At 63.2% G+C, this 115,343-nt stretch carries 100 protein-coding genes, 4 tRNA genes and 1 pseudogene (2 of these 105 running past the window's edge); 46 read left to right on the top strand and 59 right to left on the bottom strand.

Features of this window, described 5'->3' with window-relative positions; genetic code table 11:
- Positions 1-298, bottom strand: partial view of a monofunctional biosynthetic peptidoglycan transglycosylase gene (gene mtgA / locus YP76_RS07920; RefSeq protein ID WP_046763035.1) — the 5' portion only. Its footprint begins 395 nt before the window's first position; 298 of the gene's 693 nt are visible here — the first part of the coding sequence; it begins with the start codon at positions 296-298; its stop codon lies off the left edge, out of view.
- A 156-nt stretch (positions 299-454) separates the two neighbouring features.
- Positions 455-1,216, bottom strand: a complete 762-nt coding sequence (locus YP76_RS07915; RefSeq protein WP_046763288.1) for a competence/damage-inducible protein A — start codon at positions 1,214-1,216, stop codon at positions 455-457.
- 76 nt (positions 1,217-1,292) lie between these two features.
- On the opposite strand from YP76_RS07915, the gene map reads away from it, so the two are divergent.
- The 5 genes from map (at position 1,293) to YP76_RS07890 (ending at position 6,487) form a co-directional block, all read left to right on the top strand.
- Positions 1,293-2,123, top strand: coding sequence for a type I methionyl aminopeptidase (map, locus tag YP76_RS07910; protein WP_046763034.1), 831 nt, complete (start codon positions 1,293-1,295; stop codon positions 2,121-2,123).
- A gap of 241 nt (positions 2,124-2,364) precedes the next feature.
- Entirely contained in the window at positions 2,365-2,703 is a 339-nt protein-coding gene (locus tag YP76_RS07905) for a P-II family nitrogen regulator (protein ID WP_007685085.1), read from the top strand.
- A gap of 130 nt (positions 2,704-2,833) precedes the next feature.
- Positions 2,834-4,246 (top strand): type I glutamate--ammonia ligase, encoded by a 1,413-nt coding sequence (gene glnA / locus YP76_RS07900; RefSeq protein WP_046763033.1) that lies wholly within the window; start codon positions 2,834-2,836, stop codon positions 4,244-4,246.
- 146 nt (positions 4,247-4,392) lie between these two features.
- Positions 4,393-5,370: an acyltransferase family protein gene (locus YP76_RS07895; RefSeq protein ID WP_046763032.1), complete on the top strand. Its 978-nt coding sequence runs from the start codon at positions 4,393-4,395 to the stop codon at positions 5,368-5,370.
- 67 nt (positions 5,371-5,437) lie between these two features.
- Complete coding sequence (locus YP76_RS07890; protein WP_046763287.1) at positions 5,438-6,487, top strand: NAD(P)H-dependent flavin oxidoreductase; 1,050 nt, start codon at positions 5,438-5,440, stop codon at positions 6,485-6,487.
- 5 nt (positions 6,488-6,492) lie between these two features.
- Here the strand turns inward: YP76_RS07890 and YP76_RS07885 are convergent, their stop codons facing one another.
- Together YP76_RS07885 and YP76_RS07880 are read right to left on the bottom strand one after the other, a co-directional pair.
- Positions 6,493-7,146 (bottom strand): histidine phosphotransferase family protein, encoded by a 654-nt coding sequence (locus YP76_RS07885; RefSeq protein WP_046763031.1) that lies wholly within the window; start codon positions 7,144-7,146, stop codon positions 6,493-6,495.
- Positions 7,147-7,242: 96 nt separating this feature from the next.
- On the bottom strand, positions 7,243-7,641 hold the full coding sequence (locus YP76_RS07880; RefSeq protein WP_046763030.1) for a Mov34/MPN/PAD-1 family protein: 399 nt from the start codon (positions 7,639-7,641) through the stop codon (positions 7,243-7,245).
- A 17-nt stretch (positions 7,642-7,658) separates the two neighbouring features.
- On the opposite strand from YP76_RS07880, the gene YP76_RS07875 reads away from it, so the two are divergent.
- From YP76_RS07875 to YP76_RS07855, 5 genes are all read left to right on the top strand, one after another.
- On the top strand, positions 7,659-8,609 hold the full coding sequence (locus YP76_RS07875; RefSeq protein WP_046763029.1) for an RluA family pseudouridine synthase: 951 nt from the start codon (positions 7,659-7,661) through the stop codon (positions 8,607-8,609).
- 75 nt (positions 8,610-8,684) lie between these two features.
- Positions 8,685-9,599: an RNA polymerase sigma factor RpoH gene (gene rpoH, locus YP76_RS07870; protein ID WP_046763028.1), complete on the top strand. Its 915-nt coding sequence runs from the start codon at positions 8,685-8,687 to the stop codon at positions 9,597-9,599.
- 265 nt (positions 9,600-9,864) lie between these two features.
- The gene (locus YP76_RS07865; RefSeq protein WP_046763286.1) at positions 9,865-10,239 is read left to right on the top strand and encodes a c-type cytochrome; all 375 of its coding nucleotides are present in this window, start codon (positions 9,865-9,867) and stop codon (positions 10,237-10,239) included.
- 141 nt (positions 10,240-10,380) lie between these two features.
- Entirely contained in the window at positions 10,381-11,628 is a 1,248-nt protein-coding gene (locus YP76_RS07860) for a CaiB/BaiF CoA transferase family protein (RefSeq protein WP_046763027.1), read from the top strand.
- A 337-nt stretch (positions 11,629-11,965) separates the two neighbouring features.
- Positions 11,966-13,309, top strand: coding sequence for a UDP-glucose dehydrogenase family protein (locus YP76_RS07855; protein ID WP_046763026.1), 1,344 nt, complete (start codon positions 11,966-11,968; stop codon positions 13,307-13,309).
- Positions 13,310-13,498: 189 nt separating this feature from the next.
- On the opposite strand, the gene YP76_RS28610 is transcribed toward YP76_RS07855, so the two are convergent.
- Positions 13,499-13,852, bottom strand: coding sequence for a hypothetical protein (locus tag YP76_RS28610; RefSeq protein WP_157801161.1), 354 nt, complete (start codon positions 13,850-13,852; stop codon positions 13,499-13,501).
- On the opposite strand from YP76_RS28610, the gene YP76_RS07845 reads away from it, so the two are divergent.
- Positions 13,851-14,939 (top strand): glycoside hydrolase family 16 protein, encoded by a 1,089-nt coding sequence (locus YP76_RS07845; RefSeq protein WP_232307484.1) that lies wholly within the window; start codon positions 13,851-13,853, stop codon positions 14,937-14,939. The two genes, YP76_RS28610 and YP76_RS07845, sit on opposite strands and share 2 nt — an antisense overlap.
- Here YP76_RS07845 and YP76_RS07840 read toward each other — a convergent pair.
- From YP76_RS07840 to YP76_RS07760, 17 genes are all read right to left on the bottom strand, one after another.
- Positions 14,924-15,859, bottom strand: a complete 936-nt coding sequence (locus YP76_RS07840) for a glycosyltransferase family 2 protein (RefSeq protein WP_046763285.1) — start codon at positions 15,857-15,859, stop codon at positions 14,924-14,926. The genes YP76_RS07845 and YP76_RS07840 overlap by 16 nt on opposite strands.
- Complete coding sequence (locus YP76_RS07835; RefSeq protein ID WP_046763023.1) at positions 15,859-16,944, bottom strand: acyltransferase family protein; 1,086 nt, start codon at positions 16,942-16,944, stop codon at positions 15,859-15,861. Before YP76_RS07835 ends, YP76_RS07840 begins: the two co-directional genes overlap by 1 nt.
- On the bottom strand, positions 16,941-18,086 hold the full coding sequence (locus YP76_RS07830; protein WP_046763022.1) for an endo-1,4-beta-xylanase: 1,146 nt from the start codon (positions 18,084-18,086) through the stop codon (positions 16,941-16,943). The genes YP76_RS07835 and YP76_RS07830 overlap by 4 nt, the downstream gene beginning before the upstream one ends.
- The gene (locus YP76_RS07825; RefSeq protein ID WP_046763021.1) at positions 18,083-19,051 is read right to left on the bottom strand and encodes a glycosyltransferase family 2 protein; all 969 of its coding nucleotides are present in this window, start codon (positions 19,049-19,051) and stop codon (positions 18,083-18,085) included. Before YP76_RS07825 ends, YP76_RS07830 begins: the two co-directional genes overlap by 4 nt.
- Positions 19,051-20,010, bottom strand: coding sequence for a glycosyltransferase family 2 protein (locus YP76_RS07820; RefSeq protein WP_046763020.1), 960 nt, complete (start codon positions 20,008-20,010; stop codon positions 19,051-19,053). Before YP76_RS07820 ends, YP76_RS07825 begins: the two co-directional genes overlap by 1 nt.
- Positions 20,007-20,936: a glycosyltransferase family 2 protein gene (locus YP76_RS07815; RefSeq protein ID WP_046763019.1), complete on the bottom strand. Its 930-nt coding sequence runs from the start codon at positions 20,934-20,936 to the stop codon at positions 20,007-20,009. The genes YP76_RS07820 and YP76_RS07815 overlap by 4 nt, the downstream gene beginning before the upstream one ends.
- A complete protein-coding gene (locus tag YP76_RS07810; protein ID WP_046763018.1) occupies positions 20,929-22,302 on the bottom strand; it encodes an O-antigen ligase family protein in 1,374 nt (457 codons plus the stop codon). The genes YP76_RS07815 and YP76_RS07810 overlap by 8 nt, the downstream gene beginning before the upstream one ends.
- Before the next feature lie 2 nt (positions 22,303-22,304).
- Positions 22,305-23,597, bottom strand: coding sequence for a polysaccharide biosynthesis protein (locus YP76_RS07805; RefSeq protein ID WP_046763017.1), 1,293 nt, complete (start codon positions 23,595-23,597; stop codon positions 22,305-22,307).
- Complete coding sequence (locus tag YP76_RS07800) at positions 23,590-24,402, bottom strand: WecB/TagA/CpsF family glycosyltransferase (protein ID WP_046763016.1); 813 nt, start codon at positions 24,400-24,402, stop codon at positions 23,590-23,592. The genes YP76_RS07805 and YP76_RS07800 overlap by 8 nt, the downstream gene beginning before the upstream one ends.
- A complete protein-coding gene (locus tag YP76_RS07795; RefSeq protein ID WP_046763015.1) occupies positions 24,399-25,316 on the bottom strand; it encodes a P-loop NTPase family protein in 918 nt (305 codons plus the stop codon). Before YP76_RS07795 ends, YP76_RS07800 begins: the two co-directional genes overlap by 4 nt.
- Positions 25,313-26,671: a GNVR domain-containing protein gene (locus YP76_RS07790; protein WP_046763014.1), complete on the bottom strand. Its 1,359-nt coding sequence runs from the start codon at positions 26,669-26,671 to the stop codon at positions 25,313-25,315. The genes YP76_RS07795 and YP76_RS07790 overlap by 4 nt, the downstream gene beginning before the upstream one ends.
- The gene (locus YP76_RS07785; protein ID WP_046763013.1) at positions 26,668-28,083 is read right to left on the bottom strand and encodes an ATP-binding protein; all 1,416 of its coding nucleotides are present in this window, start codon (positions 28,081-28,083) and stop codon (positions 26,668-26,670) included. Before YP76_RS07785 ends, YP76_RS07790 begins: the two co-directional genes overlap by 4 nt.
- Entirely contained in the window at positions 28,080-28,901 is an 822-nt protein-coding gene (locus YP76_RS07780) for a polysaccharide biosynthesis/export family protein (RefSeq protein WP_046763284.1), read from the bottom strand. Before YP76_RS07780 ends, YP76_RS07785 begins: the two co-directional genes overlap by 4 nt.
- A 28-nt stretch (positions 28,902-28,929) precedes the next feature.
- On the bottom strand, positions 28,930-30,105 hold the full coding sequence (locus YP76_RS07775) for a hypothetical protein (RefSeq protein WP_046763012.1): 1,176 nt from the start codon (positions 30,103-30,105) through the stop codon (positions 28,930-28,932).
- A 299-nt stretch (positions 30,106-30,404) separates the two neighbouring features.
- On the bottom strand, positions 30,405-30,605 hold the full coding sequence (locus YP76_RS07770; protein ID WP_046763011.1) for a hypothetical protein: 201 nt from the start codon (positions 30,603-30,605) through the stop codon (positions 30,405-30,407).
- Between the two features lie 247 nt (positions 30,606-30,852).
- Positions 30,853-32,244 (bottom strand): sugar transferase, encoded by a 1,392-nt coding sequence (locus YP76_RS28605; RefSeq protein WP_046763010.1) that lies wholly within the window; start codon positions 32,242-32,244, stop codon positions 30,853-30,855.
- Positions 32,245-32,526: 282 nt separating this feature from the next.
- Positions 32,527-32,754 (bottom strand): hypothetical protein, encoded by a 228-nt coding sequence (locus tag YP76_RS07760; protein ID WP_046763283.1) that lies wholly within the window; start codon positions 32,752-32,754, stop codon positions 32,527-32,529.
- Between the two features lie 162 nt (positions 32,755-32,916).
- Between YP76_RS07760 and YP76_RS07755 the strand changes: the two genes are divergently transcribed.
- Positions 32,917-33,387 carry an Lrp/AsnC family transcriptional regulator gene (locus tag YP76_RS07755; RefSeq protein WP_046763009.1) on the top strand — a complete coding sequence of 157 codons (471 nt, stop codon included), beginning with the start codon at positions 32,917-32,919 and terminating at the stop codon, positions 33,385-33,387.
- A 70-nt stretch (positions 33,388-33,457) separates the two neighbouring features.
- Here the strand turns inward: YP76_RS07755 and YP76_RS07750 are convergent.
- From YP76_RS07750 to YP76_RS07720, 7 genes are all read right to left on the bottom strand, one after another.
- Positions 33,458-33,530: transfer RNA gene (locus YP76_RS07750), tRNA-Lys, on the bottom strand.
- 39 nt (positions 33,531-33,569) lie between these two features.
- Positions 33,570-33,645: transfer RNA gene (locus tag YP76_RS07745), tRNA-Lys, on the bottom strand.
- 125 nt (positions 33,646-33,770) lie between these two features.
- Positions 33,771-34,883, bottom strand: coding sequence for a rod shape-determining protein RodA (rodA, locus tag YP76_RS07740; protein ID WP_046763008.1), 1,113 nt, complete (start codon positions 34,881-34,883; stop codon positions 33,771-33,773).
- Positions 34,880-36,961 (bottom strand): penicillin-binding protein 2, encoded by a 2,082-nt coding sequence (gene mrdA / locus YP76_RS07735; protein WP_046763007.1) that lies wholly within the window; start codon positions 36,959-36,961, stop codon positions 34,880-34,882. The genes rodA and mrdA overlap by 4 nt, the downstream gene beginning before the upstream one ends.
- Positions 36,958-37,485, bottom strand: coding sequence for a rod shape-determining protein MreD (gene mreD / locus YP76_RS07730; RefSeq protein ID WP_046763006.1), 528 nt, complete (start codon positions 37,483-37,485; stop codon positions 36,958-36,960). Before mreD ends, mrdA begins: the two co-directional genes overlap by 4 nt.
- Complete coding sequence (gene mreC, locus YP76_RS07725) at positions 37,482-38,402, bottom strand: rod shape-determining protein MreC (RefSeq protein WP_046763005.1); 921 nt, start codon at positions 38,400-38,402, stop codon at positions 37,482-37,484. The genes mreD and mreC overlap by 4 nt, the downstream gene beginning before the upstream one ends.
- 12 nt (positions 38,403-38,414) lie before the next feature.
- Complete coding sequence (locus YP76_RS07720) at positions 38,415-39,461, bottom strand: rod shape-determining protein (protein ID WP_007685698.1); 1,047 nt, start codon at positions 39,459-39,461, stop codon at positions 38,415-38,417.
- A gap of 161 nt (positions 39,462-39,622) precedes the next feature.
- Between YP76_RS07720 and mutL the strand changes: the two genes are divergently transcribed.
- Positions 39,623-41,407: a DNA mismatch repair endonuclease MutL gene (gene mutL / locus YP76_RS07715; RefSeq protein ID WP_046763004.1), complete on the top strand. Its 1,785-nt coding sequence runs from the start codon at positions 39,623-39,625 to the stop codon at positions 41,405-41,407.
- A 14-nt stretch (positions 41,408-41,421) separates the two neighbouring features.
- Complete coding sequence (locus YP76_RS07710) at positions 41,422-41,946, top strand: hypothetical protein (RefSeq protein WP_084733071.1); 525 nt, start codon at positions 41,422-41,424, stop codon at positions 41,944-41,946.
- Between the two features lies 1 nt (position 41,947).
- Here YP76_RS07710 and YP76_RS07705 read toward each other — a convergent pair whose 3' ends face one another.
- The 10 genes from YP76_RS07705 to YP76_RS07660 form a co-directional block, all read right to left on the bottom strand.
- The gene (locus tag YP76_RS07705; RefSeq protein WP_046763002.1) at positions 41,948-42,412 is read right to left on the bottom strand and encodes a MaoC family dehydratase; all 465 of its coding nucleotides are present in this window, start codon (positions 42,410-42,412) and stop codon (positions 41,948-41,950) included.
- A 73-nt stretch (positions 42,413-42,485) separates the two neighbouring features.
- Positions 42,486-43,766, bottom strand: coding sequence for an alkaline phosphatase family protein (locus tag YP76_RS07700; RefSeq protein ID WP_046763001.1), 1,281 nt, complete (start codon positions 43,764-43,766; stop codon positions 42,486-42,488).
- Positions 43,767-43,831: 65 nt separating this feature from the next.
- Complete coding sequence (locus YP76_RS07695; protein ID WP_046763282.1) at positions 43,832-44,356, bottom strand: DNA-deoxyinosine glycosylase; 525 nt, start codon at positions 44,354-44,356, stop codon at positions 43,832-43,834.
- Positions 44,357-44,362: 6 nt separating this feature from the next.
- Positions 44,363-45,463, bottom strand: a complete 1,101-nt coding sequence (gene ychF / locus YP76_RS07690; RefSeq protein WP_046763000.1) for a redox-regulated ATPase YchF — start codon at positions 45,461-45,463, stop codon at positions 44,363-44,365.
- An 83-nt stretch (positions 45,464-45,546) separates the two neighbouring features.
- Positions 45,547-46,236, bottom strand: a complete 690-nt coding sequence (locus YP76_RS07685; protein WP_046762999.1) for a DUF2490 domain-containing protein — start codon at positions 46,234-46,236, stop codon at positions 45,547-45,549.
- An 83-nt stretch (positions 46,237-46,319) separates the two neighbouring features.
- On the bottom strand, positions 46,320-47,948 hold the full coding sequence (locus tag YP76_RS07680; RefSeq protein WP_046762998.1) for an alpha-D-glucose phosphate-specific phosphoglucomutase: 1,629 nt from the start codon (positions 47,946-47,948) through the stop codon (positions 46,320-46,322).
- A 210-nt stretch (positions 47,949-48,158) separates the two neighbouring features.
- Positions 48,159-48,728, bottom strand: coding sequence for an aminoacyl-tRNA hydrolase (gene pth, locus YP76_RS07675; RefSeq protein WP_046762997.1), 570 nt, complete (start codon positions 48,726-48,728; stop codon positions 48,159-48,161).
- An 85-nt stretch (positions 48,729-48,813) separates the two neighbouring features.
- On the bottom strand, positions 48,814-49,428 hold the full coding sequence (locus YP76_RS07670) for a 50S ribosomal protein L25/general stress protein Ctc (RefSeq protein ID WP_046762996.1): 615 nt from the start codon (positions 49,426-49,428) through the stop codon (positions 48,814-48,816).
- Positions 49,429-49,538: 110 nt separating this feature from the next.
- A complete protein-coding gene (locus tag YP76_RS07665) occupies positions 49,539-50,417 on the bottom strand; it encodes a TraB/GumN family protein (RefSeq protein ID WP_052757366.1) in 879 nt (292 codons plus the stop codon).
- Positions 50,418-50,511: 94 nt separating this feature from the next.
- A complete protein-coding gene (locus tag YP76_RS07660) occupies positions 50,512-51,426 on the bottom strand; it encodes a TraB/GumN family protein (RefSeq protein WP_046762995.1) in 915 nt (304 codons plus the stop codon).
- A gap of 177 nt (positions 51,427-51,603) precedes the next feature.
- Between YP76_RS07660 and YP76_RS07655 the strand changes: the two genes are divergently transcribed.
- From YP76_RS07655 to ppdK, 3 genes are all read left to right on the top strand, one after another.
- Entirely contained in the window at positions 51,604-52,476 is an 873-nt protein-coding gene (locus tag YP76_RS07655; protein WP_046763280.1) for a glycine--tRNA ligase subunit alpha, read from the top strand.
- Positions 52,476-54,614: a glycine--tRNA ligase subunit beta gene (gene glyS / locus YP76_RS07650; protein WP_046762994.1), complete on the top strand. Its 2,139-nt coding sequence runs from the start codon at positions 52,476-52,478 to the stop codon at positions 54,612-54,614. Before YP76_RS07655 ends, glyS begins: the two co-directional genes overlap by 1 nt.
- A 144-nt stretch (positions 54,615-54,758) precedes the next feature.
- Complete coding sequence (ppdK, locus tag YP76_RS07645; RefSeq protein WP_046762993.1) at positions 54,759-57,473, top strand: pyruvate, phosphate dikinase; 2,715 nt, start codon at positions 54,759-54,761, stop codon at positions 57,471-57,473.
- 39 nt (positions 57,474-57,512) lie between these two features.
- On the opposite strand, the gene YP76_RS07640 is transcribed toward ppdK, so the two are convergent.
- Entirely contained in the window at positions 57,513-58,019 is a 507-nt protein-coding gene (locus YP76_RS07640) for a hypothetical protein (RefSeq protein WP_084733069.1), read from the bottom strand.
- A gap of 137 nt (positions 58,020-58,156) precedes the next feature.
- Here YP76_RS07640 and YP76_RS07635 point away from each other — a divergent pair.
- The 4 genes from YP76_RS07635 (at position 58,157) to YP76_RS07620 (ending at position 59,456) form a co-directional block, all read left to right on the top strand.
- A tRNA-Arg gene (locus YP76_RS07635) sits at positions 58,157-58,233 on the top strand.
- Positions 58,234-58,383: 150 nt separating this feature from the next.
- Positions 58,384-58,460 (top strand) — tRNA-Arg (locus tag YP76_RS07630).
- Positions 58,461-58,498: 38 nt separating this feature from the next.
- Positions 58,499-58,888, top strand: a complete 390-nt coding sequence (locus tag YP76_RS07625) for an ester cyclase (protein ID WP_046762992.1) — start codon at positions 58,499-58,501, stop codon at positions 58,886-58,888.
- Complete coding sequence (locus YP76_RS07620; RefSeq protein ID WP_232307480.1) at positions 58,866-59,456, top strand: epoxide hydrolase family protein; 591 nt, start codon at positions 58,866-58,868, stop codon at positions 59,454-59,456. Before YP76_RS07625 ends, YP76_RS07620 begins: the two co-directional genes overlap by 23 nt.
- A gap of 136 nt (positions 59,457-59,592) precedes the next feature.
- On the opposite strand, the gene YP76_RS07615 is transcribed toward YP76_RS07620, so the two are convergent.
- A complete protein-coding gene (locus tag YP76_RS07615) occupies positions 59,593-60,444 on the bottom strand; it encodes an endo alpha-1,4 polygalactosaminidase (protein WP_269748634.1) in 852 nt (283 codons plus the stop codon).
- Positions 60,445-61,071: 627 nt separating this feature from the next.
- Between YP76_RS07615 and YP76_RS07610 the strand changes: the two genes are divergently transcribed.
- Positions 61,072-65,334 carry a cadherin domain-containing protein gene (locus YP76_RS07610; protein ID WP_046762990.1) on the top strand — a complete coding sequence of 1,421 codons (4,263 nt, stop codon included), beginning with the start codon at positions 61,072-61,074 and terminating at the stop codon, positions 65,332-65,334.
- Positions 65,335-65,459: 125 nt separating this feature from the next.
- Here YP76_RS07610 and YP76_RS07605 read toward each other — a convergent pair whose 3' ends face one another.
- Positions 65,460-66,683 carry an IS256-like element ISSpwi2 family transposase gene (locus tag YP76_RS07605; RefSeq protein WP_014082638.1) on the bottom strand — a complete coding sequence of 408 codons (1,224 nt, stop codon included), beginning with the start codon at positions 66,681-66,683 and terminating at the stop codon, positions 65,460-65,462.
- Positions 66,684-66,727: 44 nt separating this feature from the next.
- Here YP76_RS07605 and pelG point away from each other — a divergent pair, with 44 nt between their 5' ends.
- The 7 genes from pelG to pelF are packed head-to-tail and all read left to right on the top strand — an operon-like array spanning position 66,728 to position 75,520.
- Positions 66,728-68,089: an exopolysaccharide Pel transporter PelG gene (gene pelG / locus YP76_RS07600; protein WP_046762989.1), complete on the top strand. Its 1,362-nt coding sequence runs from the start codon at positions 66,728-66,730 to the stop codon at positions 68,087-68,089.
- Positions 68,086-68,949, top strand: coding sequence for an endo alpha-1,4 polygalactosaminidase (locus tag YP76_RS07595; RefSeq protein ID WP_046762988.1), 864 nt, complete (start codon positions 68,086-68,088; stop codon positions 68,947-68,949). The genes pelG and YP76_RS07595 overlap by 4 nt, the downstream gene beginning before the upstream one ends.
- Positions 68,946-70,700, top strand: a complete 1,755-nt coding sequence (locus tag YP76_RS07590) for a tetratricopeptide repeat protein (protein ID WP_232307478.1) — start codon at positions 68,946-68,948, stop codon at positions 70,698-70,700. Before YP76_RS07595 ends, YP76_RS07590 begins: the two co-directional genes overlap by 4 nt.
- Positions 70,697-72,223 (top strand): hypothetical protein, encoded by a 1,527-nt coding sequence (locus tag YP76_RS07585; RefSeq protein WP_046762986.1) that lies wholly within the window; start codon positions 70,697-70,699, stop codon positions 72,221-72,223. Before YP76_RS07590 ends, YP76_RS07585 begins: the two co-directional genes overlap by 4 nt.
- A complete protein-coding gene (locus YP76_RS07580) occupies positions 72,223-73,164 on the top strand; it encodes a hypothetical protein (RefSeq protein ID WP_046762985.1) in 942 nt (313 codons plus the stop codon). The genes YP76_RS07585 and YP76_RS07580 overlap by 1 nt, the downstream gene beginning before the upstream one ends.
- A complete protein-coding gene (locus YP76_RS07575; RefSeq protein WP_046762984.1) occupies positions 73,161-74,030 on the top strand; it encodes a hypothetical protein in 870 nt (289 codons plus the stop codon). Before YP76_RS07580 ends, YP76_RS07575 begins: the two co-directional genes overlap by 4 nt.
- Positions 74,030-75,520: a GT4 family glycosyltransferase PelF gene (pelF, locus tag YP76_RS07570; protein WP_232307477.1), complete on the top strand. Its 1,491-nt coding sequence runs from the start codon at positions 74,030-74,032 to the stop codon at positions 75,518-75,520. Before YP76_RS07575 ends, pelF begins: the two co-directional genes overlap by 1 nt.
- Here pelF and YP76_RS07565 read toward each other — a convergent pair whose 3' ends face one another.
- The 9 genes from YP76_RS07565 to YP76_RS07525 all read right to left on the bottom strand — a co-directional run bounded on the left by YP76_RS07565 (position 75,521) and on the right by YP76_RS07525 (position 85,630).
- Positions 75,521-76,903: an HlyD family type I secretion periplasmic adaptor subunit gene (locus YP76_RS07565; protein ID WP_046762982.1), complete on the bottom strand. Its 1,383-nt coding sequence runs from the start codon at positions 76,901-76,903 to the stop codon at positions 75,521-75,523.
- Positions 76,904-76,908: 5 nt separating this feature from the next.
- Positions 76,909-78,621, bottom strand: coding sequence for a type I secretion system permease/ATPase (locus YP76_RS07560; protein ID WP_046763277.1), 1,713 nt, complete (start codon positions 78,619-78,621; stop codon positions 76,909-76,911).
- 169 nt (positions 78,622-78,790) lie between these two features.
- The gene (locus YP76_RS07555; RefSeq protein ID WP_046762981.1) at positions 78,791-80,242 is read right to left on the bottom strand and encodes a cobyric acid synthase; all 1,452 of its coding nucleotides are present in this window, start codon (positions 80,240-80,242) and stop codon (positions 78,791-78,793) included.
- Between the two features lie 153 nt (positions 80,243-80,395).
- Positions 80,396-80,617, bottom strand: coding sequence for a hypothetical protein (locus YP76_RS07550; protein WP_046762980.1), 222 nt, complete (start codon positions 80,615-80,617; stop codon positions 80,396-80,398).
- A gap of 30 nt (positions 80,618-80,647) precedes the next feature.
- Positions 80,648-81,907 (bottom strand): N-succinylarginine dihydrolase, encoded by a 1,260-nt coding sequence (locus YP76_RS07545; RefSeq protein WP_046762979.1) that lies wholly within the window; start codon positions 81,905-81,907, stop codon positions 80,648-80,650.
- The gene (locus tag YP76_RS07540) at positions 81,904-82,923 is read right to left on the bottom strand and encodes an arginine N-succinyltransferase (RefSeq protein WP_046762978.1); all 1,020 of its coding nucleotides are present in this window, start codon (positions 82,921-82,923) and stop codon (positions 81,904-81,906) included. Before YP76_RS07540 ends, YP76_RS07545 begins: the two co-directional genes overlap by 4 nt.
- A 13-nt stretch (positions 82,924-82,936) precedes the next feature.
- Positions 82,937-84,112 carry a hydrolase gene (locus tag YP76_RS07535; protein ID WP_408640428.1) on the bottom strand — a complete coding sequence of 392 codons (1,176 nt, stop codon included), beginning with the start codon at positions 84,110-84,112 and terminating at the stop codon, positions 82,937-82,939.
- Between the two features lie 89 nt (positions 84,113-84,201).
- Positions 84,202-85,101, bottom strand: a complete 900-nt coding sequence (locus YP76_RS07530; protein ID WP_046762976.1) for a DUF481 domain-containing protein — start codon at positions 85,099-85,101, stop codon at positions 84,202-84,204.
- 43 nt (positions 85,102-85,144) lie between these two features.
- Complete coding sequence (locus YP76_RS07525) at positions 85,145-85,630, bottom strand: RNA pyrophosphohydrolase (protein WP_046763276.1); 486 nt, start codon at positions 85,628-85,630, stop codon at positions 85,145-85,147.
- Positions 85,631-85,818: 188 nt separating this feature from the next.
- On the opposite strand from YP76_RS07525, the gene YP76_RS07520 reads away from it, so the two are divergent.
- Both YP76_RS07520 and YP76_RS07515 read left to right on the top strand, forming a co-directional pair.
- Entirely contained in the window at positions 85,819-87,195 is a 1,377-nt protein-coding gene (locus YP76_RS07520; RefSeq protein WP_046762975.1) for a cryptochrome/photolyase family protein, read from the top strand.
- A gap of 35 nt (positions 87,196-87,230) precedes the next feature.
- Positions 87,231-88,492, top strand: a pseudogene (locus tag YP76_RS07515) (class I SAM-dependent methyltransferase).
- Here the strand turns inward: YP76_RS07515 and YP76_RS07510 are convergent.
- Positions 88,489-89,196, bottom strand: a complete 708-nt coding sequence (locus YP76_RS07510; protein WP_046762974.1) for an SDR family NAD(P)-dependent oxidoreductase — start codon at positions 89,194-89,196, stop codon at positions 88,489-88,491. The pseudogene YP76_RS07515 and the gene YP76_RS07510 sit on opposite strands and share 4 nt — an antisense overlap.
- A gap of 85 nt (positions 89,197-89,281) precedes the next feature.
- Positions 89,282-90,742 (bottom strand): amidophosphoribosyltransferase, encoded by a 1,461-nt coding sequence (gene purF, locus YP76_RS07505; RefSeq protein ID WP_046762973.1) that lies wholly within the window; start codon positions 90,740-90,742, stop codon positions 89,282-89,284.
- A gap of 202 nt (positions 90,743-90,944) precedes the next feature.
- Between purF and ccmC the strand changes: the two genes are divergently transcribed.
- The 8 genes from ccmC to YP76_RS07470 all read left to right on the top strand — a co-directional run bounded on the left by ccmC (position 90,945) and on the right by YP76_RS07470 (position 97,844).
- On the top strand, positions 90,945-91,667 hold the full coding sequence (gene ccmC, locus YP76_RS07500) for a heme ABC transporter permease CcmC (RefSeq protein WP_046762972.1): 723 nt from the start codon (positions 90,945-90,947) through the stop codon (positions 91,665-91,667).
- 18 nt (positions 91,668-91,685) lie between these two features.
- Complete coding sequence (locus tag YP76_RS29045) at positions 91,686-91,817, top strand: hypothetical protein (RefSeq protein ID WP_269748625.1); 132 nt, start codon at positions 91,686-91,688, stop codon at positions 91,815-91,817.
- Complete coding sequence (gene ccmE, locus YP76_RS07495; protein WP_046762971.1) at positions 91,814-92,260, top strand: cytochrome c maturation protein CcmE; 447 nt, start codon at positions 91,814-91,816, stop codon at positions 92,258-92,260. The genes YP76_RS29045 and ccmE overlap by 4 nt, the downstream gene beginning before the upstream one ends.
- A gap of 16 nt (positions 92,261-92,276) precedes the next feature.
- Positions 92,277-94,217, top strand: a complete 1,941-nt coding sequence (locus tag YP76_RS07490; RefSeq protein ID WP_046762970.1) for a heme lyase CcmF/NrfE family subunit — start codon at positions 92,277-92,279, stop codon at positions 94,215-94,217.
- A complete protein-coding gene (locus tag YP76_RS07485) occupies positions 94,214-94,741 on the top strand; it encodes a DsbE family thiol:disulfide interchange protein (protein ID WP_197707427.1) in 528 nt (175 codons plus the stop codon). The genes YP76_RS07490 and YP76_RS07485 overlap by 4 nt, the downstream gene beginning before the upstream one ends.
- Positions 94,738-95,145, top strand: a complete 408-nt coding sequence (locus YP76_RS07480) for a cytochrome c-type biogenesis protein (protein WP_046762968.1) — start codon at positions 94,738-94,740, stop codon at positions 95,143-95,145. The genes YP76_RS07485 and YP76_RS07480 overlap by 4 nt, the downstream gene beginning before the upstream one ends.
- Positions 95,142-95,777 carry a tetratricopeptide repeat protein gene (locus YP76_RS07475; protein ID WP_046762967.1) on the top strand — a complete coding sequence of 212 codons (636 nt, stop codon included), beginning with the start codon at positions 95,142-95,144 and terminating at the stop codon, positions 95,775-95,777. Before YP76_RS07480 ends, YP76_RS07475 begins: the two co-directional genes overlap by 4 nt.
- A gap of 141 nt (positions 95,778-95,918) precedes the next feature.
- Positions 95,919-97,844 carry a potassium transporter Kup gene (locus YP76_RS07470; protein WP_046762966.1) on the top strand — a complete coding sequence of 642 codons (1,926 nt, stop codon included), beginning with the start codon at positions 95,919-95,921 and terminating at the stop codon, positions 97,842-97,844.
- A gap of 60 nt (positions 97,845-97,904) precedes the next feature.
- On the opposite strand, the gene YP76_RS07465 is transcribed toward YP76_RS07470, so the two are convergent.
- Positions 97,905-98,372, bottom strand: coding sequence for an Hsp20 family protein (locus YP76_RS07465; RefSeq protein WP_046762965.1), 468 nt, complete (start codon positions 98,370-98,372; stop codon positions 97,905-97,907).
- 557 nt (positions 98,373-98,929) lie between these two features.
- Here YP76_RS07465 and YP76_RS07460 point away from each other — a divergent pair.
- Together YP76_RS07460 and YP76_RS07455 are read left to right on the top strand one after the other, a co-directional pair.
- Positions 98,930-100,180, top strand: coding sequence for a lipoprotein-releasing ABC transporter permease subunit (locus YP76_RS07460; RefSeq protein WP_046762964.1), 1,251 nt, complete (start codon positions 98,930-98,932; stop codon positions 100,178-100,180).
- Positions 100,173-100,862 carry an ABC transporter ATP-binding protein gene (locus YP76_RS07455; RefSeq protein WP_046762963.1) on the top strand — a complete coding sequence of 230 codons (690 nt, stop codon included), beginning with the start codon at positions 100,173-100,175 and terminating at the stop codon, positions 100,860-100,862. Before YP76_RS07460 ends, YP76_RS07455 begins: the two co-directional genes overlap by 8 nt.
- Here YP76_RS07455 and YP76_RS07450 read toward each other — a convergent pair.
- A complete protein-coding gene (locus YP76_RS07450; RefSeq protein ID WP_046762962.1) occupies positions 100,848-102,659 on the bottom strand; it encodes a diguanylate cyclase in 1,812 nt (603 codons plus the stop codon). The genes YP76_RS07455 and YP76_RS07450 overlap by 15 nt on opposite strands.
- A gap of 146 nt (positions 102,660-102,805) precedes the next feature.
- On the opposite strand from YP76_RS07450, the gene dnaE reads away from it, so the two are divergent.
- On the top strand, positions 102,806-106,339 hold the full coding sequence (gene dnaE / locus YP76_RS07445) for a DNA polymerase III subunit alpha (RefSeq protein WP_046762961.1): 3,534 nt from the start codon (positions 102,806-102,808) through the stop codon (positions 106,337-106,339).
- A 98-nt stretch (positions 106,340-106,437) separates the two neighbouring features.
- Here the strand turns inward: dnaE and YP76_RS07440 are convergent, their stop codons facing one another.
- Entirely contained in the window at positions 106,438-107,505 is a 1,068-nt protein-coding gene (locus tag YP76_RS07440) for a PA0069 family radical SAM protein (protein WP_046763275.1), read from the bottom strand.
- An 81-nt stretch (positions 107,506-107,586) separates the two neighbouring features.
- Between YP76_RS07440 and YP76_RS07435 the strand changes: the two genes are divergently transcribed.
- Positions 107,587-108,096 carry a YbjN domain-containing protein gene (locus YP76_RS07435; RefSeq protein ID WP_046762960.1) on the top strand — a complete coding sequence of 170 codons (510 nt, stop codon included), beginning with the start codon at positions 107,587-107,589 and terminating at the stop codon, positions 108,094-108,096.
- 3 nt (positions 108,097-108,099) lie between these two features.
- Here the strand turns inward: YP76_RS07435 and moaB are convergent, their stop codons facing one another.
- The 3 genes from moaB to YP76_RS07420 are packed head-to-tail and all read right to left on the bottom strand — an operon-like array spanning position 108,100 to position 111,106.
- Complete coding sequence (moaB, locus tag YP76_RS07430; protein WP_046762959.1) at positions 108,100-108,627, bottom strand: molybdenum cofactor biosynthesis protein B; 528 nt, start codon at positions 108,625-108,627, stop codon at positions 108,100-108,102.
- Positions 108,627-110,417 carry a lytic transglycosylase domain-containing protein gene (locus YP76_RS07425; protein WP_046762958.1) on the bottom strand — a complete coding sequence of 597 codons (1,791 nt, stop codon included), beginning with the start codon at positions 110,415-110,417 and terminating at the stop codon, positions 108,627-108,629. Before YP76_RS07425 ends, moaB begins: the two co-directional genes overlap by 1 nt.
- Positions 110,414-111,106, bottom strand: coding sequence for a uracil-DNA glycosylase family protein (locus YP76_RS07420; protein ID WP_232307476.1), 693 nt, complete (start codon positions 111,104-111,106; stop codon positions 110,414-110,416). The genes YP76_RS07425 and YP76_RS07420 overlap by 4 nt, the downstream gene beginning before the upstream one ends.
- 151 nt (positions 111,107-111,257) lie before the next feature.
- Here YP76_RS07420 and YP76_RS07415 point away from each other — a divergent pair, with 151 nt between their 5' ends.
- The 3 genes in view from YP76_RS07415 to YP76_RS07405 are tightly spaced (at most 31 nt apart) and all read left to right on the top strand, a layout consistent with a single transcriptional unit that may run on beyond the window.
- Positions 111,258-112,910 carry an electron transfer flavoprotein-ubiquinone oxidoreductase gene (locus YP76_RS07415; RefSeq protein WP_046762956.1) on the top strand — a complete coding sequence of 551 codons (1,653 nt, stop codon included), beginning with the start codon at positions 111,258-111,260 and terminating at the stop codon, positions 112,908-112,910.
- A gap of 31 nt (positions 112,911-112,941) precedes the next feature.
- The gene (locus YP76_RS07410; RefSeq protein WP_046763274.1) at positions 112,942-114,564 is read left to right on the top strand and encodes a tetratricopeptide repeat protein; all 1,623 of its coding nucleotides are present in this window, start codon (positions 112,942-112,944) and stop codon (positions 114,562-114,564) included.
- Positions 114,551-115,343 carry the 5' portion of a 4-(cytidine 5'-diphospho)-2-C-methyl-D-erythritol kinase gene (locus YP76_RS07405; RefSeq protein WP_046762955.1) on the top strand. 89 nt of this gene lie beyond the right edge of the window, so only the first 793 of its 882 coding nucleotides appear in the window; it begins with the start codon at positions 114,551-114,553; the stop codon falls past the right edge of the window. The genes YP76_RS07410 and YP76_RS07405 overlap by 14 nt, the downstream gene beginning before the upstream one ends.

Here is a 115,343-nt window from a genome sequence, read left to right as displayed (position 1 = left end):
CGCTCGCATTGTGGCGCATCGCCTGGGCGATGGCGACGGCGTCGAAGCCGTGATGGCTGCAAAAGCGGCTGTCCTCCGCCGCTATGGCTGCGCGGGCCATGTCCGGATCCAGTTCGTCCAGGCTCGTCCAGTCCTTGGTGATGCCATGGGGATCGAAGAGCATCGTCCATGTCACCGGCGGGGGCACGAAACGGTAGATCACGACCATCAGCAGCGAAAGGGCGATGAATCCGCCGAGGATCTTGAGGGGAATGCTGACCCAACGGGAGCGGCGGCGAGCGGAGGTCTTTGCGAGCATTGCGTCGTGGTAACGCGATCTCCACCGGGTTCAAGATGTGGCGGCGGGTGTGATGGATTTTGGATATTTTCCAGCATTGCCGTCCTCGACGCCCCGGATCAAGTGCGAGGCGACGGTAAGGCTGGCATCAGCCTCCCACCCAATATCGACGTGTAATCAGATGCCGCCCGGCACGGCCGGCCAGCCGCCCCGTTCCAGCGCGGCGCTGAGGTCCGCGGTGCAGCGGTCCAGGGCGGCCGCATCGGTCGATCGGATCACGAAATTGGCGCCGGTCCGGCCTTCGCGGAAGAAGGGATAGCTGCCGATCTGGCAACCTTCATGCGCATGCTCGGTCGTGCCGAGCAGGTCCGCGATCTCGCTTTCCGCGACCCAGCAGCCGATGGTGGCCGACAGCACCGGCAGGCCGCCTTCCAGCTTGCCGGTCAGGCTGTCCAGCATCCCGGCCGTGATATGCGGCACGCCCGCCATGATGTAGATATTGCCATGGCGGATGCCCGGCGCGCCCGACATGCGGTTTTCGATCAGGCTTGCCCCCGCCGGCACCCGCGCCATGCGCAGCCGGGCCTCGGTCAGCCCGCCGCGCGTTTCATAATAGCCCGACAGCATCGTGCGGGCGCCCTCATGGATTTCCACCCCTACGCCCAGTGCGCGGGCGATCGCGTCCACGGTGATGTCGTCATGGGTCGGGCCAATGCCGCCGGTCGTGAACAGATAGTCGTTGCGTGCCCGCAGCGTGTTCACCGCCTCGACGATCGCGTCGCTGTCGTCGGCCACGACGCGCACTTCATTGAGGCGAATACCCTGGACGTTGAGCCAGGTCGCTATCTGGGAAACATTCTTGTCCTGCGTACGGCCCGAGAGAATCTCATCGCCGATGACGACCAGCGCTGCGGTCCAGATGCGGTTGGTATCGGCCATGAGGCTGGCCATAGCCTGTGCCGCGTGCCCTGCCTAGCCCCTCGCATTATGTCGCATCCTTGCCTATAATCGGTGCATGACCGATTATATGACGATGACGGCGGACGCGCCGATTTCCCGCTCGACCGCGATCAAGCTCTATGACGCGGCCGGTTTCGAAGGCATGCGCAAGGCCGGGCGGCTGGCGGCGGAAATACTGGACGCGCTGGTCCCGCATGTCGTGCCGGGCGTTACCACCGGCGAGCTGGACGACATCGTGCGCCGCATGACCCTGGACGGCGGTGGCGTGCCCGCGACCTTGGGCTATCGTGGCTATACCCATAGCTGCTGCATTTCGCTCAACAACGTCATCTGTCACGGCATTCCGGGCGATTATCGGCTGAAGGACGGCGATATATTGAATATCGACGTGACGCCGCTGGTCGACGGCTGGCATGGCGACACCAGCCGCATGTATATTTGCGGCGAAACCTCCATCAAGGCGCGGCGGCTGGTCGAGGTGACCTATGAATGCCTGATGCTGGGTATAGAGCAGGCGAGACCCGGCAATCATCTGGGCGACATCGGCCATGCCATCCAGCGTCATGCCGAAAAGCATCGCTATGGCGTGGTCCGCGATTTTTGCGGTCATGGCCTGGGGCGGGTGTTCCACGACAGCCCGGAGGTGGTCCATGTCGGCCGTCCGGGCACGGGCCCGGAACTCAAGCCGGGCATGTTCTTCACCATCGAGCCGATGATCAACATCGGCAAGCCTGGCGTGAAGATGATGGAGGACGGCTGGACCGCGGTGACTCGCGACCGCACGCTGTCGGCCCAGTTCGAGCATAGCATCGGCATCACTGAGACAGGCTGCGAAATCTTCACCAGGAGCCCGGCCGGACTCGACGCGCCTCCCTATAAGCTCTGATCATTGCAAGGCTGCCTAAAAAATGGGCAGAATGTCATGAAATTGCCCGGAATCCGGGCAATATGGACAAAAGTTGTTGCATCGCGGAAAGCAGATTCCAGCGATTCGCTATTTGGCATGGTAATTGATTGGGATGAGAGGCGGTGCTTGCCTTTGGGGGGCATGATGATCGTCTCGAAAAGGAACGAAGGGCGGGATCGTATCCGCCACTCAGCGCGCGATTGATTTGGGATACCTGAAGATGAAAAAGATCGAAGCGATCATCAAACCGTTCAAGCTCGACGAAGTGAAGGAAGCGCTTCATGAAGTCGGTGTGTCGGGCATCACCGTCACCGAGGCGAAGGGCTTTGGCCGCCAGAAGGGCCATACGGAGCTTTATCGGGGTGCGGAATATGTGGTCGACTTCCTGCCCAAGGTGAAGCTGGAAGTCGTGGTCGACGATTCGCTCGCCGAACGGGTGGTGGAGGCGATCTCCGCCGCCGCGCAGACCGGCCGCATCGGCGACGGCAAGATCTTCATTTCCAATATCGAGGGCGCGGTGCGCATCCGTACCGGCGAGCGCGACAGCGACGCCATCTGATTTTCCACCAGAGTCTCGCGAGCTTGCAGGGGGCTGGCGGAGGTCTGGTGGGCGTTAACGAAACACCCCCTCCGGGGGAGCATCAACCTACCCCTTCGGGGGGGTATTTTTGAAAGAAGGGCAAGTTCACATGGCCAACACGCCTAAAGACATCCTGAAGATGATCGAAGAAAAGGAGATCGAATGGGTCGATGTCCGTTTCACCGATCCCAAGGGCAAGTGGCAGCACCTGACCATGGTGTCTTCGGTGCTGGGCGAGGATGAACTGACCCAGGGCCTGATGTTCGACGGTTCGTCGATCGAAGGCTGGAAGGCGATCAACGAATCGGACATGATCCTGAAGCCCGATCTGGACGCCGTCTATGTCGATCCGTTCAGCGCCACGCCGATGCTGATCATCTTCTGCGACATCGTCGAGCCCGACACCGGCGAACTCTACGCCCGCGACCCGCGCTCCTGCGCGAAGCGCGCCGAGGCGTTCGTCAAGTCGGCCGGTTTCGGTGACACCATCTATGTCGGCCCGGAAGCCGAATTCTTCATGTTCGACGACGTGCGCTTCGAGAATGACTATTCGCAGAGCTACTTCAAGATCGACGACATCGAACTGCCGACCAACACCGGCAAGGAATATGAAGGCGGCAACCTGGGCCACCGTCCGCGCGCCAAGGGCGGTTATTTCCCCGTCGCGCCGGTCGATCCCTGCACCGACATCCGCGCCGAAATGGTTTCGACCATGCTCGAAATGGGCCTGCCCTGCGACAAGCACCACCATGAAGTGGCCGCTGCCCAGCACGAACTCGGCCTGACCTTCGGCACGCTGGTCCAGACCGCCGACCGCATGCAGATCTACAAGTATGTCGTGCAGATGGTCGCCCAGGCCTATGGCAAGACCGCGACCTTCATGCCGAAGCCGATCGCGCAGGACAACGGTTCGGGTATGCACACCCACATGTCGATCTGGGAAAATGGCAAGCCGCTGTTCGCTGGCGAAGGCTATGCCGGTCTGTCGGAAACCTGCCTCTACTTCATCGGCGGCGTCATCAAGCATGCCAAGGCCCTGAACGCCTTCACCAACCCGACCACCAACAGCTACAAGCGTCTGGTGCCGGGCTTCGAAGCCCCGGTTCTGCTGGCCTATTCGGCTCGCAACCGTTCGGCCTCCTGCCGTATTCCTTACGGCGCCGGTGCCAAGGCGAAGCGCGTCGAGTTCCGCTTCCCCGACGCGATGGCCAACCCCTATCTGTGCTACGCCGCGCTGCTGATGGCCGGCCTCGACGGCATCGAGAACAAGATCCATCCGGGCGCCGCGATGGACAAGAATCTCTATGACCTGCCGCCGGAAGAGCTGAGCCAGGTGCCGACCGTTTGCGGTTCGCTGCGTGAAGCGCTGAACAGCCTGGAAGCCGACTATGAGTTCCTGCTGAAGGGCGACGTGTTCACCAAGGACCAGATCGATGCCTATATCGAATTGAAGTGGCCCGAAGTGTACCGCTGGGAAATGGCTCCCTCGCCGGTTGAATTCGACATGTACTACAGCGCCTGATTTTTCGGGATTGTTGCAAGAAAAAGGGCTCGGTCACGAAAGTGGCCGGGCCTTTTTCTTTATCTGTCGATCGCGGTGGGCGAGGGGAATTGTCTATTGATACAGTAATTTACCGGCAATTTACCGATGGATGCGATGAGGCCCTCATGCCGCATGGTTCCCGCCGCATCCGTTCCGTCCACTATCTGCGTGCGATCGCGGCGCTGATGGTGGTTATCTATCACGCCTTCTCCTACCATCTGATGGCGGTGGACCACCCTGCGGTGGCCAATTGGTTGAAGCAAGGCGTAGGCCTGTTCTTCGGGATTTCAGGCTATGTGATGGTGGTGTCCACATCGCCGTTGCCACCCAGCCCGGCACATTTCCTCTGGCGGCGGGTCGAAAGGATCGGACCGCTCTACTGGACCGCGACCCTCTGCGTCGCCATCGGTGCGGGTGAAGGAAATGGCTGGAAGCTATTCTCCTCCCTGCTCTTCCTGCCATCCATGGGCGTGGCGGGTGGGCCCGTCCTGCCAGTCGGCTGGACGCTCAATTTCGAGATGGCTTTCTATATCCTGTTCGCGATCTTCCTGCCTCTGCCCCGGCGGATCGCCGTTCCGCTTCTGGCGTCGATTCTCATCCTGGCGTCTTGTAGCGGTTTTCTCCTCCATCCTCCGGCCCTGCTTGCTTATTATGGCCAGCCGCTTCTGCTCGACTTCGTCGCCGGCATGGTGATCGCCCATTTTCATGTTCGGCTTCCTGGATGGCTGTTGCCGCTGGGCTTCCTCCTTCTTGGGGTGCTGCCGTTGTTGACGGACATGCGGCCCCTGACCGTCACCCTGCCGGTGGCCGTGATTCTGGCCTCCGCCCGATCACTCGACGGCAGGTTGAAGGACTGGTTCCTTCCAACTTTGCTTGGGGAAGCCTCCTACGCCATCTACCTGTCCCATCTGTTCGTCATACTTCCCGTGCTGGCTGTTATGGGACAGCATCATCCGATCGGCTTCGTCGTCGCGATTCTGGGTTCGGTCCTTGCGGGCATTGCCGTGCACCGATTTGTCGAAATCCCTCTGCGGGACATTGCGGCGAGACTGGCCTGGCGGAAAATCAGCCTGGGAGGCCAGCCGGGCGAGCAGGCGGCGTGAGAGTGGGGGGCAAAGCGGTTGATGGTCATGGTTGCATGGCAGATCGCCTATGCTCAAAAATCGGCCCATGTCACTGATCGAGTCGCTGGGCTTGGCCCATCCCATCATTCAGGCGCCGATGGCGGGCGTTTCCACGCCGGACATGGCGGCGGCGGTTTCCAATGCCGGAGCGCTTGGCTCGATCGCGGTGGGCGCGACCGATGCGGAGGGCGCGCGCGCGATGATCGAAGCGGTGCAGGCGCGGACCAACCGGCCGTTCAACGTCAATCTCTTCACCCATGATCCGGCACAGCGTGACGCCCACCGGGAGCGGGCCTGGCTGGAGGCGCTGACGCCGCTCTTCCACCGCTATGATGCCGATCCGCCTGCACGTTTGCGTGAAATCTACCGTAGCTTCGTTGAGGACGACGCAATGCTGGCGGTGCTGGTCGATCGGGCGCCCGCGGTCGTCAGTTTCCATTTCGGCCTGCCCGATGGCGGGCGGATCGCTGCGCTGAAGCAAGCGGGATGCCTGCTGATTGCCACGGCGACCTGCCTGGATGAAGCCTGCCAGGCGCGGGAAGCCGGGATCGATGCCGTCGTCGCGCAGGGCGATGAAGCAGGCGGTCATCGCGGGATTTTCGATCCTGACGGGCCTGATGAGCGACTGGATTGTCTCGCCCTGACGCGGCTCCTGGTGGCGCAGGCCGGGCTTCCGGTCATCGCCGCGGGCGGGATCATGGATGGGGCAGGGGTACGTGCAGCGCTGGATGCGGGCGCTGTGGCGGCGCAGTTGGGCACGGCCTTCATCGCCTGCCCCGAAAGCAGCGCAGATACGGCCTATCGAGCCGCTCTTGCCGGTCCGGCGGCGCATCATACGGTGATGACCCGCGCCATATCAGGGCGTCCGGCGCGCTGCCTGGCCAATCATTTTACCCGATGGGGCGAGGATTGTGGGCTGGAGGCGCCCGCTTATCCCGTCGCCTATGATGCCGGCAAGGCGCTCAACGCCGCGGCGAAGGCTCAAGGCGAAGGCGGCTTCGGTGCGCAATGGGCGGGGCGGGGCGCGCCGCTGGCACGGGCAATGCCCGTGGCTGATCTGGTCGCTGCGCTTGCCGCCGAACTGGCAGCGCCCTGAAGGGGCTATTGGGCGTCTGGAATGGATGCGCCAAATAGCAGCATCGGTTCGCCCGCGGGCGACAGGGCGATTTCGCCGCCGGTGCTGGTGACGAGCGTGCGCACCATCCAGGCCGCGGAGGTCCGCGAGGCGAGTCCTTCGGGCGGCAGCGTTCCGGCCAGCGCGGCCCGCAGATCGGGGTCGAGCACCAGTTTCGGGCCCTCCGCACGCACCACGATTTCGGTGACGCCCGGCCGCCGTTCGGCGCCGATGTCGAGTTGTCCGCCCCGCACCAGCGCGTCGCCCGCGATCAGTGCAAGATTGAGAAGCACCTTCACCGGCAGCTTGTCGAGCATGTCCTCCTCGATCATCCAGCCGACCTTCACCCGGCCGGATGCGGCGAACATACCCTCGATCGCGACACGCGCTTCATGGGTGGGCACCGTATCACCGAAACCGCCCGCCGATCCGAAGGCCAGGCGGAAGAATTTGAGCTTGTTGGCCGAGGTCTTGGCACTGTCCGCCAGCAGGTCCAGGCAGCGCTGCCGCATTTCCGGGTCGGTTTCGTCCGCCATCAGCTCAAGCCCGTTGTTGAGCGCGCCCACGGGGCTCAGCAGATCATGGCACAGCCGCGAACAGAGCAGGCTGGCAAATTCAATGCTGTCGGTCGGATTGGTCATGAAGTCTCGCTGCCGCCGGAAGGAAAATCAGGAAGGGAATGAAAGGCTAATGCGCTGCCCCGCCGCATGATGCAAGCCCGGCCTGCCGCCTTTCCTTCACATGATATCGAGCAAAGCCTCAACAAATCGTGCATTTTCATCCGTCCCCGTCGCAACCCAGAGCCGCGCCGAACCGCCCCCGACGATCAGCCACAGGCTTCCGTCCGGCGCCGCGCTGGCTGCGTCGGTGGAGGATGGGACTGGAACCCCGCTGGGGTGGGAATGATAATGGCCGGCGATCCGTGGTCCGCCTGAACGCTGGGCCTTGTGCGCGGCGATCAGGGAGGCCGGGTCGAGTTCGAAATGCCGTGCCGGGTCGGCCGCGACATTGGCGGCAGGACGGATCGCCCGAATATGCTCGACCTCGCCCAGGAGCAGGCCGCAGACCTCAAGCGGCGTTGCTGCCGCTTCGGACATGATTTGTTCCAAAATGCCTCTTGCAATCCTGACCCTCATTCCTACATCCCTATCCAATGAATTCGGGGGTTTCCATCATTGAAGCGACGATAAGCGAGGCGCAGGACGGCATGCGGCTCGACAAGGCGCTCGCGGAGCTGGTGCCCGACCTGTCGCGCGAACGGCTGAAGGCGCTGATCGTCGAGGGGCAGGTGCAAACCGCCGGCCGTGCACCCAATCCGTCGATGAAGGTGCTGGTGGGGCAATCCTTCGCCATCACCTTGCCGCCGCCGGTCGAGGCGGAGGCAATCGCGCAGGACATTCCGCTCGCCATCGTACATGAGGACGCCGACCTGATCGTCGTCGACAAGCCGGCGGGGCTGGTGGTCCATCCGGCGGCGGGCAATCTCGACGGCACGCTTGTCAATGCGCTGCTCCATCATTGCCAGGGGCGATTATCCGGCATCGGCGGCGTGGCGCGTCCCGGCATCGTTCATCGCATCGACAAGGATACTTCCGGCCTGTTGGTCGTTGCCAAGTCGGACCGTGCCCATGAAGGGTTGGCGAAGCAATTCAAGGATCATAGCATCGACCGGCTCTATGCCGCGATCGTCTATGGCGTGCCCGCGCCGGGCGCGGGCACGGTGGATAGCTGGATCGGCCGGTCCGACGCCGATCGAAAGAAAATGGCGGTTCATCGGGAAGGGCGTGGCAAGCATGCCGTGACCCATTACCGGACGGAGCAGAAGCTGCGCGGTGCGGCTTTGGTCGAATGCAGGCTGGAAACCGGGCGTACCCATCAGGTGCGGGTGCACATGGCCCATCTGGGTCACCCCTTGATCGGCGATCCGGTTTACAGTAGAGAGAGAAAAGGTTTCAAATCGATACTGGAAACGCTGGGTTTCAAAAGGCAGGCATTGCACGCGAAACGGCTGGGGTTCATACATCCGGTAACGGGTGAGGCGCTCAGCTTCGACAGCCAACTGCCTGCGGATATGCAGGAACTGTTAAGCGAGCTTCACGTATAGGTTTGGATAAGTTTGCGACGGCGCTTCGAACGCCTCTTCTGGGTTCCGCCGCGCATGAAAGGGAAAGGTGACGACATGGCCGGAAAGACCAATGTCCCCGCGGTTCCTGCGCTGGGCGGTGAAGCCAGCCTCAACCGCTATCTGTCGGAAATCCGCAAATTTCCGATTCTGACGCCCGAGCAGGAATATATGCTCGCGAAGCGCTATGCCGAGCATGCGGACTCCGAAGCCGCGGCCCAGCTCGTGACGTCGCATCTGCGCCTGGTGGCGAAGATCGCCATGGGCTATCGCGGCTATGGCCTGCCGGTCAGCGAGCTGATCAGCGAAGGCAATATCGGCCTGATGCAGGGCGTGAAGAAGTTCGAGCCTGATCGTGGCTTCCGCCTGGCGACCTACGCCATGTGGTGGATTCGCGCCTCGATCCAGGAATTCATCCTGCGGTCCTGGTCCCTCGTGAAGATGGGCACCACCGCCGCGCAGAAGAAGCTGTTCTTCAACCTGCGCCGGATGAAGAACAATATCGAAGCGTTCGAGGATGGCGACCTGCATCCCGACGACGTCAAGAAGATCGCGACCGATCTGGGCGTCACGGAGGAGGATGTCATCTCCATGAACCGCCGCATGGCGATGGGCGGCGACACGTCGCTCAATGTGCCGATGCGCGAGGATGGCGAAGGCCAGTGGCAGGATTGGCTGGCGGACACCGATCCGTTGCAGGACGAACGCGTCGCCGACCGTCAGGAGAGCGAACTGCGCCACGACATGCTGGTCGAGGCGATGGACGACCTCAACGATCGCGAGAAGCATATTCTTGCCGAGCGGCGGTTGGCGGAAGAGCCCAAGACGCTGGAGGAACTCTCTCAGGTCTATGGCGTGTCGCGGGAACGCGTCCGCCAGATCGAGGTGCGCGCCTTTGAAAAGCTGCAAAAGGCGATGATGCGGATTGCCGGCGACAAGCTGGGCAAGGTGGCGCGGCTGGCGACCATCTGAGCGGGGCCAGCGAGAAGGAATGAAAGCCCCGGAGCGATCCGGGGCTTTTTCTTGGGAGCTGTGGCGTCATGGTTCGGGGGGGCGGAAGCGAGGTGGCGGTTGTCCCGCCCGGTTCCGTTCGGGTGACAGAGTGGTTCCTCCATCCCCGTTCCTTCGTTCGCAAATCCGAGACTGCTTCAATCGGCGTTCAGACTCAGGCCATTATCGGTATATTTGCGCGCACGGACATGGAATCCGATGAGCGAAGAAGGAAAGAGGGTTGCTGATGATTTCGAAACTCGTTGCGCTTGCCACCGCCATGCTGATTGCGAGCCCCGCACTTGCGCAGACGGGCGACGCTGCCAAGGGGAAGACGGTCTTCGCCCGCTGCATGGCCTGCCATTCCGTCGATCGCGGCGTGAACCGTCTTGGTCCTTCGCTTGCCGGGATAATGGGCCGCACGTCGGGCACGGTCCCGGGTTTCGCTTATTCGCCCGCGATGAAGAACGCCAAGATCCGCTGGGATGCCAAGTCGCTCGATGTTTTTCTGACCAAACCCGCAGCGAAGGTGCCTGGCAGCAAGATGATCTTCGCGGGCCTGCCCAATCCCGCCGATCGCGCCAACCTGATCGCCTATCTCGCCAGCTCATCCGGCAAATGATCTGAAAACTATCCTATGGTGCGAAATAATTGTGCTGACCATCCTGCCTCGCTAACCTGCCGAAGCAACCGGCGCAGGAGGGGTGCGGGGACAGGAGCGGATGCGATTTTACCATGACATGATGATGGCAGGAGCGCGGCCATGAACGGCCGGGCTCTTGAAGGGGTCAAGGTGCTGGATCTTTCACGGGTCCTCGCCGGTCCCTGGTCGACGCAGATATTGGCCGATTTCGGCGCCGACGTGATCAAGATCGAGTTGCCGGGTCGCGGCGATGACACCCGTGCCTGGGGACCGCCCTATCTGACCGGCGCCGATGGCCAGCCGGAAATCGGCACCAGCGCTTATTATCTTTCGTGCAACCGCAACAAGCGCTCCGCTGCGATCGACCTGGCGACGCCACAGGGCGCGGAGCTGATCCGCAGGCTGGCTGCGGAAGCCGACATCCTGGTCGAGAATTTCAAGGTCGGCGGCCTCAGGAAATATGGCCTCGATTATGAGAGCCTTTGCGAGATCAATCCGCGCCTCGTCTATTGCTCGATCACGGGTTTCGGCCAGAACGGACCCTATGCCGACCGTGGTGGCTATGATTTCGTGGCCCAGGGCATGGGCGGATTCATGAGCATCACCGGCGAGGAGGATGGCGGTCCGCTGCGCGCGGGCGTCGCCATGGCGGACCTGGCGACCGGCATGTACGCGACCGTTTCCATCATGGTGGCGTTCCGCCACGCCGAACGAACCGGCGAAGGGCAGCGGATCGATGTCTCACTGCTCGATACGCAGATCGCGATGCTCGCCAATCAAGGCGCGAATTTCCTTGTCGGCGGCGTGGTGCCGGGCCGGCTGGGCAATCGTCATCCGACCATCGTGCCCTACAAGACCTTCGAGGTTGCAGACGGCGTGATGATCATCGCCATCGGCAATGACCGGCAGTTCCGGGCCTTTTGCGAGGAGATGGGGCATGCCGAACTCGGCGGCGATCCGCGTTTCGCCACCAGTGCCCAGCGGCTCATCAACCGCGATGCGATCGAGGCCGAGGTGCAGGAGATCGTCCGTCCCTTCGATCGTGACGAACTGATGGCGCGCTTGGTGGCGAGGGGCGTGCCTGCCGGACCGGTGAACACGATCAAGGATGTGTTCGAGGACCCCTTCGTCGAAGCGCGGCAGACCGTCCATCGCTTCCGTCGCGAAGAGGACGGCGTTGAAATCCCGACCGTCGCCTATCCGGCCAAGCTTTCTGTAACGCCCGCCGATTATCGATATTGCCCGCCGCGCGTGGGTGAGCATAGCCGGGAAATATTGGGCCAGTGGCTGGGCCTCGACGATGCCGCGCTCGATGCCCTGGCCAGCGAAGGCGCGATTGCCCAGCGTCCGGCCGATGGGAAGAAATGACGGCGATAGCGGCGGTTTCGAATTTCGAACGATCGCGCGCGAGGGGTGGGAGCGTCGGCGTTTCCGCCTTTTTTCCATGGGCTAAACGCCTGATCCACGTCCATATGTGTCCGTAGAGCGGCGGGCTGTGTTGCATCCATGCTGCGCAGCGCGGTATGCTGCGCTGCGTCAATCGCCGGCTGGTTCCGGCCAATTGGGCATCGGGCTCGGTCGGCTGGCGCCCAACCCATGATGAGGGATGAGGGTCCGTGCATCCGGTTTTTCCGGAACGGATTTGTGCGTCCTGACATGATCGGTTGGCCATCGGTCGAAAGCCGTTTGAAGAAGGAGAATAGTGATGCGGATCGTTATGACCGGCTCGGGCTATGTCGGCCTGGTTTCCGGCGCGTGTCTCGCGGATTTCGGCCACGATGTCATCTGCGTGGACAAGGACGCGCGCAAGATCGAGCTGTTGCAGGGTGGCGGCGTGCCGATCTACGAGCCTGGCCTTGCCGACCTCATCGCGCGCAACGTGAAGGCTGGGCGCCTGACTTTCACCACCGATCTTGCCGGATCGGTTAGCCAGGCCGATGTGGTGTTCATCGCCGTCGGCACGCCCGCCCGGCGTGGGGATGGTCATGCCGATCTCAGCTATGTCTATGCCGCCGCGCAGGAGATCGCGGCCAATCTGAACGGGTTCACCGTCATCGTCACCAAGTCCACCGTCCCGGTCGGCACTGGTGACGAGGTCGACCGCATCATCCGGGAGGCCAATCCCGATGCGCAGTTCGCCGTTGCCTCCAACCCGGAATTCCTGCGCGAAGGAGCGGCGATCCAGGATTTCAAACGGCCCGACCGCATCGTCGTCGGCATGGAGGATGAACGCGCCCGCCCGGTGATGGAGGAGGTCTATCGACCGCTCTACCTCAACCAGGCGCCGATCCAGTTCACTGGCCGCCGGACCAGCGAACTGATCAAATATGCCGCCAACGCCTTCCTCGCGATGAAGATCACCTTTATCAACGAGATGGCCGATCTGTGTGAAAATGTCGGGGCCGACGTCCAGCAGGTGGCGCGCGGGATTGGCCTGGATAACCGGATCGGTTCGAAATTCCTTCACGCCGGGCCGGGCTATGGCGGGTCCTGCTTCCCCAAGGATACGCTGGCGCTGGTCAAGACGGCGGAGGATGCGGGTGCGCCGATACGCCTCATCGAAACCACGGTGGCCATCAACGAGAGCCGCAAGCGGGCCATGGCGCGCAAGGTGGTGGCCGTGTGCAACGGATCGGTACGTGGCAAGACGATCGCGGTCCTCGGCCTGACCTTCAAACCCAATACCGACGATATGCGCGATGCGCCGTCGCTTTCCATCATCCAGGCCTTGCAGGATGGCGGCGCGCAGGTACGCGCCTATGATCCGGAGGGCATGGATGCCGCCCGCGCGATGGTGTCGAACGTGGAGTTTTGCCACAATCCCTACAGCGCCGCGGAAGGGGCGGAGGCGGTGGTCATCGTCACTGAATGGGATGCGCTGCGTGCGCTCGACCTGCCGCGTCTCAAGGGCATCATGAACGGAGTCGGGCTGGTCGACCTGCGCAACATCTACCGGCCGGAAGTCGCGGAGGCGGCGGGATTCACCTATGTCAGCGTTGGCCGTGGCACCACGCCCGAGTTCGAGGAGCTGGTCCAGGCGGCTGAATAAGCCGCAACCGCTTGCCCATCCCGTCTTGGGGATGGGCAAGCGGGCCACTACTCTTCAAATCTATTTTGGTTCCCATCGTAGCGATTTTGAAACGATGGCGGATTTCAAACATCGTTTCGCTTGGGCAAACAACAGTTCATCGCAAATTCCAAAAGAACACGACGAGTCGATATTGACCGGAAGTTTTTGTTAACCTTCATAGGAGACCCTACAGGGGTTAACTTCGGGGGTCGCAAACATGCCTGTCAAAATGACTGGCTCCATCTTTGGAGCCGGAATGTCCGTTCTTTGCATTTTCGCAGCGGGTGCCGCTACGATCATGACCAATGGGTCGACATCGAATACGACGTCGACAACAACGACGACTTTGCTGTCGTCCACCACCATTGCTCCGACGTCCTCAACAACGTCGAGCGTGAATGGTTCCTCAACGACGAACAGCGTGTCGGATTTTTCCACTTTCGACTTCGCCAATGGAACGAGATTGCCGGAAAAGGCGACGCTTTCGCTCGGCAACGCCAGTTTCCAGCCGGGCAGCAACATGGCCTATGTACCGGTGACACTGGATCGGCCGACGCCCAACACGGTGATCGCGCGGATTACGACGGTCAACGGATCGGGCACCTATCGCGCCATTTCCGGCTATAATTACCAGACCGTCGACACGGTGGTGATCTTCCGTCCCGGCGATCCGCTGATCCAGACCGTAGCGGTGCCGATCATCGCCGCCACCGAAGGCCAGCAGTTCCAGCTCAAGCTGCGTGAAGCGCCCTGGGGCGGGCTTCAGGGCCAGGCGACGGCGACGATCACCGCCTCCAGCACGGCACTGGCCACGGCCCAGGCGACCGGCACCTTCCGCGAACCGCGTACATTCGCGCCGACCGGCACGCTACAGTTCGAACTCGCGAAGGATACGCATAAGCGTTCGCCGGATGGCGGATGGGACCGCTGGGCCACGTCACTGTCCCACGGACGTACCCAGATCGCAAATGGGGAAACCGGATTATATCTCGACTCCTCGGTCTTTCCTGGCGTCGAGGGGCCGGTCTATTGGGGTACGAGCGGGCTGGTGCTGCATACGCAGAAGCTGAAGACCCCGATCAATTATGACGGCCAGACCTGGTATTACGGTTCATCGGTACTGGACGGCCGCAATTTCCTGGCTTCGCAGATCGGTTATGGCCAATATGAATGGGAAGCCAGGATGCCCAACCGGCGCGGGTCATGGCCCGCCTTCTGGCTGATCTCGACCAGTGGCTGGCCGCCGGAAATCGATATCTATGAGGGTTTCGGCTATCAGAGCTATTGGGATTTCGACCGGCATATCGCGCACACCATCCATGTGGGCGCGAACGGCACCCGCTATGATGCGCGCGGCGTCACGATCCAGTCGCAACAGGCCTATGGTCTCACGGGATACAGCCAGGGGTTCCACCGCTTCGCCGTGGATATCCAGCGGGATTACATCACCTGGTTCGTCGATGGTGTGGAGACCTATCAGTCGGTGAACCCCTTCCAGGGTCATCGCTGGTATCCGATCATGGATGTCGCGGTGAAGACGAATGGCGCCTATGACGATGGCTCGGGTGACATGATCATCAAGAGCTTCCGCATCTACAGCGCGCCATAATGGCCCACCACCGCATCGCTGCGGACGCCGCCCGAGAGGGCGTAGAGGCGTCCCCAGCTCTTGATCCACTGCCCGGCAATGTCGACCCGACGTGCGCCGGGCAGCAGCATGGCGGCGAGGCCGACCGTGCGCAGCGCCAATATGGCAAGCGATCGGGCGAGCAACTTCATCGTTCCGATCCGGCCGGGCAGGGACTTTTGCCGGGCCATGGTTTCGGTGCAGCCGATCCGCCACATACGGCGCAACACCCATGACAGGCGCGCCCGTTCCGCCGGCACCCATTCGCTGACCCGCGCGTCGGGGGACCAGCCGAAGCGGGCGCCGGCATCGCGCAGGCGCGCCAGGAAATCGAGATCCTCGCCGCCGCTGCGGTTGAACCGGGGATCGAAAAAGGGCGCGTCGATCATCGCGAAGGTCCGGCGGCTGACCAGCAGGTTGTTGCTGGCCCACAGCATCGGCGCGGCGCCCCATGGCCGCTCTTCCGGACAGAAGACCAGGGTTTCCCTCGCCCAGCGCGGCGGATCGCCGACGAAACAGCTATCGACCGGTCCGGCGACCACATCTGCGCCGACCTGCGCCTGACAGATCAGCAGCGCGTCCAGCCAGCCCGGTTGCGGCCATTCGTCATCGTCGATCATGGCGACGAAGCGCATGGCGGGATCGCAGAGTGCCGTTTCGGCAATGGCATTGCGCACGGCGCACAGGCCGGGCTGCCCGACCGTCAGCAGCGTCAGCGGCAGGGCGTAGCCCTCCGCCTGCAACCGCCGCGTTACCGCGGCGCCCTCCTGCCGCTCCGGATCATTGTCCGCGACCAGCACCATCACATCATGGCGGCCCGCCACGCCCGGCAATGTCTGCAACAGATGCGCGAGCCGGTCGGGTCGCCGGAATGTGGGGATGGCGATCCAGATGGCGGGCATCAGACGGTCGCCTCCCGCGCGGGCTTGCGCGACCGGCCGCCGCGCTGGAGCCATTTGATGAGCCGATGCCCGCGCACCTCGATCAGCGCATAGCTGGCCCAGCAGAGCAGCCATGTCGAGACCAGCATCCCCACCACGAAAAGCCCGTCGATGCTCGTCATGCCATGTTTGTGGGCCACGCCCATCGCCCGCGCCGCGACGTCACGAACCAGCGGATGCCAAAGATAGATGGAATAGCTGATGAGGCCGAGGTGGAAGCTGATGGGATTGGCCATCACTGCCCGCGCCGCCGCGCCGTTATAATAGCAGCTCAGCACCAGCAGCGGCATCAGGCAGACGACCAGCACATCGGCCTTTCCGGGCAGCAGCAGCGCCAAAGCCATCAGGCCGCAGACGATGGCAAAACCGCCTGTCCGGTCCACCAGCCGCTTGCACCAGGGCCTTTCCGCGCAGCGATAGGTGAGGACGCCCAGCGAAAAGCCCGCAAGGCAGCGCAGCAGGGTCAGCACCGTATCGCTGTCATTGACGTCCAGCGGTCCGCTGGCCCCAAGACCCGATGAGGCGACCAGCGCCAATATCCCGATGTAGAGCAGGCCCTGCGCCCAGGCCCATCGCGAAAAGGCGAAGATCGCGATCAGCGGATAGAGGAGATAGGCGGCGACCTCCGTGCTGACCGACCAGCTATTGCCGGCGATCGGTTCGGTGCCCCAGCCCCAGCTTTGTATCATCAAGATGTTGGTCGCCACATTGGGCAGGTCGAGTGCGATTGCCTGATTGCCCGAGACGTTGAGGATGATCCTGGCCATGAACACCAACGTCACGATCAGGTGCAGCGGCCACACCCGCGCCATGCGGTTGACGAGGAAATCGACATAGCTCGACCGCCCCAGATGGTTCACCACCCGGTCGTGATAGCCGAACGAAATGACGAAGCCGCTCAGGATGAAGAACAGGTCGACCGCCAGATAGGCTCGCGAGAAGAGAGGCAGGCGGAAGGCCTCGAACGTCGGATTATGCGGGATATGGTACAGCAGCACCGATACCGCCGCCACGCCGCGCAGGCCGGTGAGCGAGGAAATTCTCATGCGCCTGTTCTCCTGGAGGCTGTCCTGCCGATCGGCGGCGCCGCGTCGAAGGCGGAGGCGATGGCATCCCAGAGCGGCTTGCGGCGCATCTGCCCGTCGAGCGGCAGGACGCGGGAAAGCTGGCCGTCGGACCATTTATAGTCGGGATAGTTGGACAGCCAGCTATAGCGGTCGGACAGGCCCCAGCAGAGGACCGAGCGCATCGCCGGATTGTCCAGCGCCACGTCCAGAAAGGCCTTGGCCACCGAGGCGATCTCACCGTCGCGCTTGTCGGGATTGGGTGGGCCGCCCTTGTCGGCCACGTCGAATTCCGTCACCGACAGGGCCAGGCCATATCCGCTCAGCTGTTCCAGGAAACGCGCGAAGACCGCCTGATCGAAGCCCTCCTTATAGGGCTTCAAATGTCCCTGTATGCCGACCGCATCGACCGGCACATTGCGTGCCATCAGCCGGTCGAGCAGTTTCAGCATCGCGGTGCGACGACGCTCGCAGCGGGGGGAATCATGTTCGAGGCCGAAGTCGGTCAGAAACCGCATGGGCCGGGGATCGACTTCGCGCGCGCGGTGGAAGGCGATGTCGATATAATCCTCCCCCAGCGCGTCCAGCCACATGCTTTTCGCGCGCATGCCGTCGGCGCGGCCGTCATTGGGTTCGATCGCTTCGTTGACCACGTCCCATTCGCCGATCTTGCCGGCATAGCGGGGCATGGCGATGTCGATATAGCTGGTCATCAGCTTTTCGCGGCCGGTGAGATCTGCCTGCTTCAGCGCCGGTTCCAGCCAGTCCGGCTGGGCCGCGTACCAGACCAGCGCATGGCCGCGCGCCTTCATCCCATGGTCCTGGGCGAAGGCGATGATCTGGTCGGCGCCGCTGAAATCATATTTGCCGGGCCTGGGTTCGGTGGTGCCGCGCTTCAGTTCATATTCCTGCACCACCATGTCGCATTCACGCGCGACGGCGGCGGTGAAATCGGGGTCTTCGCGCAACTGGCGGGATTTGATCGCCGCGCCGAAATAGCGGCCCGACCGTCGTGCATGGGCGGCGAGACCTTCGGACGAGATGCTTGCCTCCGCCCGGCTGGAGGGCACCGGCGAGCAGGCACCGAGCGCCAGCGCGCCGGCCAGAAATTCACGCCGTTTCATAGCCTTTGTCCTTTGCCCGCAATCATGTGCGACAGGTCGATCAGCCGGTCCGACATGCGCCGGTAGACGGGGTCGGGCATGACGATCTGCAACAATACTGTCGCCGCCATACGCGGACCGAAGGCGCCCCGGCAGACCGCTTCGAGATAATAGCGCATCGCCTGCCGCCTGCTGGTCGGCCAGATGCTCTTCGCCGCGTGCCAGCCCATATAGGCGGAAAAGGCGCGGGCGGAGATATGGGGCTTCAAATCGCGAAGCCAGCCAAGGCTGCCGACGCTGCCGCGCACCTGCGACAGACGGTCCTCGGCATGGCGGTCGGCCCAGATGGTGCCGGGCCGCTCCGTCATCAGGAAGCGGGCACCGGCCAGCGCCAGGCGCATCGCGAAATCGGTGTCGTCGCCGAATTTCACATCCTCGCGATAGCGCACCCGCTTCGCCAGCGCCCGGCCGAGCGCCATGCTGCTGGTCTGGATGAAACCCCGGTCGCACATCAGATAGCGGTCCATGGTTTCACCGCTGGCGATGGCGCGAGGGGGCTTCAGGAAATTGCGCCCTTCGCCGCGGTCGGCCAGCACCTGACCATAGGCGACGATCTCTTCGCTTTTCTGCACCAGCGGCAGCAGGTCGGCCAGATGATGCGGCAGGAAGCGGTCATCGCAGTCGAGGAAGGCAATATAACGTCCTCGCGCATGGTCGATGCCCTTGTTCCGGGCCGCCGCCGCGCCGCGATTTTCCTGCACGATGACCTTGAGGCGCGGGTCGTTGATTGCGCCCAGCGCGACCTCCGTCCCATCGGTCGACCCGTCCACCACCACGATCACCTCGATGATCGCGATGGTCTGTTCGAGCGCGGAGACGACGGCGGCGACGACCGCGTCGCGCCGCTGATAGGTGGGAATCACGACGGAAAAGAGCGGCGTGGCGGCGACCGCCTTGAGGCTGGACGGAGGTTGCCATGCGGTCATCACGAACTGGCTCCGCTCGTGAGGGTTCCTGCCTTGCCGAACCGCAGCACGAACCCGTTGACCAGCGAACGGTAGAGCGGCTTTGGCAGATAGGAACGCAGCACCTGCCGGGCGATCACGCGGGGGGGGACTCCTCCCGCGACCATGCCGACGGCGAGGTCCTTGATCGCGACGACGGGTTTGATCGGCGCCATATGATAGGCGAGCACGGTCGCCCGATAGCCGCGCCGCGCCCGGTTGGTGAGCATATGGCCGCAACGGTCGAGCCAGTCGAGTGAGGTTTCATATCCCTTCACATAGGAAGTCCGGCCCGCCTCGGTCGCGTCGAGCCAGACGGTCAGCGGCTGGTCGATCATCCGGAACCGCGCGCCCGCGCCCTGAAGCCGGACGCAGAAGTCGAGATCCTGGCCCTTTTTGAGCGCCGGGTCGAACAACACCTCCTGCGCCATGGCGGTGGGCACGACCATGGTGCTGGTCTGCATGAACTGGTTGGCGCAGAACAGATATTCGCCCACATCCTCGTCCTCGCGGATGCCGCGATCGGGCCTGATCCAGTAGCGGTCGACGCCCCGGTCGACCTTCATGCGGGAATAGAGCACCGCCCTGCCATCGTCCCCGGCCAGCGCCTGTGCCATGATGGAAAGCTTGCCCGGCAGGAACAGGTCGTCGGAATCGAGAAAGGCGATATAGCGCCCGTCGGCCGCCCTGATACCGGCATTGCGTGCTGCGCCGCCGCCCGCATTGTCCTGCCGGATATAGCGGACGCGCGGGTCGCCGATGGCGTCGATCACCGGCTGCGGATTGTCGCGCGATCCGTCGTCGATCACGACGATCTCGAAATCCTGCCAGTCCTGCGCCAGCACGGATCGGATCGTGTCACCGACGATCTCCGCCCGGTTGTAGAGGGGGATGACGACGGAGAAGAAGGGTTGTGCGCCGTTCGGGGCTGCATTGCTCATGCGCCATGCACCTTTCGATATTCTTCATAGTGAAATCCGGCGAGGCCCGCGATCTTGCCTGCCGCGCGATAGAGCTTGCCGAGGCGCTCGACCCGCTTGCCCTTGTCGAACGTTGTGACGGCGCCCAGCGAGCCGATGAGGAATCCCGCGACGATGCGCGGCGCTTCGCCCAGCAATGCGCGCACGCGCCCCTTGTGGAAACGCTCCACCATCATGTCGGTCATGCCTACGCGATAGCCGCGCATCAGCAGCCATTTGGCGGTGACGCGGCTGGCCGGGATGAGTTCGGTGACGACCGCCTCCTCCGACCAGGCGAAGCGGAAGCCCTTGCGCTGCATGCGGGTGAAGAGTTGCTTGTCGGACCCGCCGGTCAGCGCCATGCGTTCGTCGAACGGACGATCCCCCATGGCGCGCAGCGCCGCCGCCGCCATCAGCACATTGGCGGTGCTGTCGACCAGCGCGACCGGGCCGGATCGCCCGCGCTGTTTGGGGGCGAGGAGGGGATGGCGAGCCGCCCAGGACGCGATGGCACTGTCCATCTCGCGCAGCACGGCGCCGCCGACGACATCGGCATCCCAGCGCGCCGCCGTTTCCGCCATGGCATCGATCCAGCCGGGGGAGGCGGCCTCGTCGTCGTCCAGCATGGCGACATGGGTCACACCGGGCCGCGCCATGGCCGCCGCCACCAAAGCATTGCGCACCAGCGGAATGCCGCGCTCCGCCACCAGCAGCGCCTCGATCGGCCAGCGATAGCCCTGCGACGCCATCTGCTCGACGACGGCCATGCCCTCCTGCCGGGCGGCGTCATTGTCGGCGACCAGCACTTCCAGATCGTGCTGCGTTTGCTGCGCGGCAAGGGACTCCAAGGTCCGCCGCAATCCCTGAGGCCGGTTGCACGTGGCGATGCAGACGATGATCCTAGCCATTCACGGTCTCCGCCTGATGAGGGATGTGCCGCCGCGACCATGTCGGGCGCGGCCTGGCCTTGAAACTGGCGTGCGCGGTCGCGATCGCCGCGAGGAAGATCACCCAGACCTGGCGATCCTTGTCGAAGAAACTGGTTTCCAGCAGATTTTGATACATGACGAAGACCCAGATCGCGAAGGCCGGGACCATCAGCGCCTGATTCTCCCTGGTGGATCCGGTCAGGAACCAATAAGCGGGCAAGGCCAGGAAGCTGACCAGCAACATGGCCAGGCCCAACGGCCCGGTCGTCACCCAGATTTCCAGATAACCGTCATGCGAATGGGCAGTCAGCATCTGGAACTGCTGGTTCAGATAATCATAGGCCGGACTGTTGGCGCCGACCTGCCAGAAGCCGCCGAACCCCGCGCCCAGATAGGGATGGTCCGCCAGATAATCCAGCGGCACCCGCCAGATCGACACCCGCCCGGTGAAGGCAGTGGGATCGGCGAACAACCGCTCGATGGTCGGCTGATAGGCGATATAGAGACCCAGGAACCCGACCATGCCGAAGCCCAGCATCAACAGCAGGATCGCCCGTTTCTGCGTATTGTCGCTCAGCGCGCGATAGATGTTGCTGATCGCCAGCATGCCGACGCAAAGGGCCAGCGATGTCTTGCTCTTGGTCCCGATCACGAACACGAAGGCCATGACCGCGAAGAGGGCATAATACCATTTGCGCTTGTCGATCCAGCTATTGCCGCAGACGATGAAGCAAAGCGCCATGACGGCGCCCGCGATATTCTTGTGGAAAAAGAAACCGCGCCACGCGCCGATCAACGCCTTGTCGCTTTCGGTCGCCGGGTGGACCGCCGCCGGTATCAGGGGCAGCGATGCCCAACAGATGATCAGGGACACGATCAACGCCGCGCGCAGGGCGTTGAACAGCCGTTCCGGTCCGATCAGCGAAAGGGCGCAGAAGGTGATGTAGATCACGATCAACTGCTGCATCGCCCGCTTGAAGGAAATGAACGGCGCGACGCCCCATGTGCAGGTGATGAAGAACCACACCAGCATGATCGCCAACGGCCAGAAGGTGAACCGGTATTTCAGCGGCTGCTTGCGCATTATCTGCACCGCCGTCAGCAGCAGGGCGAAGCCGATGAACAGGGCTTGTTTGAACAGGTCCGAGCCGTCATTGGCTTCGGCCATCGCCACTAGTTCTTCCTGCGTACGGGACGCGAAAGGCTGTTGCCCGATGAAGACCATCATCAGGAAGACGAAGTAGAAGACCTGCGCCACCCAGACGAGCGTCGAGCTACCGCTGTCGGCCCGGGTCGCGGGGGCGGCGGGGGCGGCAAAACCGCTGCGATGCCAGCTTGTCGCCATGGTCAGGCGGTTTCCTGCTGGTCACGCCGCCATCGGCGGTCGAGCTGCCAGATGCCGAGCATCATGACGAGCTGCGACAGCACGACGCCGCCGATGGAAAAGACAGGCGCGGTGCCCCACACCAGCAGTGTGACGGCGATCAGACCGACGACGCAACTGCGCATGCTCTGCGCGGCGAGGGGACGGAAAGCGCGCCGGGCCTGGGTCATGACGCTCATCGGCGTCTGAACGCACTGGACGAGCGAGAGCAGGGCGCAAAGGCCGACCGCGATCATCACCAATCGATGGTCGAGCGTGGGCTTCAGAATGAGGCCGGGGAAGAAATATAGCGCAATCGCCGCCACCAGGCAGGTCGCGAGCCACAGCATGACCAGCGCCGCCATGAAAACCCGCTCCGACTTGATCGCCGCGCCATGATCGCCACGCGCGACGGCGCGGGTCATGCGGGGACGCTCCAACTGGGTGAGGGCGGTGATGCAAACATTGACCGGGCGGAAGAACAGCATCCCCACCGCGACCGGTGCGAAGGCCGTGGGTCCGGCCAGCAGCGTCACGATATAGCTGTGCGAGTTGGAGGTGGCTTCGGTCGACAGCACACCGACCAGCGTCCAGGCCGATTGTTCCTTCCACACCGGCCGATAGGCGCCGAGCGCGCGGCCAGGCGCCATGGCGAAATGCCGCCGCAGATAGGCAGTGCCGAAGGGCAGCAGTCCCATCAGGCTCGCCGCCACCAGCATTCCGCCGATGACGGGCATATCCGCGCCCGTCCGCAACGCGATCAGCAGCCCGGCAAGGATCGTCCCGGCATAGGCCATGTCCGACCGGGCGGCCCGCGCCGGGGCGTGATGGGCATAGGCATTGGACCGCCCGAACCAGCGGATCAGCGACAGCGTCCCTGCCATGCCGAACAGCAAAGCCGCCATGGGCGAAGCCGTGGCCCAGGCGATGGCGGCGCAGATCATCCCCTGGCTGGCCGCCAGCATCAGGTTGACGGGGAAGAAGAAGTCGAAATTCTTCCCTTCCGCCTCTTCGCCCTGGTTCACGGCGATGGTGTAGGGCGTCGACACCAGCGCATTGGACAGGCTGTAGCCGAACTGGATGATCACCAGCAGGAAGGCCAGCGTACCGATGGCCGCCGTTCCCAGATGGTGGATCGAGAAAAGCTGGACCAGCAGGTGGCTGACCGAGACGACCGCCGAAGACAGGCTGGCGAGGCCAAAGCGGCCGAACAGATTGCCCAGTCGCTGGACGCGGCCCGTCATCGGAGGGTTTTCAGCCGCTTGGGCTTCAGCCATGGCGGTGTTTCCAGATCAGCCAGAGCGCGTGCGGATTGGTGGTGATATAGCGCCAGGCGAGTTCCTTGGGCCGCGTCGCCATGCGGTGCAGCCATTCGAACCCCGATTTCTGCATCCACAGCGGCGCGCGCGGATAATCGCCGGTGATATAGTTGAACAGGCCGCCGCAGGTGACGATCCAGCCGGCCTTGATCCGGTGCCGGTGGCGCACGCAGAAGGCCTGCTCGCGCGGCTTGCCGGTGCCGACCCACAGGATGTCGGGTGCGGTTTCATTGATCGCATCGATCACCGCATCTTCCTCTTCCGGCCTCCAGAAGCCATTGCGGCGTCCCGCGAGTTGAAGCCCCGGCGCCATGGCGACGATCCGGCTGGCGCATTGCGCGTTCACCTTCTCCTCCGCGCCCAGCAGATAATAGCGGACCCCCGCCTCTGCCGCCGGTTTCAGGCTGTCGGTGAACATGTCGGTGGTACTGGAACGATCCGCGATAGGCGGGCCGCCGAACCAGCGGGACGCCATGACGATGATCTGCCCATCGGCATGGATCAGGTCCGCCTGCGCCAGATTGGTTCGGAAAACCGGGTCGCTGGCGTTCATCGACAGACCCTGCCCGTTGGCGTCGAACACCAGCAGGGGCGGTTGATCGAGACTTCGCCGCAGGGGCGCCTCGATCAGCATCTTGGCGATCAGCGCGTCCAGCGACAATGTGGAAACCGGTACGCCGCCGACTTGAGCGACGGGCGCGTCCTGCCCGATGCCGGGTGAGGGAAAGGGCTGGCGGCGCGCCAGCGCTTGTTCGGCGCTCATGCAATCACCGTCCCGGCAATGGGCACGCCATGACGGTCGAGATCGTCGATCACGCGGCGCATGTCGGCGATCGCGGTATCGCCGCGCCGCGCCACGATCACCACCGCGTCGAAGCCTGCAAGTATGCTGCCATAGGGCGTCTGGTCCCCCTTACGCTCGGCGAGGTAGAACAGCATCGACGTGTCGCGCAGGCCCCAGCCATTGGCGGTTTCGGCCAGCGGACCACGGGTGATGAGGCTGGTCGCACTGCCCGAAGCCCGGCCCGCGGTCATCAGCCACAGCCCTTCGACCGCGGTTTTCGCGGCCGGAAGCAGCGCCGCGCTGCCCATCAACTGCTCGGCAAGACCCGCCTTGTTGGCGATGCGGAACAGCCGGTCGAGCGAAGGCCGCCCCATGTCGACGTCGATCAACATGGTCTGCCCATCCATCTGCGCCAGCACGACGGCGAGGTTGGCCGCCATGATCGCGGCTTCGTCACCCGCTTCGATCGCCAGTACCGCCAGCCGCAGGGAGGCTGGATCGCCATCCTTGGCGGCCACTCGCATCTTGGCGCGGATGGTCCGCACCTTGGCGGCATAGGCATTGGCAGGATCGAACGCCGCGACCACGAGCGGATCGATCCGCTGGTCGCCCTCCGGCAGCAGGGCGAAGCCGCCCTGCAAGGCCGCGAGTATCCCCGCGTCCTCGGGGTTCAACAGCCCCAGGTCGACCGCCGCATCATGCAGCGCCAGACCCTGGGACCGGGCATGGGCCTCGACCTTGTGGACATCGTCTTCGGCAAGAAAACCATGCTCCACCGCGAGGCGGGCGAAATTATGGCTGTCGCGGGCGCGGGGACGCAGGTTGCTCGTGCTGCCCCCAATGCCACTCGATGCGAGTTGAGGCGGTGCGCCTGCCGTGGAACGCAGTCTCATGCGGCCTCCTGCTGCTTGAAGAACCAGCCACCATGGGTCGGGACCGGCATCAGTTCGGTGATGACTTCGACTTCGGTCGCGCGGGCCACGCCAGCGGCCGAGCGAACACGCGGATGGATGATCTCCATCAGGATCACGGCCGCGATCCCGCCGACCAGACCCAGCGCGACGCCGCCGACCAGCCACAGCATGATGTTGGGCTTGGCAGGCAGCAGGGGCACGGTCGCCTCGTCCAGCGGGCTGGCATTGGGCTGCGAGATCTGGCTCTTGAGCGCCGCCTCGTTGAAGCGCTGGCGCACCGTGTCATAGGTCTGCCGTGCCGCATCGACGTCGCGCTGCATGACCATCAACTGGTCCTGCACATCGGACATGCGGATCATGCGATCCTCCTGGCCCGCCATGTTGGATTTGAGGTCGCCCTCGCGACGGCTGGCCGCCACGCTGTTCGCATTGACCGCGCCTGCCTGGCTGGATCGTGCCGCCGCCAGCTTGGACTGGAGTTCTGAAAGCTGCGCATTGGCCGCCGCCATGGACGGATGATTGGGACCGAGTGTCTTTTGCAGTTCGGACACGCGGGCGGATTGCTGCGCCACCTGTTCCTGCAAATTCTGGACGATCAGCGATCCTTCGATGTCGGACACGGCGCCCGCGCCGGCCTTCGACCGGGCTGCGGCGGCTTCCGCCTGCGCCTGGGTGAGCTGATAGGACATATTCTTCAGCTTTTCGGCCTCAAGGTCCATACGGTTGATGCCGATGATGTCATGCGCCCGCTGGAAATCGGACAGCTTCTTCTGCGCCAGTTCGTAACGGCGGCGCACCTCTTCCGTTTGCTGATCGAACCATTTGGCGGAGCCGCGGGCCGGAGAAGCGCGCAGTTCGACCTGCTCGCGCATGTAGATCTTGGCGATCAGGTTCGCGACCTTCGCCGCGACCTGCGGATCGGGGTCCAGATACTGGATCTGGAGTACGTTGCTCTGCCGGCCGGTGGTGACCAGCATGTTCTTGCTCACCACCGCGGCGGCGTTCTGCAACCGCGCATCGGCGGGCATGTCGGTCGGCTGAGCGTCGACGAAGCCCGCCTCCTTGGCGACGGCGTTCATCACCTTGCCGCTGCGCATGATGTCGGTCTGGGTGCCGAGGATGGAGTCCGTGTCCGGCTTCGCACCCTGCGCCGCATTGGCGTCGGTCGGGTCCGTCTGCGACAGGTCGAGCAGCAGCGAAGCCGTACCGATATATTGGCGCGGCTGGATGAAGGCGAGGATGGCGATCATCAGGAACAATATGCCCCCGATCATCGCCGCCGTGCGCCAGCGCGCTTGAAGCGCCGCCAGCAAATCGATGGGGTTCATGGTCATAGCCCGTCCACTCCCTTGAGCAGCGCGCGCATTTCCTCGGCAGGCGTCTGGACAGGCGGCGCGCTCTGCACCGGCTGCTTCGCCATCAGCAGCAGGAATTGCGGCGCCAGCGTATCTTCGAACATCCACAGTTCGCCATTGGGCGTTGCGACCAGGGCGGGTTGCAACCGCGCCATGGCGTCGCGCGCCTGTCCTTCGTTGATCGACCCGCCGCCCAGCACTTCATGGCCTAGCTTCACCAGCCGCTCATAGGAAATGGCCGACATCTGAGACGCCACAACGGCGGCCAGCGCGATCATCCGGCGCGTCGAGCCGGCTTCCCACAGGATGCGACGGAACAGCGCGTAGGTCTGGCCGCTCATCTCCTCCCAATCCTCCAGAGCGGACACAAGGCCCTGCTCGATGTCGGACAGGATCATGCGGTCGCGACCGCTGGCCTCCGTCGCCAGGGCCGCCGACATGCCGAACAGCCGGGCATGATAGGGCGAACCCATCGCCGCGCCCGACAGCATGTCCAACGCATCGTCGTCGATGGACAGTCGGGCATTGCCGGCGCAGCTCAGCAGCAGTCGCTCCAGCTCCGGCTTGGGGATCGGCGCGACCCGCTGCGACGCCAGGTGGCGGCGCAGCGATGGATGGGCTGCGATCAGCCCGTCAATGTCGCTCGCAATACCGACCAGCACGACCTGCACCGGCGAGTGGATGTCGGTCAGCAGCTTGAGCAGCGTCGCGACTTCCTGCTTGGCGGTTTCGGACTGCACCCGGTCATATTCGTCGATGATGAGGATCGAACGTTCGCGCACCTCCTCCACCAGCAGGGCGGAGAGGCGGGAGACGTCGAGCCGTTCGCCCATCATCTTGCGCACCCGCTCCTGTCCCGTGTTGCTCATCGGCAGTTCGGTCAGGAAGGGGCGGAAGAGGGAATCGAAATCCGCTTCGCCGTTGGCCGAGGCATAAAGGGCGATACAGCCAGCCTCATCGGCCAGATCGCCGAACACACGGGCGAGCGAGGTCTTGCCCGATCCGCGCGTGCCGAAGATCACGGCATGCTTGCGCTGCACGACGATCGCCTCGACCAGCTTCTCCAACTCGCTGTTGCGCCCCGCCAGGCCATGGCGGTCCGTCACCGGCATGGCGGTGTTGAAGGCGGCATAGATGCTGTCGCGGCGCAGGCTGATCGGTTTGATCGGCGCGGCCATGGCGCTCATCGACAGCGGGCGATGGGCGGATTCTCCCGCTTCCATCTCCAGCGCCTCCTGCCGGAAGCCGGGCAATGCCGGCACGTCCAGATGCAGCGGCACATCGTCGGGAATGATGCGCTCGTTGCGTTTGTCGGCGCTGCGGGTCAGGGACATGAACCGGTCGAAAAGACCGGACCGTGGTTGCGTGAAGCCTTGATCGAGTGTCGTCAAAACAGCTTCTCCCGGATGATGAGGACATCTTCAGGCTTCACCGGATCGTCCAGATTGGCCTGTATTTCCTTCCCCTCCCGGCGCACTTTTATGCGTTTCGTGGAACCTGCCAGCGTCGGTCCGCCGGCCAGCGCCAATGCCTGCCGGAAGCTTTGCCCCGGCACATAGGAAAAGGCGCCGGGCTGCTGGACCTGGCCGTAGACATAGACTTTCTCGGCGGGCGGCACGAACAGCGTGTCGCCCGCCTTCAACGGCCGCATCGCGCCCGCCGCCATGTCGGCCAGCGAAATGCGCACCGGCCCGCTGCCGTCGGCAGGAGTCAGGATGACGGCATTGGCGCCATCCTTGGTCGACCCGCCCGCCTTGGCGAGCATCGAGGCCACCGTATAATCGCGGTCGAGCGGATAGTTTCCTGCCTGCGGCACATTGCCCAGGACCGTGACGAAGCGGCTGACATAATTGCTGACTTCTACGCTGACCGAGGGCTTGGTGAGATAGCCTCCGCTGGCATAGCCCGCCTCGATATCCTGGGCGAGCTGCGACGTCGTCTTGCCCTTCGCCGTCAGCGGCCCCACCAGTGCAAGGACGACCGTGCCGTCCTCCTTGATGCGGGTCGTGGTCGACAGGTCGGGCTGTCCGAAGACGGAAATCTTCAGTTCGTCGTTCGGCCCAAGCTGATAACCAGCGCTGGCCGTCGACGGGGGTGGAACGGCCGCAGTCATCGCGGCAGCGCCCGTGCTATTCTGTGCAGTCGCCGTCACCGGCCCCGCAATCATCAGCAGGGCGGAAAGACTTTTGGCGAGAGTTTCAGCTTTCACAGCCATTGGCTCCCAAATATATGAGGATCTAGAAATGCAGAGCTGCACCCAGCGTCACTTGCGTACCGCTATAGTTGGAGACGCTGGTGTCAGTTCTGCGGATATAATGCTGGGCATCGAGCATAAGATCGAAACGGTCCGAAAGTTTCCTCGTCAGCATGGCACCGAAGCGACGATTGCGATCGGCCGTGATCGAATAGGGACGAAGCGCTGCATCCTGCCGGAACTTGCGTCGGTCCCATTCCGCATACAGCCCGGCCGACGTCAGTTCGGAGATCGAGAATTCGCCCTGGATGCGATAACTGGTGTCAATGGCGAAGCCGCTGGCGATCAGGCTGTCATTGATGATCGCCCGCTCGGTCGTCGCGGTCAGCTTCAGGCGCGGAATGGCGGTCGTCGACAGGCTGACCTTCCAGCCTAGGCCGTCATAGCCGCCCACCGCCGCGCTATCGCTGTTCACGTCCAGCCAGCGGATATCCGCATCGATCTGCGTGATCGGGGAAACGGACCGCTGGAAGCGCAGGCCATAGCTGTTGATCCGGTTCTCGATCCCCAGCGTGTCGCGCTTGCTGTTCACCCGCTCATAATAAGCGGTCAGCGTGCCGAGGCTGGGCTTGCTATAGCCCACGCCGCCCATGAAAGTGTCGCTGGTCTGATCGGCATAGTCGAACTGTGCGGCGTTGCGCGTGGTGTCGCGCTCATAGCTTGCAACCGGGAACAGTCCAGGCCGTTCGCACGTGAAATCCGCGCCAACGGTCGCGAATTTCTGAAGATTTTCGGTCGCGGAGTTGATGTCGCCATAATCGGCCCGCTGCTGGCGATAGGCGGCGCGGGGCGTGATCAGGCAGGTCGCGCCGAAGCGGATGTTCGCCTTCGCTTCCGTATCCAGCCGCAACTTGCTGCGCTGTCCTTCGGATACGAAGCGGTCGTAGCCGATCTTGCCGCGCAGAAGGATGTCGTGCCGGCCGACCGGCATGCCATAGGTCGCCTCCAGCGAAGGGGTGACGATCAGGTCGTCTTTCGGATTTTCGACCCTGTCATCGACGCGATAGACATTGTCGTCATAGAGAAGATCCAAGCCCGCCGTCAGATGAAGCCCATAATCCTGGATTCGCTTTTGTTCCGTGGGATTTTTCGGTTGCTTCTGGACTGTGGTGTCATCGTCCTCCTGTGCATGCAAGACGAGCGGCAACATCGCCAACATTGCAGCGCCACTCCATGCCGCCGCGATGAAAGCGCGTGACCGAAAAATTTTTCGTTCACAGGGCGCGTGAAAGCTGCCCCGCAAACGCGGACTATTATCTCTATACAATCTTATGACCCTTATTGCATTGCAGCAATCAGGGCATGCTAGAAGGATTTCACCGTAAAGCCACTGTCTGGAAATCGGCTTGTCGTGTCAAAACAACGGCTCGGTTCATCGCAAAAAGGGCGCGGCGAACCCATGTCCGACGCACCCTGAGGCTGTTCATCTGGGAGAAAGCTAAGCGGCGCGAGTCCGCTTCAGAGGATCAGCCAGGCAATGGCGGCGACGGCGCCGACGAAGGCCAGGATGCCGGCCCAGCGCGAGACGAACTGGATGCCGCTCTCGGCGCGGTCGGCAAAGGTGGCCGCATCGGCCCGCACCGGAAATTCCCGTCGCGCCTCCGCCTTGTCCATCAATGAAGGTTGCACTACCGCGATGCCCGCAAAATCTTCCGCCACGTCGATATTCCCGCCGCCCGATTGCTGATGACGTTAATATCCGATTTTGCGGTTAACAAATAGTTGGAGCGCAGGGGGAAGTGACATCAATTCGTCGCATATGACAGTCGACGGCGTGGTGATTCTTGATCTGGGATAGGGATGAGCCGTTTTGCTCAACGGTTCATCGTAAAAACATCGGGTGCGTAACTTTTTTCAGGAACTTTTGATCCAATGCTTCGTCTTGGCATCCCCGTTCGAGTCGTGTTCAATATGCGTTCTTGTGGACGAGGACATTGACCGTGCCCAGTAGGATCGCAATGTCCCGCATCAGGCTCCAGCCATGCAGATATTCCAGGTCCGCCTCTACCCGGTTCAATATGTCGCGCCGGGTTTCGGTCGCGCCGCGAAAACCCCTGATCTGCGCCAGGCCTGTAATGCCGGGTTTCAGAGCATGACGGTGCCAATATTGGCGGTCGACCTGCCAGAAAAGCTGTTCCTCCGCGGTCGAGCCGAGCGCATGGGGACGCGGCCCCACCAGGCTCATCTCGCCCAGCAGCACATTGATGAGTTGCGGCAGTTCGTCGATGCTGGTCTTGCGGATGAAGGCGCCGACGCGGGTGATCCGGTTATCGTGGCGCTGGGTGGATGTCGCGCCGGCGGCATCGCATTGCTCGACCCGCATGCTGCGGAATTTCAGGATATGGAACAACATGTTGCCGCGCCCGATCCGTTCCTGCCGGAAGAAGACCGGACCTGGCGAGTCCAGCTTGATCAGGATCGCGATCACCGCCATCAGCGGCGCGAGCGCGATCAGGACCGGCACCGTCAGCACGATATCCAGCAACCGCTTTTTCGCCCGGTTGGCAAGGTTCAGCGGCCCGCGTGACACCACCAGCGTCGGCGTTCCCCGATAGGCCTGCACGGCCAGCGGCGCCATCGGGTCCAGTTCGGGCACGATGATCTCGCCCAATATGTTGCCGCCCTTCAGCATCTGCGCCCAATCGGCCTTGCGTTCCGCGGGGCAGGAGATCACGACCCGATCATAATCGCGCAGCATGGTCCCCAGACGGTGCAGCATATAGGGATCGTCGAGATCGGCCTTCAGGCCTATGGCGATCGCATCGACGATCACCATACCGCTGACATCTTCGGGAATGACGCCGTCATCGATGATCAACAGTTGCGCGAACAGCCCGTCGGCGAAGTTGCGGCGGACGGTCTGCACGATGAGCAACCGTTGCAGCACGATCAGCGTCCCGCTGCACATTATGCCCGCCGATACACCCAGCCGGGACAAGCTGCCCGTTGCCTTCAGCGAGAAGACCACCAGCAGGAAGATCAGCAGCGTCCCGGCAAAAGCCATGGTCGCGCTGCGGCAGGACTGGGTCATGCGGGTAAGGCAATGGGGATTGTAAGCCTGGTTGTGGAAGGCCAGCACGCCATAGACGATCATTCCGCCCGCCAGCGGCTGCCATTGTCCGTCCGCGAGCCAGGGCAAGCCTGCCGCGCGCAGGCCGAAGGCGAAGCCCGTCGCCAGCGCCGCCATATCGGCGACCAGCAGCAACAGGCAAAGCCAAAGCCTGGCGTTCCGCTGTCCGGCGGCTGTTGCGGGCTGGCGACTGGGAACACCTTCGATCGCCAGATCAATTTTCGACATCTGCAACCCTTTTTATGTCATGACGTCAAACGGATCACCGCCGGGAGGCAGTGTGTAAGCATCAGACATCCGCTGCGTTTTGATTTATGTTGCGCAGCAGCAGGACATAATTGCGAAAGGCTGGCAATCGGGCGTGGGACGCGCGGACCCGCTTTTCCGATGATCCGTTCGTCTCAAAGGACACTCCGCCCTGCATTTGCGACGATCCGTTTTGGAGCAGTGCTGCATCGCGAGACGATTTGGGGTGGAGCGAGCCTGGCTAAATCCGAATCATAAGGCGGATCAGTGGATTATCCACCAGCCCAGCAGACCGAGCGTCAGGGCAAGAGCGACCGGCCCTGCCCAGCGCGACAGGCGCTGGATCGCCGTCTCCGCCCATATATGGGAATGACGCCACCATGCGAGGCTTGACCGGTCCTCTTTCCCGTTGCGATCGACCGCGTCGTGCCGAGGCGCCGGATGCGCCGTGCCTGAACCCTTGTCGCGTGGTTGAGGAGAAAGGTCGATCATTTCGCGGCCCCGGTCATCGAATTTCGACCTGGCGTCAGAATAGCCCGGCTGACCGAAAAGGGAAACAGATTTACGGAACCTTTTCTTCTGGCCCACCGCACCAGCATGGGTGTTCCACGAAGCTTCTTGGATGAAATCACGGGATCGCCTATTCTGCCGATCATGAAACAGGAACGGCAGATCGACGCGATAGATCGCAAAATCATTGCAGTCTTGCAGGAGGATGCCACACTCAGCCATGCCGATTTGGCGGAGAAGGTGGGCGCGTCCAGCGCGTCGTGCTGGCGCCGGATCAAGGCGTTGGAGAGCGCGGGTATCCTTGCCGGGACCGTGCGGTTGGTCGATCCGGAGAAGATCGGGCTCGGCGTCAACGTCCTTTGCAATATCCGGATGCGCAGCCATGCGCAGGAATCGCGCCGTGCGTTCGAACAATTTGTCGACGGGCGCCCGGAGATCGTCGAATGCTTCTCCATGTCCGGAGAGTGGGACTATCTGCTGCGCATAGTGGTCGCGGACGTGGCGGACTATAACCGCTTCCTGATGATGACGCTGCTCGGCCATTCTTCCGTCGCGGGGGCTGCGTCGCATTTCGCTTTGTCGATGACGAAATTCACGACCGCATTGCCGGTCTGATCCGGAGACGGGCTTGCCGATCCGGCAATGTTCCGGGGAATGCATTTTCCGAGTGGATGCATTTTCCTAGTGGACGCACTAGGGCTCGAACCTAGGACCCGCTGATTAAGAGTCAGCTGCTCTACCAACTGAGCTATGCGTCCACGCCGGCGTTGGGCTTGTGTCCCGATCCGCTGAAAATCTGGTGGACGCACTAGGGCTCGAACCTAGGACCCGCTGATTAAGAGTCAGCTGCTCTACCAACTGAGCTATGCGTCCACACCGGCTTTCGGCTAGGCCCTAGATGAGGCGTCGCCTTGGCGTGGGCGGGCTGTTAGCAGTCGCATCGGACTTTGCAAACAGGAAATCGCTTCTGGTCGCAAATTTTTGTGAACAGGCCGGTTTCAGCCCCAATTTCCCGGCCTGCTCCGCCGCCGTCCCGACCGTTCGATCGCCATGATGATGCCGACGCACAGCATGACCGTCAGCATCGACGATCCGCCATAGGACATGAAGGGCAGGGGGATCCCCACCACCGGCGCCAGGCCCATGACCATCATCAGGTTGATCGCGACATAGAAGAAGATCGTCGTGGTCAGCCCCGCCGCCACCAGCCGCGCATATTTGTCCTGCGCGCGCAGCGACACGCCAATGCCCCAGCGGAACAGAAGCATGAAGGCCCCGATCAGCAGCACGCCGCCCAGCAGCCCCCATTCCTCGGCCATGGTGGCGAAGACGAAATCGGTATGGCCTTCGGGCAGATAATCGAGATGGCTCTGCGTGCCCTTGAGGAAGCCCTTGCCGAAAATGCCGCCCGAACCGATGGCGATCTTCGACTGGCTGATATGATAGCCCGCGCCCAGCGGGTCGCTCTCCGGGTCCATGAAGATCAGCACGCGGTTCTTCTGATAGTCATGCAGGAAGCTGAAGGCGATCGGCACGATGGCGGCGAAGGCCAGCCCCGACCCCACGAACAGCCGCAGCGGCAATCCGGCGAGGAACATCACCGTCACCCCGCCCGCCGCGATCATCGTCGCTGTGCCGAGGTCCGGCTGAACCAGCACCAGCATGAAGGGTACGCCGATCAGCACCAGCGCCGGCCAGATCGCGTTCCAGCGTCTGATCTCCCCCACCGGGAGCAATGCATAGAAGCGCGCGACCGCCAGCACGATGATCGGCTTCATGAATTCGGAAGGCTGCAATTGCATGAAGCCCAAGTTGATCCACCGCTGGCTGCCCCCCGCCACCCCGCCGATCAACTCGACCAGGAACAGGGCGACCAGCACGCTGCCATAAGCGGGAAAGGCGAAGCGGGCGAAGGTCTCAAGCGGAATGCGGCTCAGCACCAGCGCCATAACGGAGAAGATGACGAAGCGCACGCCCTGGTTGATCGCCCAGGGCGTGATGCTGCCTCCCGCGGCGCTGTAGAGTACCAGCGTCCCGAACCCCGCTATGGCAAGCAATATGCCCAGCACGCGCCAGGGGAATTCGGTCAAGGGTTCCGGAACGATGCTCATCGGGCGCTGTCCGCCGGAGGGGGGGCGTCATCGGCGTCCGCCGGCGTTGCGGCCGCAGGGGGCTGGGGTACGGCGGCAGCGGCCATATTGTTGCTTGTCTCAGCGCCATTCATCGCGTTGGACGCTTCGGGCGGCGGCGCCTCCCCCTTTTCGATCGCCTTGGCGAGCCGATAAGCGGCCATCTGCCTTGCCATCCGCTCGGCCGGAGGCCCGCCCCAGCCCTTTTCCAGCGTTTCCAGCTTTTCCATCGCCTTGGCCTGGTCGAACAGGAAGGTCATGGTATCGGCCGCGATCATCGGCGCGTCCTCGTTGCGATTGGTATGGCCGCCATGCTCGATGATGCAGGCAATGGCGTAGCGCGGATTGTCGAACGGCGCGAAACCCTGGAACAGCGCATGATCGCGCAGCTTGAAGGGCAGGGACGCGTTGCTGCGGACGCCGCCGCCGCGTTCGGCCATGGTGATGCGGCGGACCTGTGCCGTCCCCGTCTTGCCCGCCATCAGCACGCCCGGCACGGTCATGCGCGCGGCACCGCCTGTGCCGCCGCCGTTCACCACCGCGCTCATCGCGTCGCGGATCGTCACCAGATGCTCCTCATTCACGCCCACCGGCGCAGGGGCTGGCCGCTGCGCACCGAAGATGAAATTGGGCATCAGTTGCCTGCCCGTCGCCAGCCGCGATGCCATCACCGCCATCTGCAACGGGTTGATCAGCATATAACCCTGGCCGATGGTCGCGTTGACCGTGTCATAGACCTGCCATTTCTGGTTATATTTCTTCAGCTTCCACGCCGGATCGGGAACCGTGCCGAAACTCTGGCTGGGGAAGGGCAGGGGGAATTTCTGGCCCATACCCACGCGATGCGCCATGCTGGCGATGCGGTCCATGCCGATGCGCTGCGCCATCTGGTAGAAATAGATGTCGCAGCTCTGGGCGATCGCTCCGCGCATGTTGAGCGACCCGTGCCCGCGCTTCTTGTGGCAGTGGAACAGCGTGTTGCCGACCCGGATGGCGCCGGAGCAGCTCACCGTGTCCATTGGCGAAATCCCCGCCTCCAGCAGCGCCAGCGCCACCATGGGCTTCACCGTCGATCCCGGCGGATAAAGGCCCTGCAAGGTCTTGTTGCGCAAGGGCACATGGTCGTCCTTCGACAACATGTCCCATTCCAGATGGCTGATGCCGTCGGAAAAGCTGTTGGGGTCGAAACTGGGCATCGACGCCATCGCCAGCACATCACCATTATGGCAGTCGATCACCACCACCGACCCGCTCTGCGTCGCCAGCCGCCGTCCCGCATATTCCTGCAATCCGGCGTCGATGGTCAGCTTCACCGCATTGCCCGGCGTGTCGGGCCTGGTCGTGAGTTCGCGCACGATCTTGCCCCGTGCCGTCACTTCCACCCGCTTCGCGCCAGGCTTTCCGGTCAGTTCCCGGTCGAAGGATCGCTCCAGACCATCCTTGCCGACCTTGAAACCCGGCGTGATCAGCAGCGGGTTCTTGCGCTCTTCATAATCCTTGGCCGACGCCGCACCGACATAGCCCAGCAGATGCCCGACCGTCGCGCCTGCAGGATAGTTGCGCGAAAAGCCCTGGCTCGGCGCTACCCCCGGCAGGTCGGGCAGGCGCACGCTGACCGCCGCATATTGGTCGTAGGTCAGCTTTTCGGCCACCTGCACCGGGCGGAAGCCCGCCGACTTGTCCAGTTCCTCCTTGATCCGCTCGACCTCATCATCGGTCAGCGCGAGCAGATGGGCCAGGCTGCGGATCGTGTTCTCCGCGTCCGTAACCCGTTCCGGGATCAGGTCGACGCGAAAGTCGGTGCGGTTGTTCGCCAGTGGCCGGCCATTACGGTCGATGATCCATCCGCGCCGGGGGGGGATCAGCGTCAGGTTGACCCGGTTGCTTTCCGACAGCAGATTATATTTCTCGTTCTCCGCCACGCTGATCCAGCCCATGCGGGCCACCAGCATCGTCCCGATCGCCCCCTGCAACCCGCCGACGACCATCGCACGGCGCGTGAAGGTAAAGGACAGGGAAGCTTCGGTAACGGTCTTTTTTTTGGAAAAGGGCAGCTTCATGCCATCACGCGCCAGCGGTCGATCCGGGCGCATTGCCGGACGACAAAGGGAAAGAGCAGGACCGTCCACAGCATTTGCGGCGCCACCAGGATCAGCTTCACGTCGCCTCCGCCGGTGATCCGCGCGAAGAAGACGCCGCCGGCAATGCAGAAGATAATCGCCGCCGTGGCGATTAGCCAGTCCTGGCGGTAGCTGCGCCAGACCATGCGGGATTCCACCGCATCGATGGCGATCAGGGTGACGGTCCACAGGAACATGGCCGAACCGATCGGTTGACCGCTCGCCATGTCGTCGAACAGGCCGAGCGGCAGGCCGATCCAGGCCCGCCACAACTCAGGCCGCAACAGCCGCCATGTCAACAGCAGCAGCAGGCCGAAGGGCGGCATCACCGGCGATTGCGCGATCACCGGCAACGCGGTCACAATCGATCCCAGCATGACCGTGATCACGGGCGTCCCGGTCAACCGCAGGCGCGACGGATGGCGGCCGAGACGCGGGACATGCTGGAAATGCGAGTCGATCATGGCGGCGGTGCGCCGGAAGGCGCGTTCGTGCCTGCTTCCGGCTCGACCGGCGCGTTGGGATCGGTTCGCGTCACCGTTTCCTCGAAGGAGCGCTCGACCACCACGGCATCCACCTTGGAAGGATTGGCCAGCGGTACGCCATAGGCGATCTCGCCCTCGATCCGCACGATCACCGCCACTGGGATATTGGGCTGATAGACGCCGCCAATGCCGGAGGTCACGAGCAGATCGCCGGGCTTGAACGGATTGCGTCCCGCCGCCAGCGCCCGGATTTCCAGCGTTCCATCGCCAAGCCCGGTGGAAATCGCCGGTACGCTGTCATTGGCCCGGCGCACCGGCACGATATTGCTGGTGTCGGTAAGCAACAGCACCTCGGCCGTATTGGGCGTGGTGATATGGATGCGCCCGATCAGCCCTTCCGGGGCGCGTACCGGCATGCCCGGCCGCACCCCCTGCCAACGCCCGGCATTCAGCCGGGCCAGGCGGCGCGTGCTGGAGGAGGAGGAGGCGATCAGCCGCGCGGTCAGCAATTGGCTGCCGTCATCCTCGACCAGCTTCAGCAGCTTCTTGAGGCGAAGATTTTCCTGCGCGACGGCCTTGGCCTCGATGATCCGGTTGCGATCCGCTTCCACCTGCCGGCGAAGCGCGACATTCTGCGATCCCGCCTGCCAATAGGAGGCGAGCACCTCGTCGATGGACGAAACCCCGCTTACCATATTCTTCAGCGTGACCGATGCCGGGCGAGTCATTTCCGCCGTCGCGATGCGGATCGCGGCGAAGCCGGTCGGATCGAAAATGGCGACAACCACCAGAAGCAGGCCGACGGCGGCGCCGGTCATCGCCACGACATAGCTGGCGAAGAGGCTATATTGCGCCTTCCGGTTGTGCCCGGGGCGTCGGCTGGGTGGCCGCGCCATCCACTCGCTCCCTTAAGCGGTCTGAAGGACGCCCCGGAAGATCGGGTCTTCCATCGCGCGGCCAGTGCCGATCGCGACGCAGGTCAGCGGATCTTCAGCGATGGTGACGGGCAGGCCGGTCTCGTCGCGCAGCTCGTCGTCCAGCCCCTTGAGCAGCGCGCCGCCGCCCGTGAGCACGATGCCCTGGTCGACGATGTCGGCGGCCAGTTCCGGCGCGGTGTTCTCCAGCGCGATGCGAACGCCCTCGACAATGGTGCTGATCGGTTCGGCCAGCGCGTCAGCGATCTGCCCCTGGTTGATCGAGATTTCCTTGGGCACGCCGTTCACCAGGTCGCGGCCCTTGATGTGGATCGTCTCGCCCACGCCGTCCTCGGGCGGCTGGGCGACGCCGAACTGCTTCTTGATCCGTTCGGCGGTGGCTTCTCCGATGAGCAGATTGTGATGCCGGCGCACGAAGGAGACGATCGCCTCATCCATCTTGTCGCCGCCCACGCGGACCGAGGTGGTGTAGGCCAGGCCGCGCAGCGACAGCACGGCGACTTCGGTCGTGCCGCCGCCGATGTCGACCACCATCGACCCGATCGGTTCGGTCACGGGCATGTCGGCGCCGATCGCGGCGGCCATGGGTTCCTCGATCAGGAACACCTGGGAAGCACCCGCATTGCTGGCCGCGTCGCGAATCGCGCGGCGCTCCACGCTGGTCGAACCCGATGGCACGCAGATCACGATTTCCGGGAAGCGCCAGGGGCGCGACTTGCCGCCATGCACCTTGGTGATGAAATGCTTGATCATCTGCTCCGCGACGTCGATGTCCGCGATCACGCCGTCGCGCAGCGGCCGGATCGCCTCGATCGAATCGGGGGTCTTGCCCATCATCAGCTTGGCGTCGTCACCGACCGCCTTCACCCGCTTCACGCCGTTCAGCGTCTCGACGGCCACCACCGACGGTTCGTTGAGCACGATGCCGCGCCCGCGCACATAGACCACGGTATTCGCCGTGCCGAGGTCGATGGCCATGTCCTGAGAGGAGAGTTTGAAAAGTCGGGAGAAGATCGACATGCCTGTTCCTGTTCAGCCCCACCCCCCCGGCGAAGCGAACCGGGTCAGTCGGAAAGTTCGCCCCGCAATTCACCCGCCCCCCGGGTTCACCAATTTTGGCAACCAAATTTTCTGGGGCAGGCGTCTCGCGGAAAGCGCTCGCTTGGGCTAGTCACTAATCAATGTCAATACGCCGTCTGCCCGAACATCTGGTCAATCGCATCGCCGCAGGTGAAGTGGTCGAAAGGCCTGCCAGCGCACTCAAGGAAATCGTTGAAAATGCGCTGGATGCCGGGGCAGGCCGGATTTCCGTCCGCATTTCCCATGGCGGCCTCGACCGGATCGAGGTGAGCGACGACGGTTGCGGCATGAATTCAGGGGAGATCGCGCTGGCGCTGGAACGCCATGCCACGTCCAAATTGCCGGACGATGCGATCGAGAATGTCGCCACGCTGGGCTTCAGGGGTGAAGCGCTGCCTTCCATTGCCAGCGTTGCGCGGCTTTCCATCGACAGTCGGCCGCATGGACGGGACGGCTGGAATCGCACCGTGGACAATGGCGTGGTGGTCGGCGAAGGTCCCGCCGCGCTGCCGCCGGGGACCCGGATCACGGTCGAACAGCTGTTCGGCAAGGTGCCCGCCCGTCGCAAGTTCCTGCGCTCGGCGAAAGCGGAATATGCCGCCTGCCTCGATGTCGTCCGTCGCCTCGCCATGGCGCATCCCTCGGTGGCGTTCAACATGGAGCATGACGGCCGCCGGGTGCTGGGCGTGCAGGCGGACGAGGCGCGGGAGGATCGCGTCGCCGCGCTGACCGACCGGGCGCTGGCGGACAATCATGTCATCGTTGCGCTGGAACGGGAAGGCGTGCGCCTGTCCGGCGTGGCTTCGCTGCCGACCTATAATCGGGGTGTTGGCGATCATCAGTTCCTGTTCGTGAATGGCCGCCCGGTCCGCGACCGGCTGCTGGTCGGGGCGGTGCGGGGTGCCTATGCCGACATGCTGGCGCGGGATCGGCACCCGGTCGTGGCGCTTTTCCTCGACGTTCCGCCGCTGGAGGTCGACGTCAACGTCCACCCGGCCAAGACCGAGGTTCGCTTCCGTGACCCGGCGCTGATCCGGGGCATGATCGTCTCCGGCCTGCGCCGCGCGCTGGACGCGGAGGGTTTCCGTGCCGTCCAGCATGCCGATCCCGCCGGGCTTTCCGCATGGAAGGCCGAGCCCGTTTCCCCAACGCCGATCGGGGCGATGCCGATCTTCGAAGCGGCGGACGTGTCCATCCCCAGGTCGATGCCAAATTATTCCCTGGCCGATCGCCGCCCGAGCTTCCTTACACCCCCGCCGCAGGCCCGCGCCGAACCCGCCGCCGCGCCCGCGCCCGAAGGCACCAGCTTCCCGTTGGGCGTCGCGCGGGGGCAGGTCGCCCGCACCTATATCGTTGCGGAGGCGGAGGACGGCCTCGTCATCGTCGACCAGCACGCTGCGCATGAACGGCTGACCCTGGAACGCATGCGCCGTGCGATGGAGGGGCAGGGCGTCGCGGCGCAGGCGCTGCTGCTGCCCGAAGTGGTGGAACTGGACGAGCCCGCCTGCGACCGGCTCGAGGCGCGGATCGCGGAGCTGAAGGATTTCGGGCTCGAACTGGAGCGCTTCGGTCCCGCGGCGATGCTGGTCCGGGCAACCCCGGCCATGCTGGGGCAGGGCGATGTGCAGGGCCTGGTGTCCGACCTCGCCGACGACCTCGCCGCTTATGACAGCGCGCTGTCCCTGAAGGAACGGCTCGATCTGGTCGCCGCCACCATGGCTTGCCACGGATCGGTCCGCGCGGGTCGCACCTTGAGCGTCGCGGAAATGAACGCCCTGCTCCGCGAAATGGAGATCACCCCCCGCAGCGGCCAGTGCAACCATGGCCGCCCGACCTGGGTAAAGCTGGGGCATGGCGACATCGAAAAACTGTTCGGCCGGAAGTAGAAAGGGAAATGAGGATGAAGCGGCTGCTGTTCCTATTGGCATTCTGCCCGATCGCGGCCCATGCCGCTTCGGTTCCCGCACCGGCTTCCTGTGCTGGCGCTGGGCCATTGGCCGAACCCTGGACAAGCTGGACGCAAAGCGGCGCGGCGACTGGCGGCGGCACCGTCTCGACAGCGCCGCGCCTGATCCTGGGCAAGCCCGTCACGGCCAGCCTGCGACCCGGCGTCCAGGTCCAGTTCGCCGTTCCGCCGGGCAAGACTGCGCCAAAAAGCTTTGCCGGTCTTTTCACCCTGGCGCTCAAGGACCCGGCGCGCGTCGGCATTGCCCTGTCGGAAGGAGCATGGGTCGATGTCGCGACGGGAGCCTCCGCGCTTTCGTCGGTCGATCATGGCCATGGCCCCGACTGTTCGGGTATCCGCAAGATCGTCTGGTTCGACCTGCCGCCGGGGCTTCACACCGTCCAGGTCGCGGGCTCTCCCAAATCCGTCATCCGCATCATGGCTGCCGACGCCCGGGCGAACCAGCCGAATCCTCGATAATTCAGGCGGCACGCGTCCGGAACATGACGATCGGTATCATCGTCATCACCGGTTCGTCGCGCTGGTTGAACAGCGTGATCCGCGACTTCACCACTCCCATTTCCGGGCGGCTCTTCGAAGCCTTCGTCTCGACGACTTCGGAAGTTCCGCGCAATGTGTCGCCTGGCCGGACAGGTCGCAGCCAGCGCAGTTCGTCCACGCCTATTGCGCCCAGGCTCGCCGCCTGAACGCCCGGCTCCCTTTGCCAGCGAGCCACCATCATCTTCATGCAGAGCGCCGTCGTATGCCAGCCGCTGGCGGCCAGGCTGCCAAAATGGGTTTGTGCGGCCGCCTCGTCCGACAAGTGAAAGGGCTGGGGATCGAATTCGCCGGCAAAGGCGATGATCTCCTCCCTGCCGATGTTGAGAGGACCGAATTCGGTCTGGTCCCCTACCTTCACATCCTCGAAATAGACGATTTCGCTCATGCCCGTTTCCTTCTGCAACGGGTGGGAGGTAGGGGTGCCTTACGTTCCCGTCAAGCTTCCGTTGACGAAAACGTCAATGCCTGGCCAGCCCGGCCAGTGCCGCCGGATCGCCGTCGTTGGGAGCCGGCGCCACCCCCAACAGCCTTGCCAGAAAAGGATAGACATCGACATTGGTGAAGCCGGCCGGCGGGCGGAAGCGTGTGTCGAAGGCCGGACCGTTGGCGATGAACAGGGCCTGCATTTCCGGCGCCCGGTCGTCCCAGCCATGATCGCCGCCGACGAAGGGCTTCGCGGGGGCGGTCGGCTGGATCATCCATCCCGTGTCGGCCAGGCAGAAATAAGGCGGAATGCGCCGGTGCGAGCCATAATGGAAACGGGCCGGAATATCGCCCTTTCGCCAGCATTGCATATGTGGCTGCGGCTTCAAGAGCCGTGCTTCCAAGGCCGTCTCATGTCCCGGTTGGGCGTCGAGGCTGGCAAAGGGACCACTTTCGACAAGGCGATAGTCGGCGGCATCAGCGACCCTGTCCATCGCCACAACCCGATCGCTGCTTTTCTGCGCCATGCCATGGTCGGACAGGATGACCAGGTTGGCGGGCTGGCCCAGCGTCTTGAGTCCGGCGATGAGCAGCCCGATCTGCCCATCGACTTCCCGGACCGCCCGTGTCGTTTCCAGTGCATCCGGCCCGCTGTCATGGCCGGCCTTATCCACCGCGTTGAAATAAATCGTCACGAAGCGCGGCCGGATGTCCGCCGGGCGGCGGAGCAGGTCCAATGCGGCGTTTACCCGCTGGTCCCCGCCAATCTCCTCATTGAACTGCGCCCAGTCACTGGGCCGGATGCCGCCAGCGATCTTGTGGTCCGAACCTGCGATCTTATTTCCGCCCCAGCCGACATTGGAGCCCGGCCAGAAGATGGTGGCCGTGCGTATGCCCGCCTTTTCCGCCGTTACCCAGATCGGTTCAGCCTCGTTCCACCAGAAGGGATCGTCGCTGGCGGTGGTGAACTTCTCATCCGGGCGCGAAGCATCCTCCATCTTGTTAGAAACGATGCCGCTGCGATCGGGCCGGTTTCCGGTGACGATCGCCCAGTGATTGGGAAAGGTCTTGGTCGGAAAGGATGGGCGCATCGACGCCTCGACCCCACCTGCCGCCAGCGTCAGCAGATTGGGCGTCACGCCGCGCTTCAGATAATCGGGGCGAAACCCGTCGATCGACACCAGGATGGTGACCGGCTGCCGCTGTTCGACCGGTATGGCCGCGACGGGTGCGGGACGCTGACCGGCTGGCGCGCAACCGCCTAACGCCGCAGCGAAGGCTATCAGGCCAGCAAGGAACGGGCAACGCAAGGACATGGCGACTCTGTGATTTTACGCGTCTGGCTTAACAGGCTGATTGCGACGGTAAAGTGACGATGGCGTCACGCATCGCCGATGAACGCGGCGAGCGCCATCCACGCCGTCCGCTTTGCGTCCCGCGACATGCTGGCAAAGGCGCCGGAGGAGGAGGGGAGGTCGATCAGCGAAAGATCGCTCCGTTCCCCAAGCTGCCGCCGCCCGTGCACCGCCGCCGTCCTGCCGTTGAAGGCAATCGCTTCCAGCACCGGAAGCCGTGCCGCAAAAGCGCCAAGATCGCGCAATTCCGCCCCCCGGATCGCGCTGTCGAGGCTTCCTTCCCGGTCAGCGCTCTCGATCACGTCCCACAGGCCGACATGCCGCGCCTTCAGCCGTTTCAACCGCATGGCATAGGGCAGGCCGCGCAGATCCTCCCCCAGCACATCGCCCATCAATGCCCAGAAGGCATTGCCGCGATGGGCATAATATTCGCCCTGCTTGATCGAGGCATCGCCGGGCAGGCTGCCGAGGATCAGCAGCCTTGTCCCTTCATCGACACTGGGCGGAAAGGCCGCCTTGCGCCGGGCGGGCATCTGTCCCGGCCGCAGCATGGTCAATCACACATTGAAGCGGAACAGCATGATGTCGCCATCCTGCGTCACATAATCCTTGCCTTCGGAGCGCCACTTGCCCGCTTCCCTGGCCCCGGCCTCGCCGTTATACTGGACATAGTCGGCATAGGCCATGGTTTCGGCCCGGATGAAACCCTTCTCGAAATCCGTATGGATCGCGCCCGCCGCCTGGGGCGCCTTGGACCCCTTGGTCACGGTCCAGGCGCGGGCTTCCTTCGGCCCCACGGTGAAGAAGGTGATGAGGCCCAGCAACTCGTAACCCGCCCGAATGATCCGCGCGAGGCCCGCTTCGGTCAGCCCCAGCGCTTCCAGATATTCGGCGCGCTCCTCGGACGGCATGGTGATCAGTTCGGCTTCGATCGCCGCCGACACGATGACGGCCTTGGCATTTTCAGCCGCGGCCTTCTCGAACACCCGCGCCGAATGGGCGTTGCCGGTGGCGGCGCTTTCTTCCTCGACGTTGCAGACATAGAGGACGGGCTTGGCCGTCAGCAACTGCGCCTGGCCGAAGAGCCGCTCTTCCTCGACATCCTTGGGCACGGTCAGGCGGGCGGGCTTGCCGTCGCGCAGCAGGTCGAGCGCCTGGCCCAGCACCGAAGCGGCGGCCTTCGCCTCCTTGTCCCCCTGCGCCGCCTTCTTGGCGAGGTTGGGGACGCGCTTCTCCAGGCTTTCCAGATCGGCGAGCATCAACTCGGTTTCCACCGTCTCGGCGTCGGCGATGGGATCGACCTTGCCTTCGACATGGGTGATGTCGCCATCCTCGAAACAGCGCAGCACATGGACGATGGCGTCCGTCTCGCGGATATTGGCCAGGAACTGGTTGCCCAGACCCTCGCCCTTGGACGCGCCGCGCACCAGCCCGGCAATGTCCACGAAGGAAAGCTGCGTCTCGATGATCTTGGCCGATCCGCCGATCTTCGCGATGGTCTGCAACCGGTCGTCGGGCACGGCGACACGGCCTTCATTGGGCTCGATCGTGCAGAAGGGATAGTTCGCCGCCTGCGCCGCCTGCGTCTCGGTCAGCGCATTGAACAGGGTGGACTTGCCCACATTGGGAAGCCCGACGATACCGCAACGAAAACCCATGGAACTGCCTTCACGTCAGAATGATTGGCCGCGCCGATAGCGCTTTCGCCGGCCTTTGGCCAGTTCCCAATGACCGGAGTAACTTAGTGGCGGAAGAACAGCGTGACCGACGCGACATGGTTGACGCGGTCGTTTCCGCCGCGCCGGTTGATATATTGGTTGAGATAGCCGATTTCCGCCGTCGAAGCGCCGCCCAGCCCCAGTTCCGCCCCGATGAAGCTGCGCAACTGGTCGAACCCGCCCTTTGCCCCCCAATCCGTGCTGTTGAGCGCGACGAACCCCTCGCCATAGACGAGCGCGTTGACGGCATTGCTCCCGGGCTTCAGCGGCTTTTCATACCGCAGCATCTCGCGCAGCCGCCAGCCCAGGTCGTCCCCATCGGAACGCCAGCGCTGTTCCAGCCGCGTGCGCGAGGAAAGCTCGCCGCCCCATGGCTTGCCCATGACCCAACTGATCTGCTGGAAACTGCGTTCCTCATTCACATCCCGGCCGCCATCGACCGGCAGCACGACATGGGCATAGCCCTGATAGACGGTGAGGCCGGGCGAGAGCTTCCATCCTGCCGCGCCCCGCAGCAGCAACTGGTCGAGCCGCGAAATCCCGTCGCCGGCGCGCGGCTGGATTTCCGCGAAATAGACCAGCTTGCCCGAAACCGGCCCCATGGCGGTCAGGTTGATCCAGAACTGCTCGTCTTCCGTGGTGCGGGCTTGTGCGTGACCGGCAAGGCCGAGAACGCAGACGCAAAAGGAAAGGGCACGAAAAAGGCGGCGCATTGCAGACCTCAAGGGGAGGGGAATAGCCCTCCCTCTAGCGCGCTGCCTGTTTCCCGGTCATGTCCGGGAGGTAAGCGTTGGCGTCAGGTGATGACGCTGGGCGCATTCATGCCGGTAAATGCCTCGATATCCGCTATGCGCTCCGCGGACTCGATGACGCGGAACAGCGCGGCGCCGGTCTCCATGTCGAGCTTTCCATCCGGCCCTAAGAAGCGTTCGAGATAAACGCGCAATGTGGCGCCTTCGGTGCCTGTGCCGGACAGGCGGAAAACGATGCGCGATCCATCGTCGAACAATATGCGCACCCCTTGCGCGCTGCTGGTCGAGGCATCGGTGGGATCGGTGTAGGCGAAATCATCTGCCTGAACGACGGTGCCCAGAATGGTCGCAAAGCCGGGCAGATCGCGGATTTTGCCCCGTAATGCCGCCATCAGCGCATCGGCCCTGTCCTTGGCGATGCCCTCATAATCATGCCGCGCATAATAGTTGCGGCCATAGGTCGCCCAATGGTCCGCCATGATCTGCGCCACGCTTTGCCGCCGGACGGCAAGGATATTGAGCCACAGCAGCACCGCCCAGATGCCGTCCTTCTCGCGCACATGATCGGAGCCGGTTCCCGCGCTTTCCTCGCCGCAGATGGTCGCCATCCCGGCGTCCAGCAGATTGCCGAAGAATTTCCAGCCTGTGGGCGTCTCGTAGAGCGGGATGCCCAGTTTCTCCGCCACCCTGTCCGCCGCGCCACTGGTCGGCATGGACCGCGCAATGCCCTTCAGGCCTTTCGCATAGCCTGGCGCCAGATGTGCATTGGCCGCCAGCACGGCGAGCGAATCCGACGGCGTCACGTAGCAATGCTTGCCGATGATGAGGTTGCGGTCGCCGTCGCCATCCGAAGCCGCGCCGAAATCCGGCGCATCGGCAGCCATCATCCGGTCGTAAAGCTCCTTTGCATGGACCAGATTGGGATCGGGATGATGATGGCCGAAGTCGGGCAGGGGGGTGGCGTTCCGCACGGTTCCCGCTGGCGCGCCCAGCCGCCTTTCGAAAATCTCGACCGCATAGGGGCCGGTCACGGCGCTCATGGAATCGAAGGAGAGGGCGAAGCGGCCTGCGATCATCGCCCGGATCGCGGCAAAGTCGAACAGTGTCTCCATCAGATCGGCATAGCCCGTCACCGGATCGACCACCTCGACGGTCATGCCGCCAAGCCGGCTGGTGCCGATCGCATCGATATCGACATCCGGCGCTGCAAGGATGCGATAGCTCTGGATCGCCAGCGTCCGCGCATGAATGGCGTCGGTCACTTTTTCCGGCGCGGGACCGCCATTGGAGACATTATATTTGATCCCGAAATCCTCGTCCGGCCCGCCCGGATTGTGGCTGGCGGACAGCACCAGCCCGCCAAAGGCGCCCGAAGACCGGATCAGATGCGAGGCCGCCGGGGTGGACAGGATGCCGCCCTTGCCCACCAGTACCCGACCAAAGCCGTTGGCCGCCGCCATCTTCAGCACGATCTGGATGACCTCGCGGTTCAGATAGCGTCCGTCGCCGCCCACGACCAAGGTCTGGCCTTCATATCCCTCCAGGCTGTCGAACACCGACTGGACGAAATTTTCCGCATAATGGGCCTGCTGGAAAATGCGGACCTTCTTGCGCAGGCCGGACGTGCCCGGCTTCTGGTCGTCGAAAGGCTTCGTCGAGACGGTCTGTATCACCCGTATCCCCTTGGGAAAGTGGAACTCAGATTCCTTCTATGGCCCGGCAATACTACGAACCGCAATCCATCGCTTGCGGCTCGCCGTGAGGAGAGGGCGGACGAGCTTGCATTTTGTCCAGCGCCATGCGGGCCCGGCTGGCTTAAGCAGGTCCGGGGCGGCGAAGCGGGCTTGCGCTCACCAACCGCCATGCACCCAACTGCGCAGGTCCTAATCGGCCAGCCGCAGTGCCACCTCGTTCATGAACCGCGCATCGTCGCCCTTGGCCAGCCACTCTGCCTCGGCCCCGATGGCGCCCAGCATATCGGCCAGCGCGTCGGTCTCACTCTTGTGGTAATTGCCCAGCACATAGCCATGTACCCGGTCCTTGTGCCCCGGATGCCCGATGCCGATCCGCACCCGGCGAAACTCCGCCCCGATATGCGCGTCGGTCGAGCGCAGACCATTATGCCCGGCGTTTCCACCGCCGCGCTTCACCTTCACCTTCATCGGTGCCAGGTCGAGCTCGTCATGGAAGACGGTGACATCCTCGGGCGCCAGCTTGTAGAAGCGCATCGCTTCGCCCACCGACCGCCCGCTTTCGTTCATGAAGGTCGCGGGCTTGACCAGGATGATCTTCTCCGGCCCGATCCGGCCTTCCTGGACCCAACCCTGGAACTGCTTCTTCGGCGGAGAAAAGCGATGCATGTCCGCGATCACATCGACAGCCATGAAGCCGACATTATGCCGGTTCATCGCATATTGGGTTCCGGGATTGCCCAGCCCAGCCCAGATCTGCATCGCGTCCGTACTCCAAAGAAAAATCCCGCCCGCCGGGTAGGCGGACGGGACTTGAATTTCCACCCCAAAGGGTTGGCAAAAGGGCTTAGGCGCCTTCGGCCGGGGTTTCGTTGTCGCCCTCGGCGCTCTTCAGAGCCGACGGAGCAACGATGGTCGCGACAGTGAAGTCGGTTTCGTCATGGGCAGCCTTGGCGCCCTTGGGCAGCTTCACCGCGCCGATGTGGATCGATTCGCCGACATCCAGGCCGGTCAGGTCGATCACGACATCGTCGGGGATCAGGGCCGCGTCGACGATCAGTTCGACTTCATGCGCGACGATGTTGAGTACGCCGCCCTTCTTGATGCCCGGCGAGGCGTCTTCATTCTCGAAGCGCACCGGCACGTTGACGTGGACGGTGGCATGTTCCGAAACGCGCAGGAAGTCGGCGTGCAGCGGACGGTCGGTCACGGGGTGGAAAGCCACATCCTTGGGCAGGGTGCGGATCTTCTTGCCGCCGACTTCGACGAAGACGACCGAATTGAAGAAATGGCCGGTGCCGAGCAGCTTGCCCAGGAGCTTTTCCTCGACGTGGATCGACTGCGGTTCTTCATTGTTACCATAGATGACGGCGGGTACGCGGCCCTCACGGCGGAGAGCGCGGGAGGCTCCCTTGCCTGCCCGATCGCGTGCCTCTGCCGACAGCGTAAGCTGCTCGCTCATTGCGTGTCTCCAAAAGCAAATTGATGTAAGCGCCCGTCACGCCTCCAGGGATGACCATGCCGGGACCGCGGCCCAATAGCAGAAAAGGGTAGGAAAGCAAGAGAGGCGCGCTATTGCACCCGCGTCACCTTATAACCTCTGGCTTCCAGCAGTTCGATCAGATTGCCCTTGCCCGCCAGATGTCCTGCCCCAACGGCAATGAACGGGTGCCCGTCCAGCGCTTCCACCGCCTTCACCCAATCGCGGTTGCGCTCGACCAACACCGCCCGCTCGACCACCGGGTCGGGTTCCTCGCTGAGCTGGTCCTCCCGCGCGAGGGTGGCGACGTCGCCCCTGATCCACGCCTTGAGGATGCGGTCATAGAGCGTCCGCATATCCTTGGCCTCATGCACGGTATCGGCCAGCAATCGTTGCTGCGCTGCTTCGGGAAGCGTGTCGAAGGCCCTGAACTGCCTTTCCACCGTCTCCAGTCCGCCGATCGGCTTGCCTGCGTCCTTGAATGCCGCGATCAACGCCGGTTCCACGCCATTATCCTGACTGACATGCAGTGCCTGCTGCGCCGCAGCGGAAAGCAGCATCGCCGCCGCCCAGCTTTCATAACCGGACAGGGCCTGGCTGGACGTGCCCCCCTTATTCGCGATCTCGTTCAGGGCGGCCTTGTCCTTGCCGGGAACGCGGGTCTCGAGCGGTGGAAGTCCCGGACTGCGGCCCATTTTCTCGAACAGTGCCAATGTCCGTGCCTGATCCTGAATTTCCGCCGATTCCAGCACAAGCCGGTCGGCGCGCGCCACGGCATCACCGATCGGCGCGGTTCGCCACTGCACATTGTCCGGCAGCACATGGATCGTGCCGAACAGCCAGCCATCGATCCCCTTGCCCTCGATCCTCCAGAGCGCGGGGCCGCCACCCGGAGGCGGGGCAGGAGGCTGGCTCCCGCAAGCCACGATCAGGAACAGGGCGGCCAGTCCCAGCCCCAGTCCCGGCCTCAGTCCCCGCCCCAGTCCCAGTCCCGGCCTCAGTCCCCGCCCCAGTCCCAGTCCCGACCCCAGCAGCCAGAGCCAGCGAGCCCACCAGCGCGTCATTTCACTGCTTCACCCGCTCCGAAGAGATGCCCAGCGCCTTCAACTGATCCTGCACGCTGCCCTTGCCCGCCAGATGCCCCGCGCCCACGGCGATGAACACGGTGCCCGGCTGGTCGAGCCGCTGCTTGATCCACTTCGCCCAATTGGCGTTGCGCTGGATCAGCAGCACCTTTGCCAGTTCGGGCGTCGCCTCCAGCGATTCGTTCATCTCCACGGCCAGCTTTTCCGGTTCGCCCCCTTGCCAATGGTCGAGAAGGCTGGCGAATTCCTTGTCCATGTCGGGCAGCCCCTCTATGGTCGCGGTCAGGAACTTCACCTGCTGTTCCATCGGCAGCCCTGCAAAATAGCCGAGCTGCTGTTCCACTGTCTCCAGCGCGCCGACCTTCTTGCCTGACGCCTTGGCCTTGGCGGTCAGTACCTTCTCCGCACCGAGGTCCGATTGATAACCCAGCTTCGCCAGCGGCTGGACCGACAGCGCCATGCCCGCCATCCAGGGGTTGAACATCTCGAACGCCGGCCATGGCAGCCCGTTGGCGGTCATCGCGGCTTGATATTTGCCTCGCTCCTCCGTGCCGAGCCGGTCGGACAGCTTCACCCCGTCCCGTGCCAGCGCGACCCCCGCCATGGTCGATGCCAGCGCATCGGGGTCTTGTGGCTCCACGATTTCCAGGACCAGTTCGTCGGATCGTTCGAAGGCTGATTTGACCTCGCCCTTATACCAGTCGATCCCCGGCTTCATCACATGAACCGTGCCGAACAGATAGATGGTGGTATCCGCATCCTTCACCGTCCACAGCGCCGGCGTCACATAGGTCTGGCGGGCTGCCGCATCGCGGGCGGAAACGGGCTGTCCCAGCGCGCATCCGCCAAGCAGCATCATGGCGGGGGCGAGCCAGCGGAAGGAGGGCCATTTCATGTCTGTTGCGGGTCCGTTCCTAAAAGGGTTTTGCCATCCATGCGGGCCGCCGGGCATCAGGGCAAGCGGATTTACCGTCAATCGCACCCTCTTTTCCTTGACCCTGCGCCCTCGCTGCGCCAAGGCGCGCCGCAATCGAACCGTCATTTTTCGAGCCGTGATTTCTGGGGACCATCCGTGGCGACAAGCAAAGCGCTCTCCTTTCAGGATCTGATCCTGACGCTCCATGCCTATTGGGGTCGCCAGGGCTGCGTCATCCTGCAACCCTATGACATGGAAGTGGGCGCTGGCACTTTCCATCCGGCGACCACTCTGCGCAGCCTGGGTCCCAATGCCTGGAACGCCGCCTATGTGCAGCCCAGCCGCCGGCCCACGGATGGCCGCTATGGCGAAAACCCCAATCGCCTCCAGCATTATTACCAATATCAGGTGATCATGAAGCCGAGCCCGGCGAACCTCCAGGAACTCTATCTGGGTTCGCTGGTGGAGATCGGCATCGATCCGCTGGTCCACGACATCCGCTTCGTCGAGGACGACTGGGAAAGTCCCACGCTGGGCGCCTGGGGCCTGGGCTGGGAAGTCTGGTGCGACGGCATGGAAGTCACCCAGTTCACCTATTTCCAGCAGATGGGCGGCTTCGACTGCAAGCCTGTGGCGGGCGAGTTGACCTACGGCCTCGAACGCCTCGCCATGTATATTCAGGGCGTCGACAGCGTGTACGACCTGAAATTCAACGACGCGGGCGTCACCTATGGCGACGTGTTCCTTGAAAATGAGCGGCAGATGTCGAAGTGGAATTTCGAGATCGCCGACACCGAAAAGCTGTTCCGCTGGTTCAAGGATGCCGAGGCGGAGTGCAAGGCGTCGCTGGAGGCCGGCGTTCCGCTCGCCGCCTATGACCAGGCGATCAAGGCGAGCCATGTCTTCAACCTGCTCCAGGCGCGCGGCGTCATTTCGGTGCAGGAACGCGCCAGCTATATCGGCCGTGTCCGCGATCTGGCCAAGGGTGCCTGCGAAAAGTGGATGGAAGTGAACGGGTGGGCCGCATAATGACCGATTTCCTGCTCGAACTGCGTTGCGAGGAAATCCCGGCGCGGATGCAATTGAAGGCGTCGGAAGACCTGGCCCGCCTCTTCACCGAGGAACTGGCGAAGGCTGGCCTGAAGCCGGAAAGCATCGACAGCTTCGTCACGCCGCGCCGACTGGCGCTGGTCGCCCGAAACCTGCCGCTGGAAACCGCCGCCGTCAGCGAGGAATTCAAAGGCCCGCGCACGTCTGCTCCGGTTCAGGCGCTGGAAGGCTTCCTCCGCAAGACCGGCCTGACGCAAGACCAGCTTGAGGACCGCGACGGCGTCTGGTTCGCCGTGGTCAACAAGCCCGGACGCGCCACCGCGCAAGTGCTGGCCGAAGCCGTACCCACCGTCATCCGCGCCTTCCCCTGGCCCAAGTCCATGCGTTGGGGCGCGGCGTCGCAGACCACGGAAAGCCTCCGCTGGGTCCGCCCGTTGCAGGGGATCGTCGCGATCCTGGGCGAAGAGTTGGTCGACATAGAGATTGAAGGCATCCGCAGCGGCTATGCGACGCTCGGCCATCGCTTCCATCACCCCGGCGAGATCACCATCGGCGGCGCGCACGACTATGCCGAAAAACTGCGCGCCTGCCATGTGATCGTCAGCCATCAGGAGCGCCAGTCGATCATCGAGGCCAGGGCTGCGGAAGCTGCCGCTGCTCACGGCTATACGGTGATCGAGGACAAGGGCCTTGTCGCTGAAAATGCGGGCTTGACCGAATGGCCGGTCCCGCTGCTGGGCGATTTCGACCCCGCCTTTCTTGAGGTTCCACCTGAAGTCATTCAGCTAACCCTTCGTATCAACCAGAAATATTTCGTTCTGCGTGATGCGAGCGGCAAGCTGGCTCCGGCCTTCATCTGCACCGCCAATATCGAGGCGAAGGATGGCGGCGCGGCGATTGTCGCAGGCAACCGAAAGGTTCTCGCCGCCCGTCTGTCGGATGCCCGCTTCTTCTGGGAGCAGGACCGCAAGACGAAGCTTGAGGATCACGCGAAGAAGCTGGAGCGCATCACTTTCCACCAAAAGCTCGGCACCGTGGCCGACAAGGTGGAGCGCGTCGCGAAACTGGCCCGCTGGCTGGTCGAGGAAGGCATCGTAAACGGTGCGAACGCGGATGAGGCCGAAAAGGCTGCGCGCCTCGCCAAGGCTGACCTCGTCACCGAAATGGTAGGCGAGTTCCCTGAATTGCAGGGTGTCATGGGCGGTTATTATGCCCGCATGGAAGGATTGTCCGATGCGGTGGCAGATGCAATCCGTGACCATTATAAGCCGGTTGGGCATGGTGATCAGGTGCCGACGGCGCCAGTGAGCATGGCTGTGAGCCTTGCAGATAAGCTTGATAGTTTAGCCGGCTTCTTCGCGATTGAGCAGGCGCCCACGGGTTCGAAGGATCCTTTCGCCCTTCGTCGTGCAGTTATTGCCGAGGCAGCTATTTTCCAGTCGGGACTGCGGGCATCCCAAAGTCGCGTGATGCAAGAAGCAGTAGACTCTGTAAGGCTTTTGCCTTCGGTTCAAGAAAATGAGCAAGCCTACGAGGCCGCCGCTGGGGCATATGCCAATTTGGAAAACAGAATTCTGGGAATGAGCTATTCCCAGCATGTCGTCACAGAATTGGTGAGTTTTCTCATCGATCGCCTCAAGGTCCAGCAAAAGGAAGCAGGCGTCCGCCACGACCTGATCGACGCGGTATTCGCGCTCGGCGGGGAGGACGATCTCGTCCGCCTGCTCGCCCGTGTGACAGCGCTCCAATCCTTCATCGCCACCGACGACGGCGCCAATCTGCTCGCCGGTTACAAGCGCGCCGCCAATATCCTGAAGAAGGAAGGCGTCGAAACCGCCGAGAAGGTGGAACTCACCTACGCCCCTGAACAGGCAGAGGCTGACCTGATCGCCGCGCTCGACGCTGCCGAGCCTCGTGCCGCAGCCGCCGTCACGGCGGAGGATTTCGAAGGCGCCATGGCCGCACTTGCAACATTGCGGGCGCCGATCGACGCCTTTTTCGAAAGCGTCACCGTCAATGATGCCGATCCGGCAAAGCGTTCGGCTCGCCTCGCGCTGCTTGCGCGGGTGCGGGACGCGGTCCACGCGGTGGCTGATTTCTCGAAAATTACGGGTTGATACCGAAAGATACCCGCCCAAGCGGGAAAATCAGTGAAGTAAGAGAGCAATTATCGTAAAAGCAGGTGCGTTTATCGCTCCCCTGTTTTAAAGTTTTGTTGCAACGCACAAGGACACGGCAATCAGTGCAGGAGAGCCGCGATTATGTTGACAATGGAAGAGGCCAGCATGAGCACGACCGCGACCCGTTATGTTTATCGTTTCGGCGGTGGCGTCGATGACGGCGGCAAGGGGAACAAGAATCTTCTCGGCGGCAAGGGCGCCAATCTGGACGGCATGGCCGCCATCGGCCTGCCTGTGCCTCCGGGCTTCACCATCACGACCGAGATGTGCACCCGCTATTATACCGATGGCGGCGTCTATCCCGAAAGCCTGAAGGCACAAGTCGCGAACGGCATCGCCCATATCGAGGGCATCACCGGCAAGAAGTTCGGCGACAAGGCCGATCCGCTGCTGGTGTCCGTCCGCTCCGGTGCGCGCATTTCGATGCCCGGCATGATGGATACGGTGCTGAACCTTGGCCTCAACGACGAAACCGTGCTCGGCCTCGCCGCTGCATCCGGGGACGAGCGTTTCGCCTGGGACAGCTATCGCCGCTTCATCCAGATGTATTCGGACGTCGTGCTGGAACTCGACCATGGCGCCTTCGAGGAAGCCCTTGAAGTCGCGAAGGAAGACCAGGGCTACACGCTCGACACGGAAATGACCGCCAACGATTGGAAGGCGCTCGTCACCGAATATAAGGCGCTTGTTTCAAAGCTTTGGAGCAAACCCTTCCCGCAGGATGTGAACGACCAGCTTTGGGGCGCGATCAGCGCCGTGTTCGGGTCCTGGCAGGCCGACCGGGCCAAGGTCTATCGCCGCCTGAACTCGATCCCGCACGACTGGGGCACCGCCGTCAACGTGCAGGCGATGGTGTTCGGCAATATGGGCGACACCTCGGCCACCGGCGTCGCCTTCACCCGCGACCCCGCGACCGGCGAGAATGCCTATTATGGCGAATATCTGATCAACGCCCAGGGCGAGGATGTGGTGGCGGGCATCCGCACGCCGCAATATCTGACCCAGCAGGCGCGTGAGCGGGCAGGGGCCAAGCCGCTGTCGATGGAAGAGGCGATGCCGGAAACCTATGCCGAGCTGGCGCGGGTGTTCGAGATTCTCGAAAAACATTATCGCGACATGCAGGACATCGAGTTCACGGTGCAGCAGGGCAAGCTCTGGATGCTCCAGACGAGGTCGGGCAAGCGCACCGCCAAGGCGGCGCTCAAGATCGCGGTCGAGATGGCGAATGAAGGGCTGATCACGGAGGAAGAGGCCGTTGCCCGCGTCGATCCCGCCGCGCTCGACCAGCTTCTGCACCCCACGCTCGATCCCAAGGCGCCCCGCGATGTGCTGACCAAGGGCCTGCCCGCCTCGCCGGGTGCGGCTTCGGGCGCGATCGTGTTCGACGCCGACACCGCCGAGCGCCGCAATGAACTGGGCGATTCGGTCATCCTCGTCCGCGTCGAAACCAGCCCCGAAGACATTCACGGCATGCACGCGGCCAAGGGCATCCTGACCGCGCGCGGCGGCATGACCAGCCACGCCGCCGTGGTGGCGCGCGGCATGGGCCGACCCTGCGTCTCCGGCGCGGGCAGCCTGTCGATCGACAACGCCAACAAGACGCTGCGGATTGGCGACCGCACGCTCAAGGAAGGCGACGTCCTCACCATCGACGGCGCGACCGGCGAAGTGATGGCGGGCGAAGTCCCGACCGTGCAGCCCGAACTGGCGGGCGACTTCGGCGTGCTGATGGGCTGGGCCGACAAGGTCCGCCGCCTCAAGGTCCGCGCCAATGCCGAAACGCCGCTGGATTGCCAGACCGCTCGCGATTTCGGCGCGGAAGGCGTGGGCCTGTGCCGCACGGAACATATGTTCTTCGACGCGGCGCGCATCACCGCCGTGCGGGAGATGATCCTGGCGGACAGCGAAAAGGGCCGCCGCGTCGCGCTCGACAAGTTGCTGCCGGAACAGCGGGACGACTTCGCGCAGATATTCATGGTGATGGCGGGCCTGCCCGTCACCATCCGCCTGCTCGATCCGCCGCTGCACGAATTCCTGCCGCATGGCGAAGCGGAGTTCGAGGAAGTGGCCAAGGCCGCGGGCGTCGGCGTGGAAACGCTCAAGCGCCGCGCCGCCGAACTGCATGAATTCAACCCGATGCTGGGCCACCGCGGTTGCCGTCTGGGTGTCACCTATCCTGAAATCTACGAAATGCAGGCCCGCGCCATCTTCGAAGCCGCGCTGATCATCAAGCAGCGCAGCGGCCCAGATTCGTTCGGGGCGCCGATCCCCGAAATCATGATCCCGCTCGTCGCGACGAAGAAGGAACTGGAATTGATGAAGGCCATCGTCGACAGCGTGGCCAAGCAGGTGTTCGAGGAGCAGGGCGCTTCGGTCGACTATCTGGTCGGCACCATGATCGAACTGCCCCGCGCCGCATTGAAGGCGGGCGAGATCGCCGAAGTGGGCGAATTCTTCTCCTTCGGCACCAACGACCTGACGCAGACCACCATCGGCATCAGCCGCGACGATGCGGGCCGCTTCCTGACACAATATGTCGACAAGGGCATCTTCGCCCGTGATCCGTTCGTCAGCATCGATGTCGAAGGCGTGGGCGAACTCATCGAACTGGCTGCCGAACGTGGCCGCGCGACCCGCAGCGGCATCAAGCTGGGCATTTGCGGCGAACATGGCGGCGACCCGGCCTCGATCGCCTTCTGCGAGCAGACCGGTCTCGACTATGTGTCGGCATCGCCCTATCGCGTGCCCATCGCCCGTCTCGCCGCGGCCCAGGCCGCATTGGCGAACCGGAAGTAACAGGGAGGGGCGGGACCGATGTCCCGCCCTTTCTCCCTTTCAGGCCTGGTGGGCGCGATGCGCGTAGAGCCGCGCATGTTCGTCGTCCCTGCGTGCGTCCAGCAAGCGGGCCTGCTTGCGCCAATCCTCCCGCGCGATCACGCCCCGCTTTAGTCCCAGACGTGTTTCCAGCGCGGCCTCCTGCTCGCTGCCGATGGCGGCGATCTGCCGGTAGCGATGATAGCCTGCCTCGTTGAGCGCGACTTCATCCTGTGGCGTGATCCCCTGAATGCGGCTGAGATCGTCGCGCCCGTGTACGGCGCCTGCCACCGCTTCTGCTGTGCCCGGACCGATCGGACCGGATTGTTGCTCCAGTTCGGCGATTCTGTCCTGGGCGGCCGCAAGGCGCGTTTCGCGATCCTGGATCGCCTGGCGATGAGCGAGCTGTTCGTCCCGCCAATAGCGCTTATATTTGCCACGCCCGCTCAGCATCAGGCCCAGCACCAGCCCGACCAGAAGTGCGATCAGCAACAGGGCGATTTCATTGAGGGTGAAGGTCATCGTCATGCATCCTTTCCTGCTGCGGGAACGAGCGGGTCGGGACAAAGGTTGCGGCTCGGTGCTTCCACGGGCACGGGCCGTCAAAAATCTGCAAAAAGGGGCTTGCCCAATCGGGCTGACGCTTCTATCTGCGCCACTCCAACGCACCCGTAGCTCAGCTGGATAGAGCATCAGACTACGAATCTGAGGGTCGGACGTTCGAATCGTTCCGGGTGCGCCATTTTCCCCCGACATCGATGCACATGGTCCGATCCGTTAGCGGTGCGGGCATCTTGCGTGTGGTTGTGAAGCCGACGGAATTTTAATTTGAAAATGGCGAACTTAAGGGCTTGCCAGACCGCTCTGCCCCTTATATCTGCGCCTCCACAACGCACCCGTAGCTCAGCTGGATAGAGCATCAGACTACGAATCTGAGGGTCGGACGTTCGAATCGTTCCGGGTGCGCCATTTCGGAACGGTTAGCTTCGTCGCGCGTAGCACCTCCGATGCACAACAATGCTACCATCTTCTACAACCGCTACATCGCCTGCCTGAATGCCCGAGACTGGGAAAGGCTCGGCGAATTTGTGACGGACGACGCAGTTCACAACGGGCGCACCCTCGGTGTGGATGGTTATCGGGCAATGCTTGAGGAGAATTGCCGCGACATTCCCGATCTCCAATTCCACGTCGATCTCGTCGTGGCTGATGAGGGCCATATCGCGTCTCGAATAGGCTTCGATTGCACACCGACCGGCGAATTCCTCGGTCTGTCTGTCGATGGAAGGCGCGTCATGTTCCATGAGCACGCCTTTTACACTCTTGCCGCAGGCAAAATCGCCGAGGTGTTCTCCGTGATCGACAAGGCGGAAATTGAAGCTCAGCTCAGGCTCTAGAGATGGCGACTCCCTTACAATCCATATAGCCGACGACCGGCTCGCCCAGATCAGGCGGAAGGTCGAAGCCTATGACTTGGATCAACTTCCAGATGCGGGCGGCTGGAAATCCGGGATCGGGAAGGCGGATCTCGGGCGGCTGATCGACTATTGGTTCAATCAATCCGACTGGCGTGATGCGGAGCGCCGCCTGAACCTCCTTCCGCATTTCACCACGCAGATCGAAGGGCCGTGCCTTCATTTCATCCATGTCACAGGCGACGGCGCCCAGCCGCCGCTCCTGCTTCTGCACGGCTGGCCCGGCTCGTTCATCGAGTTCGGGCAGCTCATCGCGCCGCTCGTCGCTGATGGGCATGATGTGGTCGTCCCGTCGTTGCCGGGCTTTGCCTTCTCCATGTCCCTCCCAACCATTGTCGGGCCGATCCGGATCGCGGAACTGTTGCACGGCCTCATGGCGGAGTTGTTCGGTGAGACGCGGTATCTCGTCCAAGGAGGCGATTGGGGTTCCGGGATCGCGACGCGGATGGCCTATAGCCATCCCGAGGCGGTGACTTGGCATTCACCTTGACATGGCGCCCACCACAGCCGCCGGCGACGGTTATAGGCGGGCCTGGAGTAGTGCAAGCGGCGACACAAATTCGTTATGTTTATCCGGTGCGGGGCGCCACTTTCTCGAAAATCTGGGATAAGCCCGAAGTCGGTTTTCAGCTGCATCGGTCGGATGCTGGCCGGTCGAGCGCCACGACGGTGATGATGGTGGAAATCCGCGCACTGGCCGACACGCTGCATACCCGTGTCCGGTCGAATGCGCCTGTCGGCCATTCCTCCGGATATTCCGCATTGAAGGCGGGTTTGCCCGCCGCGACATAGGGCGCGGCATCGGAACAGAAATTGTCCAGGACGCAGTCTTCGAACAGGATCGCATCGAATAGCGAAACGAGCTTGACCGATGATCCACCCGCATTCTTCTGCACAGGTTTCAGCCCATAGCTCCGGGCCCGGTTGGACAGGGCGGTGACATAATCGACCATATTCTGTTCCGTCAGAGCGAAGCCCGTGGTCGATGCCCCATCCTCGAATGAATCCATCACGTCGAATTCGACATAATCGAATCCCTTGTCGCGGCACATGCGCAATCGGTCATCCATGATCTGGATGAACTCGGGATAGCGGCGGATGTCGATATAGCGTTCCCCCGCAAAGCCGGGATAGCTGTTGCCCAACAGCCCGGAAATGGCGGCCAGGGCGGCATAGTCAGGGCGGTTATTTTCGGCCGATCCGATGTCGAGATAACAGATCGTCCTGATCCCGCTGGCCTTGGCGAGCGTCACATAACTGGCCGGGGTGTCGAACCCGTCGACATCGAGATAGGCGACCGCCGGGGGTGTCGCCGGCAATCCCTGACTCTGCAATATCCAGTCCCAACTGGACAGCGGCGTCGGTGACGGGGGCGGGGAGGGTGATGGACTGGGCGAAGGAGACGGCGAAGGCGTTGGCGCAGGAGTCGGTGTAGGCGCACTATCGTTGCTGCCTCCGCCGCCACAACTGGCCAGCATCAAGGCCGCGATGGCAAGGGCACTGATTTGCGAGAGCTTTTTGCGCGCGTGAAACACAATCATCGTCCCTGTAGTTTGGGAGCATTGATCCTGAATCAACGAAACGTTTCCGGCGGGACGGTCGATCGAAGCTGGCAGCTTTATAAAGAAAAACGGTTCATGCTTGGATATATCTATAGATATAGACATAATATTATAATCAATAGGTTCCTATGCTGAATATCCGGATAACAATGGCATTACCTGCAAAATTTTTTGGGGATATGTGTTCATTGAAGTTGACATTAGATCATGCCTAACAGCACATTAACCATGGGTAAAAACTTCTAAAAACCGAGTCGCCCCATCAAGATGCGCGGTGTGACTGTAGCCATATGCGGAGCTTCCTATCTTTTGGACCGCAAGGGCATTCGAGCAAAGTAATGCTTATACCCTGACACAGCCTCATTGGCGCGGATAATGGCCGGGACAGCCCGGATGGTATCGATTGTCATCGCTGCCAAAGAGGAGGCGTGTCTTTCATTATCCCATTTATGTACATGACTGGGTTTTACCGACAAAACCAAAATATATTCGGTCGCAAACTTATGACGTGATTTTCAGGATCCATAAGTTTGGGGGTTTGTCATGACCTTTGGCCACAGCGTCACAATAGACGGCTCTCTGGATGACTGGTTCGCGACCGATCGGATCGACGATAACAGTAATCCCGCCTATCAAATCTATTCAACCGTGGATAATGGCGACTTTGTCTTCGCCCTGAAGGCGCCTGTCGCCATCGGCACGAACACGACTGTCTGGCTGAACACGGATGGCAAGACCTCAACCGGCTATCAGATATTCGGATTTGCAGGAGGCGCGGAATATAACATCAATTTCGCGGCCGACGGGACGATCAATCTCTATACCGGCGGCGCAGGTCAGACCCTGGTGCTCAGCGGCCTGACCGCTGCCTGGTCCGCAGATCACACTGTCGTCGAATTCCGGCTGCCGACCGCCGCCGTCGGCAATCCGTCGGCGATGTACAGCTACTATGATATCAACGACACGACCTTCCTTCCGTCCAACTATCTGTCCGCCCCTTTCACGGTCTTCAATCAGCCGACCGCGACCGAGGCGCCCGACATGCGGATCGGTATCGTTTTTTCGCAGACGACGTCCGATGCCTATTTCAACTCGACCGCCTATTCCCAGCTCTTCATGTCGATCCAGTCCCAGGCGATGCAGGCCGGTATCCCCTTCGACATCTTGACCGAGGCCGATCTTACCGACCTCAACAAGCTTTCGCATTATGATGCGCTGGTGTTTCCGTCCTTCCGCAACGTGCCCGTCGACCAGGTGGAGGCGATCACCCACACGCTTGAAATAGCCAGCAAGCAATTGGGCATCGGACTTGTCGCCGCAGGCGAGTTCATGACGAACCAGCCCCATGTGAGTGGGGGCACCATTGGTGGCGATCCGCTTCCAGGCGATCCCTATGCCGCGATGAAGGTGCTGTTCGATGCCACGCGCGTCACGGGCGGCACCGGCAACGTGCAGGTGAACGCAACCGACCCGACCGGCCTCGTATTGGATCATTATACGAACGGGCAGCTCGTCAACAGCTATACCAATGTCGGATGGAATGCCTTCACCAGCGTCAGCGGCACCGGCCAGACGATCGCGACCGAAACCATCAATGGCGGCCAGACCTATTCGGCGGCCCTCGCCACCCAGACGGGACCGGCGCGCAACGTCCTCTTCTCCAGCGATGGTGTCATGGCCGACGCCAATATGCTGCAACAGGCGATAAGCTATGCGGTCAATGGGACCGGCCTGTCGGTGGGCCTGCATCTGACGCGCGATTCCGGCATCGTTGCCGCGCGTGTCGACATGGACCAAAGCCAGGAACTGGAGGACATAAGACCGCCGGATGGCTCGCCCGGCATCTACGACAAGCTGATCCCCATACTGACCCAATGGAAGGCCGCCTATAATTTCGTCGGCAGCTTCTTCGCCGTGGCGGGGACCAGCACCCAGGTCCAGCAGGCCGCGCTTCCCTATTACAGGGACATTCTGGCCCTCGGGAATGAAATCGGCACGCACAGCCTGACCCATCCGGAGGACACTAACAAGCTCACCGCGGCTCAGATCCAGACTGAGTTTCAGAGCAGCACCGCCATCCTCAACAGCCTGATCGGCAGCCCCTTCCAGGTGGCCGGTGCCGCTGTCCCCGGCATGCCGGAGACGCTGCCGGTTTCCCAGGAGATCATGAAATATGTGACGGATTATCTGACGGGCGGCTATGCGGCGCAGGGGGCGGGTTTTCCCAATGCCTTCGGCTACATGACGCCCGCCAACCAGAGCCAGATCTATTTCGCACCCAACACGTCCTTCGACTTCACCCTGGTCGAGTTCCAGGGCAAGAGCGTGGCGGACGCCACCACCGCATGGCTTGCCGAGTTCGACAAGCTCGTCGCCAATGCGGGGACCCCGGTCATCGTCTGGCCCTGGCATGATTATGGCGCGGCCGACTTTGTGTCGGGCAGTCCGACGGCGAACAGCCCCTATGACATTTCCATGTTCAACGCCTGGCTGCAACATGCCGTCGCGGCGAACATGGAATTCGTGACGCTGGACGATCTGGCTCATCGCATGATGGCGCTGAAGAACTCCACCATCACTTCAACCGTCGTCGGCAATACCATCACCGCCTCCGTCACCGGAGCCAATGTCGGCAATCTGTCGCTCGATGTCGACCGGCAGGGATCGTTGGTCATCCAGAATGTGACCGGCTGGTATGCCTATGACAAGGACAGCATATTCCTGCCGCAGAGCGGCGGCACCTTCACCATCCATATGGGCGCCGCGGCCGACGATGTGACGCATATCACGGACCTGCCGATGCGCTCCGTGCTGATGAGCCTCACCGGCGATGGCCGCAATCTCGCCTTCTCGCTCCAGGGCGAAGGGAAGGTCGTCATCGACATCGCCAATCCGGGCGGCAAGGCCGTCGTGGTAAACGGGGCCACGCTGGTAAGCCAGGTCGGCGAAATCGTGACACTCGATATCGGTAGCTATGGTTTGCACAATGTCACGCTGGAAACCGGCTATCCGCCGGTGATCACGTCCAATGGCGGTGGTGCCAGCGCGGCACTCTCCAGGGCGGAAAACGGCACAGCGGTCACCACCGTGACCGCGACCGATGCGGACGTCGGGACGGTTATCGCCTATTCCATCTCCGGTGGCGCGGATGCCGCCAAGTTCGCGATCAACAGCACGACCGGCGTGCTCTCCTTCGTCAATGCGCCCAATTTCGAAGCGCCGACCGATGTCGGCCAGAACAATGTCTACGACGTGATCGTCCGCGCGTCGGACGGCTATCTGTTCGATGATCAGGCCATTGCGGTCACCATCACCAATGTCAACGAGGCCCCCGTCATCACGTCGAACGGAGGTGGAGCATCGGCGGCGATTTCCGTGCCTGAAAACACCCTCCCGGTGACGATGGTCCAGGCGACCGATCCCGATGCGGGAACCACGCTGGTCTATTCCATTACCGGCGGACCCGATCGGACGGCATTTGCGATCGATCCCGCGACAGGCGCGCTCTCCTTCCTGAGCCCCCCCAATTATGATGCGCCGGGCGATGCGAACGGCAACAATGTCTATAGCGTGACCGTCCGCGCGTCCGATGGCGCGTTGTTCGACGAACAGGCGATCAACGTCACCGTCACCAATGTGAATGAATCCCCGCCCGTGATCACCTCGGGCGGCGGTGGCGATGCAGCGGCCATTTCTGTGTCCAGCGGGACGAAACCAGTCATGAAGGTGACGGCCATCGACCCGGATGCCAACACAGTGCTGGTCTATTCCATTTCCGGCGGGGCCGATGCCGCCAAATTCACCATCAATTCATCGACCGGGCAGCTCAATTTCGTGAATGCGCCGAATGTGCTGCTGCCGACCGATGCGGGCGGAAACAATGTCTATGACGTGACGGTTCGCGCGTCCGATGGAACGCTTTACGACGAACAAGCCATCGCCGTGACCGTCACGATCCTCAACGCGCCGCCGATCATCATCTCCAATGGCGGTGGCGCTTCGTCGACCATCCGGATGGCGGAAAACGGCACCGCCGTGACCAAGGTCGTCGCGACCGATGCCAATATCGGTCAGACCGTCACCTATTCGCTGGGTTCGGCCGTTGACGGCAACCTCTTCACTATCGACGCCCAGACCGGCGTCCTGACCTTCAAGACGGCTCCGGATTTCGAGAACCCCACCGACTCCAACCTGGACAATCGCTATCAGGTTCAGGTGCTCGCGACGGACAGTCTGGGAGCGCAGGATTTCCAGAACCTCACCGTTGTGATCAATAATGTGACGGGTGTGTCTTTGACCGCGCCAAGCGGTGGAGGAACGCTGATCGGCGGGGGCGAGGAAGATACGCTCAAGGGGGCAGCGGGCAACGACACGCTGATCGGCAACGGTGGCAACGACCGGTTGACGGGCAATGGCGGTGCCGACACCATCGACGGCGGCGCTGGCAACGACAGCATCACCGGCGGCGCGGGCGCGGATATATTGACCGGCGGTTCTGGTGCCGATCTGTTCATCTATAATGCGACGGGCAACAGTACGCCGCTGGCCATGGACCGGATCATGGATTTCGAGGAGGGGCTCGACAAGATCGACCTGTCCAGCATCGATGCCAACCCGGCATTGTCCGGCAACCAGGCGTTCGCCTTCGTCACGGGCGCCTTTACCGCGCCGGGACAGGTCCATGTCTATTCGAACGGCACGGATACATTTGTCGAGGCGAACACGGACAATAATCCCGCGACGGTGGAAATGGCGATCAGGTTGATCGGTGTGCACAATCTGACCGCGAGCGATTTCCTGCTTTAGGCCTGGACATGAAGAGGGCAGGAACATGGCTGGAATCGGTTTCAGGCTGGATCGCATAGCGCGGGAGGAGGGGCTTGGCGGCATGGGAGTGTCAGGATTTCCGTGTGCGGGCGGGCGGTTGATCATCAGGCCGCCATGGCTCTGATGAAACGTTCGCCGAAGATCACGGCAAATTGCGCCTTCGCCATGGTCCACTCACGTGGTGGCATCTTCCACTCTTTCTCCGACCGATTCAAGATCAGATAGAGCAGCTTGGTGGCGGCCTCGTCGCTGGGGAAGTGTCCCCTGGCCCTGACAGCCCGCCTGAGCTTCGAGTTCAAAGCTTCGATCGCGTTCGTGGTGTAGATGATCCGGCGGACCTCGTCGGGGAACGCAAAAAACGGGATCACCTCGCCCCAGGCGCGCCGCCAGCTCTGGCCGATGGCGGGATAGCGCTGCCCCCAAGGGCCAGCCTCAAATGCCGTCAGCGCCTTTTCGGCGGCATCCGCGTCGGTGGCACGGTAAATCTCCTTAAGCGCGCTGGCGAGGTTCTTGCGGTCCTTCCAGGAGACGAAGTCCATCGAGTTGCGCAGCAGGTGAACGATGCAGGTCTGGACGATCGCATCGGGGAACACTGCGGTGATCGCATCGGGAAAGCCCTTCAGGCCGTCAACGACGGCCAGCAGGATGTCTTCGACGCCACGGTTGCGAAGCTCGTTCATCACCCGAAGCCAGAACTTGGCACCCTCATTCTGCTCGAGCCACAGGCCGAGCACCTCCTTTGCGCCGTCGGCGCGGACGCCCAGCGCAATGTGGATCGCCTTGTTGCGCACCATGCCCTCGTCGCGGATCTTGACCCGGATCGCGTCGAAGAAGACCAGTGGGTAAACCGGATCGAGCGGCCGCTGCTGCCAAGTGGCGACCTCATCGAGCACGGCGTCGGTCACCGTGCTGATCAAATCGGGTGAGACGTCGATGCCGTAAAGATCGTGCAGGTGCCTGGTGATCTCGCGGGTGCTCATGCCGCGCGCGTACATCGACACGATCTTGTCGTCGAAGCCGGGAAAGCGGCGTTGATACTTGGCGATCAACTGCGGGTCGAAGCTCGACTGGCGATCGCGCGGTACGTCGATCGCCAACTTGCCGGTGTCGGTCATTACCGTCTTCCGACCGTAGCCGTTGCGCATGTTGCCGGCGCCGTCTTCGCCAGCGAGGTGGTGATCCATCTCCGCATTCAGGGCACGCTCTGTCAGCGCCTTCTTCAGCGAATCGAGCAGACCGCCCTGCTCGAAGGCGGCACTGGCAGCGCCGCCCGCCAAAAGCTGATCGAGAAGCTCATTCGGTATGGCAGGCTCTTTGCGTCGAGACATAGTGGGACTCCCTTTTTACCCATTATGCCCGCCCGCACACGGAAATCCTGACAGTCCCTGGCGGCATCGCCCATGCCACCTTCCAGGGCGCCGTCATCAGTTCCGGTCCGTGGCTGATAACCGCCTGCGCCATATTCCTGCTCCAGGGCTGGACCCGATCGGTCATGCAGCCTGCGGACCATGTGATCGTCCAGACCAGCCTGGTTTATGCCTTTGGCATTTCGACCGTCGTCACCGCGCCATTGGCGATGATCGCCACGCGCATGGCATCGGATCGCTTCTACCTTGGCGAGCGGGATGCCATTCCGTCGATCCTGATGGTTGCGATGGTGTTGGCCGCGATCGCGGCGCTGATCGCCGGCAATATTCTCTTCGGCCTTGCCGCTGCCATGCGTCCGGATCAATTCCTGCTGGCTACGGCCATCCTCACCCTGTTCGCGCAGATCTGGATCGCCAGCCCCTTCCTCCATGCGACATCCCGGCATGGGCCGATCTTCCTGGCCTATGTCTCGGGCATTGCCATGGCCGCCCTTTCGTTGGCCATTGTTCGGCCGACGACGCCTTCGGCTGTGCTGGCGACCATCGCCGCCGGTCTGGTGGTGACGCTGACACTGCTCATCACCGCGATCAGGGAGGATTTTCCGGGCAGTCCCGGCTGGCGGCTCGACTGGATCGGGCGGACGCCCGGCGTGGTTGCGCTGGGGGTCGCGGGCCTTGCCAATGCGCTGGCCATCTGGATCGACAAATGGCTGCTCTGGTGGGCGCCGGGGAGCATCCAGGCGGTCGGTGCACTCCGTGTCAATCCGATCAACGACCAGGCAAGCTTCCTTGGCCTGCTCACCATGATCCCCGGCCTGACGTTGATCCTGGTGACGACGGAGACGCGTTTCGACCGTGCCTTTACCGAACTGATGGTGCAATGCACGGGCACGGCCAACTGGCGCCGGATCGAAAAGGCACGGCGCAAGGTCGGCAGCACGATCCGGCTGGACCTGCGTCTGCTGGTGGTCCAGCAGGCCATATTGGCCGGTTTCTGCTGGGTGCTGGCGCCGGAAATCGTCCGCCTGCTGGACCTCAACGCGCGGGGCATATTCGGTTTCCGCCTGACGGCGGTGGGCGCGGTGTTTCATCTCGTCGTCATCCAGATGAGCATCATCCTATCCTATTACGACCTTTCAGGCAGGATCGTCGCCGTCTGGGGCAGCTTCCTCGTCGCCAGCGCTATCGGAACATGGCTGCTCCGCGACATGGGCTTTGCCGGTTTCGGCTTCGGTTATCTCGCGGGGGCCGTGACCGGCGCTTCGCTGGCGGTGGCGCTGGTCGCGCAGGCCACCGGTAATCTCACCTATCTTCTCTTCGTCGGCAACAATCCGGCGGTGGTCGGCAATGCGAGATTCTGGCCATGAGTCCGGTTTCTCTTCGCCGTCGCGATCTTTTCGCGCTGTCGCTGATGGTGTTCGGCCTGTCGGCACGGGCGCTTCCCGAAACCCGACATGCCGGGGCCTGGGGCGTGGACTATGGCGGGGTGACGGATCCGGCCATGGCCCGTCAGTTCAAACTGCTCGTGCTGGAACCCGATTTTCCGCGCCCCGTGGCGCCGTTGCGAGGCGAGGGGAGCCGCTTGCTCGGCTATATCAGCATGGGCGAAGTTCATGGCGGCCGTCCCTTTGTTGCCGAACTGGACAGGGCAGGGGCCTTGCGCCAGCCCAATCCCAATTGGCCCGAGGCGCGGTTGGTCGACCTGCGCGATCCCACCTGGACGAAGCTGGTGCTCGACCGGCTCGTGCCCGCGATCCTGGCGAAGGGCTATGATGGCATCTTCATGGATACGCTCGACAATGCCGAGGCGCTGGAACGGCAGGATGGCGATAGGAACCAGGGCATGACCGCGGGCGCCGCCCGGCTGGTGGAGGCCATTCGCACGCGGTTCCCCGGTATCACCATCATGATGAACCGGGGCTATGCGTTGCTGCCGGTGGTCGCGACCCAGATCGATCTGGTGCTGGCAGAGGCGATGGCGTCCCGCTGGAGCTTCGCGGATGGGCGTTATGAAATGACGTCCGCGGACGATTGGGCATGGCAGGCCGGGCATCTGCTCGCCGCGCGGCAGATCAATCCACGTCTCGTCCTCGCCACACTCGATTATTGGGACCCGCAGGACCAGGCGACCGTCGCCAGCCTCTATGCGCGCGAACGCGCCGCCGGGTTCCAGCCCTATGTATCCACCCTGGCCCTCGACCGGCTCATTCCGGAGCCCCGCACATGAACATTGGAGCCATGAACATCCCGGCGTTGCGCAAGCCGAACGCGGCCTTCCTCGGCCCGATCCTGGCGGGCGGCCTGCTGCTTGCCGCCACGGTCGTGCTGATGCCCGATCGCTGGCAGATCGCGGATGCCATTCGCCGGGGTACATTCTCGCCGCCTCCGGCCGCCATCCCGCTGCCGCCGCCCAGCACCGCCCAATTGATGCAGCGCTTTTCAGGGGGCAAGCGGCTGGCCTTGCCCGATCTTCAGCGCCTGATGGCGGCATCGGCGACCACCGCGAGCGCCTCCACGCTTTCCGCGATCGCCGACGCGCTGGCGAAGGGCCATGCCCCTGTCGCAACCGACCGGGTCAGCTATGACATATTGGCGAGCGGGCGGCCGGACGTCGCCCTGGCCTTTCTGGAGAGCCGTCCGGATCGCGCTGCTCCCGCTCTTTGGCGCCTGCGCTTCGACCTGCATCGCAAGACGGGCGACCTGGCGGGTGCCGCCGACCTGCTGCGGTCTGCCGCGATCACGCCCGGAAACGCGCCGCCGCAGCATCTGGTGGAGGCGGCCTATGCCCTGGCCACGCCCGAAATATTGATCACCGCCGCCGAACATGGTGCGATTCCGCCGCTCAGCCAGGCGCAGGCACTCGATCTGGCGTCATGGGCGAACACGGCGCAGCGTTATGATCTGATTTCCCGCATCGACCGGGCGGGTACGCCCGGCTGGCGTGCCGCCAATCCCTGGCTGGCCATGACCCTTGCTCAAAGGTCCGGGGATAGCGGATCGGCCCTTCGCTACGCTGCCCTGCTGCCCTCCGGCCGAGATGCGGCGCGGGAGAGCATCATCATGGCATCGGGTGATCCGCAGGCGATGCGGCAATATTTGCTCGCTCAGGCGTCGGCCAAGGGCGCCGACGGTTCCGCCATCGCCCAGCGATTGCTGGAAAAGGGATTCCGCCCCGATGCCATTGCGCTGCTCAGGCAGCAATCGGCCAAGGGAGCGAGCGATGAGGATGTTTCGGCGCGCATGCTTTATCTGATGGGGCCGCGCCCGGCAGGGGAGGATCTGGACTGGTTGCGGTCCCGCGCGTCGGCCGACCCGCGCTGGCTGGCGGCCTATATTGAGCGGGAACAGCCCGCCAAGGCGCTGGCCTTCGTCGAATCCCGCCCGGCGGCGGATAGCAGCGACATGCTGGTGCAGCGCATCGCGCTTGCCAATGCAGCGCGGGACCGTGTGGCGGCGGCACGGGCGCTGGACGGGTTGCTTGACGGCCGTCCCTTGTCCGCCATGCAGCTCAAGGCTGCCGCCACGGCCACCGTTCCGGCGGACAGGGCCGGGAGATATGCGCTTGCCCTGGCTCGCGCCCGGATCGCGGCGGGGCAGGGGGAAGCGTCCGATCGCCTGAGCCTGGCATGGGACGGCTGGAACAGAGGTGACGCGGCGGAAACCGCTGGGCAATTGCTGGACTATTTGCGGGATCGGCCCGATGACCGGGCTGCCCTGCGCCTGATGGCGGACGCGCAGGCGAAGCTCAGGGGCGAGCCCGCCGCTCGGCCTTGGCTGGAACGGCTTTTGGCCAACACGCCGCCATCGATCGAGCGAGCGGAATTGCTGAACCGGCTGGGCCGTACGTCCGACGCCATGGCGATGGTGGAAACGCTGCGCCAGGCAACGCCCAATGACCGCAGGCTGGACATCATGCTGTCTCGGCTGCTCATCGCCTCCGGGGATCCGGGACGGGCGAGGAAGGTGCTGCGGCCATGACGCCACTGGTCGCAGCTCTTCTGCTGTCAGTGCCGCCGCTGCCCTTCCTCACCGCGGCGCTGCCGCCCGATACCGGCGTTTCGGCTCTGGCCGAGGCGCGGACGGTCGACCTGCAATGGAGCGAGGATGTTCATCTGCAACTTCAAAATGACGGCTATGAACTGGTCGTCCGCTTCGATCGGCCGATTGCGGACGAGAGGCTGAAGGCTTTTGCCAGGATAGCGGGCGACGATCTCGCCGATCTGCGCTGGAACGACAACAGCCTGTTGCTGCGTTCCGCGGCCGGACGTCGGTTGGAGGCCAGCGCCGACGGGCGCAACCTCCACGTCAGCTTCGTTCCGGAACCCGAATTCCCGGCAACTCCTGTCGTCGGCAGCGCACCGCCATCGCCCGACATGGACCTCGAACTCGCCATAGCGAGAGCGCAGGCCGATGCAGCGGCGGGTTATCCCGACCTGGCGCGGCGGCGGCTTGCTCCGCTGGCGGCCGCGCATCCCGACGACAAGCGGATACAGCGCCTGCTGGCCGACATGGAAATAGCCGAAGGCGCGCTGGCCCTGGGGGCGGGGCGTTACCGCAATCTGGCGGCGGACGATCCCTTTGCGCGGCAGACCCTGGCGGAATCCGGCGGCAATGTGGCAGCGGCGCTGACATTGCGCGGCGGCAAGGTCTTCTGGCAGGCGGAGGGCGGCCTCAACGGGATGATACCGATCAACCCGCAAATTTCGGCTGGGGCAGGTCTGCGCTGGTTCCGGTCGGAAGCCGACACGGTCTATGGACCCACCGGCATCCTTGGCAACCGCACCTCACGCTCGACCATTGGCGACCTGTTCGCGACGATCAACCTCGGACCTGTCTCGCGCCTGGAATTTCAGGGCAGCGCCCAACTGGACGAAAAGGTCGCCGGCGCCGGGTTGCGCCTGTTCGCGGGGCCGCCCGAAAGGCAGGGGCGGTTGGTGCTGGCCTATCATCTGCCCGATCTCGCCACGCCCGAACAGTCGACCTTCGGCGGTCACATCAGCCGCGCCGGGCTGGGCGGCACGATCCGCCTGACGCCGGAACTGGTGGTGCAGGCTGACGGCGCCTGGAACGGCTATGGGCTGAGAGGCACCGGTGCCCGGACGCGCAGCTTCACCGCGGCGGGCGGGTTCGACTATCTGCTGCGGCGGGGAAAGCCGTCCCTGGCCTTCAGTTACCGGCTGGACGCCGAATATGTCGATCGCACCGATACAAGGCCCAACGGCCTTGCCTATATTCCGCTGAGCGACCGGGAGAACCACAGCTTCCAACTGGTGTCCGGCATGTCCTGGACCCGCTGGCAGTTGACGGGTGCCGCCGGCTGGACCTTCGATCGGAAGGGCAAGACCAATGGCCCGACCGCCAATATCAGCGCCACGGGGCGGTTGAGCGATGGCTGGCGCTTGCAGGCGAGCGGTGGCGTCAGTTCCATCAGCCGGCCGGGCATTTCGGGACGGCAGCTATATCTGCGCGTGGCGCTGACGCGCTATCTGGGGAGGCATTGATGCTGAAAAAGCAGCCCATCCTTCTGCAATGCGCCGAAATGCTGGTCCTGTTCGCCATATTGATCGCGATCGATCAGGGGCTGTTGCATGGTGACGCTTATTCCGACCTGAACCCCAATCCCTACTGGTTGCCGGTGCTGGTCATGGCGATCGCCTATGGGACCGGCACGGGATTGCTGGCGGGGGCCATCGCTTCGGCCATCTGGCTTTGCTGGTCGAACATCTGGTCGGGGCCGGCGGATCATCTGGAGCAGCAATTGCGCCTGTCCATCCAGCCGATGTTGTGGATGGTAACGGCGCTCATCGTCGGCGAGGTGACGGCCAGCAGGCGCAACCGGATCGCCGATCAACGGCGACAGCATCAGGCGATGGAACGCAACTGGAAGAAGCTGGCCGAAGTGGTCGCGCGTCTGACCGACACCAATCGCAGGCTCCAGGTGCGGATCGCAACGGAGCAGCGGACGGTGGTCGAGGCGATTGCGGCCGGTCTCGGCCTGACCGAATCCGATCCGGAGCGTCAGATCGATGCCGTCGCCCGCATGATCGCACTGGCCGCCCAGACCGACGACTTCACTTTCTACGACGTGCGCGGGAGCCAGGTCGTGGCGCGCTTCGGAGGCAGGACGCCATCGGGCCAGCCGTCCGATCTCACCAAGTCGATGCTGGTTCAGGCCATGCTTGCCGGGCCGCGCGTGTTGCAGAATGACGATCCGGCCGATCAAGCGATGCTGGCGCAGATCGGTTCGATCGCCCTGCCGGTCATGGGGGCAGGGGATCAGCTGGCGGGGATCATCATCATCCATAGCGTCGGCAGGATCACTGCGGCCTATATGACGCAATTGCTGCACGTCACCGATCTGCTGGGGAAGAGCAGCGCGCTGTTCGGCCGTGAGCCGGCCTTCACCGCCAAATGGCAGATGCCGGAAGGCAAGGTCGCGTGATCGCGCTGCTCGCCCTTGGTTCGATCATCGAATTTCTGCTGCTTGTCCAGGCGCTGCTGGCAGGGGCGGCGTCCATTTACTGGTTCGCGCCGATGCATTTGACGCTCACCATCGCTGCGCTGCTGCTGACGATGCGGAAGTTGCGGGGCATGAGCGCGCTGCAATGCTTTGCCTTGCCGATAGGGGCGGCGATGGGCCCGCCGGGTATGTTGTTCTGCCTGTTGATCGCGCCGCTGGCGGCCAGTTCCAGGCGCAAAAGGCAGATCGTCTACAACAATGTCCGCATCCGCCGCTATCGGATCGGCAATAGCCTCTCGCCGGTCGAGCGGCTGGGCCGGATACTCGACGATCGGATACGCTACCCTGATTGCGACGAAATCGGATCATTGGCGACGATGTTGCGCTACGGCAGCCTGCAAGCGCGTTATAGAGCGTTGGAAACGGCCGTGATTTCGTTCGAACCGCGGCTTTCCCCCTTGATCGTCATGGCCCTGTCCGACGAGGATCAGACCATCCGCGCCCTGGCCGCCGCCGCTGCCGCGCAGGTCAGCTATAATCTGGCCCAGCAGAGCAGCGAATTGCAGGCGCGTATCGCGCCGAGCCAGAATCTGGACGACCGTTACGCGCTCGCGATGTTATTTGCCGACCATGGTTGTTTCAACCAGCTCCTGCCGCAGTCCCAGCGAACCCGCCTCTGTCAGGAGGCCGGCCGGAAGCTGGATGAAATCGCCGAACAACTGTCCGCTGCGGACATTCGCCGTCGTGCGCTGCGCGAGGTGCGGGCCCATGTCGGACGAGCGATGGAACGGGACAGGGACGCGCAGTCCAGGTCCCTGCGCAACTCTCGCATGGAGTTGTCGCCCTGATGTCCGACAGTGCGGACAGCGATGTATGCCTGATCGTCGAGGGCGCATATCCCTTCGTCGTCGGCGGCGTTTCAAGCTGGCTGCAAGACCTGATCCTGTCCATGCCCGACCTTCGATTTTCCCTTGTCGCGATCAAGGCCGGGGCGATGCAACAGCCCTGGCGCGTGGTGCCCCCGTCCAATGTCGTGGAGGTGATCGAAGTTCCGCTGCTGATCGAGCCGTGCCTTCCGCGCCGTTATCCTGCCGCGCAGATGAAGCGTATCGGCCGTTTGCTGCTCGCCTTCCTGTCCACGGGAGGAAAGGGGGAACTGATAAGGTTGCGGCAGGAGATCGAGCAACTCAAGCCGCCTCCGGCAGCGGGCGATCTGCTCTCCAACCCGGAAATATTCGACCTCTTCACTCATTATTATGACACAGCCTTTCGTTCGGCATCCTTCCATCACTTCTTCTGGGCGATGCGGGTGCTGCTGGGCGGCTTGCTCAAGATGCTGCTCGTGCCCTTGCCCAAGGCCAAGGTCTATCACACCATATCGACCGGCTTTGCGGGCCTTTTGGCGGCGCGGGCCGCCTATGAAACCGGCCAGCCTGCCTTCATCACCGAACATGGCATCTACATGCTGGAACGGCAGATCGAGATCATGATGGCGGACTGGATCGGCGACCAGATCGAAACCGGCCTGACGCTCGAGCGGGAAGGGCACGACCTGCGCGATCTTTGGCTGGCCGTGTTTCAGACCTATACGCGTGCCTGCTATGATGCCTGCAATCCGATCATCGCGCTCTATGGCGCCAATAACCAGACGCAGCGGCGGCTGGGCGCCCCGCAGGAGCGATTGAGGGTCATCCCCAACGGCATAGACGCGGATCGCTTTGCCCATCTCGAGCACAAGGGGGACCCCGCGAGGCCGCTCGTGGCGCTGATCGGGCGCGTGGTGCCGATCAAGGACGTGAAGACCTTCATCCGGGCGGCCGGATTCGTCCTGGCGGAGATGCCCGAAGTGCGCTTCGCCATATTGGGTCCTCTGGACGAGGACCCCGACTATGCCGCCGATTGCGAGGCGCTGGTCAAGGAATTGGGAATCGTCAATGCGGTACAATTTGCCGGGCGGGTCAACGTTGCCGAATGGCTGCCCCGCATCGACCTGCTCGTCCTGACCAGCCTGTCGGAAGCGCAACCGCTGGTCATATTGGAGGGGGGAGCATGCGGCGTGCCGGTGGTGGCACCCGATGTCGGCAGTTGCCGCGAGATGATCGAGGGACGCTCGCCCCGCGTCGATCGGCCCGGCGGCATCGTCACTGAACTGGTCAACCCGGACGGGACGGCGGCGGCCATCCTCCGGCTACTGCGCGCGCCGTCGCTGCGCCGCGCAATGGGCGAAGCGCTGCGCGATCGCGTGGCGAAGGATTATGATCGCAGCGCCATCATCGCGGAATATCGGCACATCTACAGCATGCTCGGCGCCCAGGCCCGCTTTTCGGAACTGCAATGATCAATGCTCCCGGAAGGAGAGCCATAACGACTGGGTGAGGGGTTCCAACGCATATTGCAGCGCCGTCCGGGCATGAAGCGGCACCAGTATCTGAACCGGCATCCCGGCCTTGAGATTGAAATCCTGTCCCCGCTTGCCGCGGATGATGTCCAGTTCCTTCGACGGCACCGTGATTTCCCCGGTGTAGAAGGACAGGCCGGTCTTTTCGTCCTGGAAACTGTCCGCCGACAGCCGGGTGATCCGGCCGTCCATGATCGGCAGGTCGCGTTCATGCAGGCTGTTGAAGCGTATCTGGGCGTTCTGCCCGACTTTCAGGTCGTCGATATCGTCCGGCGAAATGCGCGCCTCGATGACCAGGCCCGCGCGGTCGGGCACGACGTCCATCAGTTTCTGGCCCGGTGCGATCACGCCGCCCACGGTGAAAACGCTCAATCCCACCACCGTACCGGTCGCGGGAGCGCGAATGGCGAGTCGCGCCAGTTGATCCTTGGCCGCGCGATATTTGGGGGCAACCTCGTTCAGCGAAAATTCGACGTCGCGCAGTTCGGAAGCGGCGCGCTCCTTATACGCTTTTTCAGCTTCCAGCGCCTTCAGGCGGTTTTCGCCAGCCTCGGCGCCCGACCTGGCGATGCTGGCCGAATATTGCCCCTCCTGCCCCTGAAGGTCGGCGCGCGCCCGTTCCAGCGCCCGGATGCGCGATTTGGAGACGAAGCCTTTCTCCGCCACGTCTTGCAGGCTGTCCAGTTCCTCCCCGATCAGCCGTGCCTGTTCCGAAGAAGCCGCCAGTTGCGACCTGTAACCGCGCGCCGTCTCCTGCACCTGGCTGGCCTGTTCGCGCAGGACGCCGGTCTGCGCCGTCAGCACGGAGGAGCGGCTGTTGAATTGCGTCGTCTGGAGCTTGATCGCCTCCTGCGCATCCTCCTTTTCCTGTCCTTGAAGGGTCGCGAATTCGGCCGGCCATTCGACATGGTTCGCGCCAAGCTGCTCGGCGATCAGCCGGGCGCGCTGTGCCTGGAGTTCGATATATTGTGCGCCGTACATGCGCGCTTGCGCCCGTACATCCGCTGCCGCCAGCTCCATCAGCGGCTGGCCCTGACGGACATGCTGCCCTTCCTTGACGAAGATCGCGCCGACCACGCCGCCGTCGCGATGCTGGACGGATTGACGTTGACCCGCCACGGTCAGCCGGCCAGCCGCATAGGCGGCTGCATCCAACCGGGCAAAGGCGGCCCAGCCCAGGAAGACGACGAAAAACAGGACCGCGATGATGATGCCGGTCCGCATGTCGCGATCCGGCCGGTCGTCGATCACCGGTGTCTCATAGCCACCCGGATGGGTCAGGCGGATCGCCCCGCTGGCGTCGCTGAGCTGAATGTCCCCCATGGCGCCTATCCCTCCGCCGTCTGAGCCTTGGGCTGTTCCTCCGACCGAATGGCCTTCAGCCGTCCCAGCACCTCATCGCGGGGGCCGAAAGTCTCCAGCCTCCCGTCGCGCATCACCATGATCTTGTCCACGACCCCCAATATGCCCATTCGGTGCGCCACGATGATGACGGACGCCTTTTTCTTCTTGAGGTCGTCCAGCGTGGCGACCAGCCGCACCTCGCCCTCGGCATCGAGATGCGCATTGGGTTCGTCCAGGAAGACCAGGGGCGGTGTGCCATAGAGCGCTCGCGCCAATCCTACGCGCTGGGCCTGCCCGGCCGAAAGTCCGCGTCCGCCCCACCCCAGGGTCCGGTTATAGCCGCCCGGCAATTGCAGGATCATGTCGTGCGCACCGCTCAATCGGGCTGCCTCGATCACGGCATTGTCGATGGCTTCGTCTTCCTCGGACAGGAAGTTCTGGAACCGGGCGATGTTCTCCTTGATCGTGCCGGCGAACAGCGACGTGTCCTGCGGCAGATAGCCGATGAAGGCGGCCAGCCTTTCCGTATCCCAATCCTGGACGTTCGCGCCGTCAAAGCGGATCGATCCGCGCAGGGGCCGCGCCGCGCCCGACAGCATGCGCAGCAGGGTGGACTTGCCCGCCCCGCTGGGACCGACGATGGCGACGACCTCGCCCGGTTCGACGGCAAAGCTGATGTCGGCCAATATGGGACGTTCCTGGCCGGGGATGAAATGGGTGAGATGTTCGACCGCGATATGGCCGTTAGGCGGCGGAAGCCGGGTGAGGGCGATATCCGCTTCCCGCGTCGCCAGCAGGTCGTTGAGCGTCGCATAGCTTGCCCGCGCATGGACGACGCTGCGCCACGCGCCGAGCAACTGGTCGATGGGAGAGAGGGCACGCCCGACAAGGAAGGAAGAGGCAAAGATGGCCCCTGCCGAAATCTGGTTGTTGATCGCCAGCCACGCGCCGAGACCCAGTGCCAGCGATTGCAGGATGAGGCGGATGAACTTGCTGATCGCGACATAATGGCCGCCGGCGAAACTGGCGTTCGCCTGGAGGCTGAGCATCGTCTGCCGTTCGAGCAGGTGGCGGCGCACCAGCGCATGGCGCATGCCGAGCGCCCTGATCACCTCTGCGCCGGCCAGCGTCTGTTCCTGGCTGACATAGGCCTTGTTCGCGGCCTCGTTCGCCTGTTTCAAGGGCGCATTGGTGCCCTTTTCGTTGCGCCACGCTATGAAGAGCAAGGCGCCGCCGCCGACCACCGCCAGAGCCGCAATGGCGGGATGGATCAGGAAGCAGACGAGGACGTAGACCGGGCTCCAGGGAAAATCGAAGATCGACAGGATGGTCGGGCCGGTCAGCGCCTGCCGCAGCGTGTCGAATTCCCGCAGAACCTGCTTGTTCATCCTCTCGCCGGTCGACCCACGCCCGCTGAGCGTCGTGTCGAGCAACTGCCCGGCCAATTGGCGGTCCAGCCGGATGCTCGCCCGAACCAGCAGGCGCGACCGGACCAGTTCCAGCAGCGACAGGGTGCCGATGACCACCGCGATGATGATCGTCAGGAAAAGCAGCGTGAGCCGCCCCTGGCCGGCAACGACGCGATCATAGACCTGCAACATGTACAGAACGGGCCCGATGTAGAGCAGGTTCATCAAGGCGCTGAAGATCAGGGAAGAAAGGAAGTGCCGCCTGCATGAAGACAGGGCGGCTTTCATGGGGGCTGCCGGTTCATGCAGGTCAAGCAACATAACCGCCCCCTCGCCTCGAAAGCCGAGGCTATATTGTTCGGCCTATATCCTATGTTCCTAGTATAATATTCAGGCAAATTTCGGTAAATATATCAATCAGCATAGTTGGCGGTCTGTGCCGCGCTGGAACAGATATTCAGGCAGTTGCCAGATCGATCAGCGCGGCCATGTCGACATGCTCTTCCAACTGCGCCGCAATGTCGTCGAGCGCGTCGTTGACGGACGCCTGATAGTCGCCGAGCATGGATTGGCCACCCAGCCGCTCCAGAAAGGCGGCGCGAAAGCCGGTGCTGGCGAACAGGCCGTGGACATAGGTGCCAAGGACGGTGCCGTCCGGGTTCGAAGCGCCATCCGCCCGTCCGTCGTCCATCGCGGCAAAGGGGCGCGCGCAGTCGCCGCCGCTGGTAACGCCGACATGCATCTCGTAACCGGAAAACAATTTTCCGAATGCGGTCCCGCTGATCCTTTCCAGCGTCTTGACGGGGGAGAGCCGCGTTTCCACGTCCAGCAGGCCAAGCCCCTCGACGCTGCCTGGCGCTCCTTCGATGCCCTCCGGGTCCGCGATCCTGCTGCCGAGCATCTGATAACCGCCGCAAATGCCCAATATCGGCCTTCCGCGACGGTGATGGGCGCGAATGTCGATATCCCATCCCTGGTCGCGTACCGCCTGGAGGTCGGCGATGGTCGCCTTCGATCCCGGCAGGACGATCAGGGCAGCCTCGGCGGGGATGGGTTGTCCCGGCGGCACCATGACGACCTCGACGCCCGGTTCCAACTTCAACGGATCGAGATCGTCGAAATTGGCGATGCGCGGCAGGATCGGGCAAGCGATCATCAACCGGTCGCCGGCGTGTTTTTGTCCGCGTTCCAGTATGACGGCGTCCTCGCTCGGCAAGCGGGCCGCGGCGGTCAACCAGGGAATGACGCCAAATCCCTTCCAGCCCGTCAACTGCTCGATATGGCGATAGCCGTCCTCGAACAGCGCAGGATCGCCGCGGAACTTGTTGATCAGGAAGCCTCGGACCATCGCCGCATCTTCGGGATCGATCACGGCCTTCGTACCCGCGATCGCAGCGATCACGCCGCCCCGGTCGATGTCGCCCACCAGGATGACCGGCAGACCGGCGGCTCGTGCGAAGCCCATATTGGCGATGTCGCCCGCGCGAAGATTGACTTCGGCAGGCGAGCCCGCGCCCTCCACCACGACAATGTCGCATTGCGCCTTCAGCCGTTCGTAGCTTGCGAGAACCGCCTCCAGCAGTTCGCCGCGCGCGGACCGGAAATTCCCCGTGCCCAATGTCCCGCGCAATTGGCCGTGAACGACAAGCTGCGACGTGCGGTCGGCCTGGGGTTTCAGCAGCACCGGGTTCATGTCCGTATGCGGATCGACTCCGGCAGCGATCGCCTGAAGCGCCTGCGCGCGCCCGATCTCCCCGCCATCCACGGTGACGGCGGCGTTGTTCGACATATTCTGTGGCTTGAACGGGCGCACCCTGTACCCACGACGCGACAGCGCGCGACAGACGCCTGCCACCAGCAGGGACTTGCCGACGTCCGAACCCGTTCCCTGAAACATGATCGCAGCCATGCCGCCGCTCCTGCATGGGGCGGGGCATGGTTACAAGCGTTTAGAGCATCGTGCGCAAAAGTGGGAACCGGTTTTGCGCTTAAAGCGATGCGACAACAAAAGCTTAGAGCGCACGACTTGCGTACGATTTAACGCAGCGCGCTCTAGTGGCTGTCAGCCGAACGCGTTGCGCCGCATCTCCACGGCGTCGATAAGCATGCCGCCCGCCATGAACACGCTGCCGGTGCACGCCAGCGCCAGCAGATGCCCGCCCGTGCCGGGATATTGCTGCATATAGACGATGCCCCGCTCCGTCGCGCCGAGGGCAAGCGCGTAGATGACCAGGAACGCCTCGAACTTGGTCTTGATGGTAAAGAGGCGCTTGATCCGGTCCATCCGATCCCACTCGCAGGCGCTGTGTTGCCGCTAGGGAATTAAATCGCCCGAAAGCTGCAAATGGTCAACAAGCGTTAACCATGATTGTTCGATCCGGGCGATCAGGCGCGTATCGGCGAGATCGTCCGGCGCGATGGCTTCGGGCCAATAGGCGTCGATGATCCCGGCTATATTGTCCAGCCGGGCCTCATCGACCAGAAAACGCGGGTCGATATTGGCGGGATCGGCCACCACGCGCAGCCTCAGGCAAGCAGGGCCGCCGCCATTGGCCATGGATTGCCGCACGTCGACTGGAATGATCTGCCGGATGGGGCCATTGCCCGCGACCATGGCTTCCAGCCACGCCCATACGCCCGGAATATCGCGTGCCTCGGTCGGCAGGACCAGGGCCATGCCGCCATCGGGCAGTGTCACCAACTGCGCATTGAAGATATAGCTGCGGATCGCCTCCGCCAGGCTGACGGCGCTGGCGGGAACCTCCACGATCTCGGCCGACGGCAGCAAGACACGCAGATCGGCATAGAAACGATCCTTGTCGGCGAAGGCCTGCTCATGGGTGAAGAGGACGCGTTCATTCGCGACCGCGACCACATCATTGTGGAACGCGCCAGCCGCAATCGCCTCTTCCGATTGCATGACGAACAGCGTCCGTCCCGGATCGAGCCGGTGCAGCCGGGCGACCGCCTTGCTTGCCTCAACATGCTGGCGTGCGGGGAAGGGACCGCCGGACTGGCCATAGACGAAGATTTCCACGCCCGCCTCGCCATGGCTGTCGCACAGCCGCATATGGTTGGCCGCGCCTTCGTCGCCAAAGGGCGCCGGGACCGGGCCATGCACCGCAAAGGCGCTTCGGTCCGAAAAGGCTAATCGCAACTGCGCCAGCGTCTGCGGCCATTCATGGCTGCGATGCGGCATGGTGACGAGGTTGGCGACTGTCAAATGGGTCAGCCCGTCCGCCGTGTCGGCGGCGGGGGAAACCGTGGCGGCGTTGGCGGCCCACATGGACGAGGCGGACATGGCGGCCGCACGGATATGCGCCTCCGCATTGCCGACATCGGTGCCGAGCGCGGACAGCCAGGCGCCGTCGGGCCGCCATTGCGGCAGGAATATCCCCTGCGACAGCCCCAGACGGATGTTGGAGCGCATCTTCTCTATCCCCTGGAGCGCTGCCGCTTTGGGATGGGAAACCGCTCCCGCATTGCGCGATGAGGCGAGATTGCCGAGGCTGAGGCCCGCATAATTGTGACTGGGGCCGATCAGGCCGTCGAAATTGATTTCCCTGACCGTCATGCCCGCTCCGCCACGGTGAAATTCTGCCCCGGCTCCAGCCGCAGCAATTCCGCTGAAGCCCGGTCGAGCGAGACGTTGCCGTCGTCATTCTCAAGGAAAAAGCCGTAGGCGCAGCGATAATCGGCCAGTCGTCCGGTTGTGATCAGCACCTTTTCACCTCCCTTGTCATGCACGGCACCCAGGGTGACGTCCCGGGCATGCGCGATGGTCCTCAGGCTGTTGATCTGTCCCACCATCGTCGGCCCTCCGTCAAAGATATCGACATAGCCGGGATTGGTGAAACCCTCCGTCTCCAACATCCGCATCGCCGCGCGGCCGTTGGGATGCGGCATGCCGATCACGCTGCGGGCGCTGTCGGTCAGCATGGCAGTATAGATTGGCGTCTTGGGCATCAGGTCGGCGATGAACTGGTTGCCGTTCACGGCGTTGAACTCGTCCGCTTCCTGAAAGCTCATGCCGAAGAAGCGCCCGGCCAACCCGTCCCAGAAAGGCGATCCCCCGGCCTCGTCGATCACGCCGCGCAGTTCCGCGATGATCCGTTCGCCGAAACGGGCGCGATGGTTGCGGATATAGAGATAACGGCTGCGTGCCAGCAGCAGGCCCAGCCCCTCCGCCCGCTCGCGCGGATGCAGGAACAGGCCGCCTACTTCGGTCGATCCTTCCAGATCGGTGACGAGCGAAAGCATCTCTGCCCGGAAGGTGCGCGAAAGCTCTCGGCTGTGCTGGGTCAGCACGCCCAGCCGATAGGAGTAGAAGGGCCAGCTTTGCCCGACCGTGCTGAAGATCTGGCAGGTGCCGCGAACCTGCCCTGTCTGGCCGTTTTCCAGCACCATGACGATCAGTTCGTCTTCGACACCTTCTGTCTGGCGGGACAGGGCCTGTTCGGTCCGCTCCAGCTTGGCGCCCAGTGACTTACGGTCCGGCGGCAGATTGGTGAATCCCCCCCCGGTCAGTTTCGCCATTTCATAAAGGGTCTGTAGATCGTCGGCTCGCGCCGTGCGCATGAAAAAACTCACGCCTTCATCCCCTTCATGGAAAACGCCCCTGCGCCATACGCAGCAATGCCAGCGCCGAAAGCTGCGCGCGTTCGGCCAGGCTCTCTACGATAAGATATTCCGAATCGCTGTGGATGTTGCCGCCGCGTACTCCCATGGTGTCGACCACGGGCACACCGCATGCGGCGATGTTATTGCCGTCGCAAACACCCCCCGTATCCCGCCAGCCTATCGCGAGCCCCATATCCTCCCCACATTGCCGGACCAGTGCGAACAGCGTTTCCGCCTTTGCATCCATCGGTTTGGACGGGCGGCCGAAGCCCCCATGGCGATGCATCGTCACCTCATGGTCTCGCGATACCTGGCGGATCGCCTTGTCCAGCATTTGCCGCGCCGCCTCTTCGTCGGGGGGCGTTCGCGGTCGGAAATTGACGTGGAGAATGGCGTGGTCGGGAACGACATTGTTGGGACTGCCGCCTTCGATCCGCGCCGGATTGCAGGAAAGGCCTCCGCCGCTGCCCGCCTTCAGCCGTAGGGCAAGGTCCGCGGCCGCGAGCAGCGCGTTGCGGCCATCATCCGGATTGCGGCCCGCATGGGCGCTTTTGCCCGTTACGACGATGGCGAAATTGCCGCTGCCCGCTCTTGCGCCCGCAAGCGTACCGTCGGGAAGGGCCGGTTCATAGGTGAAGGCGGCGCGCTTTCCCGCGGCTGCTTCCCGAAGCAATGGGGCGGAGGAGGGGCTGCCCACTTCCTCATCGCTGTTGATGATCACCTCATAGCCCAGATTTCCGGCTTCGGGCGCCGTCTCCAGAGCACACAGCGCCGCCAGCATGACGGCAAGGCCTCCCTTCATATCCGCCACGCCCGGTCCGTTCAGCGTCAGCGGATCGATCCAGCGCAATGCTTGGAACGCATGATCGGCGGGGAACACCGTATCCATATGACCGGTAAGCAAGATCTGCACCGCTGCATCCGGCCGGACGGTCAGTCGGATATGCTGCCCATGGGCCATCGTCGTCAGTCTGCCATCGGGAGCCACCGCCTCCACCGGCGCGGCATCGATCAGGCGCAATGCGCCCGGCAATGGTGCAAAGGCATCCGCCAGCATCCCGGCCATGGTGGAAAGACCGGCCAGGTTGCGTGACCCGCTGTTCACCCCGGCCCATTTTTCGGTTTGCGCGAGCATGGGTGCCGCCGCGGCCTGTCCCATCACCTTTCGTTCAAGCGATGAAATTCCTCTCATCCTCGCGACCCTATCAGAGCGAAGTCGACGCCTCCACCCCGTTCAGAAGGCGCCGGTCAGAAGCTGTAGGTCAGCGTAAGCCGGCTCAACGTATCGAAGTCCCGTGCCGACAGCAGCGTTTCCGATTCATATTGCACATTATAGGACATGGCCGCCGACCATCGCGTCCCGACCTTGGTCTCCAGCGATGTCAGGGAATTGATCGTATAGACGTCGCTTTCCGCATAACCCGACGCCACCTGCTTGAAGGTCAGCATGGGCGCCAGTCGCCAGGCCAGGTCCATGGATGCACGCGCGCCCAATTTGGTTTCCCGTTCGCCGATCACATATTTGGCGTGACGGATCGAAGGACCGGCATCCAGCGACAGGTCGATCGGATCGCTGACGATCAGCTTGTAGCCGATTCCGACCGAGGCGGTGTAACGCTCGTCATAACCGATCGAGGTGTCGCGCTCGAACTGGGTCAGGCCATAAGCGAAGCCGCGAGGATCGAATTCGTAGCGGGGTTCGTAGCTCGCCGTATAGCGCTCGCGCGAGGTGATGCCATTGGCTCGCCGATAATCGATGCTGGCCGCAAGCTTGTGCGACCATTGGATGCCGGTTCGCTTGAGCGCAGCGCTGGCGCTGATGCCGATTTCGCTGGTGGAGCCGGTCGAACGGAACCCGCCTGCCTCGACCTTGCCGGTCCACAGTTCGGTGAAGCGCGCCTCCCGGATCACGGTATCGCGGGTGGCCTTGGTCCGTTCCTTCCAGCTGTTGACCATGCGCTGTATCTCATCGGCCGAACCGGGATTGGTCTGCTTGGCGATCTTCGCGACAGTGGCGATCTCGGTTTCATTGCCGTTCGCGATCGCCGCCTCCAGCATTTCGCGCACGGAGGAGGGGAGCAGGACCGGATAATCGGCCCATGCCGGCGTCGGGATGAGGAGCGGGAGAAGGGCCAGCCAATAGCGCATGGCCCTTCTCATACCGACATGATGGCCGATTTTAACCCTCTTTTCAGATCAACGCCCTGAATTCGTGCAGGATATCGCGGTATAGCTTGCGCTTGAACGGCACGATCAGGTCCGGCAGCGATTCGGGATCGGCCCACTTCCAGTCGCGGAATTCGGGATGCTTGGTCCGTATGTCGATGTCGGCATCGCTCCCCAGGAAGCGCGCGAGGAACCAGAATTGCCGCTGGCCGCGATATTTGCCGCCCCACAGCTTGCCGATCAGTTCGGGCGGGAGGTCGTAGAAATGCTCTTCCCGCGCCTTGGCGATGATTTCCACATGCGCCTGATCGATTCCCGTTTCCTCGTTCAGTTCGCGTAGAGCGGCGGCCTTCATATCCTCGCCATCGTCAATGCCGCCCTGCGGCATCTGCCAGGCTTCGACCGCATTATCGATCCGCTGGCCGACGAAAACCTTGCCATCCATGTTGACGAGCATGACGCCGACGCAAGGCCGGTAGGCGTGTTCTGAATCATTCGGCATCGAGGCCATCATAGTCCCTGATCGTTGTTCCGGGGCATGCCTTTCGAACATGACCTTTTTGCGGTGCAAGAATAAGCGGCGGGGAGCCGCGCGTCCATGGATGAAAATCGCCGGGGCGGTGATTTGTGTTCCAAATGGAATGAGTGACGCAAAAGAGATGCTTGGAACCGGGGTGGCCCAATGGCATGGGAAAACCCATGACTTCTCCCGTCATCCTCTGGTTTCGCCAGGACTTGCGCCTGTCCGATCAGGCCGCCCTGGCCGCTGCCGTTCATGAAGGCCCGGTGATTCCGGTCTATGTGCTGGATGACAGCGCGCCTCGCCAGTGGAAGATGGGCGGGGCGTCGCGCTGGTGGTTGCATCACAGCCTGAAGAGCCTGGATGAAAAGCTGCGCAGCAAAGGTTCGCGGCTCATCCTGCGACGGGGAGAATGTGCCTTGGAACTCGCCAGGCTTGCGCAGGAAACCGGCGCCCGTCGGGTTCATGCCCTGCGCCATTATGAGCCATGGTGGCGCAATGCGGAAAAGGCGGTGGGACGGGAACTTGACCTGTGCCTGCATGATGGCGGGCTGTTGCTGCCGCCCGGTGCGGTGCGAACCGGAAGCGGAGGCCCATATCGCATCTACACGCCCTTTTATCGGGCGCTGATGGATCAGATGCCGCCCGCAGCACCGACTCCGTCGCCGTCGCGAATCGCGACAGTCGCCCGATGGCCGGATGGCGATGCGCTGGAGGATTGGCATCTCCTGCCGAAAAACCCGGACTGGGCCGTCGCCTTTGCCCGCGACTGGACGCCTGGCGAGGAGGGCGCGCGTGCCAATGTCGCCGCTTTCCTGGATGAGGTCGGCGACTATCCGGTTGCCCGCGACCTGCCTTCGCGGGAGGGAACGTCGCGTCTGTCGCCGCACCTGCATTTCGGGGAGATTTCCCCGGCCCAAGTCTGGAATCGCATCGGCAAGGCGCCCGCCGATGCGACGATATTCCTCAAGGAACTGATCTGGCGCGATTATGCGCATACGCAGATTTGGACGATGCCGGCTTATGGCTCGGAAAATGCACGAGCAGCGTTCGACGCCATGCCATGGCGCGATTTGCGGGAGGCAAAGACGGACTTCAAGGCCTGGACGAGCGGCCGCACCGGCTATCCGATCGTGGATGCGGGCATGCGCCAGCTTTGGGCGACGGGCTGGATGCACAATCGCGTGCGTATGATCGCGGCCAGTTTCCTGATCAAGCATCTGTTGATCGACTGGCGCCATGGCGCGCGCTGGTTCTGGGATACGCTGGTCGACGCCAGCTACGCCAATAACAGCGTCAATTGGCAATGGGTCGCGGGCAGCGGCGTGGACGCCAATATCTTCTTCCGTATCATGGCGCCGCTGACCCAGTCCGAGAAATTCGATGCCGCCGATTATATCAGGAAATGGGTGCCTGAACTGGCGCATCTGAACGATCATCATATCCACGATCCGGAGATCCATGGCGTCCGTCCGGCGGATTATCCGTCCAAATGCATCGGACACAGAGAGGGACGAGAAAGGGCGCTGGCGGCATATCGCCATGGCAAGCCATGATTGCGACGGCGTAAACCATCAGGCAGAGTGCTGGAATGAACGCAATTGATCCCCGTCGCGGCAGGGCAGCGATTCCGGTTCGGCGTCGACTGGACCCGCGCGATCACGGCTGGCTGGGACGATGGGTGGGCCAGCAATTCCATCGGCTGCTCGACCGTATCGATGAGGGACTGGAAAGGGGATCGCTGCACGCGATCCTCCCGGACGGGAGCCGGCGGCTGCTGGGCTGTCGGGCGGCCGGGCCGGAATGCGAAGTGCATCTGCTGCGCTGGCGGGCCTTGCTACGCCTGATCACCGGCGGTTCGGCGGGCTGGTACATGGCCTGGGCGCGGGGTGAATGGACCAGCCCCGACCCGGTCCCGCTGTTCGAACTGTTCATGGCCAATGCCGTTGCCTTGGGCAATGTCGCCCGTCCCGCCGGTCCCGCGCGCTGGATGGGGCAGGCGATGCACTGGGCACGACGCAACAGCCGCAAGGGGTCGCGCCGGAACATCGCCTATCATTATGATCTGGGCAATGATTTCTATGGCCTCTGGCTCGACAGGAACATGCATTATTCCAGTGCCTTGTTCCGCGATCCCGAGGATCGAATCGAAAGCCTGGAGCGGGCGCAGCAACGGAAGGTCGATGCGATTCTCGACCGGCTGAACCTCAAGGAAGGCGATTCCCTGCTGGAGATCGGCTGCGGTTGGGGCGGTCTGGCCGAACAGGCGATGGAGCGCTGTGCGATCCGCTATGACGGTCTCACCCTGTCGGTCGAGCAGGCGGAATATGCGCGAGACCGGCTGGGGTCTGGGGCCAACATCATCCTGCGCGACTATCGCGACGCCCAGGGGCAATATGACGCGATCACCAGCGTGGAAATGGTGGAGGCCGTCGGCGAACGCTATTGGCCTGCTTATGTCGAGGCGATCGCGCGGCTGCTCAAGCCCGGCGGCCGGGCGGCGATCCAATATATATTGATCGATGACGCCCTATTCGAAAATTATGCGCGCGGCGCCGATTTCATCCAGACCCATATCTTCCCCGGCGGCATGTTGATGTCCGAAAGCCGCTTCCGTCGGTTGGCGGAAGAACAGGGGCTGCAATGGCGGGACGTCCACCGTTTCGGCCCCATTATGCGGAGACGCTGCGGCGCTGGCGGGAACGCTTCGACCGTGCGATCGACAAGGGGCATTTGCCCTCCAGCTTCGACCAGCACTTCGTCGATCTGTGGCGCTATTATCTCATGTATTGCGAGGGCGGTTTCCGGGGCGGCAGCATCGACGTCGCGCAGGTGACGCTGGTGAAATCCTAGATCCGGACTCGATGGCCGGTCGGCGTGTCGGCCACGACCAGATCGGCTATGGCGTTCCCCACGACCGACGGGTCCTTGAGCGTTGCGGCATCCTCACCGGGGAAGGCGCGCGCCCGCATCGCGGTTCGCGTGGCGCCCGGATCGACGATATGGGTGCGGATGGCGGAGATGTTCTTCACTTCCTCGCCATAGGCGCCGACCAGCGTTTCCAGCGCCGCCTTGGACGCGCCATAGGCACCCCAATAGGCCCGCGGCTGCGCGCCGACCGATGAGGTGAGCGCCACCACGCGGGCATCGTCGCTTGCCCGGAGCATAGCGTCAAAGGCGGCGATCAACGCTTGGGGCGCGGCAATGTTGAGCGTGAGCAATCGGGCGAATTCCTTGGCATCGATGGCGGGAACCGAAGCCAGGCTGCCCAACGTCGCGGCATTCAGCACGAGAATATCGAGCGCCTGCCAACGTCCCGAAATGGCCTGCGCCAACCGTCCGATGCTTTCACCGTCGACCAGATCGAGCGGTGCGATGGTTGCGCTGCCGCCTGCCTGATGGATGCGGTCCTCCACCTCTTCCAGCGCGCCCCCGGTCCGCGCGGTCAGGATGACATGAGCGCCCGCAGCGGCCAGAGCTTGCGCAGTGGCGGCGCCGATGCCCCGGCTCGCGCCGGTCACGAGGGCCAGTTTACCGGAAAGAGGCTGCGTCGACATGGAATTTCCCTCATGAGGGTCAGGCAGGGACAAGCCCGATGCAGCAAGGCGCCGGACTTGTCCATTCAACGGCTGAAAAAGGCGGTCAGACGACCCGCTCGGCCAGCAGTTCGAGTTGGTTCTGCACCACGGCCTCGTCCTGGTCGGTCAGCGTGGTGGGATAGTCGCCGGTGAAGCAGGCATCGCAATATTGCGGCCGGATGTCGGCCCGCTTCGCCTCGCCCAGCGCCTTGTAGAGGCCGTCGATCGAGATGAAGGACAGGCTGTCGGCGTGGATGAAGTCCTGCATCCCGTCAATGTCCAGGCGGTGCGCCAGCAGTTTGGTGCGCTCCGGCGTGTCGACGCCGTAGAAGCAGCTATGCCTGGTCGGCGGGCTGGCGATGCGCATATGCACCTCCTTGGCACCCGCTTCGCGCATCATCTGCACGATCTTGAGAGATGTGGTGCCGCGCACGATCGAATCGTCGATCAGGACGATGCGCTTGCCCTCGATCAGGGCGCGATTGGCATTATGCTTCAGCTTCACGCCCAGATGGCGGACCTTGTCGCCCGGCTGGATGAAGGTGCGGCCGATATAGTGCGAGCGGATGATGCCCAGTTCGAAAGGAATGCCTGACTGCTGGGCATAGCCGATCGCCGCCGGAACGCCGCTGTCGGGCACCGGGATGACATAGTCCGCTTCGACCGGATTTTCGATGGCCAGTTGTGCGCCGATCGCCTTGCGGACCGAATAGACGCTGGAGCCGTCGACGATCGAATCGGGGCGGCTGAAATAGACATGCTCGAAAATGCAGGGGCGGGCATGGCTTTCGCCAAAGGGGCGGTGGCTGCGCACTTCGCCGTCATGCGTGACGATGACGAGTTCGCCGGGGTCGATCGAGCGGACATAGTCCGCGCCGACCACGTCGAAGGCGACGGTCTCTGAGGCGAAGATCGTCGAATCGCCCAGCTTGCCCATCACCAGCGGCCGGATGCCCAGCGGATCGCGGCAGGCGATCATGCCCTCGGGCGTCATGACGATCAGGGAATAGGCACCCTCGACCTGCTTCAGCGCATCGATGAACTTGTCGAGCAGCGTACGATAGGTGGAGGTGGCGACCAGATGGATGATGACCTCTGTGTCCGAGGTCGACTGGAAGATGGACCCGCGCCGGATCAGTTCCCGGCGCAGCTTCATGGCATTGGAGATATTGCCGTTGTGCGCGACGGCGAAACCGCCCGAACTCAGCTCCGCATAAAGCGGCTGGACGTTGCGCAGCGAGGTTTCGCCGGTGGTCGAATAGCGGACATGACCGCAGGCTGCGCCGCCCGGCAGGCCCCGAATCACTTCGTCGCGGTCAAAATTCCCGGCCACATGCCCCATCGCCCGATGGGTATGGAAATCATGGCCGTCCCAGCTCGTGATGCCGGCGGCTTCCTGGCCGCGATGCTGAAGCGCATGAAGGCCAAGCGCAACCATGGCGGAGGCGGTTTCAGCATTGAAAACGCCGAAAATACCGCATTCCTCACGCAGTTTGTCGTCGTCGAACGGATTCGTCGTAAACATGGGTTTTTGGTGGTCCACTGCCAATCCTGTCCGCTCCCATCGGGGGCGGCTTTGGCGCGCATATAGTGTGTCAGGGACGATTTGTCGCCTGCCTGTCACAAAAAAGGGTCGCGGCGCCGCCCGATCGCGATTTTCCGAAGAGCGACATTGGGTAAAAGGTCCACTGGCCTTGAGCGTTTTCGAAAGCTAATAGCCTTCTCCCATGCATCGCTTTGCCAATCCTGCGCGCTTCCTCAAGATTGTCCGGCCGCTGACGGCCTGGCTGTTCTGGCCGGGGCTTATCCTGCTGCTCGTCGGGGCGGGTTGCGGCCTGTTCGTGACGCCCGCGGACTATCTTCAGGGTGATACGGTGCGCATCCTTTATATCCACGTGCCTGCCGCCTGGCTGGGCATGGGCGGCTGGACGGGCATTGCCGTGGCGGCACTGATGCAGCTTGTCTGGCGCCATCCGCTTGCCGCCGTGGCTGGACGGGCGATCGCCATGCCTGGTGCCTTTTTCACGGCGGTATGCCTTGTCACCGGATCGATCTGGGGGCGCCCGACCTGGGGCACCTGGTGGGAATGGGACGGGCGCATGACCTCCATGCTGGTGCTCTTCTTCCTCTATCTCGGCTATATCGCCCTCGCCAATGCGAGCGCGCGGCAGGGGAACGGTGGGGTCAGTCCGGTAACTGCCATTTTCGGACTGGTCGGCGCGATCAACCTGCCCATCATCAACCGGTCGGTGGTGTGGTGGAACAGCCTGCATCAAGGCCCCAGCATCACGCTGCGGGGATCGAGCATCGACAATGCGCTGCTCTGGCCGCTCGGTTTCACCCTGATCGGATTCACCTTGCTTTTCGCCGCGATCGTGTTGATGCGCATGCGCGCCATCCTGGCACAGAACAAGATCGAAGCACGGATGCAGCGGCTTGCTCGGGGATGAGGACGCGGGGGTAAGGGAATGAACCAGTGGGCATTCGTGATCGGCGCCTATGCGCTGACCTTTTCGGGCACCGCCGTCATCAGCATTCTGAGCTGGCGCGCGATGCGCAGCGCTGAAGCCAGGGCGCGGCAGTTGGCGGACCGGGCATGAAGGCAAAGCATCAACGGTTGATCCTGGCCGTGGTCGCCCTCGCCGCCCTGATCGGTGCGGGGTTGCTTGCGGCGTCCGCGCTCAAGGACGAGGCCGCCTATTTCTATGTCCCTAACGACGTCAGGACCAAGGGCGTCGAGCCCGGCCGGGCGATCCGGCTTGGTGGCATGGTGGTCAAGGGCAGCCTGAAGCGCGCGAGCGACGGCGTCACCATCCATTTCGACGTCACCGACGGCAAGGCTAAGGTTCCGGCCAGCTTTAAGGGCATTACGCCCGACCTGTTCCGGGAAGGATCAGGTGTTGTGGCGGAAGGCGCTTTCGATGCCGCCGGCACCTTCCAGGCCACCAATCTGCTCGCCAAGCATGACGAGCGCTACATGCCGCGCGAATTGCAGGGCATGCAATATGACGAAGAGACCCACAAGATGAAGGCGGACCAGTGAGCGGGGAACGGCGCGGATGATTGCTGAGGCCGGCCTTGCCGCATTATGGCTTGCCGCCTCGCTGGCGCTGCTCCAGCTTGCTCTGGTGGCGATCGGCCTTGCGGGCGGCAAAAGCGATCTGCTGGGCGCGGTGCGGCCCGTCGCCGTGGCGCAAGGGTGCTTGACGGCAATCGCCTTTGCCCTGCTGATCACGCTGTTCCTGCGATCCGACATGTCCGTCCTGCTGGTCGTTACCAACAGCCATTCGATGAAGCCCTGGCTCTACAAATTCGCCGGGACCTGGGGCAATCATGAAGGGTCCATGCTGCTCTGGGTGACGGTCATGGGCGTGGCAGGCGCCGCCGTCGCCCTGTTCGAACGCGCCCTGCGGCGTGAAACGCACATGGCGACGCTGGGCGGCCAGGCGGCGATCAGCCTCGGCTTCTATGTCTTCCTGCTCTTCGCCTCCAATCCCTTCGCGCGGATCGATCCGGCCCCGGCGGACGGGCAGGGGCTCAATCCGCTGTTGCAGGACCCCGGGCTCGCCTTCCATCCACCGACCCTCTATCTTGGCTATGTCGGTCTTTCCGTGGCCTTTTCGTTCGCGGTCGGGGCGCTGCTCACCCGGCAGGTCGACGCCGCTTTCGCCCGTGCCATGCGTCCTTGGGTGCTGGGTGCCTGGATCTTGCTGACGCTGGGCATCACGGCGGGCAGCTATTGGGCCTATTATGAACTGGGCTGGGGCGGCTGGTGGTTCTGGGACCCGGTGGAGAACGCCTCCCTCATGCCCTGGCTGGCGGCGACCGCGCTGCTGCATAGCGTGACCGTGCTGGCGACCCGCGATGCGCTGCGCGCCTGGACGGTGATGCTGGCGGTGATCGCCTTTTCCATGTCGATGGTCGGCACCTTCCTGGTCCGGTCCGGTATCCTGACCAGCGTGCATGCCTTCGCCGTCGATCCGGAGCGGGGGACCTTCATCCTCGTTCTGCTCGGCATCTATATCGGCGGCGCGCTGGCGCTGTTCGGCTGGCGCGTGGGCGCGGTACGCGAAGGCGCGCCGTTCGAACTGGTCAGCCGGGAAACCATGCTGGTCGTCAACAACCTGCTGCTTTCGGTGATCCTGGGGCTGGTGCTGATCGGCACGCTCTATCCGCTGCTGACGGAGGCTTTCGGCCATAAGGTGTCGGTGGGTGCCCCCTATTTCGACCGGATTGCCGGGCCGATCGCGCTGGCTTTGATGGTCGTCATGATCCTGGGGCCGCTGACCCGATGGCGCCGCGACAGGATGCGCGAAGTGGGCCGGCGCATGGCGATCCCGCTTGTCGCAGGGGCGGTCGTTCTGATCACGCTTGCCATGTTTGCCTGGGGCCGGATCGGCATCCTGCCTTTCCTGGGGCTGGTGATCGCGCTGGCGGTCGCCGTGGGCAGCTTGGCGCCGCTGTGGAAGCGCAACCTGCGCCGGACGCCGCTTTTCACATGGGGCATGGTGATCGCGCATCTGGGCTGCGCGGTCAGCCTGGCGGGCATGGCCTGCGATTCAGCTTTCACGGTCGAGAGGCTGGTGGCCGCACGTCCCGGCGACATGGTGGAGACGGCGGGCTGGACGCTGCGGTTCAAGCAGATAATCCCGATCGCGGGTGATAACTGGACCGCGCTTCAGGCCGATGTGGAGGTGAGCCGGGGCGGTAGCGAGCCGGTCCTGATGCATCCGCAATCCCGCTTCTTCGCGTCTCCGCCCACCCCCACGACCGAGGCGGCCCTGCTGACGCGCTGGAACGGCCAGCTTTACGTCGTGCTGGGTCAGGAGGCCGATGAGGGCCGCTGGCAACTGCGCATCTGGTGGAAGCCTTTCGTGACGCTGATCTGGCTGGGTGGCTTCCTGATCGCGCTGGGCGGTGCCCTGGCGCTGGTCGGACGGGAGCGGCGGGGATGGCTCCTCAAATGGCGGGCCCGGAAGGCCACGGAGGCTCTCGCATGAGGAAGCTGCTGATCTGGCTGCCACTTCTGCTTTTCCTCGGTTTTTTCGGCCTGTTCGCGAGCGGGCTGCTGCGTCCGGACGACAGGATCATCACCTCGAAGCTGGTCGGCAAGCCGCTTCCGCCCTTTGTCCTTCCTGCCGCGGCCAGCGACCGCCCGCCGCTGGCGAATAGTGAACTGGCCAGCGGCAAGCCCCGCCTGCTCAATATCTTCGCCAGTTGGTGCGTGCCCTGTGCCGCGGAAGCGCCGCAACTCATGGCCCTCAAGCAGGCCGGCGTGGAGATCGACGCCATCGCCATCCGCGATGCCCGGCCCGATGTCGACGCCTTCCTCAAGCGCTACGGCAATCCCTATGCCCGGATCGGCCTTGATGCCCGGAGCGAGGTGCAGATCGCGCTCGGCTCTTCCGGTGTGCCGGAAAGCTTCGTTATCGATGGCAAGGGCCGCATCGCCTATCAGCATGTCGGTGACATCCGCGAGGATGATGTGCCGATGATCCTCGACCGGCTGAGGCGCGCGCAATGAGGGGGCTGCTGGTCATGCTCCTGTTGATGTTGAGCGCGCCCGCCCTGGCGCAGTCCGCGCTGCCGCCCGCACCCTATGCCGACCGTCAGATCGACGATCCGGCGCTGGAGAAGAAGGCGCGGACGCTCATGGAGACTATCCGTTGCCTCACCTGTCAGAGCCAGTCGATCGCGGACAGCAACGCCAGCATGGCGGGCGACCTGCGCTCCCAGATTCGGGAACGTATCATGGCGGGCGAGCAGCCCGAGCATATCCGCGCCTGGCTGATCGAGCGCTATGGCGACTGGGTGAGTTATGAGCCGACGGCCGAACCGATCCTATGGCCGCTATGGGCTGCCCCGCTGTTGTTTCTGGGGCTGGGGCTGCTGATCGTGCGCGGCCGAATCAAGCGGAGGCGGTCATGACGGGTTGGATCATCGCGATTGTCATGGCGGTGGGCGCTCTTGTCGCGATCCTGGCCGTCGGTCGTATACCGCGCTCATCCTGGGAAATCACCGCGGCGGCATTGCTGCTCGGTCTTGCGGGCTATGCATGGCAGGGGCGGCCCGCCCTTGCCGGGGCATCCCGGCAAGCGGAGGAAAAGAGCGGAGCCGCCTTTGATGAAAAGCTGGCCGAGCAGCGCCGCGGCATGGCGGAACGCTATGGCAAGGCGGGCCAGTGGCTGTTGCTCTCCGACGGTCTTGGGCGACAGGGCAAGACCAGGGAAGCGGCCAATGTGCTGCTTTCGGGCCTGCGGGAAATGCCCGACGATCCCAATTTGTGGCTGGGCTTCGGCAATGCGCTGGTGGCCCATGCCGGAGGCGTCATGTCGCCTGCGGCGGACTTTGCCTATCGGAGGGCCATGGCGATCGATCCGGGTGGACCGGCGCCGCGCTATTTCTACGGTTTGGCGCTCGCCCGCGCGGGACAGCTCAAGGAAGCGCGGGCGCTTTGGGGCCCGCTCGCCGCCAGCGCGCCCGAAGGCAGCGAGATCCGCAAGGAACTGGAAGGCAATATCGCGCGTATCGACGCCATGCTGGGTTCCCAAAGCCCATAGCGCCGATCAGGCCCACCGACGCATTGCCTAGACCATGGAGCCATGATAGGGCGCGGCGGTTTGCGGGGGCTTATGGAATGACAAGACGGGCCGCTTCCCCGTTCAGGTGTCCAAAGATCATGACAATTCGGCATTTTCTTCATGGCTGACGCGACCAACACCGGCGCCGTGCATGCGGAGGACGACGCCCAGGGTCATGGCCATGCCGGGCAGAAGGCGACGCTGAAGCTGGTGGTGGGTGCCATCGGCATCGTGTTCGGCGACATCGGCACCAGCCCGCTTTACGCCTTCCGGGAAACCTTTGCCGGGCATCATCATCTCGATCTCGATCCCGATCACATATTGGGCGTCATCAGCCTGATGTTCTGGTCGATGATGCTGGTGGTGACGCTGAAATATGTCACCGTCATCATGCGCGCCGACAATAAGGGGGAGGGCGGCAGCCTGGCCCTGCTGGCGCTGATCAACGGCCAGACGAAGACCCAGCGCTGGTCGCGCGGGATCGTGCTGCTGGGGGTGTTCGCGACCTCGCTCTTCTACGGCGACTCGATGATCACCCCGGCGGTCTCGGTGCTTTCGGCGGTCGAGGGCCTGGCCGTCTACAACAGCAACCTCGCGCCGCTGATCCTGCCGGCAGCGATCATGATCCTGCTGGGGTTGTTCTGGATTCAGGGACTGGGGACGAATCGCGTCGCCTCGCTCTTCGGCCCGATCATGCTCTTCTATTTCCTGACCATCGCGGTGCTGGGCATCATCAGCATCGTCAAGACGCCGGGCATCCTGCACGCCTTCAATCCCTATTGGGCCTTCATGTTCTTCGTCACCGATCCGCTGCCCGCCTTCCTGGCGCTGGGCGCGGTGGTGCTGGCGGTGACGGGGGCGGAGGCGCTTTATGCCGATATGGGCCATTTCGGCCGCAGCCCGATCCGGGTGTCCTGGCTGGCCTTCGTGCTGCCTGCGCTGATGATGAACTATATGGGGCAGGGCGCGCTTCTGTTCCGGGAGGGGGCGGCGGCGCTGCACAGCCCCTTTTACTATCTGGCGCCGCAATGGGGACAATTGCCGCTGGTCGGCCTTGCCACACTGGCGGCGATCATAGCCAGCCAGGCAGTGATTTCGGGCGCCTTTTCCGTGACGCAGCAGGCGATCCAGCTCGGTTTCATGCCGCGTCTGCGCATCGCCCATACCAGCGCGTCGACCGCGGGTCAGATCTACATCCCCCTCATCAACTGGGGGTTGATGGTGATGGTCATCCTGTTGGTGCTGGTGTTCCAGACCTCATCGAACCTGACCGCGGCCTACGGCATCGCCGTCACGGGCGCCATGTTCATCGACAATGTGCTGCTGACCGTGCTGCTCTACCGCCTGTGGAAGTGGCCCTGGTATTATTCGGCTCCGCTTTTGACGGTGCTGTTCCTGGTCGACGGCGCCTATCTGGCGGCCAACCTGACGAAGGTGCCTGCCGGCGGCTGGTTCCCGCTGTTGATCGGCTTTGTCATCTTCACGCTGCTGACGACCTGGTCGCGCGGACGCAGGCTGGTGCAGGATCGCCTGCGCGAAGCCGCCATGCCGATCCCGGTGTTCGTGGCATCCGCCGCCAACAGCGCGGTAAGGGTGCCGGGAACGGCGGTATTCATGACCTCGACGCCCGACGGCGTGCCCCATGCGCTGCTGCATAATCTCAAGCACAACAAGGTGCTGCACGAACGAGTGATCCTGCTCACCGTCAAGATCAAGGACGTGCCCGTGGTCGAGGATGACGGCCGGTGCCGGCTGGAGGATCTGGGTCGGGGCTTCTACCGCCTCGTCCTGCAATATGGCTTCATGCAGGAACCTGACGTGCCCGCCGCGCTCAAGAATGTCACCGGCTGCGGTCAGGCGTTTCGGATGATGGACACCAGCTTCTTCCTGGCGCGCCAGACATTGCTGCCCTCCGCCAAGCCGGGCATGCCGCTCTGGCGGGAGAAGATTTTCGCCTGGATGCTGCGCAATGCGGAAAGTGCGATGGAATTCTTCCGCCTGCCGACCAACCGCGTGGTCGAACTGGGCAGCCAGGTCGAGATTTGATCTCGATGAATGAGGGCGCGGCGTTCGAACGCCGCGCCCACCCTGTCACATAGCTGCGAATCAGGCGGCGTCGCGATCCTTGCCGTTGATGTCGACCAGTTGACCGCCATTAATGGCGATCTTCTTGGGCTTCATGGCTTCGGGTATTTCGCGGACCAGCTCGATGATCAGCAGGCCGTCGGCCAGATCGGCCTTTTCCACCCGGACGAAATCGGCCAGTTCGAAACGGCGCTCGAAGCTGCGATTGGCGATGCCGACATGAAGGAATCTGGCGCGGTCGCCGCCCTGCGATTCTTCCTTCCGGCCCGTCACCTGGAGCAGGTTCTGCTGGGCGGTGATGTCGATCTCGTCGGTGCGGAACCCGGCAACGGCCAGCGTCACACGATAGCGATCATCGGAGAGCCGCTCGATATTGAAGGGGGGGTAATTGTCAGCCTGCTGCAACCGCGCGTTATTTTCGATCAGGTCGAACAGGCGGTCGAAGCCGACGGTGGAACGACGATAGGGGGTCAGGTCAAAACCACGCATTGTCATAATCTCCTAAGAGCAAAATGATCCTGCCGGACCCGATCTGGCATCCGGCGAAACGCTGTCCGACCCCAAGCGGCGGCCGGACAATGCGGATATGGTTCGACGTCAGGGTGTTTCAAGTGGGACAGGCAAAGCGATATGCTCGCCCGATACGGAAGCCGTCGTTGCATGACGTCACAACCGGACAGCCGATCCTTCATTTCGAGGGCAGCATCGATCGACGGCGGGCAGAACGAAGAAAAGTACCCGGGCCGTGCTGCCACGACCCGGGTACTAATGGACGATTGCTCGTCTCCCCCTTGGCCTGCCTCGACCGCTTCTTAGCCCCCTAAGCTCGAAGCGGGATGCAGTATCCCTGAACCACGGCCATTTACCTGTGCTTCGAAGCCTGTGCTATGGACTGCGCAGGCCGCTGTCACGGGCTATTTATGCTCCCTGTGATTTTCCCGATCATGCTGTGGCGTCGATGCAACAATCGGGCAATGCTTGCCGTTGATCGATACCGTGCTAGACGGGCAAGCCATATCCTTATCAAGAGGCCATTCCGCGCCATCATGATTCTATCCCGATACGAACGGATGATCGCCAAGCGTTATCTGCTGCCCGGCAAAGGAGAGGGGTTCATCTTCCTCGTTGCCGGGATCAGCCTGGTTGCGGTGATGCTGGGCGTGGCCGCGCTCATCATCGTGATGAGCGTCATGAACGGCTTCCGGGCCGAACTGTTCGACAAGATCGTCGGCCTCAACGGCCATGCGGTGGTGCAGGGCTATGGCGGGCGCCTGCCCGATTGGAAGGCGGTGCTGAAGGAAGCGAAGGCGACGCCGGGCGTCGTCAGTGCGACGCCGCTGATCGACCAGCCCTTGCTGGGCAGCTTCCAGGGACGGGTGGAGGCCGTGCTGGTCCGCGGCATGACCGTCAATGACATTCGCAACAATGCGACCTTGAAGGCGAAGGTTGTCGCGGGCAATTTCGATGCGCTGACCCCCCATGGCGGCAAGGTGGCGATCGGATCCCGGCTGGCCGAGAATATGGGCGTCCAACTCGGCGACAATATCACGATCATCAATCCGGCGGGGCGTTCCACCCCCTTCGGCACCGTGCCGCGCCAGGTGTCCTACCAGGTCGCCGCCATCTTCGAAGTCGGCATCTATGATTATGACAAGGCCTTCGTCGTCATGCCGATGGAGGATGCGCAGACATTGTTGCTGCTGGGCGATGTGGTCGGCATGATCGAAGTCCAGACGGTCAATGCCGATCAGGTCGGCGCGATCCTGGAGCCGTTGGCGGGCAAGGTCGCGGGCCGCGCCGTCATCACGGACTGGCGTCAGATGAACGCATCGCTGTTCGAGGCGCTGGCGGTCGAGCGCGTGGCGATGTTCGTCGTCCTGTCGATCATCGTGCTGGTCGCGGTGTTCAACATCCTCTCCTCGCTGATCATGCTGGTGCGCGCCAAGACGCGGGACATAGCCATATTGCGGACCATGGGTGCCAGCCGGATCGGGTTGGTGAAGATCTTCATGACCGTTGGCGTCACCATCGGCACGTTGGGCATGGCGGCGGGCATGGTGCTGGGCTTCACCTTCCTCTTCTTCCGGCAGAGCGTGGTGAATGCGATCCAGTTCCTCACCGGGCAGAATCTCTGGGACCCCTCGATCCGGTTCCTGACCGAACTGCCGGCCAAGCCCGATCCCGTGGAGATCACCATCATCTGCCTGATGGCGCTGATCTTCAGTTTCCTTGCGACGCTCTATCCGGCGTTCAAGGCCGCCAATACCGATCCCGTGCAGGTGCTGCGCTATGAATGACATATTGAAGGTCAGCGGTCTCCAGCGCAGCTTCACCCAGGGGGGCGTCACCATAGAGGTGCTGCGCGGCGTGGACCTGTCGGTCCGGACAGGCGAGATCGTCGCGCTGCTGGGGCCGTCGGGGTCGGGCAAATCGACCCTGCTTCAGGCGGTGGGTCTGCTGGAAGGCGGCTTCGACGGGTCGATCCGCATTGGCGGCGAAGAGGCGGCGCAACTCGACAATGACGGGCGCACCCGGTTGCGGCGGGATGCGCTGGGCTTTGTCTATCAGTTCCATCATCTGCTGCCCGATTTCAACGCGATCGAGAATGTCGTCCTGCCGCAGGTCATCCGCGACGTGGACATGGGCACGGCGCGGGCCCGTGCCGAATCCCTGCTGGGATCGCTGGGGCTCGGCCATAGGCTGGAGCATCGGCCGAGCCAGCTTTCGGGCGGCGAGCAACAGCGCGTCGCCGTGGCCCGCGCGCTCGCCAACCGGCCCGCGCTGGTGCTGGCCGACGAGCCGACCGGCAATCTGGATGAACGGACCGCCGACATCGTGCTGGCCGAATTCCTGCGCCTGGTCCGGGAGGAAGGTTCGGCCGCACTGGTCGCGACCCACAATGAGAGGCTGGCCGAGAAGATGGACCGGGTGGTTCGCCTGCACGAAGGCGTGCTGGAGGATGGTTCAGGCCACCTGTGAGGCGGCGTCCCGCACCGTTGCGATCACGATCCGGTCGCGGCCCTGACTCTTCGCGCGCAGCAGCGCCGCATCGGCGGTCCGCAGCAGCGTTTCCGCCCGGCCATGATCGGGAAAAGCCGCAAGGCCGAACGATGCCGTGACCGGTCCCAGTTCATCGCCGCGATGCTCGACGCGCAAATCCTGTATCTTCTGTTGGACCATGCGCGCACGGTCCAATGCTTGATCCAGGTTAAACCCGGGCATCAGCAGCACGAATTCTTCTCCTCCCAGACGAAAAGCGCAGTCCTTTTCGCGAAGAGCCTCATGGAGTACGTCGCCAACCGCGCGCAGCACCGCATCGCCCGCATCATGACCATGATTGTCGTTGAACCGCTTGAAATGGTCGATATCGATCATCAGGCACGCCATGGGCGCATCCTTGCTTTCGGCCAGGGCGATCTGTTCCTTGAACACCGCATCGAAGCGGCGCCGATTGGCAAGGCCGGTCAAAGGATCGGCCATCGCCATCTGTCGCAACGCGTCCCGCAAACGTAGATTGGCTAGCGCGAGCCCGATATTCTCCGCCAGCATCTCCAGATATTTTTCCGCGCGGTTTAGCTGGTCGGCGGGCACATTGTCGGGCTGCTCGAAATAGAGCAGGCCGATGCTTTCTCCCTGCGCCGTCAACGGGATGCATATGGTCGCGATGGCGCTCTGGCCACCCAGATGTTCGCACGGAATATCGATCAGTTCGCCCGTCGGTTTGTGGGTCTGGCCACGGCGCAGCGCCCAGCAGGCGGAAGGCGCAAATTCCGGCGCTTGTGACTGGCGGGGTTCAAGCCACTGACAGGCCTGGACCATGGCATTGCGCCGCATGTCCTGAATATAGAGCCGGCCTGCGAAGCCGGGTGCGATTTCCGGCGCGAAGCGGCCGACGATGTCGACCAGATCGCCTATACTGTCGCAACCCTGCAAACGCTGCGTCATGCGCGACAGTTGATCCCGGGTGACGCGATCGGCGTCACGCTCCTGTTCCAATCGTTGCCGTTCCAGCCCGTTTTCGCGGAAGATGCGCACGGCCTGCGCCATGTCCCCGATTTCGTCCACTTGCGGAAGTTCGGGCGGGACGGCGGCGAAATCCTGTGCCGCCAGCCGCGTCACCACGTCACTCAGTCGCACCACCGGCCGCAGGATGCGCTGTTTCAGGATGAAGTACAGCACGCACAGGAAAAGCAGGGCAGTCGCACCCAACATGAGTTCGGACATGAAGCGCCACTGCCGGGCGGTATCGGTCGCCCGCCGGACGGAGGCTTCGGTCCGCTGATCCAGCATATATTGGAATTTGCCGACCTGAGCGGCAACCCGATCCAGTTCGCGGCCATATTCATCGCCGAACAGGATTTTGCGCCCAGTTTCTCCATCGCCCTTTTGCGCAGCCTGGATGGCGGCTTCCTGCTCGTCGACAAGGGCGTCCGCCCAGCGCAGCGCCTGTTTCAGAGCCCCCAGTTCGCTGATATTGGCGCCTGCGTCCTGAAGATGGGCAACCCTCTGTTCGACCGAATGCAATTCGGCCTTTTCCCGACGATAGGCGATGACATGGGTGGGATCGCCCGTGATCACGAAACTGCGTGCCTGCTCCGTCTGGCGATAGACATCCTCCTCCAGGGTCGCTGTCATCTGGTCGAAGGCCGAGCGTTGCTCGACGGCGGCGCGCTCGGTCTGTTCGGCGCTGGATGCCATCAGCATGACGGTGCCCGACGCCAGCGTCAGGAATACGGTGGCACCATAGGCGTAGTTGGTGATGGTGGATAAACGCATGAGCCGGTCGTAACGCTCAAAAATTGGGGATGAGTTAACTATCGACCGGTTCACGAGTTTCTTTTTCGGAAAGCCTTCATGTTACCCACGACTTTCTTAAGGTGAGGGGCTGGCGTCGAATCGGGGGGAACGCCTAGATTGGCAAAATGCCTTATGCCGGTTTCGTCCCCCTTCGCGTCTTTTCTTCCTTCACCATGCTCGAAGGGGCGATCGACCCCAAGAAGATCGCCAAACAGGCCAAGGCCCTGGGCTTTCCCGCTGCGGCGATTACCGACCGCAACGGCCTCTACGGCTCCATGGCTTTTTCCGATGCCTGCAAAGGGGAGGGGGTACAGCCGGTCATCGGCGCGATGATCGGCATTTCCCGGCCCGGCCGTCCTGCCAATGCCGCGCCGGTGCATGACTGGATCGCCCTTTATGCGCAGGATTCGACGGGTTATGACAATCTCTGCGCGCTCGTTTCCATGGCGCATCTGGACCGGCCGGTCGAGGAAGTGCCCCATATCAGCCTGGAAACGCTGGCGGGCCGCACGGACGGCCTGATCGCATTGACGGCAGGGGGCGAGGGAGCCCTGGCGCGCCTTTTCGCCGAGGACCAGCCCGATGCCGCACTGGCCTATGCGGACCGGCTTGAAGAGCTTTTCCCTGGGCGGCTCTATATAGAAATCTGCCGCCGTCTCGATCCGGTCGAGGGGAAGGCGGAACCGGAACTGCTCGATCTTGCCTATGCGCGCGACCTGCCGCTGGTGGCGACCAATCCCACCTGTTTTGCAGAGCCGCATTTTCATGAGGCGCATGACGTGATGCTCTGCATTGCGGACAGCGCCTATGTGGAAACGCCCGATCGGCGCACCAGTTCGCCCGATGCCTGGATGAAACCGGCGGCGGAAATGAAGCGGCTGTTCGAGGATCTGCCCGAAGCGCTCGCCAACACGCTGGTGGTCGCTCAGCGCTGCGCCGTGGCCGCGCCTAAGCGCAAGCCGATCCTTCCCAGCCTCGCCGGCGATATAGAGGGCGAGGCGATGATGCTGCGTGAGCAGGCGACACAGGGGCTGGAGGAACGGCTGGCCAGGGTCGGGATCACCGGCGAGGAAGAGCGCAAGCCATATTTCGACCGATTGAAGTTCGAAACCGACATCATCATCCAGATGGGGTTTCCGGGCTATTTCCTGATCGTCGCGGATTTCATCAAATGGGCCAAGGATCATGATATTCCGGTGGGGCCGGGCCGTGGTTCGGGCGCCGGTTCGGTCGTCGCCTGGGCACTCACCATCACCGATCTTGATCCGTTGCAGTTGGGGTTGCTGTTCGAACGCTTCCTGAACCCGGAACGCGTTTCCATGCCCGACTTCGATATCGACTTCTGCGAAACCCGGCGCGGCGAAGTCATCCGCTACGTCCAGCAGAAATATGGCGCGGATCATGTCGCGCAGATCATCACCTTCGGTAAGCTCAAGGCTCGCGCGGTGCTCAAGGACACAGGCCGCGTGCTCCAGATGAGCTATGGCCAGGTCGACCGCCTCGCCAAGCTGGTGCCCAACCATCCGACCGATCCCTGGACGCTGGAACGGTCCCTGAATGGCGTTGCCGAATTCAGGGCGGAATATGACAATGACAATCAGGTCAGGCGGCTGATCGACTATGCGATGAAGCTGGAAGGTTTCCCTCGTCACAGCTCTACCCATGCTGCGGGCGTGGTGATCGGCGACAGGCCCCTGTCGCAACTCGTGCCGCTCTATCGCGACCCCCGATCCGACATGCCGGTGACGCAGTTCGATATGAAATATGTCGAGGGCGCGGGGCTGGTGAAGTTCGACTTCCTTGGCCTCAAGACCTTGTCGGTCCTGCACAAGGCCGTGCAACTGCTCGCCGGGCGGGGGGTGGAGATCGATCTGAACGTACTCGGCTGGGACGATCCGGCTGTCTACGAACTGCTCCAGCGCGGTGATACGGTGGGCGTATTCCAGTTGGAATCGGAAGGCATGCGCAAGACGCTGGCCGCCGTGCGTCCGACCAATTTCGGGGACATCATCGCGCTGGTGTCGCTCTATCGTCCCGGGCCCATGGACAATATCCCGATGTTTGGCCGTCGCAAGAACGGCCAGGAAGATATTGAATATCCCCATATCCTGCTGAAACCGATCCTCGAAGAAACCTATGGCATCTTCGTCTATCAGGAACAGGTGATGCAGGCCGCTCAGATACTGGCCGGTTATTCGCTGGGTGACGCCGATCTTCTACGCCGCGCGATGGGCAAGAAGATCAAGGCGGAAATGGATGCCCAGCGCACCCGTTTCGTGGAGGGCTGCGCAAAGAGTGATATTGCGGCAGGCAAGGCGAACGAACTGTTCGACCTGATCGACAAGTTCGCGGGCTACGGTTTCAATAAATCGCACGCGGCCGCCTATGCCTTGCTCGCCTATCAGACGGCTTGGCTGAAGGCGCATTTCCCGGCGGAATTCTACGCCGCCTCCATGGCGTTCGATATTCACCTGACCGACAAGCTGACGGTGTTCGTCGATGATATGCGTCGAATGGGGCTCAGTTGCCTTGCGCCGGACATCAATCGCAGCCTGGCCGATTTTTCGGTCGAGGCGGTTGAGCAGGAAGGCGATGATCCACGCCTTGGCTTTGCGGTGCGCTATGCGCTGGGGGGCCTGAAAGGTGTGGGCGAAAAGGCGATGGAACAATTGGTCGCGGAGCGCGACGCGGGCGGTTCCTTCAAGTCGCTGGACGATTTTGCCGACCGGATCGAACCGCGCCTCCTGAACCGGCGCCAGTTGGAAAGCCTGGCGGCGGCAGGTGCGTTCGACGGCATCCATGCCGACCGAGCGGGCGTCCACGCCGCCGCCGAGACCATTCTGAGCGTGGCCGCCAGCGCGGCCGAGGCACGGGAAAGCGGGCAGGGCGGCTTGTTCGGGGACGTTGAGGCACCCCATGCCGATGTGCGCATTCCCCCGCACCAGACCTGGTCGACCGCTGACCGCATGGCGCAGGAAAAGGATGCTTTCGGCTTCTATTTTTCGGCCCATCCGGTGGATCGCTTCCGGCATCTGGCGGAAGCGCGGGGCGCGAAGAGTTATGGCGCGATTTGCGCGGAGCCAGTGGCCGAAGGCGGCCGGGCCAATGGCGTGATGGCCGCCATGGTCGAGGATGTGCGCTGGCGCGAAACCAAGCGGGGCGCGCGTTATGCCGCCGCCACCTTCTCCGACAGCAGCGGCCAGTTTCAGGCGAGTTGCTTCGATGAGGAGGCGTGCAAGGCGATCGAAGACATGGCCCGCGAAGGGGATTGCGCGCTGCTGATGGTCGAGCTGGACCGTCTGCCTGGAGAGGAAACGCCGCGCGTCACCATTCGCGGGGTTGAGCCGTTCCGCCACCTGGCCAACAGTTCACGTATGGAATTGGTGGTCGATGTCAGTGATCCGGCGGCGGCCGAGACTTTGGCGCAATTGCTGGCGCGCGCGAAGGGGGGGCGGAGCGAAGTCTTTCTTCGCGCACCCGTCGCGGACGGCAAGGCTGCACGGCTTTTCCTGGGGGACGATTATCTAGTCGGCGCCGACCAAGTCGATGCGATCGCGCTCATTCCAGGTCTCCGCATTGGCCGCTTCGAACGGATGGAAGCCAAGGCCGACGGTTACCGAGCGCGCAACAGGCGGTCGGGAATGAGGCTCGTGAGTTAGAGGGCGCCGCGTTAAATCAAGGTCTGGGACGCGCGCCCAGTTTTTCGTTTCCGCCCCATTTTTGCGCAAGACCGGTTCCCACTTTTGCGCAAGATGCTCTAAAATAACCGTAATTGGTCGCCTTGGGGCGGACGGAAGAGGTCGGTGCGCAGCATCAGTCGCCGGCCGCCCAAGCCTGCCCGCTGGCGTGCTTTCAGAAAGCGCGCCCTGATAAGGTCGGCCCATACGCCCTTCCCGCGCATCCGGCTGCCGAAATCGGGATCATTGTCGCGCCCGCCCCGCAATTCACGGATGATCCCCATGACCTTGCCCGCACGATCGGGATAGTGAGCCTCCAGCCATGCCCGGAACAAGGGCGCGACCTCATGGGGTAAACGGACGGGGATATAGCTCACTTCCCGCGCTCCCGCCGCAGCCACATGGGCGATCAGCGACTCTATCTCATGATCGGTGATGGCGGGGATGATCGGGGATATGCTGGCGACCACCGGAACGCCAGCCTCCGATAAACGACGAATGGCGTCGAGTCGACGTAGTGGATGCGGCGCACGCGGTTCCAATGTCCGGGCGACAGCAGGATCAAGGCTGGTCACGGAAATCATCACGGAAACAAGATCGTGCCGTGCCATCCCGGCAAGCAGGTCGATGTCCCGCAAGACGCGGTCGGACTTGGTGGTGATATAAACTGGGTGTCGACATTCCCATAATATTTCAAGGCATTGTCGAGTAATTCTCCAATCCTTTTCAATGGGTTGATACGGATCGGTATTGGTCCCGATGGCCAGCGGAGCGACATGATAGGACTTGCGCGAAAGTTCGACTTTCAGCAATTGCGCCGCGTTCGGCTTGGCGAACAGGCGCGTCTCGAAATCGATCCCGGGCGACAGGTCGTGATAGGCGTGGGTGGGCCGCGCAAAGCAATAGATGCAACCATGTTCGCATCCCCGATAGGCGTTGATCGACTGGCTGAAGGCAATATCCGGGGACGCGTTGCGGCTGATGATGGTGCGTGGTTGCTCCACCGTGACCTGTGTACGGCGGCGCGGCGGAAGACCATCCACTTCTTCAAGCGTGTCGAGCCAATCCCCATCCGCAATCCGTTCAGGCATGTTGAAGCGCCGGCTCTCGCCATTCAGCGTCGCACCTCTGCCCTTCTCAACGACCATCTTGTCGTTAGAACATAAGAAGAACATATTGACAAGAGGCTTTGCTCCGGGCATCAACATGCCATGATTTCAGGGGGGTGGATGAAGAGGATAGCGATGGCCGTGGCCATGGGAATCGTCGCGACGGCGTCGCCATCCTGGGCGGCCGATGCCGACCCTTGCGGTGACGGACTTGTCTGCGCCAGCGATCCGCAATCGGTGGTCCGTGCCTTGCAGGCCGAGGGCTATAAGGCTGCTCTGGACAAAAGTAAGACAACCGGCAATCCATTGATCGAAAGCGCCGCCAATGGCTATAACTTCACCATCTTCTTCTACGAATGCGAGCAGGCGAAGAAATGCGGATCGCTGCAATTTCAGCTGAGCTTCGAGGATGATGGCGGCAATACACCGGAACTTGCCAACAAATGGAACAAGGACAAGCGTTTCAGCCAGATGTCCGTCTGGGACGATCATTCGCTGGCACTGGCTTATGATGTGACGACCGTAGGCGGGCTCAATCAGAAGAATTTCGCCGATGTGATCGACTGGTGGGCGGTCATGCTGGGCGAGGCCGCGAAATTCTTCAAGGAAAACCCGGTGAAGGGCAAATAAACCTCAACGCTCGGTCAGGCGCGGCATCAGTTCGACGAAATTGCAGGGGCGAAAACGGCTGTCGAGTTGGCTGACCAGAATGCCGTCCCACGCGTCCTTCACGGCGCCGGTCGATCCCGGTAGCGCGAAAATATAGGTGCCCCGCGCGACGCAGGCCGTCGCGCGCGATTGGATCGTGGAAGTGCCGATGGTCTGATAGCTCAACCAGCGGAAGAGTTCGCCAAAGCCGGGGATTTCCTTATCCTGAACCTGGGCAAGCGCCTCCGGAGTGACATCTCTGCCCGTGACGCCGGTTCCCCCGGTAGTGATGATGCAATCGATCTCGGGATCGTCGATCCAGCTATGGAGCCGGGCGACGATGGCGGCGCGTTCGTCCCGTTCGATATAGCGCATGGCCAGGATATGACCGGCAGCGCCGATTCGTTCCGCCAATATGTCGCCCGAACGATCATCGGCGGTTGTCCGGCTGTCTGACACGGTGAGAAGCGCGATCCGGACCGGCAGGAAGGCCCGGCTTTCATCGATCGGCATCAGTCGGAGCCGCCCGCGATGCTCGCACTCGCCATCGGCGTCTTGGGGGTCAGCCGAACGAGACGCGCACCCTTGGCGCCCGGGAAGGTCGGCCACAGGCTCTGAGCCATGCCGGTCAGCGAATCCGCGCTTCCCTTCGCCTGGATCTGATACATCCAGTAATTGCGCATCACGATGTTCACATAGGCGCGGGTTTCATAATAGGGCAGCGATTCGATGAAGAGCAGGGGATCGCCATTGTCCTTCACTTCGCTATTCCACCGCTCCACCGGCATTGGCCCGGCATTGTACGCGGCCATCACCTTGGGCAGCAATCCACCTGTCGCGCTCATGTCGCGCAGGCTTTCGAGATAGCGCTGGCCATATTCCATGTTGGTCGACGGCACGAAAAGCTGGTCGGAAGAGGCTAGACCCATGAGGTTGCCGGTGCTGGGCAGCACCTGCATCAGGCCGCGCGCACCCGCGCTGCTGACGACGTCACGGCGGAAACCCGATTCCTGCAATGTGTGCGCATAGATCAGCGCGGGATCGACCCGCCAGCCGCCGTCGGGACGCCACGCCGGGGCAGGGAATCGGGCAAAGCTTGCCGGCTGCTTGCCCGCAGGCCCGTTATGCGCCAGCCAGAGCTGCGTTTCCGGAAGATTCAGCGCGCTGGCGAGGCGAAGCAGGGCGTCATACTGACCCGTGCCGCCGATCCGCGCCTGATAACGGAGCAACTGATCGGCCCGACCATTTTCGCCGACCGCCACCAAGGCGATCGCTGCGCGGGCGTTCGGGCTGTCCTTGAGTTGCTGCCATTCGACGGGGCCGAAGCGGGCCGCAACCGGAGCGCCGCCCAGCGGCATGCCCAACGTCTCGCGCGCCAGCAGCCCATAGAAACTTTCATCCGACCGAGCGGCGGTCTTGAGGAAATTTTCGACCTTCTCCGCTTCACCGCAGACCATATAGGCCCGCGCCGCCCAATAGGCGCCTGCGGCCCGCATATCCGCATTGCCGGCCAATGCCGAGACATTGGCGAATGCGGGGGCAGCCGTCCGGCAATCATTCTGCCGCCAGGCGGCAAGCCCTGTGGTCCAATGGGCCTGCACCGCCCAGTCGCCGCCGCTGCGGCTTTCCAGCGCCCTGGCCGCCATGCGTCGGGCGTTGTTGTCGTCGCTTTCGATATAATAAGCCCAGGCAACGCGCTGCCGCACTTCCGTCAGGCCGTCCGGCGTCAGGCCGGGTTCCGCGGTAGCAAGCAGGGCCTCGGCGCCCGCGGGGTCATCATTCTTGATGAAGGGCTGGATTTGGCCGACCAGCGTCTGGGCCAGCATGTCCGTCTTGACCGCGGGCACATATTCGCGGCGCGGCGCGCTACCCAGCCAGACCATCTTCTGAACCTGGGGCAGGGTAGGTAAAATCGTCGCCCCGCGCTTTTGCGCGAGACGGGAAAGCTGATCCGCCTTGTCGAGCCAGGGCGCCTTGTTGATCAGATCCAGCACTTCGAACAGTTCGACGCGCGGTGAATTCTTGGCGAGATACAGTTCCGCCAGGGCAACCGGCCGGATGGCGTCGTCTGCTCCCAATGCAAGAGTCATCGCCTTGGCATCGACCCATTTCTGGTCACGCAGCGCTGCAAAGATGGCACTGTAGCGTGTCCTGTCGGCATCGTTCAGTTGCAACGGTGCTGTGGACCGGGAATTGGAATAATCAACTATGGCACCCCCTGTATCGGCGCGAGTGGGCATGGCAGCCAATGCGGCGGCGGCAGCCATGGCCAGGCATGACGAACGGGTTACGGCGCGAATCACTGGGGCATTTCCTCGATCAGACTCTGCAATATACGCCAACACTCCGCTTTTGCCGCGGGCTGACCGAGCAGCAGGCGGGGATGAAATGTGGCGAAGACGGGAACAGTGCCGTCATCATGGTTAAAATTCGGTAAACGATGATTTTCGGGCAGTAGCGCGCGGATCGTGCGGTCGCCCAGCAGCAACAATCGCCGGGGCGCGGCAAGCATCACATGTGTGCGCATTCTTGCCGCGGCGGCCATGAGATCAGAAGCCTCGACCATGCCGCCGGGGGGGCGCGACAGAAAAAGCGATGCGAGATGGATGTCCGCACGACCGAGTCCGATGGCACGCAGCATGGCGTCGAACAACTGTCCCGCCTTGTCGGCAAGCAAATGCCCTGCGCCGACATCGGCGGGATCGGGCATGTCGGTGACGATCATCAACGGTGCGTTGGTGGGACCTGTGGGCAGGATCGGCGTGCCGGGCCAGCGGCGTTCCGGCTGATCGGCCGCCTCGGCAAGCCAGGCAAGGAATGCCTCCAAGCTTTGCGGAAGGGATCGCGACGGCGCTTGGGACGCAACCGGGGATTCGCCGATCGCCGCTGCCGTCGGCGCGGGACGCAACCAGTTGACCGGCGTCTCACCGACGGCGCAATCCACGCCTGCCAGATTCCACCATGCCAGATAGGCGCCGGCAGCTTCTGCCACATTTTCCTGCAATAATCCCCGCATCGATCTTCTTGGGCCAGAGGTTGACGCCGTGGTCAAGTTTCTTCATCGCGCTCAGTGGTAAAACGTTTGGGTAGCGCGGCGATCGGATTGGGGAGAAAACCAAGGGCGCGCGCAAGATGGAGGGACTATGAGCGAACGGGATTCGATGCCCTATGACGTCGTCATTGTCGGCGGAGGACCGGCCGGGCTGTCGTCTGCGATCAGGTTGAAGCAGTTGGCGAACGAAGCCGGGCAGGAATTGTCGGTTTGCGTACTCGAGAAGGGGTCGGAGATCGGGGCGCATATCCTGTCGGGCGCGGTGGTCGATCCCAAGGCGCTGGATGAACTGTTTCCCGAATGGCGCGATATGGGTTGTCCCATGGCGGAAACGCCGGTGACGGATAACCAGCACTGGTTCCTCAGCAAGGGCGGCAAGATGGCGATGCCGCACATCATGACGCCCGGCTGGATGCACAATAAGGGCACCTATACCGGATCGCTGGGCAATCTTTGCCGTTGGCTGGCCGAGCAGGCCGAGGGGCTAGGTGTCGAAATCTTCCCGGGCTTCGCAGCGGCGGAAATCCTCTACAATGAGGACGGTTCGGTGAAGGGTGTCGCTACCGGCGACATGGGCATCGACCGCGAAGGGAACCGCAAGCCCGACTATCAGCCGGGCCTGGAACTGCATGCCTGTTACACCTTCTTCGCCGAGGGCGCGCGCGGCCATCTGACCAAGATACTGAAGCGCCAGTTCGCGCTGGACGCCGACTGCGAACCGCAGGTCTACGGCATCGGTATGAAGGAATTGTGGGACATCGACCCCGCCAAGCACAAGCCGGGTCTGGTCATCCACACCCAGGGATGGCCGCTGACGGATGCCTATGGCGGCGGCTTCCTTTATCATCAGGCCAATGGTCAGGTGGCCTTGGGATTCGTCGTGGGCCTTGGCTACAGCAACCCCTATCTCTATCCGTTCGAGGAATTCCAGCGCTGGAAGCAGCATCCGGAAATCCGCAAATATCTGGAAGGCGGCCGTCGCGTCTCCTATGGCGCGCGTGCGATCAACGAGGGTGGCTGGCAGTCGATCCCCACGCTCGCCTTCCCTGGCGGTGCGCTGATTGGCTGCTCCGCAGGGTTCGTCAACGTTCCCCGCATCAAGGGCACGCATACCGCGATGAAGTCGGGAATGCTGGCCGCCGAATCAGCCTTCGCGGCGATCCAGGCCGACCGTTCGGGCGACGTGCTGGCCGATTACGAGCCGACGCTGCGGTCGAGCTGGATCGCGGCCGAGTTGCAACTGGTGAAGAATGCCGAACCGCTGCTGAGCAAATTCGGCGGCACCATCGGCACGGTTCTGGCCGGCATCGACATGTGGATGCGCACGCTCAAGATCGGCTTGCCCTTCACGATGAAGCACAAGCCCGATGCCGAGAAGCTTTGGCGCAAGGACGTCAGCAAGAAGATCGACTATCCCAAGCCCGACGGCGTCATCAGCTTCGACCGTCTGTCTTCGGTGTTCCTCAGCAACACCAACCATGAGGAAGATCAGCCGGTGCATTTGCAGCTCAAGGACCCGTCGATCCCGATCAGCTACAACCTGCCCCTTTATGACGAGCCGGCACAACGCTATTGTCCGGCGGGTGTCTATGAAGTGGTCGGGCTGGAAGAGGGCAATCCCCGTTTCCAGATCAATGCGCAGAACTGCGTCCACTGCAAGACATGCGACATCAAGGACCCGACCCAGAATATCAACTGGGTCGTGCCCGAAGGCGGCGGAGGACCGAACTATCCCAATATGTAGGCGCCTGCCTCAACATGCATTTGCTGCAATGATGCTGATGCTGCCCGCCGTGGCGGGGGCATCGGTCGATCCGGGGAGCGCGCTGCACGCCTATATGCGCGGGCGATTGGCAGACGGCGACGGCGCCCCCGGCCTGGCGCTCAACAGCTACCGACAGGCGCTGGGGCGGGACCCCGCAAGCCTGTCGGTAGCCCGGCGTTCCTATTTCCAGGCGCTGATCAGCGGTGATCGGGTGCTGGCGCTCAAATCCGCCGCCTTGCTGGAAAGTGATGGGCTGCTGCCCCGCGACGGCACGCTGCTTCAGATTGGCGACGCATTGAACCGCAAGGATTGGGCGTCGGCGCGCGGACTGGTCGATCGGCTGGTCACGGAAGCCAATTTCGCCTTTCTCGCGCCTATCATCCTGAGCTGGATTTCGATGGGCGAAGGGCATTATGCGCCGCCCGCCATTGATCCCAACGACCGTTTCGCGTCCCTGGCAAAACGCTATGCCGACGAGCATCAGGCGCTGCTGGCGCTTGGCCGCGGCGATCTGGACATGGCGGAACCCGCCATCCATCGCGCGCTGGCCCTGCGGGTCGGACCGGCGGCGGATATGCGATTGCTCTTCGCGGGACAACTCGCGGCAAGGGGTGCGAAGACTCACGCTTTGGCGCTGCTGCCGGAGGATGAGGCCGATCTCGCCCGGGCACGGGCCGATATTGATCGGGGCAGGCCGCCGGCCGCAGGCGGCAAGCCACTGTCGCCCGCGCAGGGGTTCGCATATCTGCTCGCACGGTTGGCGGCTGATATCTCGACCGATAACAGCACAGGAACGCTGGGTATCCGGCTGGCGCGAATCGCCAGCTTCGCCGCCCCCGAGGAAAGCGCGCTTCGCGTCGTTCTTGCGGACCTGCTCACGCGGGGTGGCTATTCCGCCTATGGCGTGGAGGAAGCGCGCAAGGTTGTGCCCATGGGTTGGTATGGTGCGCTGGGACAGGCAGAACTGGTCGAGGCGCTTGCCGCGTCGGGCCGGCGCGGGGAGGCTATTGCCCTGGCCCGCACATTGGCGGCAGCCCCTCAGGCTGGCGCGGGACGGCATGTACAGCTTGGCCGGCTTCTGGCGGAGGATAAGGATTTTGGCGGTGCGGCGCTCGCCTTCCAGGCTGCGCAGGCGCGCTATCCCGAAGAGGGCGTGCCTTGGGCCCTGCTGTTGTTCGAAGGGAGCGCACTCGAACAAGGCGCTCGTTGGAGCGAGGCGCGGACGGTGTTGGAACGGGCGGCCAGGATCGCGCCCGATGAGCCGACCGTCCTCAATTATCTGGGCTATGCGCAGATCGAGCGGCGACAGAATATGGACTTAGCGCTTGGGCTGTTGAAGCGGGCCAGCGCGCTCAAACCGCAGGACCCCTCGATCACGGATTCGCTTGGCTGGGCGCAGTTCGTCACCGGCGACCTGGACTCGGCCGTGCCGATGCTGGAACGCGCGGCGGCGGGGGCTCCGGCCGATGTGACGATCAACGAGCATCTCGGCGATGCGCTCTGGGCGGTGGGGCGCCGTTACGAAGCGCGCTATGCTTGGCGCGCAGCATCGGTTTTTGCCGAAGGGCATGCGGCGGAGCGTCTGGCCGCCAAGACGAAAGAGGGAATGAAACCGGAATATGCCGCACGTTGAAGCGGAATGCCGTGCCGGAGAGCTGGTCGAAACGGCCTTTGCCAAGGTGAATCTGGCGCTCCATGTCCGGAAAAGACGGCCTGACGGCTATCATGCGCTGGAAAGTCTGTTCGTCTTTGCCGAAGCGGGCGATCGGCTGGCCGGTCATGTCCGGCCCGATGGCATGATCAGCCTGCGTGTGGAGGGTCCTTTTGCGCAGATGCTGGATGCCGGACCGGATAATCTGGTGATGAAGGCTGCCTGCGCCTTGCGCTTCCATGTCGGGAAAGAAGATGGCGCGGCGTTGGTGCTGACGAAGAACCTGCCTGTCGCATCTGGCATTGGCGGCGGTTCGGCCGATGCAGCAGCGGCGTTGCGGTTGCTGATGCGGTTGTGGGACGTCTCCATCGCGCCGGAGACGCTGGAGCAGATTGCCCTGTCGCTGGGATCGGATGTTCCGGCCTGCCTGTCCAGCGTGACGCAGATGGTAAGTGGCCGGGGCGAAGTGTTGCAGCGCCAGACGATCCCCGGGCTGGCGGGTATGCCCATGCTGCTGGTCAATCCCGGTGTGGGCGTTTCGACGGCACGCATTTTCGGAGGATGGGATCAGGTCGATCGCGGCGCTTTGGCGGCCAGCGATCTCCGGCAATTGGTCGAGGCCGGGCGCAACGATCTTGAACCGCCGGCGATGGCCGTGGCACCCGTCATCGGCGAGGTGCTGTCAGGCCTGCGATCCTGCGAAGGCGTGGCGATGGCCCGCATGTCGGGATCAGGCGCGACGTGCTTCGCGCTGTTCGATA

Origin of the sequence: Sphingobium chungbukense, assembly GCF_001005725.1 — a bacterium.
In the GTDB taxonomy this organism is placed as follows: domain Bacteria; phylum Pseudomonadota; class Alphaproteobacteria; order Sphingomonadales; family Sphingomonadaceae; genus Sphingobium; species Sphingobium chungbukense.
Note: the sequence above shows the minus strand (reverse complement) of the source record. Positions and strands in the feature narration are given on the sequence as shown.

Excerpts from the sequence above, each read along its gene's own strand:
- YP76_RS07440 (WP_046763275.1), bottom strand. The coding sequence starts at position 107,505 with ATGGTCGTTGAGAAGGGCAGAGGTGCGACGCTGAATGGCGAGAGCCGG.
- YP76_RS07545 (WP_046762979.1), bottom strand. The coding sequence starts at position 81,907 with ATGACGGTCAGGGAAATCAATTTCGACGGCCTGATCGGCCCCAGTCAC.
- YP76_RS07790 (WP_046763014.1), bottom strand. The coding sequence starts at position 26,671 with ATGACCATGAACCCCATCGATTTGCTGGCGGCGCTTCAAGCGCGCTGG.
- YP76_RS07810 (WP_046763018.1), bottom strand. The coding sequence starts at position 22,302 with ATGGCGACAAGCTGGCATCGCAGCGGTTTTGCCGCCCCCGCCGCCCCC.
- YP76_RS07525 (WP_046763276.1), bottom strand. The coding sequence starts at position 85,630 with ATGGCCTCGATGCCGAATGATTCAGAACACGCCTACCGGCCTTGCGTC.
- ccmC (WP_046762972.1), top strand. The coding sequence starts at position 90,945 with ATGCATCGCTTTGCCAATCCTGCGCGCTTCCTCAAGATTGTCCGGCCG.
- YP76_RS07560 (WP_046763277.1), bottom strand. The coding sequence starts at position 78,621 with ATGAAAGCCGCCCTGTCTTCATGCAGGCGGCACTTCCTTTCTTCCCTG.
- YP76_RS07550 (WP_046762980.1), bottom strand. The coding sequence starts at position 80,617 with ATGGACCGGATCAAGCGCCTCTTTACCATCAAGACCAAGTTCGAGGCG.
- YP76_RS07800 (WP_046763016.1), bottom strand. The coding sequence starts at position 24,402 with ATGAGCGCCGAACAAGCGCTGGCGCGCCGCCAGCCCTTTCCCTCACCC.
- mutL (WP_046763004.1), top strand. The coding sequence starts at position 39,623 with ATGTCAATACGCCGTCTGCCCGAACATCTGGTCAATCGCATCGCCGCA.
- pth (WP_046762997.1), bottom strand. The coding sequence starts at position 48,728 with ATGCAGATCTGGGCTGGGCTGGGCAATCCCGGAACCCAATATGCGATG.
- YP76_RS07820 (WP_046763020.1), bottom strand. The coding sequence starts at position 20,010 with ATGAGCAATGCAGCCCCGAACGGCGCACAACCCTTCTTCTCCGTCGTC.
- YP76_RS07640 (WP_084733069.1), bottom strand. The coding sequence starts at position 58,019 with ATGACGATGACCTTCACCCTCAATGAAATCGCCCTGTTGCTGATCGCA.
- YP76_RS07415 (WP_046762956.1), top strand. The coding sequence starts at position 111,258 with ATGAGCGAACGGGATTCGATGCCCTATGACGTCGTCATTGTCGGCGGA.
- mrdA (WP_046763007.1), bottom strand. The coding sequence starts at position 36,961 with ATGAAGCTGCCCTTTTCCAAAAAAAAGACCGTTACCGAAGCTTCCCTG.
- YP76_RS07510 (WP_046762974.1), bottom strand. The coding sequence starts at position 89,196 with ATGTCGACGCAGCCTCTTTCCGGTAAACTGGCCCTCGTGACCGGCGCG.
- ychF (WP_046763000.1), bottom strand. The coding sequence starts at position 45,463 with ATGGGTTTTCGTTGCGGTATCGTCGGGCTTCCCAATGTGGGCAAGTCC.
- glyS (WP_046762994.1), top strand. The coding sequence starts at position 52,476 with ATGACCGATTTCCTGCTCGAACTGCGTTGCGAGGAAATCCCGGCGCGG.
- YP76_RS07485 (WP_197707427.1), top strand. The coding sequence starts at position 94,214 with ATGAGGAAGCTGCTGATCTGGCTGCCACTTCTGCTTTTCCTCGGTTTT.
- YP76_RS28610 (WP_157801161.1), bottom strand. The coding sequence starts at position 13,852 with ATGTTGCTGCCCGGCTGGAAACTGGCGTTGCCGAGCGAAAGCGTCGCC.
- YP76_RS07480 (WP_046762968.1), top strand. The coding sequence starts at position 94,738 with ATGAGGGGGCTGCTGGTCATGCTCCTGTTGATGTTGAGCGCGCCCGCC.
- YP76_RS29045 (WP_269748625.1), top strand. The coding sequence starts at position 91,686 with ATGAACCAGTGGGCATTCGTGATCGGCGCCTATGCGCTGACCTTTTCG.
- YP76_RS07670 (WP_046762996.1), bottom strand. The coding sequence starts at position 49,428 with ATGAGCGAGCAGCTTACGCTGTCGGCAGAGGCACGCGATCGGGCAGGC.
- YP76_RS07720 (WP_007685698.1), bottom strand. The coding sequence starts at position 39,461 with ATGTCGATCTTCTCCCGACTTTTCAAACTCTCCTCTCAGGACATGGCC.
- YP76_RS07890 (WP_046763287.1), top strand. The coding sequence starts at position 5,438 with ATGTCACTGATCGAGTCGCTGGGCTTGGCCCATCCCATCATTCAGGCG.
- YP76_RS07535 (WP_408640428.1), bottom strand. The coding sequence starts at position 84,112 with ATGGGACAGGCCGCGGCGGCACCCATGCTCGCGCAAACCGAAAAATGG.
- YP76_RS07825 (WP_046763021.1), bottom strand. The coding sequence starts at position 19,051 with ATGACCGCATGGCAACCTCCGTCCAGCCTCAAGGCGGTCGCCGCCACG.
- YP76_RS07805 (WP_046763017.1), bottom strand. The coding sequence starts at position 23,597 with ATGGCTGAAGCCCAAGCGGCTGAAAACCCTCCGATGACGGGCCGCGTC.
- YP76_RS07595 (WP_046762988.1), top strand. The coding sequence starts at position 68,086 with ATGAGTCCGGTTTCTCTTCGCCGTCGCGATCTTTTCGCGCTGTCGCTG.
- YP76_RS07835 (WP_046763023.1), bottom strand. The coding sequence starts at position 16,944 with ATGAGAATTTCCTCGCTCACCGGCCTGCGCGGCGTGGCGGCGGTATCG.
- YP76_RS07795 (WP_046763015.1), bottom strand. The coding sequence starts at position 25,316 with ATGAGACTGCGTTCCACGGCAGGCGCACCGCCTCAACTCGCATCGAGT.
- YP76_RS07695 (WP_046763282.1), bottom strand. The coding sequence starts at position 44,356 with ATGCTGCGGCCGGGACAGATGCCCGCCCGGCGCAAGGCGGCCTTTCCG.
- YP76_RS07700 (WP_046763001.1), bottom strand. The coding sequence starts at position 43,766 with ATGTCCTTGCGTTGCCCGTTCCTTGCTGGCCTGATAGCCTTCGCTGCG.
- YP76_RS07860 (WP_046763027.1), top strand. The coding sequence starts at position 10,381 with ATGAACGGCCGGGCTCTTGAAGGGGTCAAGGTGCTGGATCTTTCACGG.
- YP76_RS07490 (WP_046762970.1), top strand. The coding sequence starts at position 92,277 with ATGATTGCTGAGGCCGGCCTTGCCGCATTATGGCTTGCCGCCTCGCTG.
- purF (WP_046762973.1), bottom strand. The coding sequence starts at position 90,742 with ATGTTTACGACGAATCCGTTCGACGACGACAAACTGCGTGAGGAATGC.
- dnaE (WP_046762961.1), top strand. The coding sequence starts at position 102,806 with ATGCCTTATGCCGGTTTCGTCCCCCTTCGCGTCTTTTCTTCCTTCACC.
- YP76_RS07530 (WP_046762976.1), bottom strand. The coding sequence starts at position 85,101 with ATGCGCTATTGGCTGGCCCTTCTCCCGCTCCTCATCCCGACGCCGGCA.
- YP76_RS07475 (WP_046762967.1), top strand. The coding sequence starts at position 95,142 with ATGACGGGTTGGATCATCGCGATTGTCATGGCGGTGGGCGCTCTTGTC.
- rpoH (WP_046763028.1), top strand. The coding sequence starts at position 8,685 with ATGGCCGGAAAGACCAATGTCCCCGCGGTTCCTGCGCTGGGCGGTGAA.
- YP76_RS07875 (WP_046763029.1), top strand. The coding sequence starts at position 7,659 with ATGAATTCGGGGGTTTCCATCATTGAAGCGACGATAAGCGAGGCGCAG.
- YP76_RS07465 (WP_046762965.1), bottom strand. The coding sequence starts at position 98,372 with ATGCGTGGTTTTGACCTGACCCCCTATCGTCGTTCCACCGTCGGCTTC.
- ccmE (WP_046762971.1), top strand. The coding sequence starts at position 91,814 with ATGAAGGCAAAGCATCAACGGTTGATCCTGGCCGTGGTCGCCCTCGCC.
- YP76_RS07565 (WP_046762982.1), bottom strand. The coding sequence starts at position 76,903 with ATGGGGGACATTCAGCTCAGCGACGCCAGCGGGGCGATCCGCCTGACC.
- YP76_RS07775 (WP_046763012.1), bottom strand. The coding sequence starts at position 30,105 with ATGTTGGCGATGTTGCCGCTCGTCTTGCATGCACAGGAGGACGATGAC.
- YP76_RS07830 (WP_046763022.1), bottom strand. The coding sequence starts at position 18,086 with ATGAAACGGCGTGAATTTCTGGCCGGCGCGCTGGCGCTCGGTGCCTGC.
- YP76_RS07455 (WP_046762963.1), top strand. The coding sequence starts at position 100,173 with ATGAATGACATATTGAAGGTCAGCGGTCTCCAGCGCAGCTTCACCCAG.
- YP76_RS07555 (WP_046762981.1), bottom strand. The coding sequence starts at position 80,242 with ATGGCTGCGATCATGTTTCAGGGAACGGGTTCGGACGTCGGCAAGTCC.
- YP76_RS07685 (WP_046762999.1), bottom strand. The coding sequence starts at position 46,236 with ATGCGCCGCCTTTTTCGTGCCCTTTCCTTTTGCGTCTGCGTTCTCGGC.
- YP76_RS07760 (WP_046763283.1), bottom strand. The coding sequence starts at position 32,754 with ATGATCGACCTTTCTCCTCAACCACGCGACAAGGGTTCAGGCACGGCG.
- YP76_RS07590 (WP_232307478.1), top strand. The coding sequence starts at position 68,946 with ATGAACATTGGAGCCATGAACATCCCGGCGTTGCGCAAGCCGAACGCG.
- map (WP_046763034.1), top strand. The coding sequence starts at position 1,293 with ATGACCGATTATATGACGATGACGGCGGACGCGCCGATTTCCCGCTCG.
- YP76_RS07845 (WP_232307484.1), top strand. The coding sequence starts at position 13,851 with ATGGCCTATGTACCGGTGACACTGGATCGGCCGACGCCCAACACGGTG.
- YP76_RS07615 (WP_269748634.1), bottom strand. The coding sequence starts at position 60,444 with ATGCTGGCCAGTTGTGGCGGCGGAGGCAGCAACGATAGTGCGCCTACA.
- YP76_RS07580 (WP_046762985.1), top strand. The coding sequence starts at position 72,223 with ATGCTGAAAAAGCAGCCCATCCTTCTGCAATGCGCCGAAATGCTGGTC.
- mreD (WP_046763006.1), bottom strand. The coding sequence starts at position 37,485 with ATGATCGACTCGCATTTCCAGCATGTCCCGCGTCTCGGCCGCCATCCG.
- YP76_RS07855 (WP_046763026.1), top strand. The coding sequence starts at position 11,966 with ATGCGGATCGTTATGACCGGCTCGGGCTATGTCGGCCTGGTTTCCGGC.
- YP76_RS07815 (WP_046763019.1), bottom strand. The coding sequence starts at position 20,936 with ATGGCTAGGATCATCGTCTGCATCGCCACGTGCAACCGGCCTCAGGGA.
- YP76_RS07660 (WP_046762995.1), bottom strand. The coding sequence starts at position 51,426 with ATGAAATGGCCCTCCTTCCGCTGGCTCGCCCCCGCCATGATGCTGCTT.
- YP76_RS07435 (WP_046762960.1), top strand. The coding sequence starts at position 107,587 with ATGAAGAGGATAGCGATGGCCGTGGCCATGGGAATCGTCGCGACGGCG.
- YP76_RS07755 (WP_046763009.1), top strand. The coding sequence starts at position 32,917 with ATGAAACAGGAACGGCAGATCGACGCGATAGATCGCAAAATCATTGCA.
- YP76_RS07625 (WP_046762992.1), top strand. The coding sequence starts at position 58,499 with ATGCACAACAATGCTACCATCTTCTACAACCGCTACATCGCCTGCCTG.
- YP76_RS07905 (WP_007685085.1), top strand. The coding sequence starts at position 2,365 with ATGAAAAAGATCGAAGCGATCATCAAACCGTTCAAGCTCGACGAAGTG.
- YP76_RS07610 (WP_046762990.1), top strand. The coding sequence starts at position 61,072 with ATGACCTTTGGCCACAGCGTCACAATAGACGGCTCTCTGGATGACTGG.
- mreC (WP_046763005.1), bottom strand. The coding sequence starts at position 38,402 with ATGGCGCGGCCACCCAGCCGACGCCCCGGGCACAACCGGAAGGCGCAA.
- YP76_RS07605 (WP_014082638.1), bottom strand. The coding sequence starts at position 66,683 with ATGTCTCGACGCAAAGAGCCTGCCATACCGAATGAGCTTCTCGATCAG.
- moaB (WP_046762959.1), bottom strand. The coding sequence starts at position 108,627 with ATGCCGATCGATGAAAGCCGGGCCTTCCTGCCGGTCCGGATCGCGCTT.
- glnA (WP_046763033.1), top strand. The coding sequence starts at position 2,834 with ATGGCCAACACGCCTAAAGACATCCTGAAGATGATCGAAGAAAAGGAG.
- pelF (WP_232307477.1), top strand. The coding sequence starts at position 74,030 with ATGTCCGACAGTGCGGACAGCGATGTATGCCTGATCGTCGAGGGCGCA.
- YP76_RS07865 (WP_046763286.1), top strand. The coding sequence starts at position 9,865 with ATGATTTCGAAACTCGTTGCGCTTGCCACCGCCATGCTGATTGCGAGC.
- YP76_RS07915 (WP_046763288.1), bottom strand. The coding sequence starts at position 1,216 with ATGGCCGATACCAACCGCATCTGGACCGCAGCGCTGGTCGTCATCGGC.
- ppdK (WP_046762993.1), top strand. The coding sequence starts at position 54,759 with ATGTTGACAATGGAAGAGGCCAGCATGAGCACGACCGCGACCCGTTAT.
- YP76_RS07450 (WP_046762962.1), bottom strand. The coding sequence starts at position 102,659 with ATGCGTTTATCCACCATCACCAACTACGCCTATGGTGCCACCGTATTC.
- YP76_RS07895 (WP_046763032.1), top strand. The coding sequence starts at position 4,393 with ATGCCGCATGGTTCCCGCCGCATCCGTTCCGTCCACTATCTGCGTGCG.
- YP76_RS07710 (WP_084733071.1), top strand. The coding sequence starts at position 41,422 with ATGAAGCGGCTGCTGTTCCTATTGGCATTCTGCCCGATCGCGGCCCAT.
- YP76_RS07585 (WP_046762986.1), top strand. The coding sequence starts at position 70,697 with ATGACGCCACTGGTCGCAGCTCTTCTGCTGTCAGTGCCGCCGCTGCCC.
- YP76_RS07885 (WP_046763031.1), bottom strand. The coding sequence starts at position 7,146 with ATGACCAATCCGACCGACAGCATTGAATTTGCCAGCCTGCTCTGTTCG.
- rodA (WP_046763008.1), bottom strand. The coding sequence starts at position 34,883 with ATGAGCATCGTTCCGGAACCCTTGACCGAATTCCCCTGGCGCGTGCTG.
- YP76_RS07705 (WP_046763002.1), bottom strand. The coding sequence starts at position 42,412 with ATGAGCGAAATCGTCTATTTCGAGGATGTGAAGGTAGGGGACCAGACC.
- YP76_RS07460 (WP_046762964.1), top strand. The coding sequence starts at position 98,930 with ATGATTCTATCCCGATACGAACGGATGATCGCCAAGCGTTATCTGCTG.
- YP76_RS28605 (WP_046763010.1), bottom strand. The coding sequence starts at position 32,244 with ATGTCGAAAATTGATCTGGCGATCGAAGGTGTTCCCAGTCGCCAGCCC.
- YP76_RS07520 (WP_046762975.1), top strand. The coding sequence starts at position 85,819 with ATGACTTCTCCCGTCATCCTCTGGTTTCGCCAGGACTTGCGCCTGTCC.
- YP76_RS07840 (WP_046763285.1), bottom strand. The coding sequence starts at position 15,859 with ATGCCCGCCATCTGGATCGCCATCCCCACATTCCGGCGACCCGACCGG.
- YP76_RS07880 (WP_046763030.1), bottom strand. The coding sequence starts at position 7,641 with ATGAGGGTCAGGATTGCAAGAGGCATTTTGGAACAAATCATGTCCGAA.
- YP76_RS07410 (WP_046763274.1), top strand. The coding sequence starts at position 112,942 with ATGCTGATGCTGCCCGCCGTGGCGGGGGCATCGGTCGATCCGGGGAGC.
- YP76_RS07470 (WP_046762966.1), top strand. The coding sequence starts at position 95,919 with ATGGCTGACGCGACCAACACCGGCGCCGTGCATGCGGAGGACGACGCC.